Raw genomic sequence first — 96,985 nt, forward strand, 5'->3', positions numbered from 1 at the left:
ATTAAAACATTTATGAGCAAGTTCGGAATAAACCCTAACAAGAAAAAAAATAAGATTATCTTTCGCAAACTGTTAGACTTTGGTAAAATTGCCGCTTAAAAAGTACCGAAGTATTGAGTAATTAATTCTAATTAAAATGGATAGCCGATCGCTAAATTAAAAACTAAATTTTCTTTTCGCCAGGTTCTATTTCCAAAATTGATCTGATCTAAAACCCATCTTTGTCCATCCGGTAAATAGGGTTTCCGAATAGGGAAGGCGAAGTCCGTTCTAAGAATTAGAAAAGAAAAGTCAAAACGCAATCCAGCTCCGCTTCCAACGGCTAATTCGTTGATGAATTTTTTAGAAAATTGTGCACCCGGTTTTTCAGGATTATCTTTCAACAGCCATATGTTTCCAGCATCCAGGAATAAAGCTCCTTTGACCAAACCATAAATTTTAGCTCGATATTCCGTATTAAATTCCAGCTTTAAATCTCCTGACTGGTCTGCTAAAAAACTGCTGGCGGTGGCAGAACCATCATAAGTTCCGGGACCTATGGATCGTGCACGAAATGCCCTTAAACTATTCGTCCCACCGATAAAAAACTGCTTTATAAATGGTAACTCATTCGAATTTCCGTAGGCAAAGCCTGCACCTACAATAATTCTGCTGGCAAGCTGGGAATCAGCCCCTAATTTTAAATAATGTCTGAAATCATGTTCTATTTTTATAAATTGGCTAAAAGGAACATCAAACAGTTTGATGGTATCTCCCTTTCTTACGTTTGCTCCTGTAGCTAATCCGGCTATATTTCCGGCCAGGTCGATACTTCCTTTATAGTAATATGTGTTTTTCTTTCTTTTCTGTAACGTGTTGGTGTAGGTATAGGAATATGTCGGTCCAAAAATTAATTGTTTCTCGATTACTTTCCCCAGCGATGGATTGGCTGCAATTTGCTCCTGGTATAAAGGAGTTACATTTTGGGGGCTGGCATAAGTGATTTCAGTAACATTTAATAAATGTTCTTTTTTCTCGCTTGCTTTCCATAAATAACCAAAGGATCCTTTGAATGTCTGCAACGAATACAATTTGGTTCTGTTTTGAAATTCGTAACCAATTGTAGCTTTCGTTTTAGGCACGAAACCACTGGAAGATCTAAGCTTAAACGGCGAAACAAATCTGGGCCAAACTAAATTGGCTTCGGTTCCGACACGATATACATTAAATCCGTTGTTCTGTCCGGAAACCTGTACTTCAAGACCCCCAAAAGCAGATATAGTCAATAATTCAGCGCCTCTAAAAGCGTTCCGATTGCTCCAGTTTAAATTTAGCTCGGTCCCGGTATAATTAGCAGAATTGGTTTTTGCCTTTACTTCCAAACGAAGTGATTTTTTGGGTAATGGTGTAAGATAATAATACGCATCCAGATAATTTCCTATGGTATCGGAAGGTTTAAACTGATTTTTAACGAATTTGAAGGTACCCAAATTCACTAATCGATTCAAAGATAAATTATGATTGGTACGGTTGTATAAATCTTCTTTTTTGAAATATAGAGCACGGTCAAAAATTCGGGGTTTGAATAAATTTTCAGGATCTATAATGGTAAAATCATTGTATTTTTTGATGGAACTGTAATTGGTTTTCACACTATCTGAGCCAATGGAATAATTGGGGTAAACAATAATCTTATTGATTCTGAATGGTGTCTCGGCCAGTTTTGGAGTTTCTTCTTTTACTTTTACGATAAGATCCACCTGATGATCTGCAACAGTACTGTCGACCTGTACTTTGAGATAATCGGGGTTGAAGTAAAAAAAACCTTTTTCCTTTAGTCTGGTATCAATACGGATTCTTTCTGCTTTAATAACATCAAGGCTGTATCCGTCGTCTTTTTTTAATAGACTTCTGCGTCGGGTATTGCGGACAGCGCTAGAGATTATGGATGAATCCGTGGGGAATTTTACCTCTCTGATTTTATATTGTTTACCTGGTTTTATACTATATTCCGCTGTGGCTTTTTTACCATGACGGGTTGAATCGGCTGTAGTTCTCGTATTGAAATAACCAGCGTTTTCAGAAAAATTCTGTAAAACACTTTTGCTGTATTCCAAATCAACCTGACTGTATAAAACGGGAGGTTCACCCACTTTATTTTTCAACCAGTAACGCCACCCTTTTTCTTTTTTTGGTGTTCCCGCTAAATTGTAGAGGTATAGTTTTGGTCTCAACCCCAGAAAAGAGGAGTTGGGTTTTGGTCTGAGGATGTCTTTTAATGCCGTTTTTAATGCTTTTTTCTCTTTTTTAGTTATTTCATTTCCTTCCACTTTGACTGTGGCGCCAGTATACAGCAATTCTCCTTCGGCTAAAAATTTTGTACTGCTGCAGGATGAGGCAAACAAGGCTGAAAAAAGAAAATATAGTAAATAGCGCTTATTCATCAGATTTCTTTTTTGATTCTTTTTTTAATTTTTTTGATTTTTTTTGCACTTTACTTTTAATAAATAATTCCTTGAATTTATTGTAATCCAAAGTAATGATAAAAGCAATTCCGGTCTCCACAACTTCCCCTTGGAGCGCTACCTGATATTTGCTTATTCGATAAGCCCGAATTTTATACCTACCGTCTTTTGAAAGTTGGTAATCTAAAGAAACATCACCGGCTATATTGTTTGCATTTTGATTGACTTGTTGTGGACCTTCAATTCCAAAACTGCTGCCGACAGTAACTTTCAATCGGTCGTTCAGTAATTTTTTGGAAATGCCTACATTCAAATCGGTTTTATTGGCTCGTTGTCCTGTTGTATAATCGTCAGAAGTATTCAAATCAAAATTAAGTTCCACACCACTGATTAAATCGCCTGCGAGATTATTCAGTTGCTGCGATAAAATTTTACTGGCACTTTCTCTGGCTAATGAAGAAACGTTTGCTCTTCCTGCTTCACTTGCAAATGGATTTTCTCCGATAAAACGATTCAGTAGGAGTAAGGCAAAAACCTGTTTGTTCAATTCATCGGGCTGTTGGCGTAATTGAGTCAGTTTGGCTTGCGTGGTATTGATAATTTCAGCCGAAACGCTATTGTTTCCTTCTGGCAAAACGATATCAAACGAAATGGTAGGTTTCATCAATTCACCAGTCATTTTTAATTTTGTTTCAAAAGGAATTTTTTGTTTGTAGGTATTTCTAACTTCGGCCGTAACAGTTCCTAACTGGTCATTAACCAAATCAATTGGCGCTGCTTCAGTCTTATAAATTGCGGTGATACTTATGTCGGCCGTGGTTGGTTCTCCCGTCCAAAGAATATAACTGCCGGGCTTAATATCGAATTTTCTTTTTATCGAATTAAAATTCATTTCGTAACTTCCTTCGGATAATTCATATCTTCCCGTCAAAGTTGTTTTTCCAGAGGGATCAATTCCACCGTTCAATTGCGCTTCCCCCTTTAATTTTAGAAAATCCCCGTTGGCCTTGTCTATAACCAGCGATATTTCAGCCTCTTTATCTATTTCAATATTTACCGAAGCATTGAATCCTTTTATTTCCGATTCACCGGTAAATTCCGCCAGAGCAATATTTTCCATTATTTGGGGATTGTCCTGATCAATGAATTCTACAATGCCTTCCCTGTCGGCAATGGAAGGATCAGATTGCGGTATCACAACAGTAAATTTAGTATCCTTGTTAATTTTTATATTTCCTTCCACAACCGGATTATCAAAATTACCTGATATTTTTAAATGATTGTCCAGGTACAATTCACCATAATACAAATCATTGTCTTTGGCTTTAGAATTGATGGCTTTGAAATTGTCGGCGTCCAGGGCCAGGTCAAAACCGAAATTCCTGAAATTCTTACTGTTGATTTTTCCGTTGATAGTTAAATCATTGTCTTTTTCATCTTTTATAATAAAAGTATCGAAAAGAATAGCGTCGCCTGTAAATACGATTTTGTCATTTGCAGACTTGAAGGTTGAGTTGAGTTGAGTGGCTTTGAAGCCAATTTCATTAAATTGCAATTCCCCAATTACTTTTGGCTGAGATGTATTGCCTGTTATTTTGAAATTTCCAGTAAAAAAGCCGGTACTTTCTTTTATATTATCTAATGTAAAGCCCTGAATACTTTTTAAATTCAGTTTTTCAATAGCAAGATTCATATCAAAAGTGCTGTCGCTGGTTTTATAATTTCCGTCCAAATTGACCTGGTTTCCTTGACCGGTAATCGAAATTACGGCATCATATCTATTGGTAATGGCATTGTTTACTTTTATGCTAATCGTACCGACTGTATCTTTTTTGAATGTAAAGTTTTCAATATTTAAATCCGAAGTAAAAAGAGGTGATGTAGCTGCATTTTTAACCAATGCATTTCCATTGATTTTACCACTCAGCTGTAAATCCTTTTTTTCGACCATACTCGTAATGGTTTTGATGTCAAAATCCTTAAAATCAATGGCGATTGGCGCATTTGTTTGTTCAGATTGTGATTGTATACGGATGCTGCTCCCTTCTTTACTCAATTCGAAATTATCGGCGTAAATTCCTTTTTTGCCAAAACGAATTAAATTATCTTGAGATATTTTCCACGATTCATAGTTGAGCAACAGTTTATCCGGATCAAGACTTACTTCGTTATTTCCGTTTGTTGCCTGTAAAGTGCCGCTAATCAGGTACCTTTCTACATCTTTTATATCTTTTAATTGCAGGGTGTAATCCAGGACGTTGTTTTGCACTTTTCCTGAAATATTGGTGTAAGGCAACTGAATTTGTTTGTTTTGAATATCGTCTACAATCAAACTGTACACTAGGGCTTTATCTTTTGTATCTACTTTGATAACGGCATTTGTGATGGTGTTTTCTCCGTATATTAATTTTGGAATTGTGCCATTAAGCACGATAGAATCGTTAACGGTATTATAGCTTCCACTAATGTTAATAGGTTCAAGACTTTTCAATTCAGGAATAAGTTTCAATAGAATAGGACTGTCCTTTACACCAACCTTAAAAGCAAATTGTTGTTTTTCAACAGCGGTTTTTCTCGCATACGGTTTGCCGTCATAATACTTTGCAATAGAATTAGATACAGCCGTAGCTATTTTTGACAACTTGTATTTTCCATTTACTTCCCCATCTAAAAAAGGGGATTTCAATAGTAGTGTATTCTTTTCAGAAGTGGATGTTGCAACAATACCAATAGAATCAATTGCAAATTGTTCTTTCGCATTGGCTATGGTTATGCTGTGTGCATTTAGAGTTCCGTTGAGATAATCTAAATTTGCCGATTGAATATCGGCATCTACAACACCTCTTATTTTCATTGGACCGGCATGCAGATTCAGTTTTTCCAGATCAGCGATATCAACATTCAGTTTTAATTTGCCAGTTGGATATTTATCTCTAAAACTTCCGCTACTGACTAAATCAAAAGTCAGATTAGGGTCTTTTGCGAAAGCGGTTGCATTGAAATTCCCGTTGTGGATAGTCCCTTTTGCGGTCAGATTTTGATAGGTATATTTATTATAATAGGCTTCTAGAATAGTGCCGTTGAAAGAAGCCGTAGCAGTTTTTAGATTGGAACCACTTCCTTTTATGTTGGCTTTTAAAGTAACTTTTCCAATAGAATCGTTTTTGATAAATTTCCCTAATTCAAAATTAGTCAGTTCCATTTGGGCATCGTATTTATCCTGATTTTTTACGCTCCGGTCATAGGTGCCCTTGATTTTTGCATTTCCGTAACTACTTACCAAATTCATATTGGTATTAAAATTAGTAATAGTTCCTTTGAAAGTTCCTACTGCACTGAATTGCGCAGGCAACTGAATTGAATTTGGAATCGTTCCCGGAGGTAAAATTCCGTTAAAATCTTTCGAACCGGATTGCAGGTCTTTAATGTTCAAATCAAAGTAGGCTTTGTTGACATCCGGCAAACCTATAATTCTTCCGCTTGCAGCCACTTTTGTGGTTCCAATGCCGCTGATTTCGATAGCGGGAAATACAAAGTTTTTTAATTTTCCGGAAACTTTACCATTGACAAGCAGTATCGCATTGGGATAGCTCATGAAAGGATTGGTTTTCGATACCATGGGAGCAAAAAGCAAAATATCTTTAACGCCCAATTTACTTTTCTTCAAATTAGCCATAAGACCTAATTCTCCTGGATTTTTGGCTAATGATTCAATTGAAGGATACCCGATTAGAATTTCATCTCTCAATTCAGTCTGAGGTGTTTTTAAATATAATTTTTTAAGTGAGGCATTTCGTTTACCGTAGAAAAATTCAGCATTGAACGATTGCACATTCAAACCACTTTTCTCTCTAAAGGTTAACGAATTTGCATCTCCGGAAATTTTTTCCGGATTGTAATATAAGGCATCGACCTGTAAGTTTAATTTAGTGAAGTTTAAATGGTTGTAATCGATGCCTTCCTTAGTTGCGACACTGTTATTGTTGTCATAACGGAAGTTAATTCGTTTAAATGCTGTTTTATTTACTTTTACTTCCCAGTTGTTGGCGTCTGTGTAAGATTGATTTTTTGCATTTGTCGGGTCTTTTTTTCCAAAGGCCAATTCCCCTTCCACACCTGTCAAGTCGATACTTTCGATTAACAGCAGTTGATTGTTGAGATCAATTTTATCGATTTTGGCTAACAGTTTTTTCAAATAGAAAGTAGTGGATAATTTGGTTTCGTCACTCTGATAATCGAAATCAATTTTAGATAGATCAATTTCGCCCAATTTTAATTTTAAGATAGATTCCGGAGCATTTCTTGCAGCAGCAACTTTGGTTTTATTGGATATTTGAACCAAACCTTGTTTCAATTTAAACCTCAAACCATTAATTGTAGCTTTCGGAATTTCAAAATTCATTTGATCCAGATCAAAAGTTTTTATTGTTGTTTCAAAATGATTTAGATTGGCCTTTAAATCGTTTTTTGTAACGGCATCATTATACTTAAATTGTATTCGGTCAAGGGTAATTTCGGCTATAGAAAATTGCATGGGAGGGGAATCGCTCTTTTGTTTCTCCGGCGAAGCAAAAGCTTTGAAGATGTATTCGAAATTAAAAACTGCTTTTGAATCTCTATTTAAATTGGCAGTAATGCCTTTGAGCTCAAGGGAATTGATTTCTATTTTATTATTCATCAATTGCAACAGACTAATATCAGCAGCTAACTGCTCTCCGGCTAAAAGGGTATCTTTTTTTTGATCTTGAAAATAAACACCTTTGAGTATTATTTTTTCCGGAAACCCAATTTTTAATGTGTCAATGGCAACTTTGGTTTTAATTTTGCCTTCCAGATAAGTTACTGCTTTTTGTTTGGCGAAATTTTGAACGGATGGCATTTGAATAGCAAGAAGCAACAATAAGAACAATACGATTATAGTTCCTATTATCCAGAGGAAAATTTTAAAACTTTTTTGTACGTATTTTTTCAAATGGTCTTGATTTTAGGTCTAAAATTAGCCAATTTAGACTAGAAAAGCAATTTATGGTCTAAATTGAATTAAACGCAAAGGTGAAAATTTAAATCAGAAATGCTTTATATAATTTGGATATTAACTTGTAAAATTATTGGATTAAAGTAATGCAAAAACAATTCTATGACCGGATTAATTGATCAGGTTTTGTAAATTGGAATCTCATTAAAATATTCTGCTTGTTTTTCATCCAATAAAATTTCCTTTACTGCCATAAGCATCGCTTTATTCGAGGTGAAAAGTTCGCGGTTAAAATTGATGACTGTAGTGATGTCAATATCTTCAATGGATGCGTTTTGTACCTCTGTGTAAAAATTATTCAGAGCAGCGCTATAATTATTTTGAATGGAATCAAACAGATGCTGTAGTTCTTCAAAGCTTGCTTTTTTATCCTCGGAGAGAAAGGCATTCAGCTGATGGTACAGGTTTTCGGTTTCTTTTTTATGGTGTATGAAAAAATTGTACTTGATGTCTTTTGACGAATGTCTGAGGTTCGTAATATTGCTTCCAATGTCTTTCACGCTTTTTACGGAATGCATGGAACTGCGTACGGCAGAGATCAGCTGGTTGAGTTCAGCCTGTTTTTCTCCTTCCAATTTTGTTCTCAGTTCCAAATAAAAAACCTGTAACTCGCCTTGTAATTGTTTCAGAAATTCATATTTTTCTTCTTCGGTTTTAGAAAGGAAATTTCTTTTCTCATTGATGGCTTTATATTGAGTGTTTTTCTCAAGGGAAAGTGTATTTATCCTGAATAATTCCAGATTAAAAAGCATCGAATTGTGAATGAAATATTTTGTTTCTCTTCGGAATAGATCGAGTGCAGTTTCGGGTTCATTAATAGAAGCATGGCTTATAAAGGCAACTGTTGACCCATTGGAATTTTTAAAAAAACGTTCTAAAAATTTGGTAAATATTTCAAGGAAGGGAAGGAATAGTACAATGGCCAACAGGTTAATCAGGCTCGAAAAAGTGACCAAGCCAATCAGCGGATCTTTGATGTTGAAAATATCAGTAATCAGTAGTAGAATTGGTCTCAGTAATACAAAGGCAACTGCGGTACTGCAGATATTGAAAAGCAAATTGCCAAGTGCCACCCGCTTTTTGGAAGCATTGCCACCGATCGCACTTACTACTATTTTAATTACGGTACCGGTTTCTGAACCCAAAACAATTGCGGCTGCCATGGGGAAACCAATCGCTCCGGCGTGAAGTGCACTCAATGTAAGCGCCATGGTCACGGTACTGGATTGGACGATTAAAGTAATTCCAAATCCAATAAGTAAAAAAACGATGAGCGGCATTGTGGCATATTGAGAAAAATCAAAATGCTGTACCTGGGATTCCATAGCTGTTTTCATAAAGGAAAGGCCGATGAACAATAAGCCAAAGCCTAAGAGAAAATAAGAAAGGTATTTTATCGTTTTCCGATTTTCAAGCACGATCAGCAAAAAACCACCCAAACAGACTGCGGGATAGGCTATTACTTCAATATCCGTTTTAAAACCCAGCGTTGCGAACACCCAGTTTGCCAGCGTGGTGCCCAGATTAGCACCCAGAATAATGGCCAGGGCATTTTTCATCGTAAAAACACCGGCTCCCACAAAAGCCAAAACCATCATCGAAACCATCGAACTGCTCTGAAGAACAGCAGTTACAATTGTTCCGCCAGCGACTGCACCGATGTTGTTTTTTGTAATGCGCTGAAGGAACAATTTAAAACTTCTCCCGGAAAGATTCTTTAATGATTCTTCGACCAGATACATGGCAAAAAGGAATAAACCTACACCAGCAGCGAGTTTTAGTATTGCATTGAGCGTTTCCATAGTATTAAAGATACTTAAATTAAGTTGTATAATCTTTGCGAGAATGCGTATTTCTACTCTTTGAAAATGAATTTTATAATTCCTAAAATAAAAAACAGCAACTTTTTTAGGGCTTTAATTTTGGGAGTAAAAAGCTAATAATCAGAATACGCGGTCGGGTATAAAAAAGTAATGTCTATGTGTGAAACATTGTTTTTGTATTTTTCCATCGCGAGTAGTCCTTTCCATTCAGGTGAAGCTGAAAAGGCTTTCCAGTGCTCGTCTCGGCTGGCCTGATCTGTAAAAGAGGTCATATACATCAGGTTTGGCATTTTAGCTCCCGAAATCACTTCTCCATAAAAAACAGCATTAAACACAAGGCGGTCAAAGAGCTTTACTTCCCCACCGGCATTGAACATATCTATTTTATTTCGAGAGATCGCTTCGGTTGCTGATTCGTAACTTCTTAATTCATACACCCGGTCTGCTCTTGGACTATTCAAAGTCGGAGTTTTCATAACGGGATGATCAACGAATGCTTTCAATAGAACAGATTCGATACGCGCATAAGGCGCCTGTTTATAAGTCGCATTCAAATAATCTGCTCCTGCGGTTAAATAGGTTTTGTCTTTAGCCAGCTTTTCTTCCAATCCCAGCCATTGTGACAGAGACGAAAATGGAATCAATACTATAATCTTTTTTAGCGTATCTGTAGCATTTGGCTTTGGTTTGAATACGCCTATATTCTTTATTCCCAGTTTTTTTAATCCTGGCAAATAGGCTTCCTTTAAATAGTTGTCGGTGGCTCGTACCTGCTGTTCTGTATTCAAAATATACGTTTTGAGTTGGTAGAATTCCCTTGAAGGAGTTACCGGTTTTGCTGCGATTTTAGAATCAGAAGTTATTGTTTTAAAGCCACTGATGGCTAAGGCGATACCCATTAGGAATAGTAATTTTTTTATTTTCATAGTTTATTTTTGATTTGTGTTTGATACTATTCGATTTAATAGTAATTGGGAATGAATCGCGGAGCGCCTTTTCAGCTCAAAGCAAATGCTACTGCAGCTGCCGAATGAATTATAGCGGTATCGAAAATAGGAACGGCAATGTCCTCTTGCTGGATTAATAATGGAATTTCAGTGCATCCCAGAATAATTCCCTCAGCACCATTTTCTATTAATTTGTTGATGATGCTGATGTAACGTTGTTTCGTATCGGTGTTAACGATTCCTTTTCCAAGTTCGTGGTAAATCGTATCCTGAATAAAATCTCTGTCTTCCGGTTCCGGTATGCAGGTTTCAATATTTTGATTACTGAGTTTAGCGGTGAAAAAATCCAGTTCCATTGTGAATTTAGTTCCTATAAGCCCCACTTTAGACAGATTAAGTTTTTTTATTTCTTTTGCAGTTTCAGTTGCAATATGAATTACGGGTATAGTCATTTTTTGCTCAATTCTATCTGCCAGAAGATGCATTGTATTGGCGCATAAAACAATTGCCTCTGCACCGCTTTGTTGCAGGTTTTCACAGGCCTCTGAGAGCATGATAAAGGTGGATTCCCAATCATTGTTGTTATTGTTTCTTATAATATCGGCATAATTGAAAGAATGGATTACGCATTTGGCATAATTGATACCTCCGAGTTTTTCGTTTACTCCTTCATTAATAAGTTTATAATAATCAGCAGTGGAAACCCAGCTGATCCCACCAATAAGTCCCAATGTTTTCATCTCTTTTTGTTTTTGTTTTTGTTTTTGTTTCAGGATTTTTTTATCCAACCGAATTCTAGTTGTTTATAAAAGTATAAAAAAAAACAGAACTTTATGAGCGTTTGTTTGCAATCAATAAAGTACAGCCTGTTTTCTGAATGATTTTAAAATCTATTTATTGTAGTTTTTTAATGGTGGTTTTTTCTACTTTAAAATTGCGTTTTTTCTTTTTTTAGAGACCAATTGATACAGCTTAATTTTTATTATACGGCCTTATTTGATAATCTGATAAAAAACAAAATGTGACAGGAATTAATAAAAAAATGGACGTCCGCAGCAATTGTAAATGGGTATATTTACAGGATGAGATTTAAAGTATACAGTGAGTTATCCTACGAAGTTATTACTGCAACTACCTTTATTTTTAATATACAGGCAGCAGCATCTGCCAGCCAAATAATTATTTCAGAATCCCTGGCTATTATTCCTGCCATGCCATTTGAGGAATTTACTTTGAAAAATTCAAGTACGCGGTTTGTGAAAATGGAGGTAAACCAAGGCCAGTTTTTTACAATTATATATCAGGCAGAAATCGACGTTTTTCATACAGTTTATCATGAAAAAACACTTGTGCAATCAACACCAATTATAAAACTGGACAACGAAGTAGTGCCTTTTATTGCTCCAAGCAGGCATTGTGAATCGGATAAATTATCAGAATTTGCCACTAAAGAATTTGGATTTTTACCCAATGAATATACTACCGTCAAAGCTATAAATGAATGGATATTCAAAACGATTGAATACAAAACAGGCGTCAGTAACGCAAGTACTTCAGCATGTGATACGTTGCTCCGAAGAGAAGGCGTTTGCAAAGACTTTGCACATTTGGGAATTGCCTTGTGCAGAGCGTTAGATATACCGGCACGCTATTTTACCGGTTATGCCTATAACCTTAATCCACCTGATTTTCATGCATGTTTTGAAGCTTATATCGGTGGACAATGGCTGTTTTTTGATCCAACAAAATTAGCTTCTCCTAACGGGTTAGTAAAGATTGCAAATGGGAAAGATGCTTCAGAAGTAGCAGTAGCCAGTTACTTTGGGGATGTTAATTGCAGGTTTATGAAAATTGAATGCCATTGCAGTACAGCTGATTTTACGCCTTTTAATTCAGGAGTTGATACAGCAGTAGCAATTTCGTATGATTGAAAATCTATATTTTAAATATTTTATTAGAATAGTTTTAATCTAAAATTTTTCTGACTGTGATTCGATTGTCGTCTCCCATTTTCCAGATTTCCCCAAACAAATTAACTTTCTCTCCAATTTTAAATTCACGGTATTTGTTAGCACTTCCAAGGTTGGGAATACTGATTGTAGCAAAATAGAGGGTGCCATCGGCTGTTTCTATTTTGGCAGTATAGCCATCTTTTCCTTTTTCGATCGATTGTACCATTCCGGTGATTTTAGCTTCAGTATGATCCTTTTTTTTCAGTTCAAGTATTTCTCTAACCGTCATTCGTTTTTCTTTTCCCATTTTCCAGACTTCTCCTTTTACAACAAGAGTATCTCCAATGGCAGCCTGTTTGAATAATTGAGGGTTGCTTAAATTAGGAATGCCGATTGTTGCATGATGAATTTTACCTTTCGCATTTTCAATTGTTGCGGTATAGCCATCTTTGCCTTTCTGAATCGCTGAAACTTCGCCGCTAACCGTAGTGGTTTTTACTAAGGAGCACGATGCGAAGCTTATGATAATTAGGCTTAAAATACTTTTTTTTAATGGGAATAATTTCATGTTTATTGTTCTTTTTAGGCAGTTTTGTACCAGGTAATATTCGCTAAATGTATCATTACTTTTCACAAATACAATACGCTATCGATAATACATTTATGTTTAATTGAACGTGTTTCTAAATTCCAAAGGCGAAACATTGGTTTTACTTTTGAATAATTTACTGAAAGACTGTGGGTATTCAAAACCCAATTGGTACGCTATTTCACTTACGGGCAAAGAAGTTGTGGTCAAAATTTCTTTGGCTTTTTCAATTAAGGTATTGTGAATGTGTTGCTGAGTGCTTTGTCCTGTGAGTGATCGGAGCATATCACTTAAATAATTTGGCGAGACATGCAATTGCGCTGCGATATAGTGAACCGTTGGAAGCCCAAATTCATGGACTTTGTTACTATTAAAATAATCCAGGAGCAGCGCTTCCATAGTACCCAATACATCATTACTGGCCTTTTTACGCGTGATAAACTGTCGGTTATAAAACCGGTTGGAATAATTGAGTAATAATTCAATATGGGATAGAATTACATCCTGACTAAAACCGTCTATTACAGAACAATATTCGGTATATATATTTTGCATAATGTCCGAAATCATTTCTTCTTCTTTATCCGAAAGATGCAAAGCTTCATTTACCGCATAAGAGAAGAATCCATAGTCTTTGATACTTTTGGCCAATGAATAACTTTGGATAAAATCAGGGTGAATGACTAACCACAATCCCGAAAGCGCTGTGTCTTCATCAATCACAGCAGATATTACCTGACCCGGTGAAAAAAAAGTCAATATACCTTCGTCAAAATCATAATAGTTTTGGCCATATTTCATTTTACCCTTGAAATCCTTTTTGGTACAAATCGAATAAAAATTGTATACGACAGTTTTTAAGCTTTCATCAAAATGGCACTTTATTTCATTTAGATTGATGACGCTCACTAATGGGTGCCTTGGTTTGGGTAATTCCAATAAACGATGCAATTCAGAAATGGAATTGATGATGTACGGAGTATAGGTCTCTTTTTTCATGGTATGAATTATAAATACAAATAGGAAAAGCGAATCGTAAAGATAGCTTTTCCTATTGAATAGTATTGTTTTATTGGTCGATCGCTGCCATATTAGCAGCATCATAACGAGCGCCTGTACGGGTTCCTAAAGGGATGATGGTTTCTAAACGGTTCAGATCTTCTGCGCTCAATTTAATTTCGGCCGCAGCATTGTTCTCTTCAACATAATTCATGCGTTTGGTTCCCGGTATTGGTACAATTCCTTTAGAAACAATCCATGCAATGGCTAATTGTGACGGTGTGATTTCTTTTTCATTGGCCAAAGTTTTTATTTCATTTACCAGCGCAATATTTTTGTAAAATTGTTCGCCTTGAAAACGCGGTAAACTTTTTCTGAAATCATTATCCGGAAAATCATCGGGACTTTTAATAGCTCCGGAAATAAATCCCCTTCCTAATGGCGAATAAGCCACAAACCCGACTCCAAGATCCTGAAGCGTTTTTAAAATTCCTGTTTCTTCCACGCCTCTTTCAAACAAGGAGTATTCTGTTTGTACCGCAGTCAAAGGATGAATTTTATGCGCTTTTTTTATAGTCTCCGATGAAACTTCCGAAAGTCCTATGTGACCTATCTTTCCTTCTTTCACCAGTTCTGCCATTGCGGCAACAGTTTCTTCAATTGGCGTGTTTGGGTCTAGTCTGTGAAGGTAATACAAGTCAATATAATCTGTCTCCAAGTTTTTAAGCGAACGCTCTACAGCTTTTTTTACATAGTCTTTTTGACCGTTTATTTGCCAGGTCAGTTGTTCATTATCGTCAATCTCGTAACCAAATTTAGTGGCAATAATATATTTATCTCTATTTCCTTTAATGGCTTTGGCGATGCGTCTTTCATTTAGTAATGGGCCATATAAATCGGCAGTATCTAATAAATTATACCCCAATTCCAATGAACGGTGAATGGTAGCGATAGATTGTATTTCGTCCGCTTTTCCATAAACATCCATTCCGGCAATTTGGGTCATCCCCATACAACCCAATCCTACTTTTGGAACTAAAAGTCCTTGACTTCCCAGTTCAATTTTTTTACTGCTATTCATACTTTTTTATTTATTTGATTATAAATTAACAATGCAAATGTCAGTACGATAGGTGAAAAAAAAGTAACTCAATCTCTTATAGTTGTATCCAAAATGGGGATGGTTGGTTTTGTCCTTATTTATTTTTATTTAGGGACTACTAAGTAAATCGTTGCGCAGGAGAGATTTGTTTCCATAATCCAAATCATTTTTTTTTATTTATTTAAAAAGGGAGAGTCAGTACTAATTTTTAAACTGAAAAATTGAAGTCAGGGCTGCGGGAAACAAGGGGTCTCTTAGCAGTACTTTTATTGCAACAGGTTGCGTTTCAATTTCTCAATTTGTCTTTGGTGCCGTAAAATATGTACGATGGCATGCTCCATTAATTGTTCGATATCGTAGAGTTGTTTCCACGAAGTCACTATTTTTTTGGATTCATAAAGTTGTTCCAGTTCGGAATCTTCAATGTCTTTAAAAACATTTTCGGTATACACGATTAACTTGTTAAAGTCTTCTAGATACTCCTTAATGCTTATATGAAAAACTTTATCCGGCCGCTCCATGTTATGTCCTTTCAGGTTATGAATGTATATTGCATAACCGTAACCAGAATTTACCATGTGAGATAAAATACTTTGAATAGATTTGCAGTTCTTATCAGTTGTTTCAGGGTCTACTATTCTAGTCAAAATAGTGTCAGGAATATCTTCTATGACTTTTTTAAAATCTAAAATTGCCTGTTCATATACGTCAAGCAATGCTCCAACTGCTCCCTGTCTGTTCATACTTGTCCTGTTTTTATTTAAAATACAATTTGTCTAATAGTTTTAAATGAGTCTGATCTTCTTAAAAAACTCATATGAAATAGGATAAATTGAATAATAGTAGTAAATGTAATCCTTTTTTATCAACATTAAAAAACACTTTTAAGAAGAATACTCAGGTCTGCTTAAGTATATCCTTTGAACCAATACATCTAAATCATTTTATTGGAGAAATTGAAAATAACAGTCTTGATGAATACCTGTTATTTGCCACTTTTTTTCTTTTTAAAGACTTACGAAATCATCACTTTTAGGAAAAATACTCAAAGCTTCAATTGCAATTTCAGGCGTTGGAGAAGCTAATTTGCGAAGTTTGGTGTCCATCCAGGCACCATCGACCGTTATGGTTGCGCACAGTTTGTTGTCTTCATTCAAAAACTCATGTACAATAGACCAACGCGAAGCATCGGCTTTCATTTTTGAGGTTTTGGTGTGCATAAAAATTTTGTCTGAAAGCTTTATTTCTTTTCTAAAAACACATTCTTCCCTAAAAAGAATCGGACCAAAATTTTGGGCTTGCATCACCTTCATCGTTAATCCGAGACTTTCCAGAATTTCGATACGATGCTGCGCTCCAAAATCATAATAAGCACTATGTCGCACATGGAAATTTGGGTCAAGATCAGACCAACGAAAAGATAATTCTTTGCTAAATGAAGTCATAATTATTTATTTTATAATTGTTTTTAAGGTGCTTTCCGGATTAAATTAGTTACGAAAGAACACCAATTTTAGAAAATCGAAAATACAAATAAAAATGCAATGTAATAATGGGAAACCTTGCTTTTTAAGGCTTTTTTATGATAATCAGGTAAAAGCAAATGGAGCGTTTGTTGGTTATTTGATTAAAAAAATTAATCTGGCCTATCTTTTGTATTATAAAAAACGATTATTCAATTCTGAATAATAAAAAGAAGTAAGACGGATGAAAAAAACAATTTTAATGCTATTGATTACCGGCGGTATGTATGCTCAGGAACAGGTGTTTAACGTTCAGCGGTATTGCATAGATGAGCAACCTTTCAAAAAAGGAAGTTGTGATATTACGGGAAACGAATATTCTTTCGTGTTTTTAGATACTAAAAAGAACAATGTGGTCTTCTTTCTCACTGAAATGAAATTGAAGTATAAAATTATTAAATCAGCTGTTTTTTCTTCCGATCCTAATTATACGGTCTATACTTTAGAAAGTGAAAAAGAACAACTGGAGATGAGAATAAACAAGCAGAGCACAAAGATTGAATTTCTGTATCCTAATAATCACATTTATTTAACAGTTGGGAAATCTACTAAGGAAGTAAATTAAATGAGCTAAAAACGGCTTTGAACAAAATTTGTTCGCTGCTGTTTTTTAACCTGACTTAAATTCATGTAATGCTTTGACAAATTGTTCACGTTGATACCAATCATTATAAACCAAATGATATTTTTCAATTTTAAATTTTCCGAAATCAAAATTCCGATACTTTTCTAAAGTTTCAATCAACTTTTCTTTATTGATGATTTCTTTTGTAAAGCGTGCAACTGTTGCATGAGCTATCTGAATAGAATAGCGTTTGTCAATACTTTCTTCCAAGCCCGAATCCATGAAATTTGTCCTTAGATTACTTCTTAAATCATTCAGGGAATTAGTAGTGGTAAAACCCTGTAGCATTATAGCCGATGGGGAAGCAGTGATGCCTTGAAAATTAATTTCCAGATCAGGTATTCCGACAAGGCTTTTTTCTATAATTTTCACATAATCCGGAATCGAAATGTTTGCCAGATCAAAACCATCATAACAGGAAATAATGGATAATACCGTAATGTGAATATCGGAACTGGGATAATAGTAGTGCTCTGGATCTATTTGCTTCAGTTCGTCCAGAAAGCCCTGAATGTTTTTTTTGATCTGGCTATCCGGTCGAATCAACAAAGTAACACCAAATCTATTGTCTGAAAGAGAATCGATCTGATTGTCAATATGGTAGGAGTCTGATGCAATCTTTTTAACAGATTCGTTGTATAGTGTATTATAATGTTGTTTTAAATCCATTCGTTTAATTGTATTTTGTCGTTTAGCCATTGCAACTTTTCCGAATCAAATGGAGTTTGCTTTTAGGTGATCATATCCCAAAGTAAGTCAAAAGTGTCATTGATAACCTTCTCTTGTTTGGGTTTTGAAAATTGTTTTGCAACTAAATAGTGGTTGCTGCTGAAGGTGTGTCCGCTGAGGAGTATAAAAATGAGGTCAACATCCAACGGCTTTATGATTTTGTCTTTTATTCCATTTTTCAAAAGAGCTATAATTGGCTTAATGTGTTTCTGAATTTCTTCTTCTGCAATTTGTTTTAAATAAGGCGAAGAGTTGAATTGTTCAATGAAACGGAACTCTGTCTTGTGTTTTAATGCCCAATGGAGCGTAGCAGAATAATATCCTTTCAGAATTCCCTGCAACGATTTTTCGTCTTTAATTGTTTCTGAAATGTGTCCGTTCAGACGGCTTTTAATGTCAATGTACAAAGTCTTAACCAGTTCATCTTTTGTTGGAAAAAAATAAAATAAGGTACCGCTGGCGATACCTGCCTCCTTAGCAATTTTACTTGTGGGTGTATCATGAAAGCCAAACTCAACAAATAGGTTGAGTGCCGCAGCTAATAATTTTTCTCTCTTGTCCATTCTTCTGATTTTGTTTTTCAATAAGGGTAAACCGCTAAACGGATTTCAAATTCATACAGTCTCATTTCGGTATCGCTTTATTCAGGCCTAATTGATTGCAGCTATTTTACATCTTTCCACCATTGGGAAAACTGCTGTTTCGTATCTTTTAAATTTACTTGTTCCCCAATCATTGGTGTGATGATGTTTAGGTTTTCTTGTTTGTTATTTTTTGTTATCAATTCCAGAGGTTCATACCAAGGATGATTGCCGAGAGCAAACTTTGAAGAATGGACCGGAAAAATTCGTTTGGCATTTAAGTCTTTTGCCGCCTGCAAAATTTCATCTGGCATCATGTGAATGTATTTCCAGTTCTTATCATACTGACCGTTTTCTAAAATTGCCAAATCAAATGCGCCAAAAGTTTTCCCGATTTCAGCAAAGTGTTTGTCGTAACCGCTGTCACCACCGAGGAAAATTTGCATCGTTGGTGTTTGCAAAACATAGGATGTCCAAAGCGCCTTGTTTCGGGTTAATCCGCGACCTGAAAAATGCCTGGCAGGAACGGTATATGCAGTAAAACCTTCGTCTAGATTTATTTTCTCGTTCCAGTCTTTTTCAATGATTTTATTGGTGTCAAAACCCCAATATTCAAAGTGTTCGCCGGTGCCAAGTCCGCAGATTATTTTTTTGATTTTGGGTTTTAGTTTTAATATTGTTTCGTAATCCAAATGATCCCAATGGTCGTGCGAAATAAAAAGATAATCAATTTCGGGAATGTCTTCCGTTGCGTAACGGTCGGTTCCTTTGAAGGCTTTTGTTGAAAATGAAAATGGAGAAGCAACGCCACTTAAAACGGGATCAACTAAAATGCGTTTTCCGTCAATTTGAATGTAGTAGGAGGAATGCCCAAACCAAACCAAAATATTTTCTTTCAGATCAAAATTAAAAAGATCTGTTTTTGTGGATGGAATTTCGTCTACCGGTGAAACATTCTTATGCTGCCCAAAAAAAAACTCTTTACCGACAGTATAATAGTTTGCACCTTCGGTGAGATCGGGAGTGATGCTTTGGTTTTGGAAAGAACCGTTTTTATAATTTGGCGACTGTTTAATTCTCTCCAACCGTTTGCCAGCAGGCAGTTTACCGAATTTGGCTTGTTTTAAATATGAAAATACACTCATAGGTAATGGGATAATTAAAGAAACTAAAATAAACACACCTGTATTACTGACTAATCAGTCAGCAAATATAAGCCTATTATTTCAACTGGCACTAGTTTTCTAAATTTTCTTTTGGGGTATACGTCCTGTGTATTTTTGTTTCACTCAATAGTTAGCTTTACTGATCATTCTTTAAAGTGATTACAACGTTTCCGGTTTTTTTTCCTGTTTCGACATACCTGTATGCTTCGGCAATTTCTTCCAAGGGGTATTTTCGATCTATGACGGCATTGAACTGCCTTTCTTCAATGAGTTTTTTGATTAATAGCACAGTCCTTTTACAGTCCGTAGGAATTGGAAATATGACTTTTTTGTTGCCTGCTATCGGTGTAATAACCGCAAAAAGTAGGTTTTGAGCCATCCAGCCTAATTCTGATGAAATGTATACTCCTCCGGATTCTAACAAGGGTTTGCACTTTGCAAAAGAACTTTTTCCGACGGTGTCAAAAATAAAACTATATTTTTCATTGGATTTAGTAAAATCCTCTTTTGTGTAATCAATTACTTTTTTAGCCCCCAACGATTGTACTAATGCGGTATTTTTTGTATCACACACTGCAGTCACATTTACACCATAGTAGTTTAGAAGCTGAACCGCTGCAGAACCAATAGCCCCTGTTGCACCATTGACGATAATTTTTTGCCCATTTTTAAGGGTTACCTTATTAATCATATTATAGGCATAATGCGCCCCTTCCAGACTGGCAGCAGCTTGATCGTAAGTTAGGGTACCGGGCATGGTTGCTAGTGGGGCATCTTCGGCAAGTGTCATGTACTGTGCATGAGAGCTTAAACCACGGTCGTCAAATCCAAAAACCTTGTCTCCTGTCTTTAATGAGCTAACGTCTTTACCAACCGCTTCAATCAGGCCTGCAAAATCGGTTCCCAGAATTTGTTTATTTGGTTTAAGTAGTCCTGTGAAGAACCGCATAATAAATGGTTTTGCCCTAAGCATTGCATCGTCTGTCCGATTAACAGTTGCGGCATATACCCGTATTAGTACCTCATTGTCTTTGGGAGTAGGTTTTTCTACTTTTTGGAGAGTAAGCATACCCGGAGATCCATATTTTTCATAAATAACTACCTTCATCGTATTCAAATTCGCTTTTTTTAATCTGCTTCCTGGCAGTTGTTTTACTTTTCTTTTGGATATACAAAACCCGTTTCGCTTTCGGTTGTTTTTATAGGCCTGACTTCAATGGTTGCTGATTCAACATATTTAAATTCAGGATTGTCTTTTGCAATTTTAATTGCTTCCTGAATGTCATTGGCTAAAATATGGTAATACCCAACTTGAATTTCTTCGTCAGTTGTAATATCTTTTTCTATCCAATCGTTGTTAGACTTTTTAATAATTATGCCTTCATGGATAAGAGGTTGTGCCGCTAAGTTTATTTTCACTTTTTAAAATCCCGATGTAGGTCTCACATTCTTTAATAAATGTAAGATGTTCGTCAGCGGTTACTATTTTTTTTGCATCCTTTTTATTTCGGATGTATAACATAAACTCTTCCATTCTGATTTATTTTTTACCTGTTTACTTATTTTACCATAAAATGAGCTGTCTAATGGAGACTTGCTATTGTGTTCTGAGGTCCAGTTTTTATGCAGTGCGCTTACCCAATAGATGCGTTCTGAAAAAATACCTCCAAGGCATAGCCACAATTGGAAAAACAACCCATATAAAAACACGAGTCATACCTTCAGCAGACGAACCAATTAATTCGTTTTTTACCCACAGGGGATAGGCAACGACAAAAAGCCAGGCCGTTTTGTATACAATTTCAAACAATACTATAGGTAACATTTTGAGAGGACGGAGCATTCCGATGAAAGATATGACAGAGTAGGAGCCCCACATACACCAGGCAGCAGCATTCGCATTGTCCCAAGGACCAGTATGCTTAAGAATATGATTCCACGATTCATAGGTAAGAAACAGAAACATTAATGTGAAAAGTAGTCTCAGCAGGTAGATATTTATTCTGGGAACGCCTTCGTAATGTTGATAATCCCGTTTGAATAGATTCAATACACTAAAACGTGATGAAGGTTTAATACTATCTTCTGCTTCTGTGGGCAGGTTGAATGATTTCATGATAATTGGTTTTAGTTAAAATAGGCATTTTGTAAGCAGAACAGGGTAATGTAAAGCTAACTTGTTGTAATTCAGATGTAAAATACATTGGTAAAGTTAACTTTTTTGGCGATCTGTAAGGCAATTTTAACCAAAAAAGCGCATCGATCGGATGGTAAATACGTGCGGTCCGGGTTTGATAAAATTATTCCAGGTTCAATTGTTTTCTTAATTTTACAGGAAGTTTATCTTTTACGAGATTATAAGACTGTTTGATGTAGTGCTGCCATTCTGACTTTTTCATTTTATTGATATCTTCGATTAAAACCCATTTGTACTTGGCTACGTAGGGAGCAGGTTTAAAACCGGGCCAATTACTAATTTCTTCGAATTCATCGTCCCTGACTTTAAATGTTGCAGATGTTGGGAATTGATTTAATCCCGCAACGCAAAACATTTTTCCGCCAATAGAGAAGACAAGGTCATGTTTCCATTTAATCTCTTCCGATACTCCTGGCATTTCCATACAGATATTTCTTATTTCTTCTATATCCATTTTTTATCTTTTTAATAAGATGTTTTTAAATTGTGACGCACATGCTTCGACTATAGAAAAGCGGTATATCAGCGCGATTCAGTAAAAAACTGTAACCTTCATTGCAGTTTTTTTGTTTTTGTAAGCTGCTTCAGAGATTTTAGTCTTTTAAAATTTGTGAAAAATGTTTTTTACATCAAACCCAGATACCATATCCTTCGCAAAATGCTGCTGAAACATAATCGTTAGATGCATAAGCGTAACCGTTATCCCCCCAATCAGCACCCCAACTATTACGGATGATAAAATGATCTTTAGTGTAGCCTACAATTGCAACGGCATGTCCTGTATCCGGAACAACAGTATTCAGATCATAAACATCCAGTATTCCTCCATTATCGTAGTTTCTAAAGTTCCAGTCGGTATCCGTCATTGCTATTATTGGACCAATACTGGCTAACCACATGCGAAGATGATCTAAATTGACATCATTTTCCTTAATGATGCTGTAATAACTATTGATTGAAAATAATGAAGCGATCGAATAAAAAGTTTCAGCGTCCATTTGCGGGTCAACAATTCTTCCGCCAAAAGGAAGGTGTTTTTCTAAGACAGCACCATATTTTTTTAAAACATTTAAGGCACCTTTAAGTGGTGTGCCTGAATTTTCAATAAAAGTTTCGGGGTAAGAGGTATAATTATCCGTTTCTTTTGCTGCCATCCAGGTAAATTGAACGGAGAGTTTCTCTGTTTTTTGTATCTTATTAGCTCTTATCAGATGCCACCGCAATAAGGAATCTGTAGCTGCCCAGGCTGTACAAGAGCCTGTAGTGCCCTGATCGCCTATTTTCCACCAGCTATTGTTTATTCGTAAATCTACTTCTTCTGGAAAATCAGGTTTTACAATACCAGTAACTATTGCATGTATGATGGTCCACATCCCCTTGCTTTTTCTTTTATAGTTCCTTCAATTTTTCCTCCCACTCTTCCTCCTGCCATACCGCCTTTTCCACCCGAATTCCTGCTATTCCTTCTGCTGACATATAATTTATTTACTGGTTAAAATATTTTTTTATTTTTAGTTCGAAGCCGTTTACCAGTTTTATAACTTGACCAATAAAACGAGTAGTGCAAATGTTTTGTAGTAAATATAGGTAATTTTTACTTTTCAGGAATGATAATTTAGGATGCCAGGACAAAAGTAGGAGCATGAATTTGAATTCGTGGGGTCCTACTGTAACGCATCCGTGTAGTTTGGTTTTAAAACAATGGTAATGATTCAGGATTTTGAAATTTCTTGCAATACTTTTTTCCCGTTTTCATTATTTGGATCAAGTTCCACGGATTTTTTATAATTCAAAATGGCAAGCTTTTTATCTCCGTTTTTTAAATAAGCTTCTCCCAGACTATCGTAGGTATTCCCTGATTGAGGAAATGCTTCCACATTTAGTCTGAAAACTTCTATAGCTTCTTTTACTTTTCCGGCTTGTAATAATTGGTATCCGGCGCTGTTTATTTCATTTTCGTTGATAGCAAAGGTGTCTGAAATTTTATTTTCTTTAAAATAGGCTAATCCGGATGCGATTCCTTTTTCCAGAATAACATCTAGTAAAGCGTTGGCCAGCGATTTTTTAGGCAGGCTGTATGGTTTATTGTATAGGATATTTCTAATCGCTTTATTCATTTCGTTTAAGTTCGTTCTGCCTGTATTATTTAATAATACAACTAAATTTTTGTCTGACGGAATGCGGGAAATCAAAGTGTTAAATCCGTTGATTCCGCCACCATGTTCAATAACCGTTAAACTGTCGTTCTTTTCTCCATTAAAAGCCTTATTGATAAACCATCCGTAACCATAATGTCCCGGTCCTGCAGGAATGTAGGTGTTAAATAATAAATCGCGGTATTTTTTCGAAAGTAACGGGTCTGTGTAAAGCGCCTGGTCCCACAGATACAAATCGTCTGCAGTAGAATACAAAGAACCGGCAGCGTAAGGGATAGACAAATCAAGATAACTGGCATTATTGTAGTTTTTACCATTTTTTTCATACCCGGAGGCTCTATTTTTCAGAATGGTTTCATGGTGATCGAATCCGGTATTATTCATTTTTAGTGGTATAAGAATAGCATCTTCTAAAAACTGCTCATAAGTTTTACCAGAGACTTTCTCTATAATATAACCTAATAAAAAATAACCGGAATTGCTGTAAGCAAATTTTTCTCCTGGTGTAAATTCCAGCGGCAAGTCAGCGAATACTTTTACAAATGCTTCCGGGCTGTACGAATTGATACTTAAGTCTTTTATGAAATTAGGAAATGAAGTGTAATTTGGAATTCCTGAAGTATGCGTAAGTAAGTGATGAATGGTGATTTTATCTCCCGATGCTTTAGGATAATTTGGAAGATACGTTGAGATAGGGGCGTCTAACTTTAATTTTCCCTGCTCGACTAGCTGAAGAATTAACATAGAAGTAAACTGCTTGGTAATGGAACCCAATCGGTGTTTGGTATCGGATTGATTAGGAATATTCCATTCCATATTTGCCATTCCAAATCCTTTTTTATAAATGACTTTGCCTGCGTCAGCTACCAGTACAGAACCGTTAAATTGCCCGTACTCCGAATACAGGCTCATCAGTTTATCGATTTGTTCTGTTTTGGTTTGCCCAACAGAAACAGTGGTCAGTTGGATCAATAGACCGATTAGGACTGTCTTTACTACAAAATACTTTGAACGTTGTTTCATAATGATTGTTAGATTAGTGATTGATGTCGTGTTCAGTTTTTATTCTCCTAATAAATTTTCAGTTTTTGTCAAAAAAGATTCGATTGATTCATTAATGTCTATATCCATTCGGTCTGCAAGGACTGTCAGCCACCAGATACATTCGCCCAATTTATGCTGTAGTTCGGGATTTGTATTTCTTTTTGGCCAGCGACCTTGTTGTGACATTGTATAGCGACCGACTAATCCCGCATCGGTAAGAAAAGCCAAAGCATCTTCTTCAATCGTCCATTCACTACCGTGGTTGTCTTTTTCCAGTTGATGGTATTGTTTTCTAATTTTTAACGCCCTTTCTTTAATTTCTTTTAAATCTAAATTCTTCATTTGCTATTTATTTGGGTTAATCAAGTTGTAGTTTGGTTCTTTTATTCAGATAAATGTATGTAAATTCCAATATGATCGCTTAGTTTTTTTGTTTAATTCCAAGTTTCAATATCTATTTTTTGATTTTTTATTATATAGAATTCCGCCGCCTTTTGATAAATTTTCTGTTGAAATACAGAATAATCTACCGGGATTAATGATAGAATTTGTTTCTGTTAAGATTAAAATGTCAGTTTTAGGTTCTGGGAGTTTGTCTAAGATTAATTGATTTTTATTTTTTTACGAGTCTTTCTAGATTCCAAGTTAAGATTTTCATTTTTAAAATGAATGACTTTAACCTGTATTTTATCGTTCTGCTAATGTAGTTAATTTATTACGAATTGTTCTTGTTGAAATTTCTAAAGTAATCGAATAGAAACAAATAAAAGGTATGAATTTAGATTCCGCTAGGAGTTCAATGAGCTTCGTTTGCAATAAACGGCAGGGCATCGAAGATTTAGCGAAGCTAAATAGCTTCTGAAATGAATTGAGAATAAAGCCAATCTCCGGTCGGGCTTAGGTGACATCACGAATGACAACTTCCGAAAACAATGACAGACCCTTTGAAATGTCATCTTGTCAGATTTATTCACGCCAATTTTAACATAAACTGACAATTTAAGGACGTGTATTGCATTGGCACAAAGATTGACTTATCGACTTCGAGCTATTAAAATGAGTATATAATAAAATTAAATATATTAAAAATGGGTAAAATAATCGGAATTGATTTAGGTACAACAAACTCTTGTGTTTCTGTAATGGAAGGTAATGAAGCAGTAGTTATCCCTAATGCTGAAGGAAAAAGAACAACGCCATCTATCATTGCATTTGTAGAAGGTGGAGAAATTAAAGTAGGAGATCCTGCTAAGAGACAAGCGGTAACTAATCCAACTAAGACTATTGCTTCTATCAAACGTTTTATGGGTCATTCTTTTGCTGAAATTACAGCTGAAGCAAAAAGAGTTTCTTACAAAGTAGTAAAAGGGGACAACAATACACCACGTGTTGATATTGATGGCCGTTTATACTCTGCACAAGAATTGTCAGCTATGACGCTTCAAAAAATGAAAAAAACAGCTGAAGACTATTTAGGTCAGACTGTTACTGAAGCGGTTATTACTGTTCCTGCTTACTTTAATGATGCACAACGTCAAGCTACGAAAGAAGCTGGTGAAATTGCAGGTCTTAAAGTAATGCGTATTATCAACGAACCTACTGCTGCAGCTTTGGCATACGGTCTTGATAAAAAAGGTAAAGATCAAAAAATTGCTGTTTACGATTTAGGTGGAGGTACATTTGATATTTCTGTTCTTGAATTAGGAGACGGAGTTTTTGAAGTATTGTCTACAAACGGAGATACTCACTTAGGTGGGGATGATTTTGACCACGAAATTATTGACTGGTTGGCTGCTGAATTTTTAGCTGAAGAAGGTATTGATTTACGTTTAGATCCAATGTCTTTGCAACGTTTGAAAGAAGCTGCTGAGAAAGCAAAAATTGAATTGTCTTCTTCAACTGAAACTGAAATCAACTTACCATACGTAACTGCTACAGCTTCAGGACCAAAACACTTAGTGAAAAAATTAACTAGAGCTCAATTTGAAAAATTAACTGACGCTTTAGTAAAACGTTCTATGGCACCAGTTGCTAAAGCGTTGAAAGATGCAGGTTTATCTGTTTCTGATATTGACGAAGTTATTCTTGTAGGAGGTTCTACTCGTATGCCAAGAATTGCTGACGAAGTTGAAAAATTCTTTGGTAAAAAAGCGTCTAAAGGAGTTAACCCTGATGAGGTTGTTGCTATTGGAGCAGCTATTCAAGGTGGAGTTCTTTCTGGAGATGTAAAAGATGTATTGTTACTTGACGTTACTCCTTTATCTTTAGGTATCGAAACTATGGGTGGTGTTATGACAACTCTTATTGAGTCTAATACAACTATTCCAACTAAAAAATCTCAAGTTTTCTCTACAGCTGCAGATTCTCAACCAACAGTTGAAATTCACGTTTTACAAGGAGCTAGAGCAATGGCTGCTGATAACAAAACTATCGGTCGTTTCCATTTAGATGGTATTCCACCAGCACCAAGAGGTGTTCCACAAATTGAAGTAACTTTTGATATTGATGCTAATGGTATCATCAAAGTTTCTGCAACTGACAAAGGAACTGGTAAATCTCATGATATTCGTATCGAAGCTTCTTCTGGATTAACTGCTGAAGAAATCGAAAGAATGAAAAAAGATGCAGAAGCTAATGCTGATGCTGATAAAATTGCAAGAGAAAGAGCTGAAAAATTGAACGAAGCGGACGGAATGATCTTCCAAACTGAAACTCAATTGAAAGAATTAGGTTCTAAATTATCTGATGAAAACAAAGTTGCTGTAGAATATGCATTAACTGAATTGAGAATGGCACACCAATCTCAAGACATTCCGGCAATTCAAACTGCTCTTGACAACATCAACGCTGCTTGGAAAAAAGCAACTGAAGCGATGTATGCTCAAGGTGAACAAGGTCAAGGTGAAGCACAACCACAAGGTGAGCCTCAAGGAGACAATGTTGAAGACGTTGAATTCGAAGAAGTAAAATAATAAATTCCTGTAGAGACGCGATGTATCGCGTCTTTGCACTATATAAAATAAACCGTTCATTTTGTGAACGGTTTTTTTATGGAATAAATCAAACGAAAGATTTTAAATAAAAGAGTTTTTTTTGGGTAGAGAAACACTGTAACCGGGCACTATATCATAAATAAAAAACCCTGCAACAGTTCATTATGTTGCAGGGTCTTTATGCTGTGTATCAGCATTAATTATATTTCAAGCTTCAAGCTTCCTACCATGTCTTCCGGTTTAACCCAAGCATCAAAATCCTCTGAAGTAACATAGCCTAAACGAACGGCTTCCTCTTTTAGGGTAGTTCCGTTTTTATGTGCTGTTTGAGCTATTTCAGCTGATTTGTAGTATCCAATTTTAGTATTTAAAGCCGTAACCAGCATCAATGAATTGTCAACTAATTCTTTAATTCTTTTGTAGTTTGGCTCAATACCTTGTGCGCAATGTTCGTCAAAAGACATACAGGCGTCACCTAATAATCGCGCTGATTGCAAGAAGTTTGCTGCCATCAATGGTTTGAAAACATTCAATTCATAATGACCTTGCATTCCACCAACAGCAATAGCCACATCATTCCCCATAACCTGAGCGCATACCATAGTTAACGCTTCACATTGTGTAGGGTTTACTTTTCCTGGCATGATAGAAGAACCCGGTTCGTTTTCCGGAATAAGGATTTCTCCAATCCCTGAACGTGGTCCAGAAGCTAACATACGCACATCATTGGCAATTTTATTCAATGAAACGGCTAGCTGTTTTAATGCACCGTGCGATTCCACGATAGCATCATGTGCTGCTAAAGCTTCAAATTTGTTTTCGGCAGTTACGAATGGATGACCTGTAAATTCAGCGATATATTCGGCTACTTTTACATCGTATCCTTCCGGAGTATTTAATCCTGTTCCAACAGCCGTTCCTCCCAAAGCCACTTCTGATAAGTGAGCTAAAGTATTTTTAACTGCTTTTAAACCGTAGTTCAATTGTGCTACATATCCTGAAATTTCTTGCCCTAAGGTAAGTGGTGTAGCATCCATTAAATGTGTACGACCTATTTTAACCACATTATTGAATTCAATTGCTTTGGCATGAAGTGTATCTCTTAGTTTTTCAACTCCTGGAATTGTAACTTCAACAACCGCTTTGTAAGCTGCAATATGCATTCCTGTTGGGAACGTATCATTGGAAGATTGTGATTTGTTTACATCATCATTGGCTTTGATGAATTGTTCACCTTCACCAATATTGAATCCTTTTAGAACTTGGGCACGGTTAGCAACCACTTCATTTACGTTCATGTTACTTTGTGTACCTGAACCTGTTTGCCAAATTACCAAAGGAAATTCATCGTCTAATTTTCCAGCCAGGATTTCATCACAAACGGCAGCAATAGCATCCCGTTTTTCGACTGGCAAAACACCTAAATCGCAATTAGCGTATGCAGCTGCTTTTTTTAAATAAGCAAATCCTTCAATAATTTCTTTTGGCATGGAAGCCGATGGACCTATCTTGAAGTTATTTCTGGAACGTTCTGTTTGAGCACCCCAATATTTATCTGCAGGAACCTGTACTTCACCCATCGTGTCTTTTTCTATTCTAAATTTCATTGTGTTGTTGTTTATAAGTGTTAAGTAGTTTAATAAATGTTTAGCCCCGATTACTGCACCTTGCTTTTGTATTATTTGCACTGTAGTGCATTCCATTTGCAATGTATAGCGGGAAATAGCTCCAAATTCTGAGCCCAAAAATACGGATAATTCCCTTTTTATAAAAATTGATTGGTAGTTTTTGTTACTTTTTATTGGTAAGAAAAGGAAATAAACTTACATTTGTGGCTACATTCAAAAATTCCGGAAAACATGTTTGAATTTTCACAGTACTTAGGCTTTTTACTTTTCTTAACCGTTCTTACAATAGGATTTTGGTTAATGTTTTTTCTTGTTGGTTTCGTATCCTATTGGGTAGGAGGAGCGACTTGGGAAGCATACAAAGAGAAAAGAGCAAAAAAGAAGCAAGAACAATCAGTTTAATCTCATTGTTTCATAAAATAAGGACCCGTTTTTACGAGTCCTTTTTTTTTATGCCAAAAAGTTCCTCGGTAGCTATTTTCATAAAGCAGCATAACCTATAATGATCTATTCTTAAATAGAAAAGGACCCGTTTTCACGAGTCCTTTGTTTTATCCTTGAAAATCGCCTCCATCGCCATTTTCATTTTGATTTTTCTTAGGTTTTTCTTTTTCGTTTTTCTGCTTGTTGAAACGATACGTGAATGATAGGTTAAACTGTCTTACTCTCCACTGCATTTCAGAATAGGAATTCAGTACCCCGGGAAGATTTGTTTCCATAATTCTTTTCCTGGAATTGAAGACATCACTTACATTAAAAGAAAGGGTTCCTTTGTCTTTCATTACGTCTTTACTAAAGGCTAAGTTGGCTGCAAAAGTACCTAAACTTCTACCTTGTGCGTTGTTTTGCGGACCATTATAGGTTGCATTGGTTTGCCAGTCAATTTTGTATGGTAAAGATACCTTTGATGTAATTCTTGTAAACCAGGAAGTTGCCGTATTGTCAAAATTCTGTGTGATTTCATTGTTGTTAAAATCGGTATAAACATAATCCCCTTGGGTAACGTTTCTGAAGAAATTGAAATTACCGTTTAATTTCCACCATTTATACGGAGAATAATTTAAGGTAAATTCAAATCCTGTTCTATATTCTGTAGCTAAGTTTATCGGCGAACTGATGATAATTGGTGTGCCATTTACGAAATCACCTGATTCTCTTCTTGCAAATTGGAATACATCGGTGGTTTTGTTCACGTATAGTGAAGTGTTGAATGTTAATTTATCCCAACGTTTGATATATCCTAAATCGACAGCATCACTGAATGCGGGATCTAAATCAGGATTTCCCATAAAAATATTGATGTTACTGGATAAATTACTGAATGGATTTATCATTCTTCCTCTAGGTCTTTGAATTCTTCGGCTGTAGCTTATAGAAGCACTGCTTTTATCTGAAATTTCATAGGTGAAGAAAGCACTTGGGAAGAAGTTATTGTATTTTTTATGGTTAAAATCATTTGTAGCTAGCTGATTGATATCGATATTGGAATCCTCCCAACGCAACCCGAAAAGTGCTGAAAACTTGTTTACTTTCATACCATATTGAGCGTAAAGGGCATTCACTTTTTCTTTGTATTCTAATGTATTGGTGAAGTTGGGATCTGTCACTCCATCATGTTTCACTTGGTAATCCGTTACCAATTTTGAGAAATCACCACGGTATCCTGCCTCAAACTGATTCCCTTTTCCCAATGGTAAAACATAATCGGCCTGAAGTAAATTTTTATTTTGTGTTTGATGATTAAGCGTGTTATCCAGTTTTATATCATCTGAATTATTTGTTGTATCGGTGACTAAAGCCGTAGTGTTATCATCATTAGATGAAAAGGAACCGTCTACAGTTAATTTGTGCCCCTCTTTTTTGAAGTTTTTGGTGAAATTTGTTGCAAACTCTACGTTTTCACTTTTACTGTCTTCCACATTGATACGGGTTCGGGTATAGTCGTAAACATAGTCAGCGTTATAATATTTTTGGAAAACATTATCCGTGTCATCCCCGTTATTTTTTCTGTAATTGAGCGTATTAGTCCAGGAAGCAGATGGATCTATGTACAATTCGATACCAAAATTACCATTGTAGCCTTTGTTGAATCGCTCGTTTTCTCTATTTTCATTTACATGATTTCTGATCGAATTATCGGAATTTAAATAGTCCGTATTTGTGATCATGTTTCCAGGGCTACTTCTGTAATTGTAGCCTTGATTGGTAAAAAGATTAAAATTCTTTGATTTATAATTTAACGTACCGCTCAATCCATAATTTTCGGGGTAGCCTGTAGAAGCAATGAAAGTTCCATTTAAACCAAGATTTTTTCCTTTTTTCAAAATGATATTCAATAAACCACCACCGCCTTCCGCATCATATCTGGCCGAAGGATTGGTTATAACTTCCACTTTTTCGATAGCATCAGCAGGAATTAATCGCAATGCTTCGGCTATATTTATGGTATTTGCCGGTTTTCCATCGATAAGTACTTTCACATTGTCATTACCACGAAGACTTACATTTCCTTCAACATCTACCGAAACTGATGGGATATTGTCAAGAACATCACTCACTGTTCCTCCTTTTACCATTAAATCACTACCTACATTATACACCTTTTTGTCTAATTTTATTTCAACGGTAGTTTTTTCAGCTCTTACTACAACTTCATTCAATAGAGCTGCATCTTCATCTAAGGCAGTTGTGCCTAAATTAATATTTCCCTGAATGCTTTTTTCCTTGATTTCAGATAATTTGAAAGAGATGAACTCAATTTTTATGTCATAAATACCGGGATTCACATCGACACTGTATTCTCCTTTTGCATTTGTAATTCCTCCGGCAAGTGCTTTTGGATTTTTAGTGTTTATAAAGGTGATAGTAGCATATTCCAATGGTTGCTTGCTCACTTTTTCAATTACTTTTCCGCTTACTTTTATTTTTTGCGCAGGACCGGATTGCTGTGCAAAATTTATCAGGCTTGTAAAAAAGAGTGCAAGGGCTAAGAGGCTTTTTAACTTTTCGGGCATTTTTTTAGTTTTAGTTTTTCTTTTAGATTCGAAAAGTCAGTTTTGGTTTAATGTGTAAATCATAAAAAAGTGTTAATTTAATTATAGAAAATCATCCACATTATCGAGATCTCTTCCTATTATTGCGGTGTTTCCTTTGATGATGATAGGTCTTTCAATCAGAATGGGATAGGTCACCATCGCCTGAATGATTTCATCGTTGGTCATGGGTTTGTTTTTGAAATTCTCTATCCAAATTTTCTCTTTTTGGCGTACTAATGCAAGCGGCTCAAAATTTAGTTTTTGAATAAGACTTTTTAATTCCTCAACTGTGGGAACAGTATCAAGATAATTAATAACTTCAAACTCTTTCTCGGATTCTTTTATAAAAGCGAGGCAGTTTCTTGATTTTCCGCAACGCGGATTGTGGTATATTTGTATCATCTATAAGTTTTTTAAAAGAAATTAAGAATTAAAATCGTATTATTAGAGTAACAAAAGTAAAGTTTGTTACTCTAATTTAGATAGTATATAAAAAGAAAAAATGTATGTTTATAGAACAGGGGATAAAATCTGAGAATAAGTTTTGGAAGTATATTTTGGGTTCAATATTAATAATTGTTGCTTCTTTTCTAGGTCAGACACCTTTGCTGATTGCATTGTTTTATGAAACATTTGTAAATGGAAAACCGTATCCTTCTTCGAATGATGCTGTTATGACCTTTTTTGAACCAAATTTGACTTTGTTTTTGATATTGATTTCATTTGTTTTTGCCATGCTTGCAATTTTCTTTGTCATCAAATATTTACACAATCAAACGATGCTTTCCGTAACAACATCCCGAGTAAAGGTGGATTGGAATAGAATATTGTTTTCGTTTTCTATTTGGTCCATTTTTACAATTCTTTCAACATTATTGTTTTATTTTTCCAATCCGGGTGATTTTGTAATCAATTTTAAACCCATCCCATTTGTGATTTTAGTTGTGATAGGGACACTATTAATACCGATTCAAACCAGTACTGAAGAATATATTTTCAGGGGCTATCTGATGCAGGGCTTTGCTAATCTTGTTAAGAACAGATGGTTTCCTTTAATTATGACTTCTGTGATTTTTGGTGCGATGCATATTTCAAATCCCGAAGTTGCTAAAATAGGGAATATTGTTTTAGTGTATTATATAGGGACAGGATTATTGCTAGGAATCATTACCCTAATGGACGAAGGAATGGAATTAGCCTTGGGTTTTCATGCTGCCAATAATTTAGTTAGTGCCTTGTTAGTAACCTCCGATTGGTCCGCGTTTCAAACCCATTCTATTTTTAAGGATATTTCTGAACCATCAGCAGGTTTAGATGTTATATTGCCTGTTGTAATCATTTACCCGATACTTTTATTTATCTTTAGTAAAAAATACAATTGGACAAACTGGAAAGAAAAATTGACTGGAAAAATTGAAGAACCAACACCTTATAATCATTTTAAATCAATATAATTACCATGGATAAAATCACTTACAAAAACGTGAATAATCATTTTAAGCTAAATGGATTTCATCTGAATCGAAAGGATTTATGTAGAGTAGCTTACAGCTTTATAAAAGAAGGGGAAGAGCATGAAAAATCTGTCGGGGATTTTATACTCGATTGGTTTGATAAAAAGAGTTACATCGAATTAAACACGTCCGGAACTACAGGGAGCCCGAAAATTATTCAAATGGATAAACAGGCTATGGTAAATTCAGCTTTGGCGACGGGTGATTTTTTTGATTTGCGTCCCGGAGATAAAGCCTTACATTGTTTGCCAACGAAATATATAGCGGGGAAAATGATGTTTGTCAGAGGTTTTATTTTGGGGCTTGATATGGATTTTGTAGCACCAAGCTCACATCCTCTGTTGCATAATGAAACTAAATATGATTTTATTTCCATGGTACCCCTGCAGGCTGAAAATTCGTTAGCAGAATTAAAAAATGTTAAGAAAATGATTGTTGGCGGAGCTAAAATGAGTAAACCGCTGGAAAAAAGCCTTTCTCAATTAAATACCAAGGGATATGAAACATATGGTATGACCGAAACAATTACCCATATCGCTGCCAAGATAATAGGAGAGAAGGCATTTTCGATTTTGCCTAACATAAAAATTTCTCAGGACGATAGAAATTGTTTAGTGATTCATGCACCAAAAATTTCGGAAGAAACAATTGTAACGAATGATTTGGTCGAATTAGTAAATGAAAATGAATTTGTTTTTTTAGGTCGGATAGATAATGTGATCAATAGTGGCGGAATTAAACTGATTCCGGAGCAAATCGAGGAAAAGTTATCGAATAAAATTCACTCAAGATTTTTTGTGACCGGGATTCAGGATGCTACTTTAGGCGAAAAATTAGCGTTAATTATCGAAGGTGAAAAACAACTTTTGGACGAAACTATTTTTGATGGTTTAGACAAATATGAAAAACCTAAAGAAGTATTTTATGTTTCAAAATTTATTGAAACACAAAACGGAAAAATAAAAAGAAAAGAAATTCTGGAGCGTATTTAGAATATTCGGTTTATATAAAAAAGCATCTTGTTTTAAAAAGATGCTTTTTTAGTTTTTATTATTGCTGCATTTTAAAATAGTAATCTGCTGAATGTTTTCCACTTCCATAAAATAGGAAAAAGATGCAAATTCCAAGTATAAGTAGTGCTAACAATAAATTTTGAGAATGCATTTCGCCCATAAAATTTACAATAATTGCACCAATCAGTATAGGTAATTGCGCTATTATTGCCCATCTTGTAAGTAAACCAAACGCAATCATTATTCCTCCAACCATGTGTGCCGGTGCAATATAATGTATCAGAAACATTCCCCCGCCAATTTTGTCAATTGGAGATATTAAATCTTGTAAATATTGGATGTTTGTTATAAAAGAAATTCCTTTCCCAAATAAAAAGACACCAAGTGCTATTCGTACTAAATCGAGTGATAAATAAGTATGTGCATTCGCCCACTTATTTAAATTTTTTACGTTGCTCATAAGACTATAGTTTAAAATATTTAATACTAAGTTACTGATTTTTATAGAAATATAAAAGTATTTTTTTTACCGATATTGAAAGAAGTTATTTTTGAATATATCGAACCGGTAAATGGTCTTCTCAGGAAAAAGTGGCAATACCGGTAAGCGGGCCTAATGCATGAAACGGTATTTTACTTTGAGACTAAGACTATTTTCAGCATGACCATGAGCCATAAATTGGGTAAAATCAAGAGACAAGCCCAGTTTGTTTTTTTGATTACCAATGATAAAAGACCGTCCGATGTATATAGCTGAACAGAGGCCAAATTGCTGTGCCCCTCCACCAAATTCGGATACAAAGCCAAGTCCGAATTTACGGTCCGCATCTGAAAGGGCATAGCCTACTCCTGATTCCACTCCCCAGTACCACATGGGGCTAAAACTATATTGCGTATTAACTTTTAGGGAAAAGATGCTAAAGTTACTATATAATGTCCTGTCACTTAAGGTACTCTCGGCTGTTAATGTTGGGACATTTTTTTTGATAAGCCAATAATCATAATCGAATTTAATACCCAGGTCCTGTTTTGGCGTAATTCTTTCCCATGCTCTTAGGTTAATGCCAATTTCAAATTTATGGGAACGATACATTTGAATGTGTACCGGAATGGATAGATTAATACCCGTCTCCAAGTAAATTTTTTTGTATTGCTTTGGTGAAACAATATTTTCAGGTACCGTCTGTGCAGTAATAAACTGTACAAGCAGCAGCATACTTAAGAATACAATCGGAATCTTTTTCATTTTTTCTGATAATTAAATAATTCAAATATTCAGAAATTACTTTTATTGCATTGAAAAAAATGATACGGTAAAGGCGATTAGTATTACTGTTTTAAAGATGAAGTAAAGGTACAAATAACTATTAATCAATGGTATAAAGATAAATTAAATATTGACTTATGTTTTTACTATGGGTGTTAAAGTAACTATAATTTGGAAGCGTTTTTTTAAATGCCTGATTTTAAATCCTCTAAAATCCAGTTCATTTCTGGGTCATTTTCTTTTATCCGGTCTTCAATTGTAGGAATTATTTCCCTGTCAGGAAATATGCCACGACCTTCTAAGGTTGTTTTGAAATGAGGAGCCATAAACATTAAGCCAATGCGAATTTGGATGTCAGTATTTGGCAATTTTACGCGCGGTGTAAATCCGGCAACAGTCCCGTTATAGGCACCGCCGGTTTCTTCGCCCACAAAACAGGCTCTTTTGGAACCTTTTAAATTGGAAGAAATGATGCTTGAGGCTGAAAAACTTCCCCCATTGATCAGAACATAAACTTTTCCTTTGAAAGCATTTTTACTCACTTTATGAGGGCTAGTTTGTGTTGCATAGTAATTTTTTCCATTTTGGTTTTTATGAACGGTCAGTAGTAAATAACTGTATATTATTGGAGAAAAAATTATTTTTAAAGCTTTAAAGCTAAAAGAACCTCCATTAAAATAAGCTCCTTTAAATAAGCTCGATTTTGAAACCACTTCAGATTTATCCAAAAACACAAAAGTGGAGTCTGCTAAATAGGAATATAAATCGGCAATTTCACTTACGCGTCCGCCTCCGTTATTTCTCAAATCGAGGACCAGTGTTTTAGACTGATATGCCGCAATTTTACTAAAACTTTCTTTGTAAAAAGTTTTATAATCTCCGATTTTAAAACCCCTAATTTTAATTAGGGCTACACTGCTGTCTTTTTCTAAAAAATGGAGGTTTCGATTGTAATTTTTTTCAATAGAATAATAACCATTAACCCTTTTCTTTTTTCTGTTCTCTTTTGATTTGGTCTTATCCTTAGCAGCTCGTTTTTTTTTGATTTTTTTAGAAAGGGAGTCCGTTGTATCTTCCTTTTTTCTTTTGATTGTAATCGTTTTTAGGCTGTTATTAAATTTGAAATCAAATTGTAGACTATCCTTAATTCCATTTTCATTAGAGAATAGTGTAGCAAACCGTTTGCCTGAAAAATTGGTTTTGTAAGTGATATTATAACCGTCAGAACTATAGTACTGGGTGTATTCGTGGATTAAATCAATTGGTTTTGTGCCGTTTACGGCAACAACCTCTGTTCCTGCTTGTATCGTTTTGTTGTAGGATTTGTTTTTTACAACATATAATTTTTCATTGAAAAGTTCAAAATCAAATTGTGAAAAAGGGCCTGTTCCTTTTTTAATTAATGCTTTGGTTGCTCTCTTTGTCAATAATTTCGTTGGTGGATAAACGACCGAGTGTCCTTGTCGGACTGCAGCTACCACGGGACTTAATTTCTTGTAAAAATTAAAACGGGTCATTGGTTTTGTAAGGGTTGATTTTAGGCTGTCGAATTTATAATCTAAAGCTTCCTTACTAATATACCAGTATAAATTGGGGTGGAATTCCTGTAATTTTCGATAGGTATAATCAACATCAGATTGTAACTTCCCTTCCGCTATCAAATCGTTCAAATGTTTGTTGTACTTTGTTGTGGAAGCACATTGAACAAAGAATGCGGCTGTAAAGACGAATAGAACTATTTTTCTCATGTTTTGTAACGGATGTTTTAGTCACGAAGACTTTTAAAGCGGCCCCTTTAACATTGGATATTACGCAGCAGACCGATGACTGAAAACCAGGATTTAAATGCTGTCAGCCGGAATCTAAACCTGAATGACACCTAAATTAAATTTCTTCTCGATGGGCGAATGGTTGGCCGCTTCAATACCCATAGAAATCCATTTTCGCGTGTCTAAAGGATCAATTATGGCGTCTGTCCATAATCTGGAGGCAGCATAATAAGGGGAGACCTGCTCGTCGTATCGGGCCTTTATTTTATCAAATAATTCCTTTTCTTTGGTTTCATCTACGACTTCTCCTTTTGCTTTAAGTGAAGAAGCTTCAATTTGTGCCAGTACTTTAGCAGCCTGCGTTCCGCCCATTACGGCTAATTCTGCACTTGGCCATGCAAAAATTAATCTGGGGTCATAGGCTTTACCGCACATGGCATAATTGCCTGCGCCGTAGGAGTTTCCTACAATAACGGTAAATTTTGGAACAACCGAATTACTGACCGCGTTTACCATTTTCGCCCCATCTTTTATAATTCCGCCATGCTCTGATTTGGATCCTACCATAAAACCGGTTACATCCTGAACAAACACTAAAGGAATTTTCTTTTGGTTGCAATTTGCGATAAATCGGGTGGCTTTGTCTGCACTATCAGAATAGATTACGCCCCCAAACTGCATTTCGCCATTCTTTGTTTTTACCACTTTTCGTTGGTTGGCAACAATTCCCACTGCCCAACCGTCTATTCTGGCATAACCAGTGATAATGGTTTGTCCGTAACCGTCTTTATACGCTTCAAACTCGGAGTTATCAACCAAACGTTTGATGATTTCCATCATATCATATTGTTCATTACGGGCTTTTGGCAAAATGCCATAGATTTCATTTTCGTCTAAAGCCGGTTTTTCGGCTTTTATTCGGCTATAACCCGCCTTATCAAAATCACCAATTTTGTCAACTATATTTTTTATTTTGTCTAGTGCGTCTTTGTCATCTTTGGCTTTGTAATCCGTCACACCCGAAATTTCACAATGTGTTGTTGCTCCGCCTAATGTTTCGTTATCAATGCTTTCGCCAATCGCCGCTTTCACCAAATAACTTCCAGCCAGGAAAATACTTCCCGTTTTTTCAACAATTAAAGCTTCATCGCTCATAATTGGCAAATAGGCACCGCCAGCAACACAGCTTCCCATTACGGCAGCGATTTGGGTAATTCCCATGCTGCTCATTTGAGCATTATTTCTAAAAATCCGACCAAAATGTTCTTTGTCCGGGAAAATTTCATCCTGTAAAGGCAAATAAACACCTGCGCTATCAACCAAATAAATGATAGGCAAACGATTTTCCATCGCAATTTCTTGTGCACGTAAATTTTTCTTAGCGGTGATTGGAAACCAGGCACCAGCTTTTACGGTAGCATCATTGGCAACTACAATACATTGCTTTCCTTGTATATAACCTATTTTAACCACAACGCCCCCAGAAGGACAACCACCGTGTTCTGCATACATTCCTTCACCAACAAATGCGCCAATTTCTATGCTTTGCCCTTTGGCATCAAGCAAATAATCAATACGCTCTCTGGCAGTCATTTTGCCTTCAGCGTGTAATTTTTGAATACGTTTTTCACCGCCGCCCAATTTTACCAGGCTTAATTTTTGTCGCAATGCCGAAAGTAAAAGTTTATTGTGGTCTTCGTTTTTGTTGAAGTTCAAATCCATGATGAAAGAATTAAAAAATAGTTTGCGCTAAAATACAAAATCCAACTAAATAAAATTTTATTATTTTAATTGGTTTAGAAAGAAAATCGAACCTATATTTGGTATTAAAACAAAAAAACAGAAGCGAACTCCTGTTTTTTTATGAATTTAATAAAAAAAAGTGATTATTTGTTTTTGGATTCATTTACGAGTCTTTTCAAAATGGCCCATTGTTTTAATGCATCGCGAGCTTCAACAGCCGGATAACCTAACATGGTTTTTCCTGCAGGAATATCTCCTGTAACACCGGAACCAGCACCTACAATGGCACCATCGCCAATAGTTGTGTGGTCTTTTATAGAAGCGCTTCCGCCAATGATAACCCCGTTTCCTAATGTTACTGAGCCAGCTAGTCCGCTATTTCCGGCCATAATGCAAAAACGGCCCAATTTACTGTTATGACCAATCTGGACTAAATTATCAATTTTACAGCCGTCACCTAAAACAGTCGAACTGAATTTTCCTCGGTCAACGCAAGTATTGGCACCAATTTCAACATTATTGCCTATAATTACATTTCCAATTTGTGGGATTTTCACCAAACCTCTTTCGGGATCGGGACGAAAACCGAAACCATCTGCTCCAATTGTTGCATTGGGATGTATAATACAATCATTTCCGATGTGACAACGCTCTCTGATTACTGATCCGGACCATATTACAGTATTTTTTCCTATGGTACAGTCATCCAGAATAGTAACATTTGGGTATACTGTTGTATTATCTCCGAGTACAACTTTAGGTCCTATATAGCAGCCTGCACCGATTTGAACACCATTACAAATAATTGCGGTTTGATCTATAACCGCAGTGGGATGAATAGCAATAGTGAATAGTGGGGTGGGAGGGGCAAAAAGTGCTAGTACTTGTGACATCGCCAAATCGGCATTTTTTACTTTAATGAAAGCTCTGTTTTCTCCTGGTTCTATTGAAATATCCTCGTTTACAACCGCTACGGCTGCTTTGGAAGTTGCCCAAAGTTTTTCGTATTTTTTGTTTCCGATAAAAGAAATTTCGGATTCGTTAGCTACTTCAAGTTGTTCAGGAGCAGTGATGTTTTGGAAAGTGCTTCCGACAATAACTCCTTTTAAAATTTCATTTATTTCTTGGATTGAATAGGATTTCATTAAGCGTAAATTGGATTTGGTTTTGTTATAGCCGTCAAATAAAACAAATTGGGTTTATAATTCCTAATCTTTCGCGATTCTTTAACACGATTATAAGTGGGATTTATGCAACTAATAAAAATAAATATGCAACAAATGGTGGCTTTAAACAATTAGTTTTGCGGGTTAATATACCACTATATGTTATGGAATTACTACGAATAAAGAGCTCTGTTTTTATATTTTTCTTTTCTTGTTTTACTGTAAATGCGCAGATTCAGGCCTTGTTTAATAGTAAAACACAGCTCCGGAATCTGACTGAACGTTGGGAGTTGGATACTACTTCAGTACGGGGGACATTTTTGGTTACTCCGTATAAACCAATGTATGTGTTACCCATTCGATGGTCAAATAACGTTAATGTACAACCGCATTCAGGAAATATAGATCCTGATTACATTGCACCGGAAGCCATTGACTATAGTAGTATTGAGACTAAATTTCAATTGAGTTTTAAGACGAAAATTTTACAGGGTGTTTTTTGGGGGCTTGGTGATTTATGGGTTGCCTACACGCAAATATCGCATTGGCAAATCTATAACACTAAACTTTCGCGTCCATTTAGGGAAGTTAATTATGAACCGGAAATGATTTTGAATGTTCCTGTTAAATTTAAAATTTTTGGTTTTAAAGCCCGAATGCTAGGTGCAGCATTCAATCATGAATCCAATGGAAAAAGCGATCCTTATTCCCGGAGCTGGAACAGGATTATTCTTCATGCCGGATTGGAGCGCAAAAATTGGACTGTTTATGTTAGGCCCTGGTTTCGAATGCCTGCCGGAAAGGATGATAATCCGGATATTTCAGAGTATGTTGGACGAGGCGATGTGAATGTTATCTACACCAAAAATGGAAATATACTTTCCTTTATTGGCAGTCATAATCTGAATTTTAATTCAAAATCCAGAGGGAACGCCTCTTTTTCCTGGTCGTATCCGATTAGAAATAATCTCAAAGGGTATTTGTTAGTCTCTCATGGTTATGGTGAAACGCTAATCGATTATAATAACCTGCAAACTACTGTTGGCGTCGGGGTTTCATTGATTGAATGGCTATAGGTTTTACAATTAGCTTTTTAATAATCGATTCTGGAACAGCGGATGGTTATCCGATTAATTTGCTATGTTTGCAGGTGAAAATATAATCGAATTTATAATGCCGGTGTGGTCTTATTACCGGCTGTTGCATACTATACCTCAATAAAATGAAACTTTTAAACCGATTTTTATTTTTACCTGCAGTACTGTTTTTTTGTCATGATCTGCAGGCTCAAACAAATACTGATGTGATTGAAAATGCAGTATTGATTGCAGCTCATAATAAAAGTAAATTAGAAAATAGCGGACAGTTGCTGGTGGTGTATAATGATCAGCCGGAAAATTATAACGCTTTTTTCGTAGCCTTAGAGAAAAAAGATAAGAAGTGGGTTGTAAAACAGGATCCGATAGCCGTTGGGATAGGTAAGAATGGTTTTGCCACGCCAGGGAATAAAAGGGAAGGCGATGGGAAATCCCCGACAGGAATATTTCGTTTGGGAAAATTATATGCGTATGAAAAACAACGAAACACACTATTGGAAAACCAACAAACCACTGCGGATGATAAATGGATTGACGATCCCAATTCAGAGGACTACAATACCCATGTAAAAGGCCCTACTAATGCAAAGTCGTATGAAAATCTATTATTAAATACCGATGCCTACAAGTATTGTTTGGTTATAGAATACAATACAAACCCAATTATAAAAGGAAAAGGGAGCGCAATATTTTTTCATTTGGCTGTCAAAAAATCTTCTTTTACCGCTGGTTGCGTCGCTATTAATGAGGAAATTATGAAGAGAATGGTAAATTGGTTGGATCCTAAACGAAACCCAACGATTATAATGGGTAATTTAAATGTTTTGAAAAACGGTTTGTAAATAGTCCTATTGCAAACGAATAAAAAAAGTTGTTAGAATTAAAAAAAAAATCCTCTCAAACATTTCGATAAACGAAAGTAGAGAAGATTTTTTATCATTTGTTTTCACTTGAAAGTATCCCATAAGAACAGGGCAAGGAAAGATTTATTCTTCTTCCTTCTGTCCCATCATCATTAAATAGGCTTTCAGGAATTCATCAATTTCTCCATTCATAACGCCGTCGACATTACTGGTCTCATAACCGGTACGAACATCTTTGACTAACTTGTAGGGCTGCATCACATAATTCCTGATTTGGGAACCCCATTCTATTTTCATTTTTCCGGCTTCGATATCAGCGCGTTGTGCCTGTTTCTTTTTTAACTCAATTTCATACAATTGAGATCGTAACATTTGCATGGCACGTTGTCTGTTATCTTGTTGTGACCGTGTTTCAGAACATTGTATTTGGATTCCCGTTGGTTTATGAAACAATTGTACTTTGGTTTCCACTTTATTTACATTTTGGCCTCCTGCACCACTGGATCGCGAGGTTGTAATTTCAATATCGGCAGGATTAATATCAATTTCGATACTGTCATCTACAAGCGGATACACATAAACGGAAGCAAATGAAGTGTGCCGCTTGGCATTACTGTCAAAAGGGGATATCCGAACCAATCGGTGTACGCCGTTTTCTCCTTTTAAATAGCCAAAAGAATAATCGCCTTCAAATTCGAGTGTTACGGTTTTAATACCCGCAGATTCTCCTTTTTGGAAATTCAGTTCTTTTATTTTATAACCGTATTTTTCGCCCCACATCATATACATACGCATCAGCATTTCCGCCCAATCGCAACTTTCAGTTCCGCCGGCACCAGCGGTTATTTGTACAACAGCACTCAAAGTATCTCCTTCGTCCGAAAGCATGTTTTTGAATTCTATGGCTTCAATATGAGCTTGGGTTACGGCGTATTGCTCGTCTAATTCTTCAGCAGTAAGTTCTCCCTCTTTATAAAAATCATAGGCCAGTTGCAACTCGTCAGTCATTTCGACTGCTTTGTTGTAATCTTCAATCCACTTTTTTTTATTTCTAAGATTTTTTACAATGATTTCAGCTTCTTTTGCATTGTTCCAAAAATCGGGAGCAAAAGTTTTCTCTTCTTCGTTTGAAATTTCAATTAGTTTGGCATCAACGTCAAAGATACCTCCTCAACGCACCAAGGCGCTCTACAATACCCTTTATTTGTTCGGTAGTTGTCATAAATTATAATAATTAAATAGGTCTGTTTTCAAATATTTATAAAAAATGCCGTTATATCATTCATTTAGTTTAGTTTTAACTGAACTAGTTTGAATTAACAAACGGTATTATGTAATTTTGTGACACAAAAATAAGATATAGTTTTTAGAATATGGAAATAAATTTAGTTAGCGATACGATAACCAAACCTTCTCGCGAAATGTTAGTGCATATGTTGAATGCCAAAGTAGGAGATGACGTATACAAACAAGACCCGACTGTTATTGAACTGGAAGCTAAAGTTGCCGAAATGTTCGGGATGGAAGCAGGGCTTTTTTTTCCATCAGGCACTATGGCAAACCAAACGGCGATAAAATTGCATACACAACCGGGCGAGCAATTAATTGCTGATAAATATGCGCATATATATCATTACGAAGGTGGTGGTGTTTCATTTAACAGCGGTGTTTCCTGTTGTTTACTAGACGGAAACCGCGGAATGATAACTGCTGAACAAGTCGCCGGTGCGATTAATGATCCGGAGTTTTATCACAGTCCTTTAACGAGTTTGGTTTGTGTGGAAAATACAACCAATAAAGGGGGTGGTGCCTGTTATGAATTGGAAGATTTACAAAAAATAAAGCAGGTTTGCGATGCTAATAATTTGAAATTTCATATGGATGGCGCCCGAATCTGGAATGCGTTGGTCGCTAAAAAACACGATCCAAAGGCATTTGGGAAATTATTCGATACTATTTCTGTCTGTTTGTCTAAAGGATTGGGGGCACCAATTGGTTCGGTTTTACTGGCTGATAAAGCTACCATTCACAGGGCGTTGCGAATCCGAAAAATATTAGGTGGCGGAATGCGTCAGGTAGGCTATTTGGCGGGAGCCGGAATTTACGCTCTCGATAATAATATTGAGCGTCTTGCCGACGACCATAGGAGAGCTAAAGAAATTGCCGAAGTATTAAAAAAGGTAAGTTGGGTAGCTTCGGTTGAACCGGTCGAGACTAATATCTTGATTTTTTCATTAGTACCGAATTGCATTGAAAAGAATTTAATTGAATTATTAAAACAAAAAAATATTTCAATCAGTTCTATGGGCAATGGAAAGTTGAGAATAGTAACACACCTTGATTATCGTGAAGTGATGCATACCTATGTTATGGAAACACTGCAAAAATTAGTATAGTGGTTTAAAGGATTTGTTTCAAGAGGGGACGGTTTAAAGTTTTGAGCACTGTCAAAAACGTTAAACCGTACACTTGAAATTTTTTTATTTAAAAAGATTGTCCATTCCTGGAATCATTGGCATGTCCATTTTTGCCACAGCATCAAGTTCCGCTTCATTTACCCTGGTTGCATTTTCAATCGCTTTATTTATAGTCAGAATCAAATAATCTTCTAATTGCTCTTTATCTTCCAATAAAGAATCATCAATTGTGACTGATTTTATTTTTCTATTGGCTGTCAAAGTAACTTTTAATAGACCATCAGTGCTTTGCTCATCTATAAGGACAGTGTCTAAACGTTTTTTAGTGTCTTCTATTTTTTGTTGGGTTTCTTTTAGTTTTCCCATCATTCCCATTAAATCCATTTTGATAAATTTTAATTATGAATTACGAAATTACTACATTCGGTCTAATAAGCATGTTAAATTAGATAGAAAATTGAATCGTTTTAAAATGTCTTTGTGTTATTTTTGTAGCTTCACTTATTAAAATAAACGCGCAAACAATGCCAGAAAATATACAACCGCCAGTTGCTAAAAGGATTCCAAAAACTTTAGAGAACTTAGGGGATACAAGAATTGATGATTATTTTTGGTTGAACGACAGAGAAAATCCGGAAGTTATTGATTATCTGAATAAAGAGAATGAGTATTATCATAAAATGACGGACCATACCAAAGATTTTCAAAAGGAATTGTTTGAAGAAATGAAGGGTAGAATTAAGGAAGATGATGAGTCTGTTCCCTATTTATATAATGGGTATTACTACATAACCCGTTTTGAAACCGGAAAAAATTACCCTATTTATTCCCGAAAAAAGGAAAGTCTTTCGTCAAAAGAAGAAATCATGTTTGATTGTAATGAATTGGCTAAAGGTCAGCCCTATTTCCAATTAGGAGGTCTGAGCATAAGTCCGGATAATAAATTAGCTGTTTTTAGTACGGATACTGTCGGAAGAAGAATATATACCATTCAGGTTAAGAGTTTGGAAACCAACGAAATTTTAGAAGATACAATAGAAAAAGTTACCGGAACTGCTGTTTGGGCAAATGACAATCATACCATTTTTTATTCTTCGCAAGACGAAGTTACCTTGCGATCCGACAAGATCTTTAAACATAAATTAGGATCAAAACAAGCGGATGATGTATTGGTGTATTTTGAAAAAGACGATACTTATAATGTCGAAATCGCAAAATCCAAATCTAAAAAATACCTTGCAATTGAGTCTGGAAGTACACTGACAACAGAATATAGAATCTTAAATGCTGACACTCCGGATGGGAAATTTGAAATTTTTCAAAAAAGAATAAGAGGCGTTGAATACAGCATCAATCATTATAAAGACAGTTTTTATATTTTAACAAATAAAGACAAAGCGGAAAATTTCAAATTGATGAAAACGCCAGAAACAGCCACATCGCAAGAAAATTGGACCGAAGTTATTGCACATAGAGAAGATGTTTTATTGGAAGATATCGAAATTTTTGCGAATTATCTAGTGGTTGAAGAACGGTCGAATGGTTTGAATAAAATCCGAATTATGCCTTGGGGCGGAGCAGGGGAATATTATTTGCCTTTTGAAAACGAGACCTATACAGCCTATACGACAGCCAATGTAGATTTTGAAACGGAAATTTTACGTTATGGCTACCAATCTATGACAACTCCCTCTTCGGTTATTGATTTTAATATGCGAACCAAGGAAAAAGAGGTAAAAAAAGAGCAACAGGTTCTTGGCGGGAAATTCGATAAAAATAATTATAAAGAAGAACGTGTTTGGGCAACTGCCGAAGATGGAACCAAAATTCCAATTTCGATGGTCTACAGAAAAGAATTGAAAAAAGACGGAAATAATCCCTTGTTGCAATATGCCTACGGTTCTTATGGACATTCTATGGATGCCACGTTCTCTTCTACACGATTAACATTACTGGATAGAGGATTTGTATTTGCGATAGCACACATTCGTGGTGGTGAAGATTTAGGAAGGCAATGGTATGAAGACGGAAAGTTGTTAAAAAAGAAAAATACATTTACTGATTTTATCGATTGTTCTAAATTTCTGATTGATCAAAAATACACTTCACCCGAACATTTATATGCCGAAGGTGGTTCTGCCGGAGGTTTATTAATGGGAGTTGTGGTGAATTTAGCCCCTCAATTGTATCATGGAGTAGTAGTGCAGGTTCCTTTTGTGGATGTAATTACTACGATGCTTGATGACAGCATACCTCTTACGACCGGAGAATATGATGAATGGGGGAATCCAAATAAAAAGAAATATTACCAATACATGTTGTCCTATTCTCCTTACGATAATATCAAGAAACAAAATTATCCCAATATGTATGTGTCTACAGGTCTTCATGATTCACAGGTACAATATTGGGAACCAGCGAAGTGGGTTGCGAAATTGCGAACAATGAAAACGGATGCGAATGTTTTATATCTTGATACTAATATGGATGCTGGTCACGGAGGAGCGTCCGGGAGGTTTGAAGCTATAAAGGAATTAGCAAAAGAATTTAGTTTTTTATTAGATTTAGAGAAAATTAAAAAGTAATTAGAATTTTTTTGTTAAATTTGCATCGTTCGTGGTTGAATTAAAAATTACCTGCGACTAACTATTTTTTTATGAAAGAAGAAATAAACGCTTATAATAATGTTTTAGAATTAATAGGTAACACCCCACTTATTAAGCTAAATAAAGTCACCGAAGAGTTAGAAGGTAATTTCTATGCAAAGGTAGAAGCTTTTAATCCGGGACATTCTTCTAAAGATAGAATCGCATTATACATAATCGAAGAAGCTGAAAAAAGAGGGATTTTATCTCCTGGGGATACTATTATCGAAACTACATCAGGGAATACTGGTTTTAGTTTGGCGATGGTAAGTATCATAAAGGGGTATAACTGTATTCTTGCAGTAAGTTCTAAATCATCTAAAGATAAAATAGACATGCTACGCAGTTTGGGAGCGAAAGTTTATGTTTGTCCGGCACATGTCTCCGCTGATGATGAGCGTTCATACTATAATGTAGCGAAACGCTTGCATGAAGAAACGAAGGGTTCTGTATACATCAATCAATATTTCAATCAATTGAATATTGATGCACATTATAAATCTACCGGTCCTGAAATTTGGAAACAGACCAATGGTAAAATCACTCACCTTATTGCTTGTAGCGGAACAGGAGGAACGATTTCCGGAACAGCAAAATACCTAAAAGAACAAAATCCCAATATTAGAATTCTTGGAGTTGATGCTTTCGGTTCAGTATTAAAAAAATACCACGAAACCCGAGAATTCGATAACGATGAAATCTATCCTTATAGAATTGAAGGTTTAGGTAAAAACTTAATTCCATCTGCAACTGATTTTGATCTTATTGATAAGTTCATGAAAGTTACTGACGAAGAAAGTGCGCATGCTGCCAGGGAAATCACCAGAAAAGAAGGTTTATTTGTAGGATATACCTCCGGAGCGGTAATGCAGGCCATAAAACAATATGCTGATGAGGGTGAATTTGATGAAAACAGTAATGTAATTGCCATTTTTCCGGATCATGGTTCTCGTTATATGAGTAAAGTATTCAGCGATGACTGGATGAATGAACAAGGATTCTTTGATAGTATCAACGAAGAAGAAGCTCAAAAAATTGAATTTATAAAATAGAATATACTGTTTTAACTATAAAAAAAACTCCATCAACTGAAAGCTGATGGAGTTTGTGTTTTATGGGGCATTTCGTTTCCTGGTCAGCAGGAAGGACGGTGCGGAGATTATAAAAACAAAAAACTCCGGAGCGATCCGGAGTTTGCAACTGCTCATAAGACAGCATTGTGATAGGCTTACATTTATTCTTCCATCGTGTGATATACGTTCATCACGTCATCATCTTCTTCCAGTTTTTCAATTAGTTTTTCTACATCAGCCATTTCAGCTTCAGACAGTTTTTTAGTTATTTGAGGAATTCTTTCAAATCCGGAAGAAAGAATTTCCAATTCTCTGTTTTCTAATTCTTTTTGAATGGTCCCAAAACTTCCAAAAGGCGCATAAATTAAAATACCGTCTTCGTCTTCAAAAACTTCTTCAGCACCAAAATCGATTAATTCTAATTCCAATTCTTCAGGGTCAATTCCGTTTGCCGGAATCCTAAAATTACAAGTATGATCAAACATAAATTCAACCGAACCTTGTGTTCCCAGTGTGCCGTTACATTTGTTAAAATAACTTCTGACATTGGCAACAGTTCTGTTGTTATTGTCGGTAGCTGTTTCAATCAGAATTGCAATTCCATGGGGTGCATATCCTTCAAATAAAACTTCTTTATAATTCGCAGTGTCTTTATCTGTTGCTTTTTTGATGGCGCGTTCTACATTTTCTTTCGGCATATTGACTGCCTTGGAATTCTGAATAACAGCTCTTAATCTTGAGTTGGCATCAGGATTTGGTCCGCCTTCCTTTACAGCCATTACAATATCTTTACCAATTCTGGTAAATGCTTTGGCCATTGCTGACCAACGTTTCATTTTTCTTCCTTTTCTGAACTCGAACGCTCTTCCCATTGCTAGTTTATTATTTTGAACTGCAAAAATACAGTTATTAGTTATTTTACCAAAATCAAATCAAATTCTTTTGACGAATTAAATAAATTAGTGGTATTGTTTTATTTTAAGGTATTATAATCTTCAATTATTGTAATGGCTTCATTCAAATAATGATTCTTTTTTAGTGCATCCAATTGGAATTGATTGTTATTTTTTTCTGATGGATGAACGGCGAGAAGGAGTGTATTTAAATTTGAATTGTACACATTCAGATTAATGCTTGCGGAATCAAAAGTATTGATCTTTTCCCATAAGGCACTGACTTCATTTTGCTCTTCAAAAACCGTTTCAATGGTCAATGGTATTGCTTTTTTGGGTTGGTTTACCAAATCATCGATTCTTTTATTGATCGTGTTAATTGCATTAAAATAAGAGTCGTTACGAATTCGCAGTTGGCTCTTTTGTTCTATTTTTTGTATCAAATTATTTTTCACGTACGGTTTGAATTTAATAAAAGTTTCAATGCTGTCATTTTTGAAAGCCGTGGGGAAGTCCTGCTCTTTTTGAAAAATTGTTTCATAGATTTCCGGCATTTGTACGTTTGGAAAAACGCCCACACTTTGATGGCTCTTTCCTGTAATTCTGTAAAATCTATTGATACTTACTTTAACAAAATTCTCATTGTCATTTTCTTCTAAGGGAACTATGGTTTGCATGGTTGCTTTACCTAAAGTAGTGCTTCCGATCAATAACGCGCGGTGATAGTCCTGAAGAACCGATGCGAAAAACTCGCTTGCTGATGCCGAATTACCATTTATCAGAAGTACAATTGGATCTTTGTAAAGCATTCCTTTAAAGGGATCGTCAATGGTGGTTTGTACTTTTTTATTGTCAATTACTATGGATATTGGACCCTCGTCAATAAATATGCCAGCTAATTTTATGGCTTCTTCCATCGATCCGCCCCCATTATCCACCAGGTCGATAACTAATCCCTTGATGTTGTCTTTTTGTAATTTGATTATTTCTTTGGCAACATCCTGAGCACAGCCTTTGCCGCTGTTGCCTTCTATATCAGCATAAAAACTAGGGATTTTTATATACCCTATTTTGATGTCTTTCTCCACAATAAAACTGTAGACGGTATTTTCTTCGTCTTTTATGACCTGCTTTTCTACAAGTACTTCAAAGCTTTTTCCGGAATTGCGTCGCAGTGTTAATACAATGTTTTTGTTGGCGTCTGAGAGAATCATATTCGAAATGGACTCCAATGAAGCACAGGAAACCAATAAAGTCTCCTTTAGGTTTGAAATCGAAACAATCTGATCTCCTTTTTTTATTTTTCCGGTTAGAAATGCAGGACCATTGGGGTCTAATTCACCTACAATAATTTCGCTTTTTTCATTTAAGCTGACATTCAGTCCCAATGATAAATGCTCTTTTGATAATGAAGCTACAAAATTTGACTTGGAGTCATCGCTAAAATAGGCAGTGTGTGGGTCGAAGTAACTGCAAAAATGGTTGTAAAGGCTTTCTTCCAGGTTCGATTCATTTTCTAAAATGCTATTTATTCTGCAAAGTTCATTTTGTATAACTGTATTTTTAGAATGCAGTGCCAGGGCATTAAAATTGGTTTTAATAGAATCCAGATTTTTACTTACCTGAGCCATATCATCGAGAATTTCATATCGAATTTTTTTTCTCCAGACTTTCTCCACCTGATTGTCCAGCAAATAGATTGGGTATGCTTTTTTATAAAACCGAATCGTGTCTTTTCCTTCGTAATCGATGGTTTCTTTATCAATTCTTTCTAAAAGGTGCTTATTTCTTAAAAGATCTTTTTTGTACACTGAAACAATATCGCTTAGAAAACCACACGCTTTATCTTTGATCAGGTTGTCGATATTCAGGCGGTATTTTTGAGATAAGGTATCGTATTCTGATTTTAGGAAAATATTTCTGGAAGGATCAAGTTCGTCAATAAAACGATCAAAAACAAAAACCGATAAACTGTCGTCTACCGGTTTTGGATTAATATGTTCACGCTGAATTAACGCATTTATTTTAGAAAGTATTTCACAAGTTTTGACATCATTTTGACCAAATAATGAAAATGCAGTCAAGAATAATACAAGTGAAATTGTTTTCATTTATTTTTATTTCTTGTAAAAAGGCAGTTTTACCACTTTGGCGGGAACGTCATTTTTACGGATTCTGATAAATATGTCATTGTCTAAAGCGCTGTTTTGGGTTGTAACGTAACCTAAACCGATTCCTTTATTCATTGATGGGGACATGGTTCCGGAAGTTACGATTCCTATTGGATTTCCTGAAGTATCAACGATTTCATAATCATGTCTTGGAACGGCACGTTCCTGCATTTCAAAAGCCACTAACTTTTTAGAAACTCCCGCTTCTTTTTGTTTTCTCAGATTTTCTGAATTGGTAAATTCCTTTGTGAATTTAGTGATCCAGCCCAAACCAGCTTCAAGTGGAGAAGTGCTATCGTTGATGTCATTTCCGTATAAACAAAATCCCATTTCCAGTCGTAAGGTGTCACGAGCGGCAAGACCGATCGGTTTAATCCCAAAAGGGGCACCAGCTTCAAAAACGGTATTCCAAATTTGTTCCACTTCTGAATTTTTGCAATAAATCTCAAATCCTCCAGATCCAGTATAGCCTGTCGCTGAGATTATTACGTTATCAATTCCTGCAAAATCGCCCACTTCAAAATGATAATAAGGAATAGCAGCCAAATCTAACGAAGACAACGACTGCATGGCTTCGACAGCTTTAGGACCCTGAATCGCCAATAATGAATAATCATCAGACAAATTGCTCATTGCTACACCCAAATCGTTATGTGCAGCAATCCAGTCCCAGTCTTTATCAATATTCGAAGCATTTACCACTAATAAATACTGTTCTTCTTTCATTTTGTAAACGATCAGATCATCTACGATTCCGCCGTCATTGTTTGGTAAACAAGAATATTGTGCTCTTCCAATTGTTAAAGTGGAGGCATCATTAGAAGTTACTTTTTGTATTAAAGCCAACGCATTTGGTCCGGTAAGCAAAAATTCACCCATGTGAGAAACATCAAAAACACCCACGGCATTTCTAACGGTTTCATGTTCTGCATTCACACCTTCATATAAAATAGGCATATTGTATCCGGCAAACGGAAGCATTTTTGCTCCCAAACTCTCGTGTATGTGCGTAAGCGCAGTGTTTTTCATTGTTATGTTGTATAGGATTTCAAGTGGCTAATTTATTGATTTTATTTCGGGTGACAAAAATGTAAAGCGGCAAAGTTTAAAGTTTCAAACGATTTCGTAATAACGGACGAAACATTTCTTTTATAAATAATTTTCGGGATTCGATCCCATGAAGTTAGGAAGCTATTTCTTGTTATTCATTACAATCTTTTCCTTTTTAATGTTTAATTTTACAATTAATTTATTTGTGGTCTTTAACTTGCGAGAGCAAAAAAACAAACAGCATGAAAAAAAGTAAATTGGTTTTTATAACATTGTTTTTTGTTGCCATTGTCTATGGCCAAAATCAAACTGTTGTTGGTAAATGGAAAACTATTGACGATGAAACGGGAAAAGCCAAATCAATAGTGCAGATCTATGAGAAATACGGAAAAATTTATGGCAAAGTGATTGAAATTTTTGAAGAAGAACATAGAAATAAAGTTTGTACTAATTGTTCCGGTGAGGATAAAAACAAACCTATTCTTGGGATGATTGTAATTAAAGGATTGAAAAAAGACGGAGACGTGTATACTAAGGGTAAAATCTTAGATCCTAAAAACGGGAAACTTTATAAATGTTTTATTACTTTAGAATCAAATGACAAACTTAAAGTTCGTGGTTTTATTGGAATATCATTGTTTGGACGAACACAATATTGGTACAGGGTGAAAAATTAATTCAACTGCAATGAATGCGATGCCCGTCCAAATAATAACAATATCTAAAATCTAAAAATGCATTTCGTCGAAGTAATTTTACCACTTTCTCTTGCCAAAACCTTTACCTATAGCGTTTCTGAAGCCGAATTTTATTATATAAAGAAAGGAATGCGCGTGGCCGTACCTTTTGGTAAAAGTAAAATTTATACGGCACTGGTCATAGCAATCCATCAAAATAAACCCACTTTATACGACGCTAAGGAAATTCACCAGATTCTGGATGAAAAACCTATAGTTACTGAAATTCAAATTGCACATTGGCAGTGGATTGCTTCCTATTATATGTGTGCTATTGGGGATGTGTATCGTGGCGCCATGCCAAGTGCACTTTTGCTGGAAAGCGAAACCATAATTTCTCAAAAGCAGGATTTGTTTGTGGACGAAAGTCTGCTTTCTGATGATGAATATCTGGTTTATCAAGCTTTTCAACAGCAAAGTTCCCTTAAAGTTCAAGATATTATAGCTATCTTAAACAAAAAAAATATCTTTCCCGTTATTCAAAAATTGATTAGCAAAAATATAATAGTGCTTGAGGAAGCGATTTCAGAAAGTTATAAGCCAAAGTTGGTTCGCTATGTGCGTTTGCATTCGAAATACGATTCGAACGCAGGTTTGAGTGAATTGTTGGAAACCTTGAAAAATGCCAACAAACAAAAGGAAATAGTCTTGTGTTATTTTCAATTGAGCGCTGTCGAAAAGAAACCAATACCCGTAAAAAAATTGGTTGAAGCGGCTCAGTCCTCTTCTGCAATTATAAAGGCATTAATCGAGAAAGAAATATTTGAGGATTATTTTTTGCAGGAAGACCGAGTGAATTTCAATGGGAAGCTAAATGAAAAGCAACTTCAGTTAAGTCAGGCACAACAAAATGCTTTTGAAGAAATTAAAGCGTCTTTTACTGAAAAAGAAGTCTGCTTGTTGCATGGCGTAACTTCCAGCGGAAAAACCGAGATTTATATTAAACTCATTGAAGAATATCTGGAAACAGGAAAACAAGTATTGTATTTATTGCCTGAAATTGCTTTGACAACGCAATTAGTGGGAAGATTGAGAACTTATTTTGGAAATAAAGTAGCTGTTTTTCATTCAAAATATAACAACAATGAACGGATCGAAGTCTGGAATCAGGTTTTGGTAAATTCAGAGAAAGCGCAAGTAGTAATAGGAGCGAGGTCAGCTTTGTTTTTACCTTTTCATAATCTGGGATTCATAATTGTCGATGAGGAACACGAACAAACTTTCAAGCAGGCGGATCCCGCACCGCGTTATCATGCGCGTGATGCTGCAGTAATTTTGGCTCATTTGCATCAGGCAAAAGTATTATTGGGTTCGGCAACGCCAAGCATTGAAACTTATTTTAATGCAACATCGGAAAAATATGGTTTAGTGTCAATTTCGAAACGATTTGGAAACGTAATGATGCCAAATATTGAATTGGTGGATTTGAAAGACAAATACTTTCGTAAGAAAATGACAGGACATTTTAGTGATGTTTTAATTGAAGAAATCAATGCCGCTTTATCATTGGGTGAACAGGTGATTTTGTTTCAAAATAGAAGGGGTTTTTCTCCAATAGTGGAATGTATTACTTGTGGCAATGTGCCGCAATGCCAGCAATGTGATGTGAGTTTGACGTATCACAAACATAAAAACCAGTTGCGTTGTCATTATTGCGGGTATACTATGGCGAAACCTACGCATTGTCATGCGTGTTTCAGTGTTGATTTGACTACCAAAGGGTTTGGAACGGAGCAGATTGAACAGGAACTGATTTCTATTTTCTCAAATTCAAAAACGGGAAGGATGGATCAGGATACTACGCGTGGAAAATTTGGTTTTGAGAAAATTATCGATAGTTTTAAAAATAGGGAAATTGATATTTTAGTCGGAACGCAAATGCTTGCCAAAGGATTGGATTTTGACAACGTAAGTTTAGTGGGAATCATGAATGCTGACAACATGTTGTATCATCCTGATTTTAGGGCATTCGAAAGAAGTTTTCAAATGATGACTCAGGTGGCGGGTCGTGCAGGGCGCTGTGAGAAACAGGGAAAGGTAATTATTCAAACGTATAATCCCAATCATAATACGATACAGCAGGTTACCAATAATGACTATCTGGGAATGTATAAGGAGCAATTGTATGACAGGCAGATTTATAAATATCCGCCTTATTTCAGAATTATAAAACTGACCATGAAGCAGCGCGATTTCGATAAATTAAAGGAAGGGGCAATGTGGCTGTATCAGGTACTAAGTCAGAATCTTACTATGCCGGTATTGGGTCCTGAGGAGCCGGGTATAAATAGGATTAGAAATGAATACATACGAACGATTATCATTAAGATTCCACAAAATACCTCTCTGGTGAGCACAAAAAAAACTATTCAAAAGATATTGAATAGTTTTGAGGCAGTCGCTCAGTACAGAGCTATAAAAGTTACGCTAAATGTCGATTTTTATTAAAAGTAATTTTTTATGCAAATGATAGGGCTTTAACTAAATCTTCTTTTTTATTTCTGCTCAATGGTATTTTTGTGATTCCAATTTCAGCAAACTTGCTGTTGAAACGTTCTACTTTGTCTATATTTATGATATAGGACTTGTGAACTCTGATGAATTTTTCTTTGGATAAATCATTTTCAAATGATTTCATTGTAGAAAGGACTAAGTTACTGTCTTCTTCCGTAACAACCCTAACGTAATCACCAAAGGCTTCAATCCATTTAATTTTGGAAGTGAAAATTTTTAATTTTTTAAGATTGCTCTTAATAAAAATGTGCTCACCTTCTTCTTCTTTATTTTCTTTTTTAAGCAAATATAGGTCGATCGCTCTTCTTACCGATGCATTGAAACGATCAATGGCAATTGGCTTTTGAAGATAGTCAGTCGCATCATAATCAAATGCTTTCATGGCATATTCTGCTTTAGAAGTAATGAAGATAATTTGTGGCTTTATTTTTAAACCATCTAAAAAATCAAAACCGCTTATCACCGGCATTTCAATATCCAGAAATATTAAATCCACATTATGTACTGACATGCAACTCCTCGCTTCAATTGCATTGGAAAAATCACCAATTAGATGTAAATTTGGATGATTATTCACTAACTTTGCGATGATCATTCTTTGGATCGAACTGTCATCAACTACTACACAATTAAGTTTCATAATTTTTGTATTTTAAGATTTGGAATAGTAAATTTAATAATCATTTATTGAAAAAACTAATCTTTATCGGTTTTTTTTACCATACAACGAATAAAGTGAAATTATCATTGTTTGTTTAAAATAATTGATTACTTTTGCAGCCAAATTAACAAATAAATAAATTTTTTATGAATCATTATGAAACTGTTTTCATTTTAAATCCCGTTTTATCTGAAGTTCAGGTAAAGGAAACAGTAAGCAAATTTGAAGATTTTCTTACTAGTAGAGGAGCAGAGATGGTATCGAAAGAAGACTGGGGCCTTAAAAAAATGGCTTACGAAATTCAAAACAAAAAAAGTGGTTTTTACCATTTGTTCGAATTCAAAGTAGCAGGAGAAGTTCTTATTGCTTTTGAAACCGAATTTAGACGTGACGAAAGAGTAATGCGTTTTTTAACTGTAAGTTTAGACAAACACGCTATTTCTTGGGCTGAAAGAAGAAGAACTAAATTAAAATCTACAAAAGCTTAATCATGGCAACATTACAACAATCGGCTTCAGGAAAAAAAGACGGAGATATCAGATATCTTACGCCTTTGAACATAGAAACAAACAAAACTAAAAAGTACTGTCGTTTCAAAAAATCAGGTATCAAATATATTGATTATAAAGATGCTGATTTCTTATTGAAATTTGTAAACGAACAAGGGAAAATTCTTCCGCGTCGTTTAACAGGAACTTCATTGAAATACCAAAGAAAAGTGTCTGTTGCTGTAAAAAGAGCACGTCACTTAGCATTAATGCCATATGTGGCTGATTTACTAAAATAATAAAGAAGCGAAATTATGGAACTTATACTTAAAAAAGACGTACAAAATTTAGGCTTTAAAGATGATGTTGTATCTGTGAAAAATGGTTACGGTCGTAACTTTTTAATCCCACAAGGTCACGCCCATTTGGCAACTTCTTCTGCAAAGAAAGTGTTAGCTGAAAACCTAAAACAAAGAGCTCATAAAGAGGAAAAAGTGGTAAACGATGCTAAAGCATTGGCTGAAACTTTAAAAGCTATCGAAATTAAAATTTTCGCAAAAGCAGGTGGTGAAAAATTATTCGGTTCAATCACGAATATTGATATCGCTGAAGCATTAGCAAAAGGTGGTCAAGTAATTGACAGAAAATTTATTACTAGTGGAATCGTTAAACGTACAGGGAAATATGCTGCCAGCGTTAGATTACACAGAGATGTAGTTATTGAATTGCCTTATGAAATTGTTGCTGAAAAATAACATTTGGTTAATATTTTGTTAATAAAATTAAAAAATCACTCTTAGGAGTGATTTTTTTTTGGCTAATTTTGACCGAAATAACTAACATTCAAATAAATGAAAAAAATTATTACTGTATTGTTTTTTGTATTTGGTCTTCATATGATGGTGGGCCAGACTACAACATCTAGTATTAGGGGGGGCGTTAAAAGTGCGGGCAATGAGTTACTTCCCGGAGCAACTATACTTGCGGTGCATACTCCTTCAGGAACTAAATATTCTGCATTGTCAAATGCCGATGGAAGATTCAATATGCTGAATATGAGAATTGGAGGACCATACAAAATTGTAGTTTCGTTTATAGGATTCAAAAATCAGGAATTCGACGATGTGTATCTTGAATTAGGTAAAGCATTTGGGTTAGATGTTATTTTGGAAGATGAAAGCCAAAAGTTAGAAGAAGTAAAAGTTGTAGGCGCTAAAAATAAAATTTTTCAAAGCGGAAGAACTGGTGCTGAAACTACTATAGGCAGGAGAGAATTGGCAGTATTGCCATCAATCTCAAGATCAGCTGAGGATTTTACGCGTTTGGAGCCTTCTGCCAGCGGAGGATCTTTTGGAGGTAGAAATGACCAGTACAATAATTATTCATTGAATGGTGCTGTTTTTAATAATCCTTTTGGGTTAGATGCGGCAACTCCGGGCGGACAAACGGGTTCCCAACCAATATCACTGGATGCCATCGATCAGATTCAGGTTGCTACGGCTCCTTATGATGTGACTTTGTCCGGTTTTACAGGTGCTTCCGTAAATGCAGTGACAAAATCAGGTACAAATGAATTTCATGGGACCGCTTATAGTTTTTACAGAAACCAGGATTTAACGGGTAGTAAAGTGCATGGAGAGAAGATATTTGTTCCTTCTTTAGAGCAAACTCAGGCGGGTTTGAGTATTGGGGGGCCAATTATTAAAAACAAATTATTTTTCTTTGCTAATTATGAAATTGATAAAAGAAGCGATTTAGGTTCAAATGTTGTTGCTAATGATGGAAATGGTACCACAGGCGTGAATGAATCCAGAGTTTTAGCCACTGATCTGATGCACGTGTCTACTGAATTGGGAAAGTTAGGTTACGATACAGGAGCGTACCAGGGATTTACTCATAATTCAGATTCAAATAAAGGAATTATAAAATTTGACTGGAACATCAATGATAATCATAAATTGGCTTTTATTTATAATTTCCTGGATGCATCGAAAGACAAACCTGCACATCCTACAGCAATTCTTCGCAGAGGACCGGATGTCAATACTATGCAGTTTGAAAAGTCAGGGTATCAGATCAATAATCAGATTAACTCTTTCTTAGTGGAATTGAATTCTAAATTCAGCGAGGTAATTACCAATAAATTGCAGGCCGGTTATACGCATTTTAATGATTTTAGAAAACCTTTTTCTGCACCGGCACCGGTTATTAGCATTACTAAAGATGGTTCTCCTTATATAATTGCGGGACACGAGCCTTTTTCAATCAATAATAAATTGGATCAAAAAGTAATTCAGGTTACAGATAATTTAAATATTGTAAGAGGAAATCATACCTATACAGCAGGTTTTTCATTCGAAAAATTCATTTTCAAAAACTCATTCAATCTTAAGGGATATGGTTTTGATGTTTTTGGAAGTACAGATATGGCTGGTTTTGATGCTAATATTGCAAATGGATATTATGCTGATGCAATTGCGGCTGCTCAAGTGACATTTAATACAAAAAATGCACTTCGGGATGGAACGGACGGGGGCTGGAATTTAGCTGAAACTACTGTAGGTCAATTGGCATTTTATGTTCAGGATGAATGGAATATCAATGATAATTTCAAATTGATCTATGGATTAAGGGCAGATAAGCCATTGTATTTTAATACATCAAATTTAATTCAGAAATTTATTGATACCGATAATTCAGAAGGATATGTTCCGACGATCAATTATTATGATCCAAAAGACGGAAGCACCGTACATTTTGATTCTACAAAACTGCCTGGAAATGCATTATTATGGTCTCCAAGAGCAGGTTTCAATTGGGATGTAAATGGAAATAAAGTAACCCAATTGCGAGGTGGAACAGGTATTTTTACCGGAAAATTACCCTTCGTATGGATAGGCAATCAAGTTGGTGGTACGGATCCATTTTTCTATGAAGTTGTTAATCATGATTTTAAATTTCCTCAAGTTTGGAGAACCAGTTTAGGTATCGATCATAAGTTTGAAAATAATTATGTATTAACGGTAGACATGTCATACAATAAAGACATAAATGCTGTCCACGTTCAGGATTGGGGATTGAAAACACCAACAAGCCAATTGAATGGTGTTGATAGCAGACTCATTTATGGATCTAACGATTACGGTACCTGGAATGAATATGGTTTTCCTGCAAGAGCTCATGCTTACGTATTGACTAATTCAAAGAAAGGAAGCGCCTTTAACACTTCGGTTAAAGTGCAAAAAACATTTGACAATGGATTGTTTGCCAGTTTAGCCTATAACTATTTGAAATCTAAAGATGTGAATTCCATCGAAGCAGAAATTACAGGAGATGCTTTTAATTTTAACCCTGCTTTAGGGAATGTAAATAATGATGTCCTTTCTAATTCTAAATATGGTGATACGCATCGTTTTATTGGTGTAGCTTCAAAAAAATGGAAATATGGAAATGATAAATGGGCAACTACTGTTTCCACTTTTTTCGAATACGCTCAAGGCGGTCGTTTCAATTATACCTACGGGGGAGATATCAATAATGATGGGGCGTCTGGGAATGATTTAATTTATATCCCCACTACAGCTGAAATTAGTACTATGATTTTTTCTGGCGCAGGACAAGGCACAGCATTTGATAATTACATTAAACAAGATGATTATTTGAATGGAAGAAGAGGCCAGTATGCAGAACGCTATGGCGCTTTATCTCCCTGGAGAGGGAAATGGGATCTTAAATTAATGCAAGATTACAATTTTAAGATTTCTTCAGTTTCAGAAAAGAAAAATACCGTTCAATTCAGTGTTGATGTTTTGAATGTAGGAAATTTATTGAACTCAGATTGGGGATTAATCCAACAACCGATCAGTGTACAACCAATAGGTGTTAGTGTTAATGCTGCCAATATTCCTACCTATACGTTTAATGGAACACAAACCAGAACCTTCAGTTATGATGCTAGCTTAGCTTCAAGATGGCAAGCCCAATTTGGTATCAGATATATTTTCTAGAAAAGATAAAAAATTGATTAAATTTGCCCTCTCCGACGAGAGGGCTTTTTTAGTAGCTATCCAGTCCAAATCGGAATAAAATATCAAAAGTTAAAATCAAAATACACGAATGAAATACTCAAGATTAACAAAAGAACAATTTGAAGAATTAGTACCTGAATTTACTAATTTTTTAGCTACTCAGGCAATTGATAAAGCGGAGTGGGACAAAATTAAAATTGAAAAACCCGAAGTGGCGGAACAGGAACTGGATGTTTTTTCTGACTTGGTTTGGGAAGGTGTTTTGACAAAAGCAGAATATTTAGAACATTTTTCTAAAAATCATATTTTTCTTTTTCATTGTTTTGATACTTATGTTCAATCCATTGTTTTGAAATCGCTGGTTCCGGAGACTGATTTCCTGACCAAAGACGGATTGCAATGGCTTAGCGATAACATGTTTACCGATACCATTGAAATGAAAGTAGGGAAAAAAGAGTTTACTGATGAGCGAAACACCTCCGTTTTTGAACTAATACAGCAAGGTTCTTTTTTAAGTGATGGTCTTTTATACAAACAAATAAATACTATTATAGAGTCATAATTGTATTGCAGTTTCTTTTAATTTGGTTATTTTAGTACACTTTTTCAAAAACTAAAATAGCCAATTTTTTTTCTATGGATATTCAAAATACGATTCAAACTTTAAGAGAGGAATTAAATCAACACAATTATAATTATTATGTGTTGGATAAACCGGTAATTTCCGATTATGAATTTGATTTGAAATTACAACAACTCCAGGATTTAGAAAATAAATATCCAGAATACTTTGATGAAAATTCACCTACGCAAAGAGTGGGAGGCGCAATTACAAAAAATTTTCAAACCGTTGCTCACGAACACCGGATGTATTCTCTTGATAACGCTTATTCCAAAGAAGAATTGATCGACTGGAAAAAACGCGTTCAAAAAGTTTTGGGAGATGTTCCATTAGAATATACCTGTGAATTAAAATACGATGGCGCTTCGATCAGCATTACCTATGAAAACGGAAAATTAAAACGTGCAGTAACTCGCGGCGATGGTTTTCAAGGGGATGATGTGACTAATAATATCAAAACCATAAAATCAATTCCGCTGAAGCTGAAAGGAAATTTTCCTGAGAAATTTGATGTGCGGGGTGAAATTATTTTGCCTTTTGCCGGTTTCGAAAAGATGAATCAGGATTTAATCGAAATTGGTGAATTGCCGTATTCAAATCCCAGAAATACGGCTTCCGGAAGTTTGAAATTACAAGACAGTGCCGAAGTTGCCAAAAGACCATTAGATTGCCTGTTGTATTTTTTAATTGGAAATAATCTTCCTTTCAAATCGCAATTTGAAGGACTGGAAACCGCCAGACAATGGGGATTTAAAGCACCAAAAGAAGCAAAATTGGCGCATAACATGGAAGAAGTTTTTCAATACATAGAATATTGGGACACGCATCGACATGCGCTTCCTTATGAAACGGATGGGGTAGTGGTAAAGGTAAATTCTTTTCACTATCAGGATGAATTGGGTTTTACAGCCAAATCCCCGCGCTGGGCGATTGCCTATAAATTCAAATCAGAACAGGTTTCGACAAAATTGAACTCCATCTCCTATCAGGTGGGAAGAACCGGTGCAATTACGCCGGTGGCAAATTTAGAGCCGGTGCAATTGGCTGGAACTATTGTCAAACGTGCATCTTTACATAACGCTGATCAAATTGAGAAATTGGACATTCGTGTGGGAGACACCGTTTATGTGGAAAAAGGAGGCGAGATAATCCCTAAGATTATTGCCGTTGATTTGAGCAAACGCCCGGAAAACACGCAGCCTACAAAATACATCACAGATTGTCCGGAATGCCATACAGCATTAGTTCGAAGTGAAGGCGAAGCGAATCATTATTGTCCGAATTTTTATGGTTGTCCGCCACAGATTATCGGCAGGATTCAGCATTATATTTCTCGAAAGGCTATGGATATTGAAGGTCTTGGCGGAGAAACGGTAGCATTACTTTTCAACAATGGATTGGTTCATAATTATGCCGATTTATATGAATTGACCGTTGAACAAATTCTTCCTTTGGAAAGAATGGCTCAAAAATCTGCTGAAAATTTGGTAAAGGGTGTGGAGAATTCAAAAAACATTCCTTTCGAACGCGTTTTATTTGCCCTTGGAATCCGATTTGTTGGTGAAACAGTAGCCAAGAAATTAGCAAAACATTATAAAAACATTGACGCATTGAGTCAGGCGACATTGATGGATTTGATTTTGGTGGATGAAATTGGAGACCGGATTGCACAAAGTGTAATTGATTTTTTCGAAAATAAAGAAAATAGAATGATTATTGAAAGATTAAAAAAACATGGCGTACAATTTGAAATTTTTGAAAAAATAAACCCAAATGCCACTGACAAACTTTCTGGAAAAACTTTTGTGGTTTCAGGTGTTTTTGAGAAATTTTCAAGAGATGATTTGAAAAAAGCCATTGAAGACAACGGGGGGAAAGTAGGAAGTTCCATTTCTGCCAAAACGGATTATGTTGTTGCCGGAGATAATATGGGTCCAGCTAAACTGGAAAAGGCCAATAAACTGAATGTCCCGATAATTTCGGAAGATGATTTTATGAAACTGATTAATGAAAGCTAATACACCCGCACTCGTACTTTATTTTTTGGCTTGTATATTGACTGTTTTATTTAATTTGTTGGGACAGGAATCCTTGGTGCTCTATGCGAAATCTATAGTGGTACCCTCCATTTTTATTTATTATTTTACGACCAGTAATTATAAAATTGATTTGATGAAAGCAGGTATTTTTCTGTTTTCTTTTACAGGGGAAGTTTTTATTTTGATGGACTACAAGGATTCGGAAACGGGTTCAGTATTGAGTTTTTTGATCGTTTATATACTATTGGTCATTCCTCTTATTAGTGGCTTAAAAAAAACAAAGCTTGATAAAATAGCTGTTTTATCCTTGCTTATTGTAATCCTTGCGATGGTTGTTTTATCGACTACGATTTTGAGTCTGCAATTGGAGAAAATGAAAACTGATTTTTCAATTATTATAATTTATAGTATTGTATTAAGTATGCTGATTTGTATATCTGTTGTAAATTACGTTGCAAAAGGCACTTTTGCTTTTCTAAATTTATTGCTGATGTCCGTTTGTTTATTGCTTTCTGATATTTTTTATGTGCTGAATGGATTTTATTTATCACTTTCCGTTTTTAGTCTGATCGAAATGAGCTGTCAGGTGTTTTCTTATTTTTTCATGGTCAGTTACTTTATTGAAAATGACAGGTCTTTAAGAAAAATTAAACAATAATTGATGTCCCTTTTGATGCATGTTGTTTGTTGTTATCAAGATAAAAATCAATTCGGCCTAAATTAATTCCGTAACAACCCACCTGGTTTACCAAAACTTCATTACCGGCAAGATTTTTTGCAACGGTTGGTTTGTCAAGAAAGGTGTGGGTATGACCGCCTATTATTAAGTCAATATCCTGGGTTAGTTCCGCTAGTTTTAAATCGCAAATTTTATTGGGTTCGTCTTTGTATGTATAGCCTAAATGCGACAAACAAATCACTAAATCACAGTGTTGTTCTTTTTTTAAAATCCGGATCATATCTTGCGCTGCTTCAACAGGATTGTTATAAACAGTCTCTTTATACAGTGCCTTATCCACTAATCCATTGAGCGCTATTCCAAGACCAAAAACACCAACTTTGATTCCGTTTTTATTAAATATTTTGTATGGTTTTACAAAACCATCCAGCAGCGTATTTTTAAAATCATAGTTTGCCGAGAGCAATTCAAACTTGGCGTGAGGCATTTGTGCATATAAACCTGCTACGCCGTTATCAAAATCATGATTCCCTATTGTGGAGGCGTCGTATTGCATCATGCTCATCAGCTTGAATTCCAATGCTCCGCCATAATAATTAAAATAGGGGGTGCCCTGAAAAATATCGCCGGCATCAAGCAGCAGTACATTTGGATTTTCTTTTCGGATTGATTCTATAAGGGCCGCTCTTCGGACAACACCGCCCATGTTAGGATTTTTAGGATGATCAGCCGGAAAAGGATCTATATAACTGTGTACGTCATTCGTATGGAGAATCGTCAGGTGTTTTGTTTCCGAAGAAGTAAAGCTGGTCAATGGCAATCCTAAACCCAATAAAGCGGTGCTTGCAGCGGTCTTTTCAATAAAATCTCTTCTTTTCATTTTTTTTGGAGCTATTTATTTTTTCAGTTTATCTGTATCTTTCTGTCCGTCATGCTGTCCGTCATGCTGTCTGTCATGCTGTCTGTCATGTCTTTCTGTTTTAAAAAGAAAGTCATAAAGGATGCCACTTCCATCGGGTCCTGAGGCAATAGATTTATGGAACTGTTTTCGGTTATTAAAAGGGAACACTTCTTTTTTATTCAACAGTAATTCTGATGTCATTTGCTGCAGCAACGGTATCCACTTCTTTGAAATAATCAATTAAAATATTTCGTAATTTATAATCTAAAACATATTGCTGGACGCCTTTCTTAAAGAAATTCATATTGTCGCCGCCATTGGCTAAATAATCGTTGGTTCCTATATAATAAATTTTCTCTTTTTCAATTGGTTTTCCCTGAACTAATATATTCTTGGCTGTATTATTTTTGTCAATTGTAAAGGTTATACCGGATATCGGATGTGGTTTTTTTTCGGCGATAAAGTAAGCCGCTAATTCAAAAACCTGTTCCCCTTTTAAAGCAATAACAACCATACTGTTTTCAAAAGGCATAATTTCAAAAGCAGTTCTGCTCGTCACATTTCCTTTTGGAAGAATAGAACGAATACCTCCATGATTCAGTAAACAGATATCGATATTCTTTTTTTCTCTTGCATTAAAAACTAAATTGCCTCGCATCAGGGTAACATCTGCCAGTAAATTGCCAATAGAAGTCTGCCATTTGCCGGAACTTTTATCTAAAGTTATCGGGCAATACGCCAGAACGCTGTCTAAATCTTTATTAATGTGTTCGCGATAGGGTTTGATAAAGTTTTCAATTTGCTTCGCCTGCTCGCTATCTGGGCTCGAAGTAGGAACTTGGTTTTGCTTTTCGGTAATTGGAATTCTTTTTCCTTCTATCTTCGTAGCATAATAATTTTGTTTACTACAAGAAGTAATAAAAATAAATGTTAAGAATATAACAAAAAGTTTTAAAACATCGTTATACTTTTTTAGATTTACCATTTTAAATGCGACTTAATTAATTAATTTTGTAATCAAGTAAAAGTAACATGTTTTTAAATTACATAAAGGATTTTTCTGTAAAAAAAATATTAAAAAACAGCTTGCAGAATGTTAAAAGCAATACGCTTTCAACTTCAATACAAACTGTTGGGTTGCTTATAGACGCCACTTATTTTTCTGAAAAAGAGGCCTTGATTAGGGAGTTAGTGGCAAACGGATTTTCAGCAAACAATATTAAAGTTATTGTTTACAGAGACAAATTTAAAAAAAGCGATGCGCATACTCATCCTGCTTTTGGAGCAAAACATCTCAATTGGAAAGGAGAGATTGCCAATACGCAAGTAAACGATTTTGTGAACGAGCAGTTTGATCTGTTGATCAATTATTATGATGTTGAAAAAGCAATTTTAATGGTTGTTACCCACAATTCAAAGGCACAATTTAAAGTTGGATTTTCATCAATTGACAAAAGATTAAATCATTTGATTATTAATACCAGCGCCGAAAATTATAAAGTTTTCGTTCACGAATTATTTAGATACTTAAAAAAATTAAACAAATTATAGTCCAATATGCAATCATTAATAGGAACAGGTGTTGCCCTTGTAACACCATTTAACGAGGATTTTTCAATTGATACCGAAGCATTAAAAAGAATTGTAAATTTTTCCATTGATAATGGAATTGAATACCTTGTAGTACTTGGAACAACTGCCGAAAATGCAACCTTGTCTCAAGACGAAAAAGAATTGGTTATCAAGACGGTAATAGAAATTAATAATGGAAGATTGCCATTGGTATTAGGTGTTGGTGGTAATAATACAATGAAAGTTGTGGAAGAGCTTAAAACCAGGGATCTATCACAATTTGTGGCTATCCTTTCGGTTTCACCTTATTACAATAAACCAACTCAGGAAGGCATTTACCAACACTTTAAAGCTGTTGCTGAAGCCTCTCCGGTTCCTGTTATTTTGTATAATGTTCCCGGAAGAACGGCAAGTAATATATTGCCTGCAACTGTTTTGCGTTTAGCAAATGATTTCGAAAATGTGGTTGCTATCAAGGAAGCAGCTGGAGATATTGTTCAGGCGATGCAAATATTGAAAAACAAACCAAAAGATTTTCTTGTGATTTCCGGCGATGATATGATTGCTTTGCCGATGGTTTTGGCAGGTGGATCTGGAGTTATATCGGTAATTGGACAGGGTTTTCCAAAAGAATTTTCTGAAATGATTCGATTGGGTTTGAATAGAAAAGTGGAAGAAGCATTCAAATCACAGTACCTTTTATCGGATTGTATCGATATGATTTTTGAACAGGGAAATCCTGCAGGAATCAAACAAGTGTTTCTCTCACTGGGGATCGCTGAGAATACGGTTCGTTTGCCATTAGTAAAAGTAGATGAATCATTGGCTGGCAGAATTGGCCAATTTGTTGAAAAAATCAATAAACAAGCGTAAAAAGCGGTATCTTTTTTTATGCAAAAATATATTTTGTAGTAGCTAAATTAATAACTAAATTTGCCACCGAAACTTCGGTATGATTTTCTGTACATGGAACACAACACAGAAATCGTAAAAAAAGTAAAAAAATGAAAAAAATAATATCTCTATTGCTTCTCGTTACTCTTTTTTGTTCTTGTAACGAATATCAAAAAGCATTAAAAACCGAAGATGTTGCTGTAAAATTTGAAATGGCCACTAAATTGTATGATGCAGGTAAATATTCAAAAGCGATTCGTCTTTTTGAACAAATTGCTCCGGCGTACAGAGGGAAACCTCAAGCGGAAAAATTGTTTTACATGTTCGCACAATCATATTACAAAAGCAAACAATATTATTTAGCGGGATACCAGTTTGAAAGTTTTGTTTCGGGTTATCCAAAAAGCGAAAAAATACAGGAAGCAGCTTATTTAGGTGCAAAAAGTTATTCAATGCTATCACCGGTTTATAGTTTAGATCAGGCAGATACAGTGAAAGCTATAGATAAATTACAAACATTTATTGATACGTACCCAAACTCGGAATATTTGACAGAGGCCAATGCAACTGTGAAAGTATTGAGCAAAAAAATAGAGAAAAAGGTATATGAAAATGCAAAAGGATACAATACTATTTCGGATTTTAAATCAGCGATAGTAGCTTTTGATAATTTTATAGCGGATTATCCAGGAACGACATTCAAAGAAAATGCTTTGTTTTACAAATTTGATTCCGCTTATCAATTAGCAATCAATAGTGTTCCTGCAAAAATGGAAGAGCGATTAAATGTTGCAGTAGCGGCTCATTCAAATTTAATGAAATTTGATCCTAATACGCAATACAAAAAGAAAGCGGACGAAATGTTCGCTAGAATTGAAAAAGATTTACAAAAATTTACTAAATAAATAAAGTCATGGATTTAAAAAAGACGAATGCTCCGGTAAATACAATAACATACAACAAGAATGTTATTGAAGAACCTACTGGGAACGTGTATGAAGCGATAACCATTATGGCTAAAAGAGCAAACCAAATCAATTCTGAAATCAAAAAAGAATTGACTGAGAAATTGGAAGAATTTGCTACATATAATGATAGTCTTGAAGAAGTTTTTGAAAACAAAGAGCAAATTGAGGTTTCAAAATTTTATGAAAAATTGCCTAAGCCTCATGCTTTAGCAGTTCAGGAATGGTTAGATGGTAAAATTTACCACAGAGATTCAAATAAGTAATAGTAGTAATGTCAGTTTTAAGCGGTAAGAAAATTTTACTAGGTATTTCTGGTGGAATTGCAGCCTATAAAACAGCTTCATTAGTACGACTTTTCATAAAAGCAGGTGCACATGTCCAAGTGATAATGACACCTGCTTCTAAGGATTTTATCACTCCATTAACGTTAGCGACGTTATCTAAAAATCCTGTATATTCCAGCTTTTACAAACAAGACGACAACCCGGACCTACAAGGCGAAGGAGCACAACAAAACGAAAAAGAATGGAATAACCACGTTGAACTGGCACTTTGGGCTGATCTGATGGTTATTGCTCCTGCTACTGCTAATACCTTGTCAAAAATGGTAAAAGGTACTTGTGATAATCTTCTGATTGCAGCCTATTTATCGGCAAAATGTCCTGTGTACTATGCACCTGCAATGGATTTGGATATGTATAAGCATCCCTCCACCATTGCTAATTTTTTCTCTTTGACTCAATTTGGGGACACCATAATTCCCGCTGAAAGTGGCGAATTGGCAAGTGGACTTTCAGGAGAAGGAAGAATGGCTGAACCGGAACACATTGTTGCCTTTATAGAAGCTGATTTAGAAAGCAGATTGCCATTAAAAGGAAAAAAAATATTAATTACTGCCGGTCCTACATACGAAGCGATAGATCCTGTACGTTTTATAGGAAATCATTCTTCAGGAAAAATGGGTTTTGATATTGCCTCAAGTGCAGCAAATCTGGGAGCTTCTGTACTGTTAGTTGCCGGTCCTACACATTGCAAAGTGAGCCATCCACTGATTAAAGTGATTCCGGTGATTTCTGCTCAGGAAATGTATGATGCCTGTCATCTTTATTATGCTGATGTGGATGTTGTAATTGCAGCTGCTGCAGTTGCGGATTATAAGCCTAAGCAGGCAGCTTCGCAAAAGATAAAAAAGAATGCTGAAGATTTTACTATTGAACTGGAGAAAACAAAAGATATTTTAGCTTCTTTAGGCCAAAGTAAAAAAAATCAGTTTTTAATTGGTTTTGCTTTGGAAACAGAAAATGAAATTGAAAATGCTAAGTTGAAAATTCAGAAAAAAAACTTAGATTTGATAGTTCTAAATTCATTGCAGGATCAAGGAGCTGGTTTTGGAAAAGCAACAAATAAAGTTACTTTTATAGATAAGTTTTTTACCATTGAAGCCATGGAATTGAAATCAAAAGAGGCAGTTGCCGATGATATTCTAAATAAAGTAATGGCGCACTTTTATCAAATGAGCTAGCAGATTACCATTCAAAAGGCAATGATGGTGTGTGATTTACTGATGACCCATAAGAAACAATAGAAAGCTACAGATGAATAAAATAATTACTTTTCTTTTACTACTGACTTTTGGGCTTACACAAGCGCAACAGTTAAATTGTACCGTGACAGTAAATGCACAAAAATTAAGTAATGCAAATCAGCAAGTTTTCAAGACGCTGGAGACATCAATAAGTGAATTCGTAAATAAGACGGATTGGACTGGCCAGACTTTTAAGCAAAACGAAAAGATTAACTGTTCGATGTATATCACCGTTTCATCGAATAGCGCGGACCAATTTACTGCCACTATTCAGGTGCAATCATCAAGACCGGTTTTTAATTCCTCTTATGCGTCTCCCGTATTAAATTATAATGACAAAGACTTTAGTTTTAGATATACCGAGTTTGAAAATTTAATTTTTAATCCAACTACTTTTGATTCTAACTTAGTTTCAGTACTGGCGTTTTACAGTTATGTAATTTTAGGAATGGATTCGGATACTTTTGTTTTGGAATCTGGAAATCCAAATTTTGAAATAGCCCAAAATATTTCCAATGTTGCACAGCAAGGTGGTTCGAAAGGATGGGGTCAAACGGATGGAAATCAAAACCGATATTTTTTGATAAACGATATTTTATCCCCAGCATTCAAACAGGTCAGACAGACCCTATACGACTATCATACCGGATTAGACTTGATGAGTCAGGATTTAAAAGCCGCTAAAGAAAAAATAAAAGGTTCGTTAATTAATCTGGCAAAATTAAATGCTTCAAGACCTAATGCCTTTTTAACGCGTGTTTTTTTTGATGCCAAATCAGATGAAATCGTTTCTATCTTTTCTGGTGGACCAAATATAACTATATCGGATTTAGTCGATAATCTAAATAAAATTTCTCCTTTGAATTCAAGTAAATGGGTGCTAATAAAATATTAATTGGATTTCAGTTTTAGTTTAATTTTTAGCTCCTCATCACAAAACAATATATAAATGATAACGTCACTTTCGATAAAAAACTATGCTTTAATAGAAAAATTGACTATCGATTTTTCAAAAGGTTTTTCAACAATCACAGGAGAAACAGGTGCTGGTAAATCAATAATTTTAGGAGCATTGGGACTGGTTTTAGGAAAAAGAGCAGACTTAACTTCTTTAAAGAATAAAGAAGAAAAGTGTATTATTGAAGCTCATTTTGAAATTTCAAAGTATAATTTGTTACCCTTTTTTGATGCCAATGATTTGGACTATGAAAATGAAACTATCATTAGACGTGAAATTCTCCCTTCAGGAAAATCAAGAGCTTTTATCAATGACAGTCCTGTAAATCTTCAGGAACTTCAGGAACTGAGTCTGTTCTTAATTGATATCCATTCGCAACAGCAAACCCAGGAACTTTCGGATGAAAATGTTCAGTTCGATATTATCGATGCCATTGCCAATAATAAAGAGACTATTCTGGATTACCAATCGCTTTTAAAAAGTTATAAATCGGACAAATCCAAATTGAATTCGTTACTGAAACGACAAAGCGAATCTAAGAAAGAACAGGAATACAATACTTTTTTATTAGATGAATTAGTTGTGGCACAATTAAAATCGGGCGAGCAGGAAATTCTTGAAGCTGATTTTGAGAAGTTGAACAATGTTGAGATTATTAAAGAATCGATCGATAAAGGGTTGGCTATTGCTAACGAAGAGCAGATTGGAGTGATGAATAATCTGAAAGAAATTAAAATTTCATTACAAAAAATAGCTCCTTTTTCAGCGGATTACCATGCTTTATTAGAAAGGATTACAAGTGTAACGATTGAGTTTGATGATATTTCAGAAGAGATGAATCGCTGTTCGGAGAAACTAATTAATGATCCGGAGCAACTGGACTTAATTAGTCAAAAGTTGCAGGTTATTTTTAATTTGCAAAAGAAGCATCAGGTTACCACGGTGGATGAATTGCTTGAAATCCAGGCTGCCTTGGAAAATTCAGTTTTAGAATTAGGAAATATCGAAGAAGAGATCCTAACATTGACGCATTCGATTGAACAAAAAACAACGACATTGGATGCCATGGCGACGATAATTCATACGAATAGATTCGAATCCATTCCGGTTTTATCTCAAAAGTTAATTGCGATTTTAGAAACGTTGGGAATGCCTAACGTCCGTTTCAAAATCGATATTAATACTGGTGAGACGTATTTTCAAAATGGTAAAGATGAACTTCAGTTTTTATTTTCTGCCAATAAAGGAACTGATTTTGGTTTGTTGAAAAAAGTGGCTTCCGGTGGAGAAATGTCCAGAATTATGCTGGCTGTTAAGGCAATATTGGCACAATATTCAAAATTACCGACACTGATTTTTGATGAAATTGACACCGGTGTATCGGGAGAGATTGCAGTCAGAATGGGAGAAATCATGAAAGAAATGAGCCAGCAGATGCAAATATTTGCCATCACTCATTTACCTCAGATCGCTGCAAAAGGAAGTGCACATTTCAAAGTATTTAAATCGACTGTCGGGGACGATACACAATCAGAATTGAAGTTGTTGAACGAGGAAGACAGGGTCGTGGAAATTGCACAAATGTTATCGGGGACTATCGTTTCTGAATCAGCCTTAAATCACGCAAAAGCCTTGTTGAACTAATATTTTGCTTTATATTTGCTCCCTTTTAGAAAATATTTTGCAAAAGCTGAAAAACAAGTATACAAAAAAATTAAATTAAAGAATAACCACATATGATTATAGAACCTAGAATGAGAGGATTTATTTGTACGACATCTCACCCAAAAGGATGCGAACAAAATGTTAAAAATCAAATAGAATATGTAAAATCAAAAGGGCCTATTAACGGGGCTAAAAAAGTCTTGGTAATTGGAGCTTCAACCGGTTTTGGTCTGGCTTCCAGAATTACAAGTGCTTTTGGTTCCGGTGCGGGAACGATTGGTGTATTTTTTGAAAAACCTCCTTCAGAAGGTAAAACAGCTTCACCAGGCTGGTATAATTCTGCTGCTTTCGAAAAGGAGGCGCATAAAGCAGGTTTGTATGCAAAAAGTATCAATGGAGATGCTTTTTCTAATGAAATAAAAAATCAGACATTAGACCTTATCAAAGCTGATTTAGGTCAAATTGATCTAGTGATTTATAGTCTGGCTTCTCCTGTTCGTGTTCATCCGGTTACCGGTGTATTGCATCGTTCCGTTTTGAAACCAATCGGAAGTACTTTTACAAATAAAACGGTTGATTTTCATTCAGGTAAAGTTTCGGAAATTTCTATTGAACCGTCCAGCGGTGATGATATTGAAAATACGATTGCTGTAATGGGTGGTGAAGATTGGGCCATGTGGATTGATGCTTTAAAAGCAGAAAATTTACTGGCTCCGGGCGCTACAACGGTTGCCTATTCTTATATTGGGCCCTCATTAACTGAAGCAGTTTATAGAAAAGGTACTATTGGTCATGCCAAAGATCATCTTGAAGCGACTGCATTTGCTATTGCTGACAGCTTAGCTGCTATTAATGGGAAAGCATTTGTTTCTGTAAATAAAGCGTTGGTAACACAAGCAAGTTCAGCGATTCCTGTTATTCCATTGTATATTTCTTTATTGTACAAAATAATGAAAGAAGAAGGAATCCACGAAGGTTGTATTGAGCAAATTCAGCGTCTATACCAAGAAAGATTGTACACCGGAAATGAAGTTCCTGTCGATGAGAAAGGAAGAATTCGTATTGATGATTTAGAAATGCGTTCTGATGTTCAGGAAAAAGTAGCTAAATTATGGATAGATGCTGTCACTGAAAACTTATCGGAAATAGGTGATTTAGAAGGATACAGAAAAGATTTTTATAATCTCTTTGGCTTTGATGTTGAAGGGATAGACTATAAAGCAGAGGCAAACGAAGTGGTCAATATCGAAAGTATTGGGTAATCGTATGTACTAAATTAAATAGTTAGATCGGTAATGCATCTTAATTTCACAATGGTTTATCCCTTTGAAATTAAGATGCATTATTTTTTATAAAAAAATAAAAATAGTTATAAAACCATCAACTAATAGTTAATGGTTTTTTTAGGATAAAGATTATATTTGTTAAAATTATCTGAGCCTAAAAACATGTTTAATACCACATACCTACATTATGTTATTTTCCCTAATCATACCAGTATACAATCGCCCGGACGAAGTTGATGAACTTTTGGAAAGTTTGTCCCATTCAACTTACAACGAAATTTTTGAAATTGTTATTGTTGAAGACGGATCCACTTTACCGTGTAAGGATGTTGCTCAAAAATATGGTGACAGACTAGATATTTCCTATTACTACAAAGAAAATTCGGGCCCCGGTGATTCCAGAAATTACGGAATGACTAAGGCCAGGGGCGATTATTTTATTATTTTTGACTCGGACTGTATTATTCCTGAAATGTATTTAAATGAGGTAGACAAAGCACTGAAGCAAAATTATGTGGATTGTTTTGGAGGTCCCGATAAAGCTTTAGATAGTTTTTCAGATATTCAGAAAGCCATCAATTTTGCAATGACCTCGTTTCTTACCACTGGCGGAATTAGAGGTGGTTCAGAAAAAATCGATAAGTTCCAGCCCCGAAGTTTTAACATGGGATTGTCTCGAAAAGCTTTTGAGGCATCCAAAGGGTTTGGGAATATTCATCCTGGTGAAGATCCGGATTTATCGATTCGTTTATGGAATTTAGGATTTGAAACCAAACTTTTTCCAAAGGCCTTCGTGTATCACAAAAGAAGAATTGATTGGGATAAGTTCTCCATTCAGGTAAATAAGTTTGGTAAAGCAAGACCCATACTTAACAGTTGGTACCCACAATACGGTAAACTCACTTTTTTCTTTCCTTCTGTTTTTATAATAGGTTTTTTTATCTCCCTGCTATTATTGGTTTTCAATTTTGATCAGCTGCTTCAGTTGTATTTTGTTTATTTTTTGGTATTATTTTTGGTGTCTACTTATCAGAACAAAAGTGTCAAAATTGGGTATTTATCATTGATAGCCGTCTGGAAACAATTTTATGGTTACGGAACAGGGTTTTTAGAATCATTTATAAAAATCATCGTGCTCAAACAAAAACCACAAGAGGCATTTCCGGAGTTATTTTTCAAAAAATAATATGACAAAAATAATTGGTTTAACAGGCGGGATTGGAAGTGGAAAAACAACCATTGCGAATTATTTCCAATCATTTGGCATTCCTGTTTACATTGCTGATGATGAGGCTAAGAAAATTATGCAGTCATCAGAAATTATTGCGGCCATTAAAAAGGTATTTGGTACTGCTATTTTTGAAAATGGAGTCCTGAATAGAGAGCAATTAGCGGCCATCGTATTCAATGATCCCGAAAAATTAAAAGAACTCAATAAAATTGTTCACCCTGCGGTAAGAAGACATTTTGATCAATGGCTCTTGCAATATAGGGCAGCACCTTATGTTATTTATGAAGCGGCCATTTTATTTGAAAGCGGAGGCTATAAAAATTGTGATTTAATTATAACGGTCACTGCTCCGCTAGCATCAAGGATTCAGAGGGTTGTGGAACGTGATGAAACGACACGCGAACTTGTTTTAAAGCGAATAAAGGCACAGTGGACTGACGAAGAGCGCATTTCAAAAAGCGATTTTGTTATCAAAAATACATCCATTGAAGCGGCAAAAACAGAAGTTGTTAAAATTCTTAAAATTTTAAAGATTAAACAAAACGAGTCTTAGATGTTAATGTTTGGTTAATGTATTATTTAATATATTGTTAAAATACTAATTTTGTCTCGATGAATAAACTTTTTTTTAGATTGCTTGTATTGTTGATGAGTTTGTCCCTTATAGGGATTATTCTTGTTCAGGTGTATTGGTTTAATACCTCATTTAAAAACAATGATGAGCAGTTCAAATTTCATGTCAAGCAGGTTATTGGCAATGTAGCCAATAAATTGCAGCAACAGGAAGCCTATAGTTTTTATGATAAATACAATCATTATAAAGACAGTACCGGAAAGATTCCCAAAAAGAATGATTTATTAGAGTTTTATTACGTTCAAAAGAATCCTAAAACAAATGAGATCATAAAATATTCAAATATGATTGGAACTGAAGATTACGATATATCTTCAACGTTCTTTGATAAAAAATTTGACCGCGAAAAGTTTAAGAGTTTTAATTCTAAACGTGTTACTGAGGTTTATAACAATAAGAACATAGATAATCCAGGTGTTCAGCAAAGTTTGATACCAGATGTAAGGATTGAAAAATCCGGAAATTTAGATGTTTTGGATAATGCGCAATTTGAAATTTTCTTTAAGGATATTGCAGCTGCAATGCCACTTGAAGAAAGAGTTTCAAAAGAAACAGTAAAGAAACTGATAAAAAAAGAATTAGAGGAATACGGTGTAAATACAAAATTTGAATTTGGTATATACAGCAGTAATTTGGCAACTAAAATAAAGTCGGATAATTTTAAGTATGATAGGGATGCCACGTATTCGATTCCTATATTTAGTGATAATGAAGGGAACAGTAAGTATCAGTTACTGGTTACTTTTCCTCATAAAAAGAAATTTTTATTATCGGAGCTTGTTAGTATAACCATACTTTCAATCATATTTACGCTTATTATTATTATAGCGTATTCGAGCGCATTGAACCAATTGATTCGTCAACGTCACATATCTGAAATAAAAACGGATTTTATTAATAATATGACACATGAGTTTAAAACTCCTATAGCGACGATTAATTTAGCTTTGGACGCCATTAAGAATCCAAAGATTATTGATGACAAGGAAAAGGTATTTCGATACCTGCAAATGATCAGGGATGAAAATAAACGGATGCACGCTCAGGTTGAAAATGTTTTAAGAATCTCTAAACTGGAGAAAAAAGAATTAGACATTAATAAAGATTCCAATAACATTCAGGACGTTATTAATGATGCAATTGAGCATGTGAATTTGATTTTAGAAGACAGGCATGGAACGATTACAAGTCATTTTGACGCCAGTAGGACTACGGTTTTAATTAATGATGTTCATTTTACGAATGTACTCGTTAATATTTTAGAAAATGCAATAAAATATTCCCCGAATGTTCCGGAGATTGATGTGTATACCGAAAATGTTAAAGACATGGTTATTATCAAAGTAAAAGATAATGGATTGGGAATGAGTAAAGTGGCTCAGAAAAGAATTTTTGAGAAATTTTATAGAGAACATACGGGAGATATCCATAATGTTAAAGGACACGGGTTAGGTCTGGCATATGTAAAAAGGATAGTTGAAGACCATAATGGTCAGGTTTATGTAGAAAGTGAAAAGGGAAAAGGAAGTACCTTCATAATAAAATTACCATTAATAAATTAAAATATGGAAAATGTAAATAAAAAAATACTTTTAGTTGAAGACGACCTTAATTTTGGTGCAGTGCTAAAAGATTATTTAATGCTAAATGATTTTGATGTCACTTTAGCAAAAAATGGAATGGAAGGATTTGAAAAGTTCAAAAAAGATACGTACGATTTATGTATTCTAGATGTAATGATGCCCTATAAAGATGGCTATACACTAGCTAAAGAAATCAGAGAAAAGAACAATGAAGTGCCAATTATTTTCTTAACAGCAAAATCGATGAAAGAAGATGTGCTGAAAGGATATAAAGCGGGTGCCGATGATTATTTGAACAAACCCTTTGATTCTGAAGTTTTATTGATGAAAATAAAAGCAATTATTCAAAGAAAATCGTCTGATACAAAAGCGGAACAGGTTCAATTTGAATTTAATATTGGTAAATTCCATCTGAATTCTAAACTACGTTTTCTAACCTATGATAATGAAGAGCCAATAAAATTGTCTCCAAAAGAGAATGAGTTATTGAAAATGCTGATTCTTCATGAAAATGATTTAATGCCAAGAGAATTAGCGTTGACAAAAATATGGAGAGATGATAACTACTTTACTTCCAGAAGTATGGATGTGTATATCGCTAAGTTAAGAAAATATTTGAAACTGGATGAAGATGTTGAAATCTTAAACATCCACGGTGAAGGATTTAGATTAGTTGTTAAAAACAAAACAGCAGTATAAACAAAGCAGGCTTCGAGAAATCGGAGCCTTTTTTTTGGGTATGCTATTTGTTTGTTTAGAGGGAATTTATTCAAAATTCAGCTGTAAAGCGTAGCTGGTTTTATCTTCTTTCGTTATACTGAAAATAGTTTCGTTTTCAGCAATATTTTCATGGATTATTACTTTGTCCTTTAATGATAATTCTTTAAGGAAATTCATTTCAAAACTTTTAATGACTTGATTCAGAATTAATTTTTCATCAACCAAATCCAAACACCATTCCAGGTATTTTACATTATTGACATGATTTACAATATCTAAATCCGACAAGAATACGGTCTTTTCAAAAACAATTTCTTTTTCATGGTTGAAATTAATCTTGGAAAATCCTTTCTGGGTGGCTCTTTTTTCCGGATACAATTCAAAATGTTCAAACGGTAAGGACAAAGCTTCCGGTCTGCGGATTTTAGTGTTAAAAACAGCCCAAAAAGTCTCCGATCCTACAATTTTATCTCCGTTAACATACATTTCTAAAGCACGTACCGAACGGGAGCTTTCTAACGAATTGATCCACGTTTTTACAGTTACGATATCCCCCCATTTGGGTAATTTAGTGATTTCAACACGCATTCGGCTCAAAACCCAAGCTTGGTTGAATTCCTGCATATCCAAAAAACTAATCCCGCCAATTTCTGAATGTGCCGCAGCCGTTAACTGCAAAATATTACACAAATCAGTATACTTTAAAAAACCATTTGGCGCACATTGTGTAAAATTGATTTCCCAATCCCTGCTTAAAACAGAAGTGAAATTTGGAGCTATTGGCATATTTGAAAATTATAATTTTGTAAAATAGTCTAAAATTGTTTCCTTATTTTCTGTGTGTTGTATTTTTTTGAATTGATGTAATCGACAATAGCTTCATAGGGAGTTTCAAAGTCAAACCACTTGGTGTTTTCATTTCTTTTGAACCAGGTTAATTGACGTTTGGAGAACCTTCGCGTATTTTTCTTTATTTCTTCAATTGCAAATTCCAACGAGATTTCTCGGTCAAAATAACCAAATAATTCCCTGTAACCCACTGTTTGTAATGCGTTCAATTCCTTGTTTGGAAATAAATTTTTAGCCTCTGCCAGAAACCCCTCTGTCATCATTATGTCGACACGCTGATTGATTCGGCTGTAAATGATTTTTCTGTCAGCTTCTAAACCGATTACAATAGGTGTGAAGTTACGCGTGTTTTGTTTCTGTTTTAAAAAAGAAGAATACGGTTTTCCGGAACCCAGACATACTTCGACAAAACGCATCATCCGTTGCGGATTTTGCAATGTTTGAGGGTTCTCGGCTGTAAGGTTTTTATAATGATCAGGATCCAGTGTTTCTAGTTTTTGTTGCAAATAACCGATGCCTAATTTTTCGTAATTAGCCGTTATTTCAGAACGTACTGTAGCGTCAATTTCAGGAAATTCATCAAAACCTTTCAGGATCGCATCTACATACAAACCGGAGCCGCCCACCAGAATCGCATAGTCATTTGTCAGAAATAATTCGTTGAGTGTAGCAATGGCTTCTTTCTCGAAATCGCCAACGGTGTAATTCTCGAAGATGGATTTATTTTGGATGAAATGATGTGTAGCAGCTGCCAATTCCGTTGCGCTTGGTACAGCAGTTCCAACAGTCATTTCCCTAAAAAACTGTCGGCTGTCACAGGAAAGAATATCACATTTAAAATAATTGGCCAATACAATGCTCAGGGAAGTTTTTCCGATAGCCGTAGGTCCGATAATGGTTATTAAGTATTTCATGTTTTTCTAGCCCAGATGGAAACGAACCCTAGTTATAAAAATTGTTTTTTCTTTGTGTAAAGGGTAACCCATGGTCCCTTTTATCCTTAGAAAAACAACTCGATTAATAATAGGCTTCAAATTAGTATTATTTTAAATAGGCACCACAATGATAGCAGTATTTTGCGTTATATGGATGTCCTTCGGTTCCACAACTGGGACACGGATTAATTTTATCAGATACTGTTTTTCTACGAATGGTTGTGGCAAATTCCGCCGTAACAATTCCGGTGGGTACCGCAATGACTCCGTAGCCCATTATCATGACGAAAGAGGCAATGAATTGTCCCAAAGGTGTAATGGGTGATATATCCCCGTATCCAACGGTTGTGAGCGTTACGATTGTCCAATAAATACTGGTGGGAATACTTGTAAAGCCGCCTTCTTTTCCTTCAACGATATACATTACAGAACCTATTATGATACTGCTGATTAGCATAAAGTAGATAAAAATAAGTATTTTGCCTCTGCTCGCAATCAATGCTTCTTTTAAGTGAATGGATTGGCTGGAAAATTTTGGATGTTTCAAAATCTTGAATAATCGCAGCAATTTAATAGCCCGAACGACCGTTAAAACACTTGCTCCTGCCAAAATGAAAGACAAATACATCGGTAAAATTGCTATTAAGTCAATAATGCCATAGAAACTGAAAATGTACTTTATAGGTTTATTTATGGACAGTATTCTGAGAAAATATTCTAAAGTAAAGAAAACGGTGATAATCCATTCCAAAACAATCAATTGCTGATGGTACTTTATGTCAAAACCTTTGACCGTTTCGAGCATAACAATGATGACACTTAGTAGAATAATTCCTAAAAGAATAAGGTCAAATAAGCGTCCGGAAGCTGTATTTGTTCCGTAGATCACCACATTGGTCTTTTGTCTAAAACTATCAAATTTTGTCTTTATTCTTTGCATATTTAATTGGTAACTACTGGAATATGATTAAAATTTTACAATTTTTAGTGTTTTGCTTTTGCGAACATGACCCTGAATAATATTTCGTATGTCGCGATTGTTTTGCATTGGAATTATAATATTTCTAAGGATTTCGATAGTGTTGATCTGATAGTTTAAATCATAAAAAGCATATCCTTTGTAAATACCGTTTTCGATTAAGACCGCACTGCGTTCGTTGATGGTTCTTCCTCGGTCGATAAGCACCATGGTTTGATTTTCGAAACTGTTTTTATCGATAAAACGCTGAACCCTTGCATTGTATTCTTCTGGAGAAATGGCTCCGATACAAGCACCGTCACACTCTTTTATGTTGTACTGAAAACAGTTTGTTTTTGAAACATATAAACCCGTTAACTTTTGACATAAATTGTAATGGGAAGTGATTCTGAATAATGCATTTTTTCCTTCCTGTAACGAGGTAAACGAAGTTATTTCTTTTTTTCGGCCATCCGCTTTTTGAAGTTTTAAATTGAGGTACCCTTTTTCGTCTTTTTCAGCATACAAAGCCAATTGGAAAAAGCTTTTTCTTTGCGCGCGATTATAGATAGGTTTATTGACTTTTATTTCTTCGCTTTCCTTCAATAAAGCGATTAATTCGCTTCCGGTTTCATCGTAAGTTACTGTAAAAACTTCGGCCTGGATTTTCTTGCATTTTGCAGAAGTTCCAGTAAAATGCTGGTTGATGCGTTTTTTTATGTTGCGGCTTTTGCCAATATAAATCAGATTCCCTTTTTCGTTATGAATGTAATAGGTTCCCGTTTTAGCAGGCAAGCTCGCAACAATATCCACTAATTTTGGAGCGATTCCTTTTTCGATTTCCAGTTTAATAAAATCTTTTACAATTTCTTTTTCTAAATCTTTCTCCAAAAGCATTTTGAATAATTTTACCGTTGCCATTGCATCGCCACTGGCTCTATGTCTGTCAGCCATTGGTATTCCAAGGGCGCGAACCAGTTTTCCTAAACTATAGGATTGTTGTTCCGGGATTAATTTTTTGGCTAATTCAACAGTGCAAAGTGTTCTGGCTTCAAAATCATATCCTAATCGTCTGAATTCGGTTCTCAGGATTCTGTAGTCAAAGGAAGCATTATGAGCGACAATCACACAATCACTGGTCATTTCAATGATGCGTTTAGCAACTTCAAAAAACTTGGGAGCAGAGCTTAACATGGCATTATTAATCCCAGTCAGTTTCACTACAAAGGGCTGAATCGGAATTTCAGGATTGACTAAACTGATGAATTGATCCACCACTTCATGGCCATCGAATTTATAGATAGCTATTTCAGTGATTCCTTCTTCGTTGAATTGTCCTCCAGTGGTTTCTATGTCGAGTATTGCGTACAAATCTTTTGTTTACTATTTAAAGTTTTAAGTTATGAAAGAGCTGTGCCGGGTTACTTTCGCTTTGGTCAAAATCAATTTCTTCCTCCAAAGATACTACTTCCTATTCGAACCATTGTGCTGCCACACTCAATTGCGAGTTGATAATCGCCAGACATTCCCATCGAAATGGTTTTTAATTTGAGGTTTTCAGTTTGTAGCGGTTGTAAACCGTCAAAAATTGATTTCAAATGCGTGAATTCTTTTTTGATCTGATCTTTATTGTTCGTAAATGTTGCCATGCCCATTAGTCCGACGATTCGAATGTTTTTCATTTCCTGAAATTCATTTGATGACAGGAGAGAAGCAAGTTCTTTCTGGTCAAGACCAAATTTAGTTTCTTCTTCAGCAATATAAATCTGCAATAAGCAATCGATGATTCGATTGTTTTTTTTTGCTTGTTTGTTGATTTCCTGTAATAATTTCAAACTATCGACTCCATGAATCAAGTGCACAAATTGTGCCATAAATTTGACTTTATTGGTCTGAACGTGACCGATCATATGCCATTGAATGTCTTTGGGCATTTGTTCCCATTTCTCGGCCATTTCCTGGATTTTGTTTTCTCCAAAAATCCGTTGACCAGCATCATAAGCTTCCATCAAATCAGGAATGGGTTTGGTTTTTGAAACTGCAACAAGGGTTACCTGCTCGGGTAAAGTGGATTTTATGGAAAGTAAATTACTGGCTATTGACATTTTTAATCTTTTATTATTTTTTTAAAATAGGAATTTAAAATTCATAAATCACTAAACCACTTCTGAACTTTGGTTCTATATAAGTGCTTTTTGGAGGCATAATCAAATTGTTATCGGCCAATGCTTTAATTTCTTTTATATTAGACGGAAAGAGAATAAAACCAACTTCAAACTCTTCCTGATCAATTTTTTGTTTTATTTCTAAAATGGAATGTTTACCGGAGAGGTATTCAATGCGTTCATCATTGCGTAAATCTTTAATCGCAAGCAGTGGTAATAGTACTTTTTCATATAAAATTTGAGTATCTAAACTATCCAAAGCAGTTTCGAAATCTTCCTTTTCTTTGCGTAAAACTAAGCTATAAAATTCAGTGTCAAGGTACATTCCGAACTGATGTTTTTCAGCAGGTTTAAAAGGTTGCTGGTGTTTGTTTTCAACAATGAAATTTTTATCTAATTCTATAATGAAATCCTCTTTTGACAGACCATTTAAGTCTTTTACCAAACGATTGAATTCGTATATTTTGACGTTGTTTTCGGAAATCAGATAACTTAAAATATAATCGTTAGCAGTGTTTTCCGGATTTTCATTTTCTTCAGATAATAATTTTAAAGCTTCGGTACGATGATGGCCATCCGCGATATAGAGATTTTCTGTTTTTGCAAAGAGGTTCTGAATCCAGTCTATTTCTAAAGAATCTTCAATCTTCCACAGGTAATGAATTTCTTTTTTGGTAGTTGAAAACTCAAAATCGGCTAGTTTTTGAGTACAGTTGAAAATCCAGTTTTCTATTGTTTTATTATCAGGATACGTCATCAAAACAGGTTCGGTATTGAATCCTGAATATTTCATATAATCTTTAAGCAATCGTACTCTGAAAGCCAATATATCTTCATGCTTTTTGATTACATTATTGCGATAATCTTCAATGCTTGTCCCAACAATAATTCCGGCAAACGATTGGGTTTTGGTTATAATTTTATGAATGTAAATTGCTGGTTTATTATCTTTAACCAAAATAATTTCGTTCTTGAACTCATGGTATTTTTGATGTACCTGACGGTATCTTTTTTCGTAAGAAACCGTTTCCTGATTGGTATAGGCCGGTTTTAGGATATGTAAAAAAGACAAAGGATTAAAATCCAATTGCGCAGCAAGTTCCGCTGCTGAGTATTCATCGTAAGAACTGCAAGTTACAAGACAAACTTTATCTCGAGTGGGACGAACTGCTTTGAAAGGAACTATTTTGGCCATTTGATTTAGTTTTCAGTTCCAGTTGTAGTTTTCAGTTAATCAACCTGAAAACTACGACTGGAAACTGTGACTTTTAAATAAATTGTTTAGCAATCTTTTCTGCTTTTTTGCTTTCCGAATAATCGTAAAATCCTGCTCCGGATTTCACTCCCATTTTTCCGGCCCGAACCATGTTTACCAATAGTGGGCAAGGGGCGTATTTTGGGTTTTTGAATCCGTCGTACATTACATTTAGAATAGCTAAACAGACATCAAGGCCAATAAAATCAGCTAGTTGTAAAGGTCCCATCGGATGACCCATTCCGAGTTTCATCACCGTGTCAATTTCATAAACGCCAGCGACCTGGTTGTATACTGTTTCGATGGCTTCATTGATCATGGGCATCAAAATTCTATTGGCAACAAAACCTGGATAATCGTTGACTTCCACTGGTGTTTTTCCTAATTTTTCAGAAAGGGTCATGATTGTTTTGGTCACTTCATCACTTGTATTGTAACCGCGGATGATTTCCACCAATTTCATAATTGGTACCGGATTCATAAAGTGCATTCCGATAACGCGCTCCGGATGTGCTACAACGGCTCCAATTTGTGTAATGGAAATGGAAGAAGTATTAGTTGCCAAAATCGTATTGTGAGAACAAGCTTCGTTTAATTGCTTGAAAATATTTAGTTTTAGCTCAACGTTTTCCGTAGCTGCTTCAATCACTAAATCGGCGCCTACAACACCATCTCTGATATCTGTGTACGTGATTATATTAGTAATCGTTTTTACTTTATCTTCTTCAGTGATGGTCCCTTTTGTGAGCATTCGGTCTAAATTGGCAGCAATTGTTGCCATTCCCTTATCCAAAGATTGCTCCGAAACATCAATTAATTTTACGGTAAAACCACTTTGGGCAAAAGTATGGGCGATTCCATTGCCCATTGTTCCTGCTCCTATTACGGCTATTGTTTTCATTTGTCTTTTGGTTTAAAGTTCAAAGTTCAAGATTTAAAGTTGCCCGGAAGAAACTTTATAACTTGAACTTTAAACTGGATTTTATTTATTTTTTAAAACAATCAATGATCTGGTATGCCACTCTTAAAGCTTCTGTTGCCTGTTCTAATGTTACAACAGGGGTGGTGTTGTTGTTGATTGCATCAGCAAATGATTCTAATTCGTCAAGGATAGCGTTGTTTTGTTCCACATCCGGATTTGAAAAATAGATTTGTTTTTTTACACCTTCCGCATTTTGTAAAATGATATCAAAATCACCAGGAATTTCCGGAGCGTCTTTCATTTTTACCACTTCGCATTTCTTTTCAAGGAAATCAACTGAGATATAGGCATCTTTCTGGAAGAAACGGGATTTACGCATGTTCTTCATCGAAATTCTGCTTGCAGTTAAATTTGCGACACAACCATTTTCGAATTCGATTCGGGCATTGGCAATATCCGGAGTTTCACTGATTACCGAAACACCACTGGCACTAATGTTTTTTACTTTAGATTTTACAACACTCAAAATAGCATCGATATCATGAATCATCAGATCGAGAACTACCGGAACATCCGTACCACGAGGATTGAATTCCGCCAAACGGTGTGATTCAATAAACATCGGATTCTCGATCATGTTTTTGGTTGCAATAAATGCGGGATTGAATCGTTCCACATGACCCACCTGTCCTTTAACATTGTATTCTTTGGCTAAAGCGATTATTTCTTCAGCTTCTTCAACAGTTGTCGAAATGGGCTTTTCAATAAAAACGTGTTTTCCCGATTTGATGGAAACTTTAGCACATTTGTAATGAGAAAGCGTAGGAGTAACGATGTCTATAACATCAACGGCGTGAATTAATTTGGCTATAGTGTCAAATTGTTTGTAACCAAATTCAGTCGCAATTTTGGCTCCATTTTCGAAATTTTCATCGTAAAAACCGACCAATTCATATTTTTCTGATTGTTGTAATAAACGCAAATGTATTTTTCCCAGATGCCCGGCACCTAATACTCCAATTTTCAGCATAATTATGTAATTTGTACAAAAATAGCAATAAATTGATTAATTTTTTATTGATAATGAACAATTATTTAATGTATTTTAAATTCAATTTTCAATATTTGAAATTAGAAATTGTTTTCTATTTTTACCAAAATAAAATATCAAATTTTGAAAGACACAGCCAAACATCAAGGACTTCGGAATCAATTAGTAAGCGTTTTAGAACAAAAAGGCATTATTGATAAAAGTGTTTTGGATGCGATCAAAAAAATTCCAAGACACCTATTTTTAAATTCCAGCTTTGAAGATTATGCGTATCAGGATAAAGCGTTTCCCATTGGAGCAGGCCAAACCATTTCGCAACCTTATACTGTCGCCTTCCAATCGCAATTATTAGAAGTTAAAAAAGAACATAAAATTTTAGAAATAGGAACAGGTTCAGGCTATCAAACGGCCGTTTTGTGTACGATGGGGGCCAAAGTATTTACAGTAGAAAGACAAAATGAGTTGTTTAAGAAAACAGCTGTTTTATTTCCAAAGTTGGGTATTCGTCCCAAACATCTTTCTTTTGGAGACGGATACAAAGGATTACCAAGTTATGCACCTTTTGATAGTATTATTGTAACTGCAGGAGCTCCGTTTATTCCTCAGCCTTTGATGGCGCAGTTAAAAATAGGAGGAAGGTTGGTTATTCCGTTAGGGGAAGAGGTACAAATTATGACTTTATTAATTAGAAAAAATGAAACGCAATTCGAGAAACACGAGTTCGGTGAATTCCGCTTTGTTCCGTTATTAGAAGATAGAAATTAAAACAGAACCTACTTTTAGCGGGTTTTTTATTGACCAATACTACTTAGATAACGAACTAAGCTCTCTTTTTCCATTTGAGCTATAAATAACAAAAAATCTTCTTTATTGTTTTTAGTTTGAGCCGTTTCCAGTGCTTGATAATAGTGTGTTTTAGTATCAGAATCACCTTTTATAGTAGCGATGATGTAGCCATGCTGTAACAAAATTAAATTCATAACCAAGCGTGAAGTCCTGCCGTTTCCATCGAGAAATGGGTGAATGGTGACTAATCGCTCGTGTACTTCAGCAGCCAAAACGATAGGATGAAGACTGTTTTTATTGGTGTCAAACCAGATAAAAAAAACTTCCATTTCTTTGGGAACCAGAAAAGGTTGGACCGGCAAGTAGCTGCTTCCCGGTATCGGTACCTGTACTTTTCGATAGCGACCAGCATCTTCAGGATGAATACCTCGTAAAATAAGATTATGAATGGCAAGCAGCTCTCGTTCATTTAGGGAGGTGTTTTTTTGCATCAAATCTTTAATGGAAGCAATAGCTTCCTGATGGTTAATTACTTCAAGATGTTCCCGCATACTTTTACCCGAAATAGTCAAACCTTCATTAATAACCAAATCAGTTTCCCGAAGCGTCATGCTATTTCCTTCGATACGGTTACTTTCAAAAGTGTATTCTAATTCTAATGCCCTGTTGACGCGATACCTGTCAAGCGCGCTAAAAGAATCCAACTTTGTCTTCAAAGAATCTATTTCGTCTAAAATTTTTTGCAATGACGCGGATACCTTTTTCTTAGCCGTTTTGTTTTGATATCTTATTTCTTCTTCAGCTGCCAGTAATGCTTTTAACGCAAATTCATCTGACCCTATTTCATAAATAATTTTTTCTTTCAGCCAGGCTATCATTATGGTTTCTAAATCTATTTCAAGTAAAGCTGTTAGTTTTAAAACTTGATCTCTGGTGGGCTTTCTGGTACCGCTTTCAAATTTACTGATCAATGCCTGATCAATTCCTAAAAGTTGAGCCACTTCTCTGGTCTTGAGTCCTTTTTGTTCTCTTGCATTTTTGAGCAGTGATTTCATTTTATAAGGAATGTTTTAAACTGTCTTGACAAGTTCAGTCATTTATTTTGTTGAAAAAACAGTATAAAAGACCTAAAGTTTAATTTAAAATGATTTTTTTATTCTGTCAAGATCACGTTTGGTATCTTGTTCTTTTAGCGATTCACGCTTGTCGTAGGTTTTCTTCCCTTTGCAGAGGCCAATCTGTAGTTTAGCCATCCCTTTTTCATTAGTGAATAATTTCAACGGAATGATGGTCAGTCCTTTGGCCTGAACGCTTTTAATTAATCCTTTCAATTCTCTTTTATTCAAAAGTAATTTGCGTTCGCTTCTGGCTTTATGGTTGAATTGATTACCAAAAGTATATTCTTCAATGTATGTATTGATTGCAAAAAGTTCATTGTTACTAAATTCACAAAAACTTTCCGTGATGTTAGCCTTTCCTAATCGAATGGATTTAATTTCAGTTCCTGCCAAAACAATTCCAGCAGTAAATGTTTCGATTATTTCATAGTCGAATTTGGCTCTTTTATTGTAGATATTTATTGTTTTCAGCATAGGAATACAAAGGTAGAAACAAATCTACGAAACACCAATTGTTTTTATATAAATACTTAAATTTGCAAAATGGAAAATTCGAACTCAAAAGACCCTTTACACGGAATAACACTGCAAAAAATTGTTGAACAACTTGTTGGATATTATGGATTTGATACTTTGGGAGCACTGATAAAAGTGAAATGCTTTACGGAAAATCCAAGCATAAAATCCAGTTTGACTTTTTTACGAAAAACAGATTGGGCTAGAAAACAGGTGGAAGACCTGTACTTAAAATCATTGCCTAAATTTCGGAAATAGGTTTAATTTAGTTTATAAGAAACCATTACGCCACCTCTGTATGGGATCCATTCTCCGCTTTTGTTATATTTTTTAGCCGTTTCGTAGCGTTCGTCAGTGCCTATATAATATCCTTTATAAAAACCCTGATGCCATCCGCCACCCAAGAAACAATCCAGCATAAATTTCTCATTAATTTTTACCTGATATCCTATGGTTGAGCCTATGAAATATCCCACACCTTTTTCATATTTATCCGTGTTTAAATAGTTCCATTTTTGAAAATTAAATATGCTGGCTCCAATATGGGCTCCCGCATAAAAGCCGTTGTATTTTTCTTTAAAATGATACCGGTATTCTGGTGTAAAAGTGTAAAATTGTCTCGGTTTACCATTTACTGATTTCCATGGTGAAGCCAAAATGTCAAATTGAAAAGTGGATTTTTTTCCAATACTGGTTTCAATACCTACATTTGGAATTGATAACAAAGTAGTTAAGGCATTAACCTTTACGTAGGTTTGGCTTTGTGAATAAATCGAAAATAAAAGAGCAAAGATTAAAAGCGTTTTTTTCATTATAGGTTAGGTTTGGGCTGCAAATATATAAATAACTTGGTTTAAGAAATTTCCTATTTTGAATTTTAATGAATTTTTATGATTTGTAAAAAAAAAAACTGAAAAATATTCAGGAAATAAAGCGCATTATTTATTCAAAATAGAATAAATAACGGAATCTAAAAAGCGCCCGTCGTAAAATTCATTTTCTTTTAAATACGCTTCTTTTACAAAACCACTTTTTTGCAGTACCTTTTCGGAACCAAAATTTTCAGGATCAAGTATAGCTTCAATTGAATGAAGCTGCATTACTGTAAAACCATAATTAACAACCTCTTTAACAGCTTCAGGCATGATGCCTTTTCCGTTAAATTCAGGCAGCAGCATGTAACCAATTTCAGCACGATAATTTTCAGGTTTTATTCGGTAGTGACCAATAATGCCAATCAGTTTTGGATTGTCTTTAAGGGTAATTCCCCAATTGATTCCTTCGTTATTTTCGATTTTAGCATCAATCATTGCAATGTGATCCAAAGCATCCTCAGTAGTTTTTACTAAAGGTCTGGGAATATATTTCATGGTTTCCGGATTGGAACGTAAAGTGAAAATTTCATTTACATCATTCACATCAATACGTCTTAATACTAAGCGCTCGGTTTCCAGATTTGGAAATGGATTAAAATTTATAGTTAACATATTTTATTACTTTTTTACAATTAAAGAATTTCGATGCTATATTCAGAGTGGAATGTTTTATCTGCGTCCAGAATTTGAATCCCTTCTTTTTCAAATAGATTTCCTGAATTTCCGTTGGTATCGGAATAACCAAACCAAGGTTCTATACAAAGAAACGGTGCATTCATTTTTGTCCAAATTCCTAAACTAGGGAAATTTTCAAAATGCACTTTTAAAATAGGATTTTCGTTTTCTAAAATCGTTAATGATTTTGATGCTAATGTTTTAAAAATTAAGGCATCATTTTCGAATAATTGGTAAGTCAATGGAATGGTTTTGTTGTGAACTCCTAATCTTTTTGTGGTATTAGAAATCAAATCATTTTCCAAAAGATAATAGTGCAGGGGCTCTTCTTTTTCGAATGCGAGTGCATAATTCTCAAAATTGCCAGGCAAAGCAAATGCCGGGTGTGCCCCAATAGAAAATGGCATTTGTGATGCTCCTTTATTAATAACAGTATAGGCAATGCACAAACTGTTTTCTTCCAATGTGTAAATAATTTGCAATTCAAATGGAAATGGATATACTTGTATGGTTTCTTCCGAAGATTGAATTGAAAAAGTAGCACTGTTTTCTTTTTTTTCAATTAATTCAAATTCCATGTCTCTGGCAAAACCATGACGTGATAAATGATATTCCTTGTCATTGTATTGATAGGAATTATTTTTTAGGGTACCCACAATCGGAAATAAGACAGGGGAGTGCTTGCCCCAAAAATCAGGATTTCCTTCCCAGATGTATTCTTTTTTATTGTTTTTTAAAGAGCATAATTCGGCTCCAAAGTGGTTGATTTCCGCGGTGAGATTCGCGTTTTTAATTAGTGTAGTCAAAATAGTTTCCAGTTAATTTGTAAATTGATTTTAGATGGTAAATGTATTTTATAATTTTAATCGTTGTCCGATAAAAAAGACGCCAAATTAATGGCTTCTATAGAAATATCGCATTTTAGTTTTGCAAAATTAAAAAGACGATAGCCAAAAATAAGTATTTTTCAACTAAATTGGTTTTCGCACAGCTGATTTTTTTAATAGAGGATTCGATAATAAAAGACCAGATGTCCTAGGTAAAAATGTTAAAATTGTAGATAACACGACAATTAGCTTGTTTAAAGATATTTTAAATTGTGTTGCAGAAAGTCTCTTAGTGGTAAAAATAAGGAAGGAATAAAGGAATTTAGTTTGGTTTACAGCCGCAGCAACACATGATCACAAGTTTTTAGAAAAGCTAAAATGTGATGAAATTATAGAAGTCGAGGTTAAAGAAGGAAAACTAAAATCAAAACTGAAATTAAGAAAGATAAAATTTTATGATAGAGAAAATAAAAGAGCGTTTGAATTTATTTTCAATTTATTTGATTTTAGAGCAGACACGATAGATGCTCTGTATAAATTGCGTTGGCAAATAGCCTTCGGTTTCGATATTAGGGAAGGGGTAAAGTTTACCTTATTGGTTTTTATCTAAAAATTCTACAACTTTTTTATTTACAATTTCGGACTGATCAATTGATAAGAAATGTCCTGCATCTTTAATAACTGCTGTTTCAACATTCGGAAGTAATTTGTGTGCTTTTTTGAATATTTTTTCACTATTCACTATATCATGATCGCCAATCAAAACGAGAACAGGAATTTTTAATGATCTTAAATCCTTATCAGAAAACTGAAGCATATTTAACAATCGGGGTTTGCTGTTTCCATATTTATAGGCCAGATAAAGCTGTTCTTTAAAGACGCTGTTAATTTTATCCGGTCTGAATGAAAATGAATTGAAAAAATTAATTGTGTTTTTTGCGCTTGGAAATAATTTAAGCTTTATTGCAGAGAGGACTTGCCATAAATTTTCAACGCCTCCAAAGGTTTGTGCAGGGCTCAGTAAAACTATTTTCTTAATTTTATTATCGGGCAGTACGGCTAAATAGGTGGCCATCCAGCCGCCTCTTGATACCCCTATCAAATTAATATTTTTCATGTGGAAATGCTCAAAAATCTCATTATAGAAAATAGCAGTTTCTTTATTGCTCAATCTATTGTAGTTTGTTACTGATTTTCCCGCTTCTAAAATAAAGTCAATCCCGTATACCCTGTAACTTTTGCTGAAATCTTTTATATTAGGAAAGAACATGGTGGAACTCGCATCTGTACCATGGAATAAAATCACAGGTTCACCAGTTTTTGGTCCACTGATGATGACATGTGCCATACCGTAACTTGTCATCACATCTGTCTCTTCAAACGGAACGTCCCATAATTTTAATGTTTGGTTGTAAGATTTAATATATAACTGTTTTTCCTTTTTTGAAGGAAAAACAGAATCGTCGGTTACTTTATAGCTGGAACAAGCTGATGTTAAAAATATAAAGGTTAATAAAAGAGGTAAATTTCGCATAGTTTAATTTATTTGCAAACTTCGGTTATAGTAGTTCAGTATCCAAATTTAGAAATAGTTTTCGTGGTTAAATTTCAATACTGAATTTTGCTTCAAAACTTTCTCTGGAATTCAGAATTTGAATTCCTTCTTTTTCAAATAGATTTCTGGAATTTTCGTCACTATCAGAATAACCAAACCAAGGTTCTATACAAAGAAATGATGCATTCATTTTTGTCCAAATTCCTAAACTTGGAAAATTTTCAAATGCACTTTTAAAGCTGGCTTTTCATTTTCTAATTGTAACGATTTTGATGCTATTGTTTTAAAAATTAGAGCGTCATTTTCGAATAATTGGTAGGTCAATGGAATAGTTTTGTTTTGAACCGCTAATTTTTTAGTTTTATTAGAAATCAAATCATTTTCCAGAAGATAGTATTTCAGCGGCTCTTCTTTTTCGAATGCAAACGCATAGTTCTCAAAATTTCCGGGCAAAGCAAATGCTGGGTGTGCACCAATAGAAGGCATTTGTGATGCTCCTTTATTAATAACTTCATATTTAATGTGCAAGGTATTTGCTTCCAAAGTGTAAGTGATTTGTAATTTAAATGCAAATGGATGTCTTGTAGCGTTTCTGTAGAAGACTGTATCGAAAAAGCAGCACTGTTTTCTTTTTTTTCAATTAATTCAAATGCCATATCCCTGGCAAAACCGTGATGGATAAATGATATTCTTTAGTATTGTATTGATAGGAATTGTTCTTTAATGTACCTACAATAGGAAAAAAAACAGGAGAGTGCTTGCCCCAAAAATCAGGATTTACTTCCCAGATGTATTCTTTTATAGTATTCTTTAAAAAGCCTAATTCGGCTCCCGGGTGGTTAATTTCAGCCGTTAGCTTCGCGTTTTTAATTAGTGGAGTCAAAATAGGTTCCAGTTAATTTAAAAATTGATTTTTGATGGTAACTGTATTTTATAATTTTAATAATAATTGGTATTACAATTAATTTAATTTTTTTAAATTTTAGCCAAATTTCTTGAAATTAGTTTAGAATTCTCTTTTTTTTCATTTATTTGTGATATAAATTAAAAATAAAATGAAAAACAGTCGCTTCAGAGTCATATTACATTTGACTTTATTACTGGGAGTTTCGTCTATTGGGGCTCAACAAACTCCTGCAAATGGAACTATTAACGAAGATTCAAAGTATGATTACCATGATGCCTTTGCTCCGTTTTTTTATACCAAAAATGGGACAGGTACCCGTTCAGCAAGTGGTCAGCCCGGATCGGAATACTGGCAAAACAGAGCAGATTACCAATTAACGGCGCGACTGGATGATCAAAAAAATGAAATTACCGGATCTGGAATTATCACGTATACAAACAATAGTCCGGACAAAATGAATTTTGTTTGGATGAATCTGGATCAAAATTTATTTAAATCAGATTCAAGAGGAAATGCAGTTGTTCCTATTACAGGGAGCCGAAATGGAGCTCAGGGTCAAATTTTTGACGGAGGTCATAAAATAAAATCGGTTAAAGTTATTTCCTATAATAAGGGAAAGACGACAGAAGCAATTGCCAAATATATAATTTCTGATACCAGAATGCAGGTTTTTATTCCTCAAGGACTAAATGCTAAGGGTGGAATTGTAAAAATTAAAATTGATTTTTCTTTTATAGCACCTAACGAAGGTTCAGATAGAATGGGAGTATTGCAGACTAAGAATGGTAAAATATTTACCATAGCACAATGGTATCCCAGAATGTGTGTGTATGATGATGTACGGGGATGGAATACGAATCCTTATTTAGGAGCTTCTGAGTTTTATTTAGAATATGGTGATTTAGATGTGAATATTACTGCTCCGTCGAATCATATTGTAGTTTGTTCAGGCGAATTGTTAAATCCTGCGGCAGTATATTCTGCGGAACAACAAAAACGTTTGGCGCAAGCTGCAAAAAGTAATGCAACGGTAATCATTCGTTCTGCTGAGGAAGTTACCGCTGCCGCAAGTAAAACTGCTTCCAAAACGGAAAAGACCTGGCATTATAAAATTAAAAATGCACGAGATCTTTCCTGGGCATCGTCTGCAGCCTTCATTTTAGATGGCGCGAAAATTAATTTACCCAGCGGTAAAAAATCACTGGCACTTTCAGCATATCCGATAGAAAGTGCAGGTAATGATGCTTGGGGACGGGCAACAGAATATACTAAATCATCAATTGAAAATTACTCAAAAAGATGGTTCGAATATCCTTATCCGGTGGCTACAAATGTGGCTGGAAATGAAGGCGGAATGGAATATCCGGGAATAGTCTTTTGCGGATGGGAATCTAAAGGGGAAGATTTATGGGGCGTTACTGATCATGAATTTGGTCATAACTGGTTTCCAATGGTTGTAGGTTCAAACGAACGTTTATTTGCATGGATGGATGAAGGATTCAATACCTTTATTAATTCATTGAGTTCTGTTGATTTTAACAATGGGGAATACAAAGAGAAAGTTACGGATTTGCACCAGCGGGCAGAAGCCTTTACCAATCCAAAGTTAGAAACGATTATGAGTTCACCGGATAATATGAAAGAGGCTAATATTGGTCTTTTATGTTATTTTAAACCTAGTTCCGGATTGGTCATTTTGCGTGAGCAGGTTTTAGGTCCGGAGCGTTTTGATCTGGCTTTTCGTACGTATGTCGAACGTTGGGCATTTAAGCATCCAACTCCGGATGATTTCTTTAGAACTATGGAAAATGTTGCGGGAGAAGATTTAAGTTGGTTTTGGAGAGGTTGGTTTCAATACAACTGGCGTTTAGACCAAGGAATTAACGCGATAAAATATATAAAAAATGATCCGAAAAAAGGCGTTATTATTTCAATTGAAAACTTCGAAAAGATGGCAATGCCGGTAGTTTTAGATATAAAAACGAAGAGCGGAAACGTAACCCGGGTAAAATTGCCTGTAGAAATCTGGCAAAAAAATATAGACTGGGATTTCAAGCATAATTCTACTGAAGAAATTGAAAGTATTACGATCGATCCGGATCATGTACTTCCTGATAGCAATGAAAGCAATAACATTTGGACATCATCCGTAGGTATGATTGATATCGACATTATCTTAGATGAATATTTAGGAACCTATTCTAATAAAAATTCCCCGATAAAAATTGTATTTTCAGAAAAGAATAATGTTTTATTTGCTGCAATAACGGATTATCCAAAGTTTACTGTTGAACGAATTGCAAAAGATACTTTCGAATCAAAACAAGTGGGAATTACGTTTCAATTTAATGAAAATAAAACGGGCCTGGAGATGATATGGCCAGATGGCAAGAAAGTGCCTTTTACCAAAGAGTAACTGCCGTTTTTTAGCAGTCACAAAAAACACCAGCATAAAAAAAAGAGGGCACTGAAAAAGTCTTTTTTAAGGATTAATTGTTAATAAAAAGGAGTAGAAAACCTCGGTTTTTCTGCTCCTTTCTTCGTACATTTAACTGTAACCATAAGGCTTTTTAGATG

At 35.1% G+C, this 96,985-nt stretch carries 90 protein-coding genes; 35 read left to right on the forward strand and 55 right to left on the reverse strand.

Going from position 1 to position 96,985, the window contains the following annotated elements; all coding sequences use genetic code 11:
- Positions 1–131: 131 nt before the first annotated feature.
- The 5 genes from tamL to ACNQGH_RS15745 all read right to left on the reverse strand — a co-directional run bounded on the left by tamL (position 132) and on the right by ACNQGH_RS15745 (position 10,989).
- Positions 132–2,423, reverse strand: a complete 2,292-nt coding sequence (gene tamL, locus ACNQGH_RS15725) for a translocation and assembly module lipoprotein TamL (protein ID WP_417956975.1) — start codon at positions 2,421–2,423, stop codon at positions 132–134.
- The gene (locus tag ACNQGH_RS15730) at positions 2,416–7,416 is read right to left on the reverse strand and encodes a translocation/assembly module TamB domain-containing protein (protein ID WP_417956976.1); all 5,001 of its coding nucleotides are present in this window, start codon (positions 7,414–7,416) and stop codon (positions 2,416–2,418) included. Before ACNQGH_RS15730 ends, tamL begins: the two co-directional genes overlap by 8 nt.
- 182 nt (positions 7,417–7,598) lie before the next feature.
- Positions 7,599–9,281 carry a Na/Pi cotransporter family protein gene (locus ACNQGH_RS15735; RefSeq protein WP_417956978.1) on the reverse strand — a complete coding sequence of 561 codons (1,683 nt, stop codon included), beginning with the start codon at positions 9,279–9,281 and terminating at the stop codon, positions 7,599–7,601.
- Positions 9,282–9,415: 134 nt separating this feature from the next.
- On the reverse strand, positions 9,416–10,228 hold the full coding sequence (locus tag ACNQGH_RS15740; RefSeq protein WP_417956980.1) for an NIPSNAP family protein: 813 nt from the start codon (positions 10,226–10,228) through the stop codon (positions 9,416–9,418).
- A 71-nt stretch (positions 10,229–10,299) separates the two neighbouring features.
- Positions 10,300–10,989, reverse strand: coding sequence for an aspartate/glutamate racemase family protein (locus ACNQGH_RS15745; protein ID WP_417956982.1), 690 nt, complete (start codon positions 10,987–10,989; stop codon positions 10,300–10,302).
- Positions 10,990–11,331: 342 nt separating this feature from the next.
- Between ACNQGH_RS15745 and ACNQGH_RS15750 the strand changes: the two genes are divergently transcribed.
- Entirely contained in the window at positions 11,332–12,180 is an 849-nt protein-coding gene (locus tag ACNQGH_RS15750; RefSeq protein WP_417956983.1) for a transglutaminase-like domain-containing protein, read from the forward strand.
- A gap of 34 nt (positions 12,181–12,214) precedes the next feature.
- On the opposite strand, the gene ACNQGH_RS15755 is transcribed toward ACNQGH_RS15750, so the two are convergent.
- From ACNQGH_RS15755 to ACNQGH_RS15775, 5 genes are all read right to left on the reverse strand, one after another.
- Positions 12,215–12,769, reverse strand: coding sequence for a hypothetical protein (locus tag ACNQGH_RS15755; protein WP_417956985.1), 555 nt, complete (start codon positions 12,767–12,769; stop codon positions 12,215–12,217).
- A 99-nt stretch (positions 12,770–12,868) separates the two neighbouring features.
- Positions 12,869–13,789 carry a helix-turn-helix domain-containing protein gene (locus ACNQGH_RS15760; RefSeq protein WP_417956986.1) on the reverse strand — a complete coding sequence of 307 codons (921 nt, stop codon included), beginning with the start codon at positions 13,787–13,789 and terminating at the stop codon, positions 12,869–12,871.
- Positions 13,790–13,859: 70 nt separating this feature from the next.
- The gene (locus ACNQGH_RS15765; protein WP_417956987.1) at positions 13,860–14,870 is read right to left on the reverse strand and encodes an aldo/keto reductase; all 1,011 of its coding nucleotides are present in this window, start codon (positions 14,868–14,870) and stop codon (positions 13,860–13,862) included.
- Positions 14,871–15,157: 287 nt separating this feature from the next.
- Positions 15,158–15,634 (reverse strand): DinB family protein, encoded by a 477-nt coding sequence (locus ACNQGH_RS15770; protein WP_417956988.1) that lies wholly within the window; start codon positions 15,632–15,634, stop codon positions 15,158–15,160.
- Between the two features lie 264 nt (positions 15,635–15,898).
- Positions 15,899–16,336: an acyl-CoA thioesterase gene (locus ACNQGH_RS15775; RefSeq protein WP_417956989.1), complete on the reverse strand. Its 438-nt coding sequence runs from the start codon at positions 16,334–16,336 to the stop codon at positions 15,899–15,901.
- Between the two features lie 262 nt (positions 16,337–16,598).
- Between ACNQGH_RS15775 and ACNQGH_RS15780 the strand changes: the two genes are divergently transcribed.
- A complete protein-coding gene (locus ACNQGH_RS15780) occupies positions 16,599–16,979 on the forward strand; it encodes a hypothetical protein (RefSeq protein ID WP_417956990.1) in 381 nt (126 codons plus the stop codon).
- 45 nt (positions 16,980–17,024) lie between these two features.
- On the opposite strand, the gene ACNQGH_RS15785 is transcribed toward ACNQGH_RS15780, so the two are convergent.
- From ACNQGH_RS15785 to ACNQGH_RS15835, 11 genes are all read right to left on the reverse strand, one after another.
- Positions 17,025–17,708, reverse strand: coding sequence for a 2'-5' RNA ligase family protein (locus tag ACNQGH_RS15785; protein ID WP_417956991.1), 684 nt, complete (start codon positions 17,706–17,708; stop codon positions 17,025–17,027).
- A 62-nt stretch (positions 17,709–17,770) separates the two neighbouring features.
- Positions 17,771–18,331: a TetR/AcrR family transcriptional regulator gene (locus ACNQGH_RS15790; protein WP_417956992.1), complete on the reverse strand. Its 561-nt coding sequence runs from the start codon at positions 18,329–18,331 to the stop codon at positions 17,771–17,773.
- Positions 18,332–18,432: 101 nt separating this feature from the next.
- The gene (locus tag ACNQGH_RS15795) at positions 18,433–19,494 is read right to left on the reverse strand and encodes an MBL fold metallo-hydrolase (protein WP_417956993.1); all 1,062 of its coding nucleotides are present in this window, start codon (positions 19,492–19,494) and stop codon (positions 18,433–18,435) included.
- A gap of 157 nt (positions 19,495–19,651) precedes the next feature.
- Complete coding sequence (locus tag ACNQGH_RS15800) at positions 19,652–20,623, reverse strand: NAD(P)-dependent alcohol dehydrogenase (protein ID WP_417956994.1); 972 nt, start codon at positions 20,621–20,623, stop codon at positions 19,652–19,654.
- 44 nt (positions 20,624–20,667) lie between these two features.
- Positions 20,668–20,934 carry a YciI family protein gene (locus tag ACNQGH_RS15805; protein ID WP_417956995.1) on the reverse strand — a complete coding sequence of 89 codons (267 nt, stop codon included), beginning with the start codon at positions 20,932–20,934 and terminating at the stop codon, positions 20,668–20,670.
- Positions 20,897–21,049, reverse strand: a complete 153-nt coding sequence (locus ACNQGH_RS15810) for a hypothetical protein (protein WP_417956996.1) — start codon at positions 21,047–21,049, stop codon at positions 20,897–20,899. Before ACNQGH_RS15810 ends, ACNQGH_RS15805 begins: the two co-directional genes overlap by 38 nt.
- Positions 21,050–21,136: 87 nt before the next feature.
- Entirely contained in the window at positions 21,137–21,631 is a 495-nt protein-coding gene (locus ACNQGH_RS15815) for a hypothetical protein (RefSeq protein WP_417956997.1), read from the reverse strand.
- 184 nt (positions 21,632–21,815) lie between these two features.
- Positions 21,816–22,166: an MmcQ/YjbR family DNA-binding protein gene (locus tag ACNQGH_RS15820; protein WP_417956998.1), complete on the reverse strand. Its 351-nt coding sequence runs from the start codon at positions 22,164–22,166 to the stop codon at positions 21,816–21,818.
- Between the two features lie 175 nt (positions 22,167–22,341).
- Positions 22,342–23,085, reverse strand: coding sequence for a C1 family peptidase (locus ACNQGH_RS15825; protein ID WP_417956999.1), 744 nt, complete (start codon positions 23,083–23,085; stop codon positions 22,342–22,344).
- 339 nt (positions 23,086–23,424) lie between these two features.
- The gene (locus tag ACNQGH_RS15830) at positions 23,425–24,891 is read right to left on the reverse strand and encodes a serine hydrolase (protein ID WP_417957000.1); all 1,467 of its coding nucleotides are present in this window, start codon (positions 24,889–24,891) and stop codon (positions 23,425–23,427) included.
- A 39-nt stretch (positions 24,892–24,930) separates the two neighbouring features.
- Complete coding sequence (locus ACNQGH_RS15835) at positions 24,931–25,254, reverse strand: nucleoside triphosphate pyrophosphohydrolase family protein (protein WP_417957002.1); 324 nt, start codon at positions 25,252–25,254, stop codon at positions 24,931–24,933.
- A 746-nt stretch (positions 25,255–26,000) separates the two neighbouring features.
- On the opposite strand from ACNQGH_RS15835, the gene dnaK reads away from it, so the two are divergent.
- On the forward strand, positions 26,001–27,884 hold the full coding sequence (gene dnaK / locus ACNQGH_RS15840) for a molecular chaperone DnaK (protein WP_417957003.1): 1,884 nt from the start codon (positions 26,001–26,003) through the stop codon (positions 27,882–27,884).
- Positions 27,885–28,105: 221 nt separating this feature from the next.
- Here dnaK and fumC read toward each other — a convergent pair whose 3' ends face one another.
- Positions 28,106–29,512 (reverse strand): class II fumarate hydratase, encoded by a 1,407-nt coding sequence (gene fumC / locus ACNQGH_RS15845; RefSeq protein WP_417957004.1) that lies wholly within the window; start codon positions 29,510–29,512, stop codon positions 28,106–28,108.
- Positions 29,513–29,764: 252 nt separating this feature from the next.
- On the opposite strand from fumC, the gene ACNQGH_RS15850 reads away from it, so the two are divergent.
- Positions 29,765–29,935: a hypothetical protein gene (locus tag ACNQGH_RS15850; RefSeq protein ID WP_143386564.1), complete on the forward strand. Its 171-nt coding sequence runs from the start codon at positions 29,765–29,767 to the stop codon at positions 29,933–29,935.
- Between the two features lie 149 nt (positions 29,936–30,084).
- Here ACNQGH_RS15850 and ACNQGH_RS15855 read toward each other — a convergent pair whose 3' ends face one another.
- Together ACNQGH_RS15855 and arsC are read right to left on the reverse strand one after the other, a co-directional pair.
- Entirely contained in the window at positions 30,085–32,547 is a 2,463-nt protein-coding gene (locus ACNQGH_RS15855; RefSeq protein ID WP_417957005.1) for a TonB-dependent receptor, read from the reverse strand.
- A gap of 81 nt (positions 32,548–32,628) precedes the next feature.
- The gene (gene arsC, locus ACNQGH_RS15860) at positions 32,629–32,970 is read right to left on the reverse strand and encodes an arsenate reductase (glutaredoxin) (RefSeq protein WP_417957006.1); all 342 of its coding nucleotides are present in this window, start codon (positions 32,968–32,970) and stop codon (positions 32,629–32,631) included.
- A 104-nt stretch (positions 32,971–33,074) separates the two neighbouring features.
- Here arsC and ACNQGH_RS15865 point away from each other — a divergent pair, with 104 nt between their 5' ends.
- Together ACNQGH_RS15865 and ACNQGH_RS15870 are read left to right on the forward strand one after the other, a co-directional pair.
- On the forward strand, positions 33,075–34,022 hold the full coding sequence (locus ACNQGH_RS15865; RefSeq protein ID WP_417957007.1) for a CPBP family intramembrane glutamic endopeptidase: 948 nt from the start codon (positions 33,075–33,077) through the stop codon (positions 34,020–34,022).
- 5 nt (positions 34,023–34,027) lie between these two features.
- Entirely contained in the window at positions 34,028–35,074 is a 1,047-nt protein-coding gene (locus ACNQGH_RS15870; protein WP_417957008.1) for an AMP-binding protein, read from the forward strand.
- Positions 35,075–35,132: 58 nt separating this feature from the next.
- Here the strand turns inward: ACNQGH_RS15870 and ACNQGH_RS15875 are convergent, their stop codons facing one another.
- The 5 genes from ACNQGH_RS15875 to lpxD all read right to left on the reverse strand — a co-directional run bounded on the left by ACNQGH_RS15875 (position 35,133) and on the right by lpxD (position 41,019).
- Positions 35,133–35,555: a DoxX family protein gene (locus ACNQGH_RS15875; RefSeq protein ID WP_417957009.1), complete on the reverse strand. Its 423-nt coding sequence runs from the start codon at positions 35,553–35,555 to the stop codon at positions 35,133–35,135.
- 153 nt (positions 35,556–35,708) lie between these two features.
- Positions 35,709–36,341 (reverse strand): hypothetical protein, encoded by a 633-nt coding sequence (locus ACNQGH_RS15880; RefSeq protein WP_417957010.1) that lies wholly within the window; start codon positions 36,339–36,341, stop codon positions 35,709–35,711.
- A gap of 206 nt (positions 36,342–36,547) precedes the next feature.
- A complete protein-coding gene (locus tag ACNQGH_RS15885; protein ID WP_417957011.1) occupies positions 36,548–38,110 on the reverse strand; it encodes a S41 family peptidase in 1,563 nt (520 codons plus the stop codon).
- Between the two features lie 114 nt (positions 38,111–38,224).
- On the reverse strand, positions 38,225–39,853 hold the full coding sequence (locus tag ACNQGH_RS15890) for an acyl-CoA carboxylase subunit beta (RefSeq protein WP_417957012.1): 1,629 nt from the start codon (positions 39,851–39,853) through the stop codon (positions 38,225–38,227).
- A gap of 164 nt (positions 39,854–40,017) precedes the next feature.
- Positions 40,018–41,019: a UDP-3-O-(3-hydroxymyristoyl)glucosamine N-acyltransferase gene (lpxD, locus tag ACNQGH_RS15895; protein ID WP_417957013.1), complete on the reverse strand. Its 1,002-nt coding sequence runs from the start codon at positions 41,017–41,019 to the stop codon at positions 40,018–40,020.
- Positions 41,020–41,204: 185 nt separating this feature from the next.
- Here lpxD and ACNQGH_RS15900 point away from each other — a divergent pair, with 185 nt between their 5' ends.
- On the forward strand, positions 41,205–42,116 hold the full coding sequence (locus tag ACNQGH_RS15900; protein ID WP_417957014.1) for a phospholipase A: 912 nt from the start codon (positions 41,205–41,207) through the stop codon (positions 42,114–42,116).
- Positions 42,117–42,262: 146 nt separating this feature from the next.
- Positions 42,263–42,979 (forward strand): L,D-transpeptidase family protein, encoded by a 717-nt coding sequence (locus tag ACNQGH_RS15905; protein WP_417957015.1) that lies wholly within the window; start codon positions 42,263–42,265, stop codon positions 42,977–42,979.
- Between the two features lie 144 nt (positions 42,980–43,123).
- Here ACNQGH_RS15905 and prfB read toward each other — a convergent pair.
- Positions 43,124–44,222, reverse strand: a protein-coding gene (gene prfB / locus ACNQGH_RS15910; protein ID WP_417957016.1) for a peptide chain release factor 2 whose coding sequence is annotated in 2 segments (ribosomal slippage) — positions 43,124–44,158 and positions 44,160–44,222 — 1,098 coding nt in all. Because the reading frame shifts where the segments join, the coding sequence is not laid out codon by codon here.
- Positions 44,223–44,373: 151 nt separating this feature from the next.
- On the opposite strand from prfB, the gene ACNQGH_RS15915 reads away from it, so the two are divergent.
- Positions 44,374–45,396 carry a threonine aldolase family protein gene (locus ACNQGH_RS15915; protein WP_417957017.1) on the forward strand — a complete coding sequence of 341 codons (1,023 nt, stop codon included), beginning with the start codon at positions 44,374–44,376 and terminating at the stop codon, positions 45,394–45,396.
- 84 nt (positions 45,397–45,480) lie between these two features.
- On the opposite strand, the gene ACNQGH_RS15920 is transcribed toward ACNQGH_RS15915, so the two are convergent.
- On the reverse strand, positions 45,481–45,801 hold the full coding sequence (locus ACNQGH_RS15920; protein WP_417957018.1) for a YbaB/EbfC family nucleoid-associated protein: 321 nt from the start codon (positions 45,799–45,801) through the stop codon (positions 45,481–45,483).
- Between the two features lie 140 nt (positions 45,802–45,941).
- On the opposite strand from ACNQGH_RS15920, the gene ACNQGH_RS15925 reads away from it, so the two are divergent.
- Together ACNQGH_RS15925 and ACNQGH_RS15930 are read left to right on the forward strand one after the other, a co-directional pair.
- Positions 45,942–48,002 (forward strand): S9 family peptidase, encoded by a 2,061-nt coding sequence (locus ACNQGH_RS15925; RefSeq protein ID WP_417957019.1) that lies wholly within the window; start codon positions 45,942–45,944, stop codon positions 48,000–48,002.
- Positions 48,003–48,073: 71 nt separating this feature from the next.
- Complete coding sequence (locus tag ACNQGH_RS15930; protein ID WP_417957020.1) at positions 48,074–49,114, forward strand: cysteate synthase; 1,041 nt, start codon at positions 48,074–48,076, stop codon at positions 49,112–49,114.
- Between the two features lie 182 nt (positions 49,115–49,296).
- Here ACNQGH_RS15930 and ACNQGH_RS15935 read toward each other — a convergent pair whose 3' ends face one another.
- The 3 genes from ACNQGH_RS15935 to gcvT form a co-directional block, all read right to left on the reverse strand.
- Positions 49,297–50,007, reverse strand: a complete 711-nt coding sequence (locus ACNQGH_RS15935; RefSeq protein WP_417957021.1) for a YebC/PmpR family DNA-binding transcriptional regulator — start codon at positions 50,005–50,007, stop codon at positions 49,297–49,299.
- Between the two features lie 101 nt (positions 50,008–50,108).
- Complete coding sequence (locus tag ACNQGH_RS15940; RefSeq protein ID WP_417957022.1) at positions 50,109–52,139, reverse strand: carboxy terminal-processing peptidase; 2,031 nt, start codon at positions 52,137–52,139, stop codon at positions 50,109–50,111.
- A 6-nt stretch (positions 52,140–52,145) separates the two neighbouring features.
- A complete protein-coding gene (gcvT, locus tag ACNQGH_RS15945; protein WP_417957023.1) occupies positions 52,146–53,228 on the reverse strand; it encodes a glycine cleavage system aminomethyltransferase GcvT in 1,083 nt (360 codons plus the stop codon).
- Positions 53,229–53,491: 263 nt separating this feature from the next.
- Between gcvT and ACNQGH_RS15950 the strand changes: the two genes are divergently transcribed.
- Complete coding sequence (locus ACNQGH_RS15950) at positions 53,492–53,926, forward strand: DUF2147 domain-containing protein (RefSeq protein ID WP_417957024.1); 435 nt, start codon at positions 53,492–53,494, stop codon at positions 53,924–53,926.
- A 57-nt stretch (positions 53,927–53,983) separates the two neighbouring features.
- Positions 53,984–56,434, forward strand: coding sequence for a replication restart helicase PriA (gene priA / locus ACNQGH_RS15955; RefSeq protein WP_417957025.1), 2,451 nt, complete (start codon positions 53,984–53,986; stop codon positions 56,432–56,434).
- A 10-nt stretch (positions 56,435–56,444) separates the two neighbouring features.
- Here the strand turns inward: priA and ACNQGH_RS15960 are convergent, their stop codons facing one another.
- Positions 56,445–57,140: a LytR/AlgR family response regulator transcription factor gene (locus ACNQGH_RS15960; RefSeq protein WP_417957026.1), complete on the reverse strand. Its 696-nt coding sequence runs from the start codon at positions 57,138–57,140 to the stop codon at positions 56,445–56,447.
- Positions 57,141–57,307: 167 nt separating this feature from the next.
- On the opposite strand from ACNQGH_RS15960, the gene rpsF reads away from it, so the two are divergent.
- The 7 genes from rpsF to ACNQGH_RS15995 all read left to right on the forward strand — a co-directional run bounded on the left by rpsF (position 57,308) and on the right by ACNQGH_RS15995 (position 64,996).
- Positions 57,308–57,649, forward strand: coding sequence for a 30S ribosomal protein S6 (gene rpsF, locus ACNQGH_RS15965; RefSeq protein ID WP_035671622.1), 342 nt, complete (start codon positions 57,308–57,310; stop codon positions 57,647–57,649).
- Between the two features lie 2 nt (positions 57,650–57,651).
- Entirely contained in the window at positions 57,652–57,948 is a 297-nt protein-coding gene (rpsR, locus tag ACNQGH_RS15970) for a 30S ribosomal protein S18 (protein ID WP_007138295.1), read from the forward strand.
- A gap of 15 nt (positions 57,949–57,963) precedes the next feature.
- Positions 57,964–58,404, forward strand: a complete 441-nt coding sequence (gene rplI / locus ACNQGH_RS15975) for a 50S ribosomal protein L9 (protein ID WP_143386543.1) — start codon at positions 57,964–57,966, stop codon at positions 58,402–58,404.
- A gap of 96 nt (positions 58,405–58,500) precedes the next feature.
- Positions 58,501–61,656 carry a TonB-dependent receptor gene (locus ACNQGH_RS15980; RefSeq protein ID WP_417957027.1) on the forward strand — a complete coding sequence of 1,052 codons (3,156 nt, stop codon included), beginning with the start codon at positions 58,501–58,503 and terminating at the stop codon, positions 61,654–61,656.
- A 109-nt stretch (positions 61,657–61,765) separates the two neighbouring features.
- On the forward strand, positions 61,766–62,239 hold the full coding sequence (locus tag ACNQGH_RS15985) for a DUF6495 family protein (protein WP_417957028.1): 474 nt from the start codon (positions 61,766–61,768) through the stop codon (positions 62,237–62,239).
- A gap of 74 nt (positions 62,240–62,313) precedes the next feature.
- A complete protein-coding gene (gene ligA / locus ACNQGH_RS15990) occupies positions 62,314–64,317 on the forward strand; it encodes an NAD-dependent DNA ligase LigA (protein WP_417957029.1) in 2,004 nt (667 codons plus the stop codon).
- Positions 64,307–64,996, forward strand: a complete 690-nt coding sequence (locus ACNQGH_RS15995) for a lysoplasmalogenase family protein (protein WP_417957030.1) — start codon at positions 64,307–64,309, stop codon at positions 64,994–64,996. Before ligA ends, ACNQGH_RS15995 begins: the two co-directional genes overlap by 11 nt.
- On the opposite strand, the gene ACNQGH_RS16000 is transcribed toward ACNQGH_RS15995, so the two are convergent.
- The 3 genes from ACNQGH_RS16000 to ACNQGH_RS16010 are packed head-to-tail and all read right to left on the reverse strand — an operon-like array spanning position 64,986 to position 66,903.
- Positions 64,986–65,897, reverse strand: coding sequence for a bifunctional metallophosphatase/5'-nucleotidase (locus tag ACNQGH_RS16000; RefSeq protein ID WP_417957031.1), 912 nt, complete (start codon positions 65,895–65,897; stop codon positions 64,986–64,988). The two genes, ACNQGH_RS15995 and ACNQGH_RS16000, sit on opposite strands and share 11 nt — an antisense overlap.
- Positions 65,898–65,912: 15 nt before the next feature.
- On the reverse strand, positions 65,913–66,119 hold the full coding sequence (locus ACNQGH_RS16005; protein WP_417957032.1) for a hypothetical protein: 207 nt from the start codon (positions 66,117–66,119) through the stop codon (positions 65,913–65,915).
- Positions 66,094–66,903, reverse strand: a complete 810-nt coding sequence (locus ACNQGH_RS16010; protein ID WP_417957033.1) for a 5'-nucleotidase C-terminal domain-containing protein — start codon at positions 66,901–66,903, stop codon at positions 66,094–66,096. The genes ACNQGH_RS16005 and ACNQGH_RS16010 overlap by 26 nt, the downstream gene beginning before the upstream one ends.
- A gap of 101 nt (positions 66,904–67,004) precedes the next feature.
- Between ACNQGH_RS16010 and ACNQGH_RS16015 the strand changes: the two genes are divergently transcribed.
- The 12 genes from ACNQGH_RS16015 to ACNQGH_RS16070 all read left to right on the forward strand — a co-directional run bounded on the left by ACNQGH_RS16015 (position 67,005) and on the right by ACNQGH_RS16070 (position 78,993).
- Positions 67,005–67,469, forward strand: coding sequence for a DUF6913 domain-containing protein (locus ACNQGH_RS16015; protein WP_417957034.1), 465 nt, complete (start codon positions 67,005–67,007; stop codon positions 67,467–67,469).
- Between the two features lie 6 nt (positions 67,470–67,475).
- Entirely contained in the window at positions 67,476–68,363 is an 888-nt protein-coding gene (dapA, locus tag ACNQGH_RS16020) for a 4-hydroxy-tetrahydrodipicolinate synthase (protein ID WP_417957035.1), read from the forward strand.
- A gap of 131 nt (positions 68,364–68,494) precedes the next feature.
- Positions 68,495–69,289 (forward strand): outer membrane protein assembly factor BamD, encoded by a 795-nt coding sequence (locus tag ACNQGH_RS16025; protein WP_417957036.1) that lies wholly within the window; start codon positions 68,495–68,497, stop codon positions 69,287–69,289.
- An 8-nt stretch (positions 69,290–69,297) separates the two neighbouring features.
- Positions 69,298–69,615, forward strand: coding sequence for a DNA-directed RNA polymerase subunit omega (locus ACNQGH_RS16030; RefSeq protein ID WP_035671643.1), 318 nt, complete (start codon positions 69,298–69,300; stop codon positions 69,613–69,615).
- 8 nt (positions 69,616–69,623) lie between these two features.
- Positions 69,624–70,874, forward strand: a complete 1,251-nt coding sequence (gene coaBC / locus ACNQGH_RS16035; RefSeq protein WP_417957037.1) for a bifunctional phosphopantothenoylcysteine decarboxylase/phosphopantothenate--cysteine ligase CoaBC — start codon at positions 69,624–69,626, stop codon at positions 70,872–70,874.
- Between the two features lie 73 nt (positions 70,875–70,947).
- Positions 70,948–71,832 carry a type IX secretion system protein PorD gene (gene porD / locus ACNQGH_RS16040; RefSeq protein WP_417957038.1) on the forward strand — a complete coding sequence of 295 codons (885 nt, stop codon included), beginning with the start codon at positions 70,948–70,950 and terminating at the stop codon, positions 71,830–71,832.
- 54 nt (positions 71,833–71,886) lie between these two features.
- Positions 71,887–73,539 carry a DNA repair protein RecN gene (gene recN, locus ACNQGH_RS16045; protein WP_417957039.1) on the forward strand — a complete coding sequence of 551 codons (1,653 nt, stop codon included), beginning with the start codon at positions 71,887–71,889 and terminating at the stop codon, positions 73,537–73,539.
- Positions 73,540–73,631: 92 nt separating this feature from the next.
- Positions 73,632–74,822 carry an enoyl-ACP reductase FabV gene (gene fabV / locus ACNQGH_RS16050; protein WP_417957041.1) on the forward strand — a complete coding sequence of 397 codons (1,191 nt, stop codon included), beginning with the start codon at positions 73,632–73,634 and terminating at the stop codon, positions 74,820–74,822.
- 211 nt (positions 74,823–75,033) lie between these two features.
- The gene (locus ACNQGH_RS16055; protein WP_417957042.1) at positions 75,034–76,032 is read left to right on the forward strand and encodes a glycosyltransferase family 2 protein; all 999 of its coding nucleotides are present in this window, start codon (positions 75,034–75,036) and stop codon (positions 76,030–76,032) included.
- Between the two features lies 1 nt (position 76,033).
- Positions 76,034–76,630 carry a dephospho-CoA kinase gene (gene coaE / locus ACNQGH_RS16060; RefSeq protein ID WP_417957043.1) on the forward strand — a complete coding sequence of 199 codons (597 nt, stop codon included), beginning with the start codon at positions 76,034–76,036 and terminating at the stop codon, positions 76,628–76,630.
- A gap of 59 nt (positions 76,631–76,689) precedes the next feature.
- Entirely contained in the window at positions 76,690–78,273 is a 1,584-nt protein-coding gene (locus ACNQGH_RS16065) for a sensor histidine kinase (protein WP_417957044.1), read from the forward strand.
- A 3-nt stretch (positions 78,274–78,276) separates the two neighbouring features.
- Complete coding sequence (locus tag ACNQGH_RS16070; RefSeq protein ID WP_417957045.1) at positions 78,277–78,993, forward strand: response regulator transcription factor; 717 nt, start codon at positions 78,277–78,279, stop codon at positions 78,991–78,993.
- Positions 78,994–79,059: 66 nt separating this feature from the next.
- Here ACNQGH_RS16070 and ACNQGH_RS16075 read toward each other — a convergent pair whose 3' ends face one another.
- From ACNQGH_RS16075 to ACNQGH_RS16110, 8 genes are all read right to left on the reverse strand, one after another.
- A complete protein-coding gene (locus ACNQGH_RS16075) occupies positions 79,060–79,800 on the reverse strand; it encodes an acyl-[acyl-carrier-protein] thioesterase (protein ID WP_417957046.1) in 741 nt (246 codons plus the stop codon).
- A 29-nt stretch (positions 79,801–79,829) separates the two neighbouring features.
- The gene (miaA, locus tag ACNQGH_RS16080; RefSeq protein ID WP_417957047.1) at positions 79,830–80,777 is read right to left on the reverse strand and encodes a tRNA (adenosine(37)-N6)-dimethylallyltransferase MiaA; all 948 of its coding nucleotides are present in this window, start codon (positions 80,775–80,777) and stop codon (positions 79,830–79,832) included.
- A gap of 127 nt (positions 80,778–80,904) precedes the next feature.
- The gene (locus tag ACNQGH_RS16085) at positions 80,905–81,738 is read right to left on the reverse strand and encodes an ion transporter (RefSeq protein WP_417957048.1); all 834 of its coding nucleotides are present in this window, start codon (positions 81,736–81,738) and stop codon (positions 80,905–80,907) included.
- A 27-nt stretch (positions 81,739–81,765) separates the two neighbouring features.
- The gene (locus ACNQGH_RS16090) at positions 81,766–83,127 is read right to left on the reverse strand and encodes an exonuclease domain-containing protein (RefSeq protein WP_417957049.1); all 1,362 of its coding nucleotides are present in this window, start codon (positions 83,125–83,127) and stop codon (positions 81,766–81,768) included.
- 71 nt (positions 83,128–83,198) lie between these two features.
- Positions 83,199–83,861 carry a YggS family pyridoxal phosphate-dependent enzyme gene (locus ACNQGH_RS16095; RefSeq protein WP_417957050.1) on the reverse strand — a complete coding sequence of 221 codons (663 nt, stop codon included), beginning with the start codon at positions 83,859–83,861 and terminating at the stop codon, positions 83,199–83,201.
- 34 nt (positions 83,862–83,895) lie between these two features.
- Entirely contained in the window at positions 83,896–85,116 is a 1,221-nt protein-coding gene (locus ACNQGH_RS16100) for a DUF1015 domain-containing protein (RefSeq protein WP_417957051.1), read from the reverse strand.
- 73 nt (positions 85,117–85,189) lie between these two features.
- Positions 85,190–86,077: a 3-hydroxyacyl-CoA dehydrogenase family protein gene (locus ACNQGH_RS16105; RefSeq protein ID WP_417957052.1), complete on the reverse strand. Its 888-nt coding sequence runs from the start codon at positions 86,075–86,077 to the stop codon at positions 85,190–85,192.
- Between the two features lie 85 nt (positions 86,078–86,162).
- Positions 86,163–87,128, reverse strand: coding sequence for a Gfo/Idh/MocA family protein (locus tag ACNQGH_RS16110; RefSeq protein WP_417957053.1), 966 nt, complete (start codon positions 87,126–87,128; stop codon positions 86,163–86,165).
- Positions 87,129–87,272: 144 nt separating this feature from the next.
- Between ACNQGH_RS16110 and ACNQGH_RS16115 the strand changes: the two genes are divergently transcribed.
- Positions 87,273–87,914 carry a protein-L-isoaspartate(D-aspartate) O-methyltransferase gene (locus ACNQGH_RS16115; RefSeq protein WP_417957054.1) on the forward strand — a complete coding sequence of 214 codons (642 nt, stop codon included), beginning with the start codon at positions 87,273–87,275 and terminating at the stop codon, positions 87,912–87,914.
- 26 nt (positions 87,915–87,940) lie between these two features.
- On the opposite strand, the gene ACNQGH_RS16120 is transcribed toward ACNQGH_RS16115, so the two are convergent.
- Together ACNQGH_RS16120 and smpB are read right to left on the reverse strand one after the other, a co-directional pair.
- A complete protein-coding gene (locus ACNQGH_RS16120; RefSeq protein WP_417957055.1) occupies positions 87,941–88,990 on the reverse strand; it encodes a Fic family protein in 1,050 nt (349 codons plus the stop codon).
- An 84-nt stretch (positions 88,991–89,074) separates the two neighbouring features.
- Positions 89,075–89,527, reverse strand: coding sequence for an SsrA-binding protein SmpB (gene smpB / locus ACNQGH_RS16125; protein ID WP_035671685.1), 453 nt, complete (start codon positions 89,525–89,527; stop codon positions 89,075–89,077).
- 69 nt (positions 89,528–89,596) lie between these two features.
- Between smpB and ACNQGH_RS16130 the strand changes: the two genes are divergently transcribed.
- A complete protein-coding gene (locus tag ACNQGH_RS16130; protein ID WP_417957056.1) occupies positions 89,597–89,827 on the forward strand; it encodes a VF530 family protein in 231 nt (76 codons plus the stop codon).
- Between the two features lie 2 nt (positions 89,828–89,829).
- Here ACNQGH_RS16130 and ACNQGH_RS16135 read toward each other — a convergent pair whose 3' ends face one another.
- The 7 genes from ACNQGH_RS16135 to ACNQGH_RS16165 form a co-directional block, all read right to left on the reverse strand.
- Entirely contained in the window at positions 89,830–90,381 is a 552-nt protein-coding gene (locus ACNQGH_RS16135) for a DUF3575 domain-containing protein (RefSeq protein WP_417957057.1), read from the reverse strand.
- Positions 90,382–90,507: 126 nt separating this feature from the next.
- Complete coding sequence (locus ACNQGH_RS16140) at positions 90,508–91,056, reverse strand: GNAT family N-acetyltransferase (RefSeq protein WP_417957058.1); 549 nt, start codon at positions 91,054–91,056, stop codon at positions 90,508–90,510.
- Positions 91,057–91,076: 20 nt separating this feature from the next.
- Positions 91,077–91,925: an aldose 1-epimerase family protein gene (locus ACNQGH_RS16145; protein WP_417957059.1), complete on the reverse strand. Its 849-nt coding sequence runs from the start codon at positions 91,923–91,925 to the stop codon at positions 91,077–91,079.
- Positions 91,926–92,538: 613 nt separating this feature from the next.
- Entirely contained in the window at positions 92,539–93,480 is a 942-nt protein-coding gene (locus ACNQGH_RS16150; RefSeq protein ID WP_417957060.1) for an alpha/beta fold hydrolase, read from the reverse strand.
- Between the two features lie 67 nt (positions 93,481–93,547).
- Complete coding sequence (locus ACNQGH_RS16155; RefSeq protein WP_417957061.1) at positions 93,548–93,691, reverse strand: hypothetical protein; 144 nt, start codon at positions 93,689–93,691, stop codon at positions 93,548–93,550.
- 14 nt (positions 93,692–93,705) lie between these two features.
- Entirely contained in the window at positions 93,706–94,056 is a 351-nt protein-coding gene (locus ACNQGH_RS16160; RefSeq protein WP_417957064.1) for an aldose epimerase family protein, read from the reverse strand.
- Between the two features lie 85 nt (positions 94,057–94,141).
- Positions 94,142–94,384: an aldose epimerase family protein gene (locus ACNQGH_RS16165; RefSeq protein WP_417957062.1), complete on the reverse strand. Its 243-nt coding sequence runs from the start codon at positions 94,382–94,384 to the stop codon at positions 94,142–94,144.
- A gap of 172 nt (positions 94,385–94,556) precedes the next feature.
- Here ACNQGH_RS16165 and ACNQGH_RS16170 point away from each other — a divergent pair, with 172 nt between their 5' ends.
- Positions 94,557–96,824 carry a M1 family metallopeptidase gene (locus ACNQGH_RS16170; RefSeq protein WP_417957063.1) on the forward strand — a complete coding sequence of 756 codons (2,268 nt, stop codon included), beginning with the start codon at positions 94,557–94,559 and terminating at the stop codon, positions 96,822–96,824.
- Positions 96,825–96,985 lie beyond the last annotated feature (161 nt).

Source organism: Flavobacterium kochi (assembly GCF_048286715.1).
Lineage (GTDB): Bacteria > Bacteroidota > Bacteroidia > Flavobacteriales > Flavobacteriaceae > Flavobacterium.

What these genes read in the sequence shown, in the direction of transcription:
- ACNQGH_RS16110 (WP_417957053.1), bottom strand. Translation starts at nt 87,128, where the DNA reads ATGCTGAAAATTGGAGTATTAGGTGCCGGGCATCTGGGAAAAATACAT.
- ACNQGH_RS15995 (WP_417957030.1), top strand. Translation starts at nt 64,307, where the DNA reads ATGAAAGCTAATACACCCGCACTCGTACTTTATTTTTTGGCTTGTATA.
- ACNQGH_RS15825 (WP_417956999.1), bottom strand. Translation starts at nt 23,085, where the DNA reads ATGTGGACCATCATACATGCAATAGTTACTGGTATTGTAAAACCTGAT.
- ligA (WP_417957029.1), top strand. Translation starts at nt 62,314, where the DNA reads ATGGATATTCAAAATACGATTCAAACTTTAAGAGAGGAATTAAATCAA.
- ACNQGH_RS15775 (WP_417956989.1), bottom strand. Translation starts at nt 16,336, where the DNA reads ATGACTTCATTTAGCAAAGAATTATCTTTTCGTTGGTCTGATCTTGAC.
- ACNQGH_RS15870 (WP_417957008.1), top strand. Translation starts at nt 34,028, where the DNA reads ATGGATAAAATCACTTACAAAAACGTGAATAATCATTTTAAGCTAAAT.
- ACNQGH_RS15745 (WP_417956982.1), bottom strand. Translation starts at nt 10,989, where the DNA reads ATGAAAACATTGGGACTTATTGGTGGGATCAGCTGGGTTTCCACTGCT.
- dnaK (WP_417957003.1), top strand. Translation starts at nt 26,001, where the DNA reads ATGGGTAAAATAATCGGAATTGATTTAGGTACAACAAACTCTTGTGTT.
- rplI (WP_143386543.1), top strand. Translation starts at nt 57,964, where the DNA reads ATGGAACTTATACTTAAAAAAGACGTACAAAATTTAGGCTTTAAAGAT.
- ACNQGH_RS16075 (WP_417957046.1), bottom strand. Translation starts at nt 79,800, where the DNA reads ATGCCAATAGCTCCAAATTTCACTTCTGTTTTAAGCAGGGATTGGGAA.
- rpsR (WP_007138295.1), top strand. Translation starts at nt 57,652, where the DNA reads ATGGCAACATTACAACAATCGGCTTCAGGAAAAAAAGACGGAGATATC.
- fumC (WP_417957004.1), bottom strand. Translation starts at nt 29,512, where the DNA reads ATGAAATTTAGAATAGAAAAAGACACGATGGGTGAAGTACAGGTTCCT.
- rpsF (WP_035671622.1), top strand. Translation starts at nt 57,308, where the DNA reads ATGAATCATTATGAAACTGTTTTCATTTTAAATCCCGTTTTATCTGAA.
- ACNQGH_RS16140 (WP_417957058.1), bottom strand. Translation starts at nt 91,056, where the DNA reads ATGTTAACTATAAATTTTAATCCATTTCCAAATCTGGAAACCGAGCGC.
- ACNQGH_RS16155 (WP_417957061.1), bottom strand. Translation starts at nt 93,691, where the DNA reads ATGAATGCATCATTTCTTTGTATAGAACCTTGGTTTGGTTATTCTGAT.
- ACNQGH_RS16005 (WP_417957032.1), bottom strand. Translation starts at nt 66,119, where the DNA reads ATGACATCAGAATTACTGTTGAATAAAAAAGAAGTGTTCCCTTTTAAT.
- ACNQGH_RS16085 (WP_417957048.1), bottom strand. Translation starts at nt 81,738, where the DNA reads ATGCAAAGAATAAAGACAAAATTTGATAGTTTTAGACAAAAGACCAAT.
- ACNQGH_RS16025 (WP_417957036.1), top strand. Translation starts at nt 68,495, where the DNA reads ATGAAAAAAATAATATCTCTATTGCTTCTCGTTACTCTTTTTTGTTCT.
- ACNQGH_RS15925 (WP_417957019.1), top strand. Translation starts at nt 45,942, where the DNA reads ATGCCAGAAAATATACAACCGCCAGTTGCTAAAAGGATTCCAAAAACT.
- lpxD (WP_417957013.1), bottom strand. Translation starts at nt 41,019, where the DNA reads ATGAAATCCTATTCAATCCAAGAAATAAATGAAATTTTAAAAGGAGTT.
- ACNQGH_RS16010 (WP_417957033.1), bottom strand. Translation starts at nt 66,903, where the DNA reads ATGGTAAATCTAAAAAAGTATAACGATGTTTTAAAACTTTTTGTTATA.
- ACNQGH_RS16120 (WP_417957055.1), bottom strand. Translation starts at nt 88,990, where the DNA reads ATGAAATCACTGCTCAAAAATGCAAGAGAACAAAAAGGACTCAAGACC.
- ACNQGH_RS16130 (WP_417957056.1), top strand. Translation starts at nt 89,597, where the DNA reads ATGGAAAATTCGAACTCAAAAGACCCTTTACACGGAATAACACTGCAA.
- ACNQGH_RS15740 (WP_417956980.1), bottom strand. Translation starts at nt 10,228, where the DNA reads ATGAAAATAAAAAAATTACTATTCCTAATGGGTATCGCCTTAGCCATC.
- ACNQGH_RS15795 (WP_417956993.1), bottom strand. Translation starts at nt 19,494, where the DNA reads ATGAGTGTATTTTCATATTTAAAACAAGCCAAATTCGGTAAACTGCCT.
- ACNQGH_RS15985 (WP_417957028.1), top strand. Translation starts at nt 61,766, where the DNA reads ATGAAATACTCAAGATTAACAAAAGAACAATTTGAAGAATTAGTACCT.
- ACNQGH_RS15760 (WP_417956986.1), bottom strand. Translation starts at nt 13,789, where the DNA reads ATGAAAAAAGAGACCTATACTCCGTACATCATCAATTCCATTTCTGAA.
- coaBC (WP_417957037.1), top strand. Translation starts at nt 69,624, where the DNA reads ATGTCAGTTTTAAGCGGTAAGAAAATTTTACTAGGTATTTCTGGTGGA.
- ACNQGH_RS15750 (WP_417956983.1), top strand. Translation starts at nt 11,332, where the DNA reads ATGAGATTTAAAGTATACAGTGAGTTATCCTACGAAGTTATTACTGCA.
- miaA (WP_417957047.1), bottom strand. Translation starts at nt 80,777, where the DNA reads ATGAAATACTTAATAACCATTATCGGACCTACGGCTATCGGAAAAACT.
- dapA (WP_417957035.1), top strand. Translation starts at nt 67,476, where the DNA reads ATGCAATCATTAATAGGAACAGGTGTTGCCCTTGTAACACCATTTAAC.
- ACNQGH_RS15900 (WP_417957014.1), top strand. Translation starts at nt 41,205, where the DNA reads ATGGAATTACTACGAATAAAGAGCTCTGTTTTTATATTTTTCTTTTCT.
- fabV (WP_417957041.1), top strand. Translation starts at nt 73,632, where the DNA reads ATGATTATAGAACCTAGAATGAGAGGATTTATTTGTACGACATCTCAC.
- ACNQGH_RS16150 (WP_417957060.1), bottom strand. Translation starts at nt 93,480, where the DNA reads ATGCGAAATTTACCTCTTTTATTAACCTTTATATTTTTAACATCAGCT.
- ACNQGH_RS15735 (WP_417956978.1), bottom strand. Translation starts at nt 9,281, where the DNA reads ATGGAAACGCTCAATGCAATACTAAAACTCGCTGCTGGTGTAGGTTTA.
- ACNQGH_RS15915 (WP_417957017.1), top strand. Translation starts at nt 44,374, where the DNA reads ATGGAAATAAATTTAGTTAGCGATACGATAACCAAACCTTCTCGCGAA.
- ACNQGH_RS15835 (WP_417957002.1), bottom strand. Translation starts at nt 25,254, where the DNA reads ATGAAGAATTTAGATTTAAAAGAAATTAAAGAAAGGGCGTTAAAAATT.
- ACNQGH_RS16170 (WP_417957063.1), top strand. Translation starts at nt 94,557, where the DNA reads ATGAAAAACAGTCGCTTCAGAGTCATATTACATTTGACTTTATTACTG.
- ACNQGH_RS16135 (WP_417957057.1), bottom strand. Translation starts at nt 90,381, where the DNA reads ATGAAAAAAACGCTTTTAATCTTTGCTCTTTTATTTTCGATTTATTCA.
- ACNQGH_RS15785 (WP_417956991.1), bottom strand. Translation starts at nt 17,708, where the DNA reads ATGGATTTAAAACAACATTATAATACACTATACAACGAATCTGTTAAA.
- ACNQGH_RS15855 (WP_417957005.1), bottom strand. Translation starts at nt 32,547, where the DNA reads ATGCCCGAAAAGTTAAAAAGCCTCTTAGCCCTTGCACTCTTTTTTACA.
- ACNQGH_RS16095 (WP_417957050.1), bottom strand. Translation starts at nt 83,861, where the DNA reads ATGTCAATAGCCAGTAATTTACTTTCCATAAAATCCACTTTACCCGAG.
- ACNQGH_RS16105 (WP_417957052.1), bottom strand. Translation starts at nt 86,077, where the DNA reads ATGAAAACAATAGCCGTAATAGGAGCAGGAACAATGGGCAATGGAATC.
- ACNQGH_RS15880 (WP_417957010.1), bottom strand. Translation starts at nt 36,341, where the DNA reads ATGAAAAAGATTCCGATTGTATTCTTAAGTATGCTGCTGCTTGTACAG.
- ACNQGH_RS16070 (WP_417957045.1), top strand. Translation starts at nt 78,277, where the DNA reads ATGGAAAATGTAAATAAAAAAATACTTTTAGTTGAAGACGACCTTAAT.
- recN (WP_417957039.1), top strand. Translation starts at nt 71,887, where the DNA reads ATGATAACGTCACTTTCGATAAAAAACTATGCTTTAATAGAAAAATTG.
- ACNQGH_RS16055 (WP_417957042.1), top strand. Translation starts at nt 75,034, where the DNA reads ATGTTATTTTCCCTAATCATACCAGTATACAATCGCCCGGACGAAGTT.
- ACNQGH_RS15790 (WP_417956992.1), bottom strand. Translation starts at nt 18,331, where the DNA reads ATGGACAAGAGAGAAAAATTATTAGCTGCGGCACTCAACCTATTTGTT.
- ACNQGH_RS15800 (WP_417956994.1), bottom strand. Translation starts at nt 20,623, where the DNA reads ATGAAGGTAGTTATTTATGAAAAATATGGATCTCCGGGTATGCTTACT.
- ACNQGH_RS15765 (WP_417956987.1), bottom strand. Translation starts at nt 14,870, where the DNA reads ATGAATAGCAGTAAAAAAATTGAACTGGGAAGTCAAGGACTTTTAGTT.
- ACNQGH_RS16000 (WP_417957031.1), bottom strand. Translation starts at nt 65,897, where the DNA reads ATGAAAAGAAGAGATTTTATTGAAAAGACCGCTGCAAGCACCGCTTTA.
- ACNQGH_RS16100 (WP_417957051.1), bottom strand. Translation starts at nt 85,116, where the DNA reads ATGGCCAAAATAGTTCCTTTCAAAGCAGTTCGTCCCACTCGAGATAAA.
- ACNQGH_RS15755 (WP_417956985.1), bottom strand. Translation starts at nt 12,769, where the DNA reads ATGAAATTATTCCCATTAAAAAAAAGTATTTTAAGCCTAATTATCATA.
- ACNQGH_RS15770 (WP_417956988.1), bottom strand. Translation starts at nt 15,634, where the DNA reads ATGAACAGACAGGGAGCAGTTGGAGCATTGCTTGACGTATATGAACAG.
- ACNQGH_RS16030 (WP_035671643.1), top strand. Translation starts at nt 69,298, where the DNA reads ATGGATTTAAAAAAGACGAATGCTCCGGTAAATACAATAACATACAAC.
- ACNQGH_RS15885 (WP_417957011.1), bottom strand. Translation starts at nt 38,110, where the DNA reads ATGAGAAAAATAGTTCTATTCGTCTTTACAGCCGCATTCTTTGTTCAA.
- ACNQGH_RS15875 (WP_417957009.1), bottom strand. Translation starts at nt 35,555, where the DNA reads ATGAGCAACGTAAAAAATTTAAATAAGTGGGCGAATGCACATACTTAT.
- ACNQGH_RS15810 (WP_417956996.1), bottom strand. Translation starts at nt 21,049, where the DNA reads ATGGAAGAGTTTATGTTATACATCCGAAATAAAAAGGATGCAAAAAAA.
- tamL (WP_417956975.1), bottom strand. Translation starts at nt 2,423, where the DNA reads ATGAATAAGCGCTATTTACTATATTTTCTTTTTTCAGCCTTGTTTGCC.
- porD (WP_417957038.1), top strand. Translation starts at nt 70,948, where the DNA reads ATGAATAAAATAATTACTTTTCTTTTACTACTGACTTTTGGGCTTACA.
- ACNQGH_RS15780 (WP_417956990.1), top strand. Translation starts at nt 16,599, where the DNA reads ATGAAAAAAACAATTTTAATGCTATTGATTACCGGCGGTATGTATGCT.
- ACNQGH_RS16065 (WP_417957044.1), top strand. Translation starts at nt 76,690, where the DNA reads ATGAATAAACTTTTTTTTAGATTGCTTGTATTGTTGATGAGTTTGTCC.
- priA (WP_417957025.1), top strand. Translation starts at nt 53,984, where the DNA reads ATGCATTTCGTCGAAGTAATTTTACCACTTTCTCTTGCCAAAACCTTT.
- ACNQGH_RS15850 (WP_143386564.1), top strand. Translation starts at nt 29,765, where the DNA reads ATGTTTGAATTTTCACAGTACTTAGGCTTTTTACTTTTCTTAACCGTT.
- ACNQGH_RS15930 (WP_417957020.1), top strand. Translation starts at nt 48,074, where the DNA reads ATGAAAGAAGAAATAAACGCTTATAATAATGTTTTAGAATTAATAGGT.
- smpB (WP_035671685.1), bottom strand. Translation starts at nt 89,527, where the DNA reads ATGCTGAAAACAATAAATATCTACAATAAAAGAGCCAAATTCGACTAT.
- ACNQGH_RS15905 (WP_417957015.1), top strand. Translation starts at nt 42,263, where the DNA reads ATGAAACTTTTAAACCGATTTTTATTTTTACCTGCAGTACTGTTTTTT.
- ACNQGH_RS15815 (WP_417956997.1), bottom strand. Translation starts at nt 21,631, where the DNA reads ATGAAATCATTCAACCTGCCCACAGAAGCAGAAGATAGTATTAAACCT.
- ACNQGH_RS15940 (WP_417957022.1), bottom strand. Translation starts at nt 52,139, where the DNA reads ATGAAAACAATTTCACTTGTATTATTCTTGACTGCATTTTCATTATTT.
- ACNQGH_RS15865 (WP_417957007.1), top strand. Translation starts at nt 33,075, where the DNA reads ATGTTTATAGAACAGGGGATAAAATCTGAGAATAAGTTTTGGAAGTAT.
- gcvT (WP_417957023.1), bottom strand. Translation starts at nt 53,228, where the DNA reads ATGAAAAACACTGCGCTTACGCACATACACGAGAGTTTGGGAGCAAAA.
- ACNQGH_RS15830 (WP_417957000.1), bottom strand. Translation starts at nt 24,891, where the DNA reads ATGAAACAACGTTCAAAGTATTTTGTAGTAAAGACAGTCCTAATCGGT.
- coaE (WP_417957043.1), top strand. Translation starts at nt 76,034, where the DNA reads ATGACAAAAATAATTGGTTTAACAGGCGGGATTGGAAGTGGAAAAACA.
- arsC (WP_417957006.1), bottom strand. Translation starts at nt 32,970, where the DNA reads ATGATACAAATATACCACAATCCGCGTTGCGGAAAATCAAGAAACTGC.
- ACNQGH_RS15935 (WP_417957021.1), bottom strand. Translation starts at nt 50,007, where the DNA reads ATGGGAAGAGCGTTCGAGTTCAGAAAAGGAAGAAAAATGAAACGTTGG.
- ACNQGH_RS15960 (WP_417957026.1), bottom strand. Translation starts at nt 57,140, where the DNA reads ATGAAACTTAATTGTGTAGTAGTTGATGACAGTTCGATCCAAAGAATG.
- ACNQGH_RS15920 (WP_417957018.1), bottom strand. Translation starts at nt 45,801, where the DNA reads ATGGATTTAATGGGAATGATGGGAAAACTAAAAGAAACCCAACAAAAA.
- ACNQGH_RS15980 (WP_417957027.1), top strand. Translation starts at nt 58,501, where the DNA reads ATGAAAAAAATTATTACTGTATTGTTTTTTGTATTTGGTCTTCATATG.
- ACNQGH_RS15820 (WP_417956998.1), bottom strand. Translation starts at nt 22,166, where the DNA reads ATGGATATAGAAGAAATAAGAAATATCTGTATGGAAATGCCAGGAGTA.
- ACNQGH_RS15890 (WP_417957012.1), bottom strand. Translation starts at nt 39,853, where the DNA reads ATGGATTTGAACTTCAACAAAAACGAAGACCACAATAAACTTTTACTT.
- ACNQGH_RS15950 (WP_417957024.1), top strand. Translation starts at nt 53,492, where the DNA reads ATGAAAAAAAGTAAATTGGTTTTTATAACATTGTTTTTTGTTGCCATT.